This window comes from Actinomadura sp. NBRC 104412, from assembly GCF_030269515.1.
In the GTDB taxonomy this organism is placed as follows: domain Bacteria; phylum Actinomycetota; class Actinomycetes; order Streptosporangiales; family Streptosporangiaceae; genus Spirillospora.
In genome coordinates this window covers 57672-155969 of record NZ_BSTM01000015.1, presented here as the reverse complement: position 1 = coordinate 155969, position 98298 = coordinate 57672, and the positions used below count along the sequence as shown (strand labels likewise).

Sequence of the window (98298 nt, the reverse complement as noted above, 5' to 3'; positions counted from 1 at the left end):
GCAGGAGAAGCGTCGTGATTTCACGGTGGATTGGGTGCATCTGAAGTTGAACGATCAGGCGCAGCGGACGGTGTTGTGCAAGGACCCGTTCCGTTCGGTGGACGAACGCGTCGACAAGCTCATCGCCAGCATGTGACCCACACGGGCGCCCCGGGACCGCTCAGTCGCCGTCCCGGCCGCGGCGGCCGCGCCCGTGGCCGTCGTCCTTGACCGTTCCGGCGGACGGCCCACCGGGCCCGCAGGTCACCGTGACGTCGTACTCCGCGTCGTCGGACTCGAACGTCACGGCCGCCTCGGCCGCCGGTCCCCGGACCTCCTTCTCGGCCTCGAAGCCCTGCCGCGGGCTCCACGCGACGAGCCGCGCCAGCCCTCCGGCGCAGGCCGCGGTGACGGTGCCGCCTTCGGTGGACAGCACCCTGGTGATCTCGTCCCGCCGCGGCGGCCCGGTCCCCGCGGACGGAGGGGACACTCCGGTCTCCGGGGACGGCCGGGCGTCGCCGGCGGGGGCGGCCGGGCTGCTCAGCTCCCGGCGGACGCTGTCGCGGTCGAGCGTCCGCACCCCCGAGCCCGTGATGCCGTCCTCCAGCACCCCGATGGCCGCGAGGCCGACGCCGATCGCGGCCACCAGCGCCGCCAGCCAGCCGGCGATACCGAGCAGGACGCGTCGCCTCATGTCCCCCACCATCGTCGAGCCGTTCCTAAGGCCAGGTTAAGCGGGTGGTAAGGCCCGCTCGAAGCGGTCCACGGCGCACGCGCGGAGATACCGTGCAGAGGTGGCACAGGTGCTGCTGATCGAGGACGATCCCAAGATCCGTACACATCTCGCGCGTGCGCTGGGCGAGCAGGGGCACGCGATCGCCTCGGCGCGCACGGCGATGAGCGGGCTCAGCCAGGCCGTCGAGGACCGGCCCGACGTGGTGGTGCTCGACCTCGGCCTGCCCGATCTCGACGGCCGCGAGGTGCTGCGCATGCTCCGCGCGGTCAGCCGGGTGCCGGTGATCGTGGCGACGGCGCGCGACGACGAGCAGGAGATCGTACGGGCCCTGGACGCGGGCGCCGACGACTATGTGATCAAGCCGTTCGGCGCGGCGCAGCTCGACGCCCGCATCCGCGCGGTGCTGCGGCGCTCCCGGCGGGAGGAGGCGGGCGATCCGGCCTTCGTGGTCGGCGGGCTCCGGCTGGAACCGCGCTCGCGTGAGGCGGTGCTGGACGGCGTGCCGCTCGATCTCAGCCCGAAGGAGTTCGACCTCCTGCACTACCTGGCGCAGCGGCCCGGCGAGGTGATCACCAAGCGGGAGCTGCTCACCGAGGTGTGGCGGACGGTGTACGGGAGGGCGGACAAGACCGTCGACGTGCACCTGTCCTGGCTGCGCCGCAAGCTGGGCGAGACCGCGCAGGAGCCGCGCTACCTGCACACGGTGCGCGGCGTCGGCGTCAAACTCGTCGATCCGGGCCGATGAGCCGCAGGCTGACGCTGCTGGTGGCGGCCACGACCTCGCTGGTCCTGCTGGCCTTCCTGATGCCGCTGGCGCTGCTGGTGCGGACCGTGGCGGCCGACCGGGCGATGAGCTCGGCGACGATCGCGGCCGAGTCGGCGGCCGCGCTGGTGTCCACGCTGGACCGGCCCGCGCTGGCGCTCGCCCTCGAACGAGCGGGCACCGGCCAGTGGCCGGTCACCGTGTTCCTTCCGGACGGTGACGTCCTGGGGCGTCCCGCGGACCGATCGCCCGCGGTGGACCTCGCCGCCCGGGGCGGCAGCATCACGGCTCAGGCACGTGGCGGGCGTGAGGTCCTGGTGGCGGTGCAGGGCCTTCCGGAGGGCACCGCGGTGGTCCGCGCGTTCGTGCCGGACGCCGCGCTGACCCGGGGAGTGGCGCGGGCGTGGCTGATCCTGGCCGGGCTGGGGGTCGTCCTGCTGGGGATGAGCCTGGCGGTCGCGCGGCGGATGGCGAGATCGCTCATCCGGCCGACGCACGACCTTGCCGCCGTGTCGCACCGGCTGGCCGCCGGGGAGCTGGACGCGCGGGCCCGTCCCGAGGGGCCCGCCGAGTTCCGCGAGGTGTCGGCCGCCCTCAACCATCTCGCCGGGCGGATCACCGAGCTGCTCGCCCAGGAGCGGGAGGCGGCCGCCGACCTCTCGCACCGGCTGCGCACCCCGCTCACCGCACTGCGCCTGGAGATCGAGGATCTGAGCGACCCGGACGAGGCCGCCCGGGTCGGCGCCACGGTGGACGAGCTGGAGCGCGCGGTGACCCAGGTCATCGCGGACGCCCGTCGCCCGGCCCGCGCGACGGCCCCGGACGGTTGTGACGCGGGCGAGGTGGTGGCCGAACGCGTGCGGTTCTGGACGGTCCTGGCCGACGACCAGGACCGGCGCCTCACCGCCCTGGTCTCCCCGGCGCCCCTGCCGGTGGCGCTCAACCGCGACGACCTGTCGGCGGGCGTGGACGCGCTGCTCGGCAACGTCTTCGCCCACACGCCCGAGGGGACCGCCTTCACCGTGTGCCTGGAACCCCTGGCCGGGGGCGGCGCGCGGCTGACCGTCAGCGACGAGGGACCCGGCTTCGCCACGTCCCGTCCGCTGGAACGCGGGGCCAGCGGGTCCGGGTCCACCGGACTGGGCCTCGACATCGCCAGGCGCGCCGCCGAGAGCTCGGGCGGGCGGCTGACGATCGGCCGCTCCGAGCAGGGCGGCGCCCTGGTGGTGCTCGACCTGGGCGGACCTTAGCCCCGTCTTAGCAATGTGGTAGCGCGGCCCTATACGGACCAAAGGCACCCTCCTTCTGGCACGCAGGCAGAAGAAGGAGATCCGCAGATGCGAAGGACCACAGTGATCGCCGGGGCCGCGGGCGCGGCGATCGTTCTCGGCGGCGGCATCGCGCTGGCCTACGACGGCGGGGGCGCGACGTCCGGAGCACCCGACCGTACGTTGGCGGCCTTGGCCCCGTCCGTACCGCTGGCGTCGCCGGCTCCGCCGACCCCGTCCACACCTCCGCCGGCGTCGTCACGGACGAGGATCGACCCGGCGGGTGCGGTGCGCATCGCCCTGCGGACGGTTCCCGATGGCCGCGTCGAATCGATCGAACGCGAGAGGGAATACGGCCGCATCGTCTGGGACGTCGACGTGATCGCGCGCGGCGTCGAGCACGACCTCGACATCGACGCCCAGACGGGCAAGGTCCTCAGGCACAGGACCGAGCGCGATTCCCGGGGCCATGGCCACGGGCACCACGGCGACGGCGACCATGACGACCATGACGACGGGGACGACGACTGACGCCCGATGGCCGGCTCAGCCGTCGAGCGGGGCGAACATCGCGCCGCGCAAGGTGTCGAGGCCCCGCGAGCCCAGGCAGCGGTAGACGCGGGTGCCCCGTTCGAACGCGGACTTGGACGGCGGCAGCACTCCCGCCGTCCAGCCACCGGAGGGCGTGCGCCGTCCGGCGGCCGAGCGTGAGGCGAGCAGGACGGTCCTTGAGCACAACCCGCGGACCGTCGGATGCCGCTCCAGTTCGGCGTTGTTCCATGTCTCGCCGTCCTTGGGCATGACGGCTATCGCGAACGTCTCCCAGGTGTGGGTGGTCCGGCAGTCGCGGCGGGTGGCGCTGGTGTCGCCGCCGATCGAGACCATGCCTCCCCAGCACTCGGCGGTTCGCGGGCAGGCGGCCTGGGCGCCCTCGACCCTGGCGGCGGCGCAGTTCGCCGTGGTGACCGGCACCCCCAGGCCGGTCGCCGTGGCCGTGGCGCCCGGCTTGCCGGTGGACGCGCCCGCCTGGGGTCGCGGTGTGCCGTCGTCGCCGTCCGAGCCGCCCCGTGAGAGGGCGATGAGCGCCCCGGCTCCCACGATCCCGGCCGTCACCAGGGCGGCGGCGCCCAGCAGCACGCCACGCGAGAGCGCGGGACGGGCGTCGCCCTGCCGGGGGCGCGACGGCGAGGTCGTGATCGCGTGGGCCGGGCCGGAGCCGGGTCCCGCCATCCCAGCGCGGGCGAACGAGGGTTCGGTGGACGGGGCGGCGTACGGCGGATGCGGCGAGACCTGCGGGGGCGCCGGAGGCGCGGCCGGGAGTCCCGGGGAGGCGAGCGGGACGGACCTGGGGCCGGTGCCGGCCGAGGCCCGCGGATCGAGGGCCGCCAGGGCGTCCCTCAGCGCCGCGGCGGACGGTGTACGGGCGGCCGGGTCGAAGGCCATGGCCTGCCGCAGCACCGCCATGAGCGGGGCCGGGACGCCGGGCACATCGGGGACCGGCCGTGCCTGCGCCGCCATCAGCTCGGCGATGCCCGGTCTCCGGTCCGGCGGGAAGTGCGGGGGACGTCCCGACAGGAGCGCGTAAAGGGAGGCGGCGAGCGAGTACACGTCACCGGCCGGGGCCGGCTCGGCGCGCCGGAACGCCTCCGGCGGCGCGTAGGCAGGGGTGAGGGCCTCGCGGGTCGCCGACGACTCCAGGCCGGGTTGCGGCATCGCCGCCAGCCCGAAGTCGGCCAGGGCCACGCCGCCGTACCGGTCGACCAGGATGTTCGCGGGCTTGACGTCACGATGCAGGACGCCCGAGGCATGGGCGGCGGCGAGCGCGTCCGCGATGTGCACGCCGATCTCGGCGACCTCCGCCGCCGGGAACGGGCCGGTCTCGCGGAGCCGGTCGTTCAGCGAACCGTTCGGGCACAGGTCGAGGACCATGTACGGGCGGCCGTCGGTGAGCACGCCCGCGTCGTACAGGGCCACGACATGCGGATGCCCCGACAGCCGGCCCGCGGCGGTGACCTCGCGCATGAAGCGGCGCCTGTCGCGCTCGGACGCCAGCACCCTGCTGTCGATCTTGAGCGCCACCTCGCGCTGGACGGCGAGCTGGCGGGCGCGGTACACCGCGCCGAACCCGCCGGTGCCCAGCATCTCCAGGAGCTCGTAGCCCGGTATCTCCATTGCTGCCCTGTTCCTCCAGACTTCGGGCAGATCGGAACCTCGGCGGGAGCAATGAGCGTCCCGCGGGCGCGAACCGGGCTGTTGCCGCACTCGTCGAGGGCCGCGTCGAGGGCCGCGCCGACCGCCGCGTCACACGCCTGCCGACGAATGTAGGGACGAATGGCCCGCGACGATCGCGGAACGGCGGAATCCGGCAAGATCCGGCCGCGCGGGTGGTGCGGGTCCGGGGTTGTGCTCATGCGGGCCATCGGGGGATGCTCGATACCGACCGAACCCCGCGGCGACCGCACTGTAGTGACCTGTGGCCATTTCCTAGGGGTGGGTCGATGCGGCTGAACGTCCTTTCCCGTCTGGAATCCAGCGGTGCCGTCGCGCGGGGGCGCCTCCTACCGTTACGCGGATCCCGCGGCCACGACCGTCCCCGACGCGACGCCGCCCGCTCATGACGCGGGCAAGCCCACCGTGGCGGTCGTTGATGCCCACCTTGCTCATGTCGCTGCTCGGTCTGGCCGGTGTGGCCGTTCTGGCCATCGTGTTCGTGGGCGCACGGCTGGTAGGCAAGGGCTCGGCGAGCCGACCCGTCCGGGGAGAGAAGCCATGAGGGTGATGATCGTAGGGGCCGGGATCGGCGGGCTGTTCACCGCGCTGCGCCTGCACGCCGAGGGCATCGGCTGTGTGGTCTACGAGCGCGGCGAGCGGATCCGCGAGCTCGGTGTGGGGATCAACGCGTTGCCGTTCGCGGTCGCGGAGCTGGACGCGCTGGGGCTGCTGGACCGGCTGGACGAGACTGGGGTGCGCACCGGCGAGCTGGTCTACACCCACCGGCTGGGGCAGGAGATCATGCGCAGGCCCTGCGGCCTGGCGGCCGGGTTCTCACACCCGCAGATCAGCGTGCATCGCGGCCGGTTGCAGGGCCTGCTGCACCACGCGGTGGTCGAACGGCTGGGCGCGGACGCGGTGCGCACCGGGCACCGCCTGGTCGGCTTCGAGCAGGACGCCAGGGCCGTCACCGCCCATTTCGCGAACGGTTCGGAGGCACGCGCGGACGTCCTGATCGGTGCCGACGGCATCCACTCGACGGTCCGGTCGGCCCTGTTCCCCGGTGAGGGGCCGCCGCGCTGGGGCGGCATGATGTTGTGGCGCGGCGCCACCGAGTGGCCCGTGTACGGCACGGGCCGGACCATGGTGATCGCCGGGGGCAACACCGCCAAACTGGTCGTCTATCCGATCGCGGCGGGCACGACCCCGGACACCCGGCTGACCAACTGGGCCATCGGCGTCAGGACCGGCCGTCCCGGCGACCCGCCGCCCGGCGAGCAGGAGTGGACGCGTCCGGCCGACCCCGCCGACCTGGCCGCGCACGTCGGGCGCTTCACCCCGGACCTCTTCGACCATGTCGCCATGATCGAGTCCACCCGGGACCGCTTCGAGTTCCCGATGTGCGACCGCGACCCCCTGCCCTACTGGACGCGGGGCCGCGTCACCCTGCTGGGCGACGCCGCGCACCCCATGTACCCGATGGGCTCCAACGGCGCGGGCCAGGCCATCCTGGACGCGGTGAACCTGGGCGCCCACCTGGCCGATCGGTCCGACGACCCCGCCGAGGCCCTGCTGGCCTACCAGCACGACCGGCTGCCCGCCACCGCCCAGATCGTCCTGCGCAACCGGCTCGGCGGCCCGGAACAGGTCATCGAGGAGGTCGAGCGCCGGGCCCCGGACGGCTTCGACCGGATCGAGGACGTGATCGACCCAAGCGAGATGGAGGCCATCGTCACCAGCTACCTCCACGCCTCCACCGGCCGCAAGCCCTGAGGGACGGCCGCGGGCCGACGCTCGCTGACCACCTACGGAGAATCAGCCGGGCTTGCGGCCCACACCCGCGTAGCACCACTGCCGGTCCGCTTCGGGCGGGAGCGACGTACCGGGGTCCGGGCGCCACAGGGACAGGGTGGTCAGGCCCGGGTCCACCAGGTCGAAGCCGTCGAACAGCCGCATGACCTGCTCCCGGCCGCGCAGCGTGATCTGGAACGTGGCGTTGTCGTAGACGGCGCCGGCGGCCCGGACCCTGCTGTCGGCGTCGAAGTCGGCGGTCACGTGCGAGACCACCAGGTGGCTGCCGGGCGCCATGGAGTCGCGCAGGCGCGCCACGATCCCGGGCGGGTCGTCGCGGTCGTCGATGAAGTGCAGGACCGCCAGCATCAGCACGCCGACCGGCTGGTCGAGGTCGATGAGCGCGCGCAACCCGGGGTCGTCCAGGATCTCGTCGGGACGCCGCGCGTCGCCCTGGATGACCGTCACCCCGGGTGTGCCGGCCAGGAGCGCGCGTCCGTGGGTCAGCACGATCGGCTCCACGTCGACGTACACGACCCGCGCGTCCGGCGCCACCTCGTGGGCCGTCTCGTGCACGTTGCCCTGGGTGGGCAGCCCCGATCCGATGTCGATGAACTGGCGGATGCCGGACTCCGCCAGGAACCGCACCGCGCGCCGCAGGAACGCGCGGTTCTCGCGCGCCATGAACGGCGTGTCGGGGGCACGGCGGACGACATCGGCGACGGCCTCCCGGTCGGCGGCGAAGTTGTCCTTGCCACCCAGGAGAAAGTCGTACATGCGGGCGACGTTCGGCGTCGTCAGGTCGACGGTTTCCATCGTTTTCCGCGGGTCTGCCATGGCGACGGACTCTGTCTCCTGTATCGCGAACGTTGCCGGTCCATGTAACCATTGCGATCGCGTGCGAACCATCGGATCCACGAACCTGACGCGGGAGCCCTTCATGGCAGGCGACGCACTTCCCCCATCGCAGATCCCCGGTCCGCCCTCGGGCCAGGATGGCGCCGAGGCGATCATGGCGGCCGGAGGATTGCACAACTACCAGCTGAAACTGCACGCCGAATACGGGCCGGTGGCACGGCTGCCGTTGCCCGGTGGTCAAGAGGCGGTGTCGATCGCCGATCCGGTTCTGCTGGAGGCGACCGCGCAGATCAACAAACGGCCGGAGAAACTGTTCGAGTTCCTGGCGCCCTTGCAGGAGTCGGGCAACCTGCAGACGATCCCGGCCGAGGAGCACGGCCCGTGGCGCCGGGTGATGCTGTCGGTGCTCGCCGGGCGGCCTTCGCACGAGGCCCACTTCGCGGCCTTCACCGAGCTGACGACCGAGCTGGCCGACGAGTGGGAGCGGCGCGCCGCGGAAGGACCCGTCGCGCTGCAGAAGGACCTGAGCGAGCTGTCGCTGCGCATGATCTGTGAGTACGCGCTGGGCAGCGGGCTGGAGTCGGCCGGGGACGCCGGGCGGGTGGTGTCGGCGTTCGAGGACGTCCTGACCGCCTATCTGGCACAGCAGTACACGCCCGGGGCCGACGACGACCCCGCCGCGTCGTCCCTGGCCTACCTGCGCTCATGCGTCGACCGGGTACTGGCCGCGCACCGTGGGCGCGGTGGCGGGAACGCCGAGCGCAGCGACCTGATCGGCGCGCTGGCCGCGTCGGGCGAGTCCCCGGCGCGGATCAGGGACACCGTCCTGATGACCATGCTGGCCGCCCACCACACCACCGGTGTCGCGATCTCCTGGACGCTGTACCTGCTGGCCCGGCACCCGAAGGTGGCCCGCCGCGTCGCCGACGAGGTCGACCGGGTGCTCGGTGACCGCGCCGCGCCCGCCTACGCCGACCTGAAGGAGCTCGCCTATCTGGACGCGGCGCTCCGGGAGACGATGCGGCTGTACCCGCCCGGCCCGTACGGCGCGCGGGAGGCCACCGAGGATCTGCGCTTGGGCGATTACACGGTTCCCGCTGGAACGGTCATCTTCTACCCGTTCTGGGCCGTGCACATGAATCCCGAGTACTGGCCCGATCCGGAGGTCTTCGACCCCGATCGGTTCACCAATGGGTCATCGGCCGGCCGTCATCGGCTCGCGTACATTCCCTTCGGCCTTGGCCCGCGCAGTTGCGAAGGCGCCGCCCTGGCGATGATCGAGGCGCAGCTCGTTCTGGCCATCCTGCTGAAGCGCTTCGAATTCCATCTCTCGCCCGGCCAGAACGTCACGCCGGTTGAGCGTTTCGTGTTGTGGGCCGCCGAGGACATCACCATGAACCTCACACCGCGTGAACCCGCGCCGATCGGTTGATGCCCGAACTGCGCCAAGCCCGCGCGGGCGGAAGCGTCACTGGACGCTCAGGAGGAGCGGCGAGCGGTCTCGGTGTTCCTGCTGAGGGCGGCCTCGGCGTTGCGGCGCAGATCCGGAGGGATCAGTTCGAGTAGCTGGTCGGGGCGTAGCGGCAGGTCGAGCAGGCTGAGCCGGACCCGGCTGCGCTGCGCGTGCTCGCTCGCCGAGAGCCGCACGACCTGCGCGGCGTCCTGGCGGATCACGGCGGTCAGCCACTGGCCCTGGACGAGTTCGCCGGCCGAGGTGCCGTCGATGTCGACCGCGATGGGCGTGCCGTCGCTCGCCGCGGTGAAGCGGACCTCGTCCCGGACGCCGAGCACGACCGGACGGCTGATGCCGGACATGGGCGCGACCGGGGTGATGACGATCGCGTCGGAGGAGGGGGACAGGACGGGGCCGCCGGCCGCGTAGTTGTAGGCGGTGGAGCCGGTCGGCGTGGAGATGACGACGGCGTCGCCGCGGTAGTAGCCGTACCGCAGGTCGTCCACGGTCAGGTCGACCGAGACGGTGCCCTTGCCGTCGCCCTGCCGCAGCACCACGTCGTTGAACCCGAACCGGCTCGCCGGATCCACGCCCGCGGAGTTCACCTCCAGGCATGCGTGCTGCTCAAGGGTGAAGTCACCGCGGGTGAGCCGCTCCAGCGCGGCCGGCAGCCCCTCCGGTGTCACCTCGACGAGGAAGCCGAGGTCGCCGTAGTTGACCCCGAGCACCGGAACGGGCCGTTCGATCATCATCCGCATCGCGCCGAGCATCGTGCCGTCGCCGCCCAGCGCGATGACGATGTCCACCTCGGCCACGAACGTGGAGTCGGGCACGGGCTGGACCTGGGACGGCACCCGATGCCGGTCGTGCTCGCGCGCCAGCACCCGGACGGGATGGCCGCGCGCGCCCTCCAGGATCGTGTCGATCGACCGATCCACCGGCTTGGTCGGGTGCAGCACCAGACCGATCGCCTTCATGCGCGACCCGGACCGCATGCCCCCCATCCTATGACGCGGACATGCATGTGCAGTGGCGGTACACACTAGCTGATCAGCTCTGATTGATCTCCGTCAAGAGATTCTTGGGCTCCTGTGTACATCCCTGGTTCCGAACGTGAACTAATGCTTGACACCGCTTGTGAGCTGGATTACGTTCCCTCCTGCCGAAGTTACGCAGCCGAAACACTCCGGAGGCCACGATGACCCAGCGCGAGATCGAGTTCCTCAGCGGAGGCGAGACGGTGCGCGGCGACCTGCTGTTGCCCGAGGGCGAGGGACCGTTCCCCGTGGTGGTGATGGCCGGGGGCTGGTGCTACGTCAAGGAGCTCCGCCAGCCGCAGTACGCCGCGGAGTTCGTCCGTCGCGGATTCGCCGCCCTGATCTTCGACTACCGGCGGATGGGCGCCAGCGACGGCGAGCCGCGCCAGCACATCGATCCGTGGGACCAGATCGAGGACTACAAGAACGCGATCACGTTCGCGGCCGGCCTGCCGGAGATCGACGCGAACCGGATCGGCATCTGGGGCATCTCGTACAGCGGCGGCCACGTGCTGATCGTCGGCGCCACCGACCCGCGCGTTAAGGCCGTGGTCTCCAACGTCCCGGTCATCGACGGCTACGAGACCATGTGGCGGATGCACGGGACCGACAGGTTCCGCAAGCTGAAGGCGTTCGTCGCCGAGGACCGCGCCAAGCGGACCGAGACCGGCGAGTACGGCTACATGGCGATGTCCGGCGTGCCCGCCGGGCCCGACGACCGGTTCTCGGTGTGGCCCGACGACGACGTGCTCGCGGTCTTCAACGAGCTCAAGGCGACCCAGGCGCCGCGGCACGAGCACCGCAACACGATCGCCTCGCTCGAACGGCTGATGGAGTACAACGCCGCGCCGTACGCGCCGAGGCTGCTCGACAAGCCCGTCATGATGATCGTCGCAGACCAGGACGACATCACCATGTGGGACCAGGAGATCGCGGCGTACGACGCCATCCCGAGCTCCCGCAAGGAACTGGTGGTCCTTCCCGCCACCGACCACATGACGCTCTACAGCAACGTCACGGCCCTGGACTACGCCGCCCGCGCGGCCGGCTCCTGGTTCGACCGCCACCTCAAGGAACTGCCGACGGTCGCCAACCAGATCGTCAAGTACGCCTGACCGGCCGGCGGGCGAACACGAAGAGAGAGGAGGGAGGCATGCCCGGTCAGACGCCCGGTCCGACATTCGGTCCGGCCCGGCAGACCTGGGTGGACCTTCGGTGGCGCGGCGCTCCGGTCGCGCTGCCCTGGGCGGTCGCCCTGCTGATGCTCGCGGCCAGCGCGGCGCTGTTCCCGAGCAGCATCAGCTACGGCGGCCTGGCGACGATGACCCCCCTGCTCGGAGTGCTGATCGTCGCCTCGCTCGGCCAGTCGCTGGTGATCGGCACCGGCGGCATCGACCTCAGCGTGTCGTCGGTCGTCACCGTCGCCGGCATCGTCCTGGTCATGAAGAGCGCGGGCGACGGCACGTCCATCCCGGTCGCCATCGCGTACGCGGTCGGGGCGGGCCTGCTCTGCGGCGTCGCCAACGGCGTCCTCGTCGAGTACGTCGGCCTGAGCCCGCTGGTCGCCACCCTCGCGACCGGGCAGGTCATGGCCGGCCTCGCCAGCATCTGGTACAGCGACGGCGTGAACCGCCTCGCGGTGCCGGAGGAATGGAACGAGTTCACGGGCCACCTGCTCAGCGGCGGCATCAGCCTCATCCTCGTCGCGTCCGTCATCCTGGTCGCGCTGACCAGCCTCATCCTCAGCTACACGGCCGTCGGCCGGCGGCTGACCGCCGCCAGCACCGGCCCGCGCGCCGCCCGCTACCAGGGCATCGCCGTACGCCGCTACCGCGCCGCGACCTACGTGCTCGCGTCGCTGCTCTACAGCGTCGGCGGTGTCCTGCTCGTCGGGAGCATCGGCACGTCGACGCCCACGCTCGGCGACGCCTACCAGTTGTCCACCATCGTGGTCGTCGTCATCGGGGGCGCCGCCCTCAGCGGTGGCCGGCTGCACCCGGCGGCGACCCTCGCCGGTGCGGTCTTCCTCATCTTCATCAACCAGGACGTCGCGGCAACCGGTGCCGCACCCGGCACCCAAGGGGTCATCCAGGGTGCCGTGCTCATCCTCGCCATGCTGGCCACCGGGCTCGGCGCGGTCCGGCTGCTACGCCGCAGGCGCACCGGTGGCACCGCCGACGCGGAGGCCGCGCAGGCCGCCTGACCACCGGTCGGCCACCTGGACGGCTCTCCGTCAGTCTTCCCCTCCGATCGCCACCCCTGGCACGTCCACCACCCAGAGAAGACTCAGAGAAGAGGATGCCGTGGTCACCCCTCGATTTCCGCGTACCCACCCACTACGTCTTCCCGCCGTCCTGACCGCGACCGCGCTCGTCGCCACGGCGGCCCTGACCGGCTGCACGTCCACCAACAGCGGATCCTCCGGCTCGTCCGGCGGCGACGCCTCGCTGTACGCGCCGACGCCGCTGAACGTCACCCCCGAGAAGCAGGCCGAGAACCTGAAGAAGGCGTTCCTCACCGACGCCGTCAAGGCCGAACAGCTCGACCCGACGATCGTTCAGGGACTGAACGAGGCCGGGCGCGACTACACCGAGGCGCAGGTCAAGACGGCCGCGGGCTGCATGTCCCAGCCGACCTGCAAGATCGGTGACGGCAAGCTGACCCTGGCGATCCTCGACGGGGCCGGCTCGGACCTGTGGCGGCGCATCACCCGCGCGCAGATCACCCTCCAGGCCACGTCGTACCCCAACATCGGCACCGTCATCTACCTCCAGGCCGACGGCAACCTGCAGACGATGCAGGCCAACCTGAAGACGCTGATCGCCCGGAAGGTCACCGGGATCGTCACCTACGACGACTTCGGCCCGGCCATGACCGCGGCGTACCAGCAGGCCACCAACGCGGGCATCCCGGTCGTGGCCTACGGGGGCATCCCCGGCAAGGACGCCACCAAGGCGGTCGTCTCGCAGGTCGCCTCCGACTTCTGCGACGACGGCAAGCAGATGGCGCAGACGACGGCGAGGATGCTCAAGAACTCCGGCAACGTCGCGTTCTTCACCGGAACCCCCGGCAACCCGCAGGGCGCCGGATGGCAGGCGTGCGCGGAGAAGTGGTTCCAGCAGAACGCCCCCGGCATCAAGGTCGTCAACCGGTCCAACACGAGCTGGACCGAGAGCGGGGCCGTGTCGGCCACCACCGCGCTGATCTCGACCGGCAAGAAGATCGACGCGGTGCTCTACGACTACGCCAAGCAGACCGTCAACATCGTCCAGACCTACCAGAAGGCCAAGCTGAAGGTTCCGGCACAGGTCACCTGGACCTCCGACAACTCGCTGCTCCAGATGTGGGAGAAGGACCTGGGCACGCCGGCGGAGTGGCAGCTCGCCTACTCCAGCAGCATCAACTTCGAGGGGGCCATCGCCCTCTCGGCGCTGATGAACCACCTGGCGGGCAAGAAGGTCGCCCCGATGCTGACGTTCCCGCTGCCGTTCGTGACCGCGAAGAAGGGCGACTACCTGCCCGACCAGCCCGCGAACGCCCCCGGCCCGACGCTCATGCCGGACTCCCTGCTCAAGACCGTCCTCAACGCCGGCTGAGCCGTCACCCCCGGCACATCGACAGGAGGTGCAAAGGATGAGGCCGACCGGACGCAACACCGGGCCGGGCGCCGTCGCGATCGAGCCGGCGAACGGTCCGTCCGACGGAAGCGGCCTGGTGGCCGAGGGGGTCACCAAGACCTTCGGCTCCACCACCGCCCTCAACGGGATGTCGGCGACGTTCGCCCGCGGCGCCGTGCACGGCCTGATCGGCGAGAACGGTTCCGGCAAGTCGACGTTCGTGAAGATCGTCGCCGGGATCCATCGCGCCGACGCCGGTATGGTCCGGTTCGACGGCACGCCGCTGACCGAGGCGGCGGACGGCGTGCGGATCGCCTGTGTCTACCAGGACGGCTCGCTCATCGACGAGCTCACCGTCGCGCAGAACCTCGATCTCATCGTCGAGCCCGAGTACCGGCCGGCCGCCGACGGCGCCTCCTGGCAGCGGGCGGTGCTCGACGCGGCCGGGCTCGGCGGCATCGACGCCGCGAGCCGCATCGGCGACCTGCCGAACAACGAGAAACGCCTGGTGGAGATCGCGGCGGTGCTGGCCCGGCGGACCGATGTGATCCTGTTCGACGAGTCGACGTCCTCGCTGGACGAGACCGGTGTCGCCTGGGTCCTGGACAGCATGCGTGCGGCGGCGGCGCGCGGCGCCTGCGTCATCTTCGTGACCCACCGGCTGCACGAGGTCCTCGCCGTCACGTCGGACATCGCGATCCTGCGCGACGGCGTGCTCGTGGCCGAGCTGCCCACCGCGGGGGCGAGCACCGAGGAACTGGTCCGGCACATGGCCGGGCGGGAGGTGGCCGCGTTCACCCGGCGGGCCGCCACCGGCGGTCCCGACGCGCCGGTCGTCCTCGCCGGCAAGGGCCTGCGGGCGGCGTCCTGCGGCCCGATCGACCTCAGCGTGCGGCGCGGGGAGATCGTCGGCATCGGGGGCGCGGCGGGCAACGGCCAGGGGGAGCTGATCCGCGCGCTGGCGGGGGACGGCCTGGACGGGGGCACGGTCGTCGTCGACGGCGTGCCGCTGCGCCGGGCCGAGGCCGCGGTCGACGTCGGGGCGGTCTTCGTCAGTTCGGACCGCCGCGACGAGTCGCTCTCCGGCCTGCTGTCGATCCGGGAGAACTACACGCTGGCGCTCGGCGCGTCGTCCGGGGGCTGGTGGCGATGGCTGCCGCGGCGGCGCGAGGTCGCCCGTGCCACCGAGCTCGCCGACGCCTACGACCTGGCTCGCGGCTCGATCGAGCAGCCGGTGGGGACGCTCTCCGGCGGCAACCAGCAGAAGGTGGCCGTCGGCCGGGCCGTGGCCCGCGAGCCGAAGGTGCTGCTGATCGAGGAGCCCACCGAGGGCGTCGACGTCCGGTCGAGGTTCGAGATCTACCGTTCCCTCGTCGCGGTCGCCGAGCAGGGCACGGCGGTGGTCTTCACCTCCAGCGACGCCGGTGAGCTGCGGCTGCTGGCGGACCGGGTGGTCGTCCTGGCCCGTGGCCGCAGCGTGGCCGAGCTGTCCGGCGAGGAGGTGACGGAGGAGGCGATCGTCCACGCCTTCAGCACGGCGAAGGAGCAGCAGGAGGAGCGGCGGCACCGGGAGGAGCGGACGGCCGGCCGCGCCCGGCGGCCCGGCCGCCGGTCCACGCTGACCCCGGCGACGTTCGTCCTGCTCGGCATGCTGCTCGCCGGGCTGTGGGTGTACGGGGCGTACCGCGACAGCAACTTCGGGACGATCGGCAACCTCAGCACGATCCTCCAGCTCAGCCTGCCGCTGGTGCTCGCCGCGCTGGCGCAGCTCCCGGTGCTGCTGGTCGGCGAGATCGACGCCTCGATCGGCTCGACGATGGGCCTGATCGTCGTCCTGCTCTCGTTCTTCCCCGAGCTGTCGCCGCCGCTGCTGATCGGACTCGCGGTCGCCGCCGGGGCCCTGCTCGGGGCCGTGAACGCCGTCCTGGTGGTCAGGCTGCGCATCACAGCGGTGATCGCCACGATCGCCACGCTCGGCATCTTCCTGGGCGTCGGGCGGATCCTGCGTCCCGAGCCCGAGGGCCTCATCAACAACGAGCTGGCCACGCTGCTGGGGCAGGGGATCGCGTACATCCCGAGCCTCTTCCTGGTCGCGGTCGTGCTGGCGATCGCGTTCGACGTCTGGGTCAACGGCACGCGGGCCGGGCTGCGGTCGCGGGCGGTCGGGTACTCCGAGGCGCGGGCGTCGCAGCTCGGCGTGCGCACCCCGTTCTTCCGGGCCGCGGCGTTCGTCGTCGGCGGGGCGATCGCCGGCCTCGGCTCGGTGGCGCTCGCGGCGCAGACGGGGATCGGCGACCCGAACTCCGGGTCCGGCTACCTGCTGCTGTCCATCGCCGTGCCGGTGATCGGCGGCGCGCTGCTGACCGGCGGCCGCGGCTCGGCCATCGGCTGTGTGCTCGGCGCGGTCTTCGTCGCCGAGGTCCAGAACTTCATTCCCTTCGTCGACCTGCCGACGGGCGGCTATCTGATCGCCGTCGGCGTGCTCACCATCGTCGCGTTGACCGTCAGCGCGGTACGGCCCCCGTCGGTCTTCGGCGGCCTCGGCCTGCTGATCTCGAAGGAGCGTAGGAAGCATGCCTGATCTGACCGGACAAGTGGCATTCGTCACCGGTGCGGCTCGCGGCCAGGGCCGCTCGCACGCCCTCGCCCTCGCCGCGGCCGGCGCGGACATCATCGCGATCGACCTGTGCCGGGACGTGGACACCGCCCCGTACCCGCTGGCGACGCGCGCCGATCTCGACGCCACCGCGAAGGAGATCGAGGGCCTCGGCCGGCGGGTGATCGCGGCCGAGTGCGACGTCCGCGACGGCGGCGGCCTGGACGACGTGGTCCGCCGCGGCGTGGCCGAGTTCGGGCGCATCGACATCCTGATCGCCAACGCCGGGATCTGGGCGCTCGGCCGGCTCTGGGAGCTCACCGACGAGCAGTGGCAGGAGATGCTCGACATCAACCTGACCGGGGCATGGCGCTCGGTCAAGGCCGTCGTCCCGACCATGATCGAGCAGAAGCGCGGTTCGATCGTGCTGACCTCGTCGGTCAACGGCTTCGAGGCCGGCGCCGGCATGACCCACTACGTGGCGGCCAAGCACGGCGTGCTCGGGCTGATGCGCAACGCGGCCATCGAGCTGGGGCCGTACAACATCCGGTGCAACGCGGTCTGCCCGGGGATCGTGGACACCAAGATGAACGACTGGCAGGGCGCCTACGACATGATGGCGGGCGGGCCGGGCGGCACGCCGCAGGACCGGCGGGACAACGCGTACGGCTGGTCCGCGATCGCCGGGCGCGGACTGCTGGCGCCGAGCAGCATCAGCGGCTCGGTGGTGTTCCTCGCCTCCGACGACGCCCGCGACATCACCGGCGTCGCCCTGCCCGTCGACGGCGGCCACGCGGTGCTCCCCGGCAGCAACCCGAACCCGGTCCGCGAGGTCTGACCGCATGCTCACCGGCACCTGGGCGCCCACGACGCGCCATCCCGAAGCGGAGGAGATCACCGCCGCCACCCCCGCCGTTCTCGCGGCCGCCCTGGCCGACGCGCGCACGCAGGTGGTGGACGGCGCCACACGCCTGGACTCCGGCGCGCTGCTGTCGGCGGTCGCCGTCCAGCAGGCCCGGCTGCGGGCGGCGGGGGTCCGGCGCGGCGACGTCGTCGGCGTCCAGCTTCCGAACTGGTGGGAGGCGGTCGCGACGGCCCACGCGCTGTGGGGGATGGGCGCCGTGGTGTGCCCGGTGCCGGTGAACTTCCGGGCGGCCGAGCTGGAGCGGATCCTCGCGGCCTGCGACATCGCCGCCTTCGTGGCACCGGCCCGCTACCGGAACACCCGCCACCCGGAGATGATCCGTGCCGCGACCGCGCGGGCCGGGCGGGACGTCCCGGTCCTGACCGTACGGGACCCGGAGGCCGCCGAGGACGAGGTGTCCGCGTCCGAGCCGGAGCTCGACGCCGGTCTCGACGACGTGTGCGTGCTGATGTTCACCTCCGGCACGACCGGCGTCCCGAAGGGCGTGCTGCACAGCCACCGGACGCTGCTCAGCGACGCCTGGTCGATCGCGCGGCTGTTCCGGCTCGACGGCGACCGGGTCTACATGCCGTCCCCGGTCGGTCACATCACCGGACTGGTGTACGGGGTGATGATGCCCCTGCTGGTCGGCGGCTCGGTCGTGCTCCAGGCGGAGTGGGACGCGGCGGCCGGGGTGGACATCGTCGAGGCCAACGCCTGCACGTTCAGCGTCGGCGCGACGCCGTTCCTGCGCGGGCTCTGCGACGAGTACGCCCGGCGCGGCACGACCTCGGCGCTGACCGGGTTCGTCTGCGGCGGCGCCGACGTCCCGCCCAACCTGGTACGGCGGGCCACCGAGGTGCTCGACGCGGTCGTGGTCCGCGCCTACGGGCTGACCGAGATGCCGACCGTGACCTGCGGCGGACCCGACGACCCGGAACGCATCCGCGCGGACACCGACGGGCGGCTCACCGGGTCCTCCCAGGCCCGCCTCGCCGATCCGGTGAACGGCGTCGGGGAATTGGAGGTGCGCGGCCCCGAGCTGTGCCTGGGGTATCTCGACGCCCGGCACACCGCCGAGTCCTTCACGGCCGACGGCTGGTTCCGCACCGGTGACCTGGCGACGATCTCTCCCGACGGCGGGATCACGATCGCGGGCCGGGTGAAGGACATCGTCGTGCGCGGCGGCGAGAACATCAGCGTCAAGGAGGTCGAGGACTACCTGCTGGAGCATCCCGCGGTCGCGGACGTCGCCATCGTCGGCGTGCCGGACGACACCCTGGGCGAACGGGCCTGCGCGTTCGTCGTCACCCGCGAGGACGCGTCACCGCCGACGCTGCGCGAGCTCGGCGGGTTCCTGCTGGAGCACGACATCGCCAAGCACAAGCTGCCGGAGTACCTGCTGGTGACCGACCGGCTGCCGCGGACCGAGAGCGGGAAGATCCAGAAGTTCCGGCTGCGGGAGAGGGCGGTCCGCGAGCTCGCCGAGGGCCGGGGCGAACGCCGGTGAACCGTGACGACCTGCTCACCGCGTTCCGGCGGATGCTGCTCATCCGCAAGATGGAGGAGCGGATCGCGGTGCTCTACGGCCAGGGCGCCATCCCCGGATTCGTGCACCTGTCCGTCGGCCAGGAGGCGGTCGCCGTCGGCACGCTGTTCCGCGCCCGCCCCGACGACATCATCACGTCCACGCACCGCGGTCACGGGCACGTGCTCGCCAAGGGACTCGACCCGGCCGGCATGTTCGCCGAGCTGACCGGCAAGGCGACCGGCGCCTGCCGTGGCCGCGGCGGCTCCATGCACGTCGCCGACCCGGCGCTGGGCATCTTCGGCGCCAACGGCATCGTGGGGGCCGGCCTGCCGATCGCCACCGGGGCCGCCCACGCTCTGCGCGTACGGGACTCCGACGCCCTCGCGATCGCGTTCTTCGGCGACGGCGCCGTGGCCACCGGCGCGTTCCACGAGTCGGTCAACCTCGCCGCGCTCTGGCGCCTGCCGATCGTCTTCGTCTGCGAGAACAACGGCTTCTCGGAGTTCTCCCGGACGAGCGACCAGCACGCCGTCCCGCTGTCCTCCCGGGCCGCGGGCTACGGCCTGCCGTTCCGCGCCGTCGACGGGAACGACGTCGAGGCCGTGGAGGCGGCGATGGCCGAGGTGTTCGACGAGGTGCGCGCGGGCGGGGGTCCGCGGCTCGTCGAGGCGGTGACGCTGCGCGTGCGTGGGCACTACGAGGGGGACCAGCAGAGGTACCGCGCGGGGGACGACCCCGACGACGCGCCCGAAGACCCGCTGCGGCGGACCCGCGCGCGCCTCGCCGAGCTGGGCGTGCCCGCCGGTGAGCTGGACCTGGTCGAGGACGAGGTCGCCCGGCAGGTCGCCGAGGCGGAGAGGTTCGCGGCCGACTCGGACGAGCCCGATCCCGCGACCGTCCTCGACTACGTGGCCAGCCCGCGCCCCGATGTCGCGGAACGGCCGCCGGCCACCCTCGGGGCACGACCGGCCGACGCCGCCAAGCCGGTGTCCACCTCGCGGATCCTCCGCCAGGCGATGCGCGACGCGCTCGCGGACGACCCGAGGGTGTTCCTCGCGGGCATCGACGTCGGCGGGGGCAACGTCTTCGGGCTGACCCGCGGGCTCGCGCAGGAGTTCCCCGGCCGCGTCCTGGACACCCCGATCTCCGAGACGGCGATCATGGGGCTCGGCGTGGGCGCGGCGATGGCCGGGCTGCGGCCGGTCGTGGAGCTCATGTACCTGGACTTCCTCGGCACCTGCCTGGACCAGCTCATGAACCAGGCCGCCAAGCTGCGGTTCATGACCGGCGGGGCGGTCACGGTGCCGATGGTCGTGCGCACCCAGTTCGGGTCGGGACGCTCCTCGGGCAGCCAGCATTCGCAGAGCCTCGAAGCGTTGCTCGCGCACATCCCCGGACTGACCGTGGTGATGCCCAGCACGCCGGAGGACGCGTACGGCCTGCTCCGCACCGCCATCGACGACGACAACCCGGTGATCTTCATCGAGAACCGGCTGCTGTACGAGCGCAAGGCGGCGATGCCCGCGCCGGACCACCGCGTTCCCCTTGGCAGGGCCCGCATCACCCGCGCGGGCACCGACCTGACGATCGTCTCGTGGTCCCGGATGGCGCGGCTCGCGCTCGACGCCGCGGAGACGCTGGCGGCGGAGGGCATCGACGCCGAGGTCATCGACCTGCGCACGATCGCCCCGCTCGACCGGCGCACGGTGCTGGAGTCCCTCGGGCGCACCAACCGGCTGCTGATCGCGCACGAGGCGGTCACCGAGTTCGGCGTGGGCGCCGAGCTGGCGGCCCTGGCCGTGAACGAGGGCTTCTGGTCCCTGGACGCACCCGTCGCACGGGTCGGCGCCCCGACCGCGCCGACGCCGTACGCCCCGAGCCTCGAACGGGCGTGGATCCCCGACGAGACCGGCATCGCCGCCGCCGCGCGGTGGCTGATGTCGGACCCCTACCCACGAAGGAGATCAGGATGAAGCTGGACAAGCGCGTCGCGATCATCACCGGGGCCGGTTCCGGCATGGGCCGGGCCATGGCCCAGGAGTTCAGCGAGAACGGCGCGACCGTCGTCGCCGTCGACGTGCGCGCCGACCCCGTGCGGGAGACCGTCGAGCGGCTCGGCGACGGACGCAGCGTCGCCGAGACCGCCGACGTGTCCGTGCGGGCGGACGTCGAGCGCGTCGTCGCCCGGACGCTCGAACTGTTCGGCCGCGTCGACATCCTCTGCAACAACGCCGGTGTCCTCGACGACTACACCCCGGCGCTCGACACGTCCGACGAACTGTGGAACCGGACGATGGCGATCAACATCACCGGGCCGTTCCTGTTCTCCCGGGCCGTCCTCACGCCGATGCTCGCGCAAAAGAAGGGCGTCATCATCAACACAGCCTCGATCTCCTCGTTCGTGGCGGGCGGCGGCGGCGCGGCGTACACGTCGTCCAAGCACGCGCTGCTGGGCTTCACCAGGCAGCTCGCGTTCGACTACGGCAAGCAGGGCATCCGCGTGAACGCCATCTGCCCCGGTGCGATCCACACCGGGATGACCGGGCACCTGCTCACCCCCGAGGGCCGGAACCCGCACGTCGACGAGGCCGTCGCGAACACGCCCGCGGGCCGGTGGGGACGGCCGGAGGAGATCGCGCATATGGCGCTCTTCCTGGCGAGCGACGACGCCGACTTTATCCACGGAGCCGCCTTCACCGTGGACGGCGGATGGGTTTTGCCATGACGCCCGCCCTGCCTGAGACTTCCTTTTGAAGGTGAACTCGTAACAGTGAATGGGGACCCCATGAGCACATCGAGCGACCCCGCAGACGGTCCGCCGCCCAATTCCGCCTCCCCCCTCGACACGGTGGGGCAGAAGTTGCGGAAAGCGCGACTGGCCGCGGGGATGTCCGTACGCGAGATGGCCAGGCGGGTCGACGTGTCGCCGAGCTTCATATCCCAGGTCGAGCTCGGCCGTACGAAACCATCGGTCGGCACGCTGTACGCGATCGCCACCGAGATGGGTGTGCCACTGGACGACCTGATGCCCGTGGACTCCACCGCGTCGTCCGGCCCTCCGGCGCAGGGGCTCAAGCTGATCCAGAAGGAAGCGGGCCGCCCCTCCGTGCCCGACCAGCGCGACACCGAGCCCGGGTCGCCGCTCCAGCGCGGCGACCGCCGGCACGAGCTGCGGATGGACAAGGCGGTGTGGGGACGGCTGACCTCCGACCACGACCCGGAGAACGACTTCCTGCACGTCGTCTACGCGCCCGGAGGCGAGTCCTGTCCCGAGGACAGCCTGATCCACCATCCCGGCGTGGAGTACGGGTACGTCATTTCCGGTGGGCTGCACGTCCAGGTCGGCTTCACCCATTACGAACTCAATGCCGGGGATTCCATCCGCTTCGAATCCATGACACCCCACCGGCTGCACAATCCGTTCGACGTCGAGTCGGTGTCGATCTGGATAGTCGTGGGCCGTGGCGGCACTCCCGTCCTGTGAAGGAGCCGTTCGTTGGCCGTCAACCGTAAACGCGCAGAAGGAAGGGTCGCGCTGGTCACCGGCGCGGCACGCGGCCAGGGCCGCGCCCACGCGGTCCGGCTGGCCGAGGAGGGCGCCGACATCATCGCGCTCGACCTCTGCCGGCAGATCGACACCGTTCCGTACCCGCTGTCCACACCGGACGACCTGGCCGAGACCGCCGGGCTCGTCACCGCCACCGGCCGCGAGGTCGTCACGGCGGTGGCCGACGTGCGCGACCTGGACGGGACGCGCGCCGCGGTCGATGACGCCGTGGCCCGGCTCGGCCGGCTCGACATCGTCGTGGCCAACGCCGGCATCCACAGCGGCGGCGTCCCGAGCTGGGAACTGACCGACGAGGTGTGGCAGGACGTCATCGACGTCAACCTCACCGGGGTGTGGATCACGTGCAAGGCCGCCGCCCCGCATCTGATCGGCTCCGGCGGCGGCAGCATCGTGATCACGAGCTCCACGGCGGGGCTGCGCCCGTACGGCGGCATCGCCCACTACGTCTCGGCGAAGCACGCGCTGATGGGGTTGACCAAGACGCTCGCGCAGGAGCTGGGCGCGCAGGGCATCCGGGTCAACGCGGTGAACCCGACCCAGGTCGACACCGACATGATCCAGAATCCGCTGGTCCGCCGGCTGTTCGTCCCGGACGTCGAGGAACCCACGAGGGAGCAGTTCGCCGCCGCCTCGCAGGACGGAATGCTGCTGCCGACGCCCTGGCTCGACCCGTCCGACGTCAGCGACGCGGTCGCGTTCCTCGCCTCCGACGAGGCGCGGTTCGTGACCGGCATCGGACTGCCGGTCGACGCGGGGGTGCTGGCCCGATGAACACCTCGCTGGACGGACAGGTCGCCTTCATCACCGGCGCCGCCCGCGGCCAGGGCCGCAGTCACGCCGTCACGCTGGCCGCCGCGGGCGCGGACATCATCGCCGTCGACATCTGCGAGCAGATGGACACGGTCGGCTATGGGCTCGCCACCGCGGAGGACCTGGCCGAGACGGTACGGCAGGTCGAGGCGCTCGGCCGGCGGATCGTCGCGCGCCCCGCCGACGTCCGCGACACCGGGAGCCTGCGGGCGGCCGTCGACGACGGCGTGCGCGAGCTGGGCCGCCTCGACATCGTCGTGGCCAACGCCGGGATCCTGTCGAGCGGCTCCCTCGGCGAACTGAGCGAGCGGGCCTGGCGGGACATGATCGATGTCAACCTCACCGGGGTGTGGCGCACGACCAAGGTCGCCATCCCGCACATTCTCGCGGGCGGGCGCGGCGGGTCCATCGTCCTGACCAGCTCCGTTGCCGGGCTCAAGTCGTACCCGAACGTCGCGCACTACGTCGCGGCCAAGCACGGCGTCGTGGGGCTCATGCGCGCCCTCGCCGTCGAGCTGGCACCGCACGGCATCAGGGTCAACACGGTCAACCCCACCCAGGTCGACACCGACATGATCCAGAACGACGTGATGTACCGCCTCTTCGTCCCCGAAGAGGAGAACCCCACCAAGGAGCAGTTCGCCGCGGCCTCCCGCGCGACGGCGCTGCTTCCGGTGGACTGGATCGAATCCGTCGACGTCAGCAACGCCCTCCTGTTCCTCACCTCCGACATGGCGCGCTACATCACCGGCGTGGCCTTGCCGATCGACGCCGGCGCGGTCTGGAGATAGGCATCTCAGTCGTAGAGCGCCCCGAGTAACGCGCCTTGGCCGGACTGGAGGACATGGCCGTCTTCCAGCGGAATCCAGAAGCACTCGAAGTCGGTCGGATCCCCCTGACCGTCATGGAGTTCCCGGCCGGCCCACCGTGGCGGAGTGGGTTCGGCGAGCCGCACATGGAAGACGTGGCGGCGCTGGATCTCGAATCGGTAAGGGGTGATGTCGTACGTGACCTCGCCGAGCTTCCGCACGATCGAGAACCCGGTGAAGCCCGTCTCCTCCTGGGCTTCCCGAAGGGCCGCCTCCTCCGGGGTCTCGTCCGGCCGGACGGTCCCGGCCGGGACCTGGATTCCGACCCGTTCGCAGCTGTGGCCGGTGTGCCGGAAGACCAGCAATCGACCGTCACGGACGATGTAGCACAGCGCCTTCTCCGTGACGGTCTTCTGCGGGACGGTCTTGTGCGGGCTGGTCTTGTGCGCGGGCACGACAAGCGCTCCCCGTCATCGGGGCCGCGCGGTCCGCGGCCAGGCGACGTCGTCGATCGCGAGCCATGGCGCCGTGGCCACGGCCGCGGGGGTGAGCCCGGTGAACGTCTTGACCTCACGGTGGAGGTGGGACTGGTCGGCGTAGCCGCTGCGGGTGGCGACGCCCGCGGCGGCGTGACCGGCCGCCAGAAGGTGGGCGGCGTGGTCGAAGCGCACGAGCCGGGCGGCGCGTTTGGGGGTGATGCCGAGCTGCGACCGGAAACGGGCCCACAGGCGCTTGCGGCTCCAGCCCACCTCCTCGGCCAGGCACTCGACCCGCACCCGGCCCCGGCTGGTGAGCGTCCGCCGCCAGGCATGGGCGACCTCCGGATCCACCGGGGGGCGGGATCCGATCCGCCGGGCGAGGGTGTCCGCCGCGGTCGCGAACCGTTCGTCCCAGGACGTCGCGGAGCGCAACCTGTCCTCGACCCGCCCGGCCTCGCGGCCCCACACATCGGCGAGGGGCGCCAGCGTCCCGGTGAGCTCGGTGGACACGCCGAGCACGTCGGCCGCCACGTCCGGTTCCAGCCGGATCTGCAAGCACTCTCCGGTCCCGTGGCCGGTGGCACGCAGCTCGCCGGGCAGAAGCCCGACGACGACGCTGCCGCGTTCGCGCCGGCCGGCGCGGTCGTAGACGATGCCCTCCCCCTCGCTCAGATCGACGAGCAGGGTGACGGACGGGTGCGCGACCATGGCGATGCCGGAGCCTTGTGAGACGCGATGCCGGAACCCGGCCATGCTGATCCCCGGCAGCCGATGCGACGGGCAGGGGACGGCGACCTCTGCACCCGTCCAGTCGAACGGCGTCCCGGCCGGCAGCATGCGAGCAGTTTATGCGCGCGCCCCAAGCCGGGGCGTCAGCGTCCCACGGCGGCGAAGGCCGACAGCAGTTCGCCTGTGGCCTCGGTCGCCTCGAACATGGGCAGGTGCCCGACGCCGTCCAGCATCTCGACCCGCGCGCCCGGCACCGCCTCGTAGTGGCGTGCCGACGACGGGTCCCAGCGAGGATCGGCGGCACCGAAGATCACCAGGACGGGGACGTCGAGGGCGGCGAGCCGCTCGGGCACGCTCCGTTCGGCGATGTACGCGCCGTTCTTCCGCAGCACCTCCCTGAACGCGCGGTAGGTGGTGCCCCTGAGCTCGGCCACCATGTCGTCGGGGATGTCCACCGGCCGGGCGGCCGTCGCCGCGATCCCCTTACGGATCATCGCGTCCGAACGCCTCGACCACAGCAGCGGTCCGAACGGCGGCCCCAGCAGCACCCGCAGGATCACCGGCTGCGGAAGGAGCGCGTCCGGACGCGGCCCGGTACTGACCAGCGCGATCGACCCCACCAGATCGGGACGCCGTTCGGCGAGCGCGGTGGCGACATAGCCACCGCCGGAGTGCCCGACCACGGTGACGTGGTCCATGCCGAGATCGTCCAGTACCCGCGCCACCCGCCCCGCCTGGTCGGGTACGTCGTACGACGCGGCGGGCGGGGACTGGCCGCAGCCCGGCAGGTCGACCCGGACGACATGGTGGCGGCCGGCGAGCGCCGGGACCAGCGGGGCCCAGCAGCCGCTCGAGGCCCCCGACCCGTGAATGAGCAGCAGCGGCGACGCCCGGCGCGAACCGTCGTGGATCACGTGCATCCGATGGGAGCTCTTGACCTCAGACTCACTCATGCACCGAACGATGCATCGAGGTTCGCTCACCGGTCTTGGACAAATGTTCCCGCCGGCTGTGCGACCTGGGGTTTCATCCAACGGTCATCTTTCGATCATTCGCGGGGTCCCGGAGATGCCGGGCGGAGTGGTTGAGTGCGGCGCGTCAGAGAAGCCCGCCGTAAGGAGGCGACAGGATGTTGCTGCGCTATGCCGTGCCCGCCACGGTCCTCGTGCTGACGCTGGGCCTGTCCGCGGACGCCGGGATCGCGTCGCGGCGCCCCGACCAGGTGGTGTCCGCCGTACAGAGCCTGGACCGCGGCGCCGCATGGACCGTCACCCGGCAGTTCGACCTGACGTTCCCGACCTTCCATCCCCAGGGGCTCGCGCGGGTCGGAGACCGGCTGTACCTCTCCAGCGTCGAGGTCATCGAACCGCCGGTCCGTTACCCCGAGCCGGTCGACGGCTATGACCGCACCCCGGGCAGGGGACGCGGGCACCTTTTCGAGCTCGACCTGTCGGGCCGCCTGCTGCGGCAGATCACGCTGGGTGAGGGAACCATGTACCACCCGGGCGGGATCGACTTCGACGGCAGGTCGCTGTGGGTTCCGGTCGCGGAGTACCGGCCCGACTCACGGTCGATCGTGTATCGCGTGGATCCACGCACGCTGCGGGCCACCGAGGCGTTCCGGTACGGCGACCATGTCGGCGGTGTCGTCCGCGACCGGAAGACGGGCCGGGTGCACGGCGTCTCCTGGGGATCCCGCCGCATGTTCACCTGGACCGATCGAGGCCGGCTGCTGCGCCGTGGCCTGAACGAGAGTCACTACGTGGACTTCCAGGACTGCGCCGCCGCGTCGGACGGCACGGCGGTCTGCACCGGGCTGACCGAGTTCCCGCTCGCCTCCGGAGGACGGTTCGACCTGGGCGGCATCGCGGTGGTCGACCTGCGGACCGGCGCCATCGGTCACGAGGTCCCGGTGACCACGCTGTCGGCGAACCGGCACGTGGTCACCCGCAACCCCGTTCACCTGGAGACCGCCGGCGGCGTGCTGCGGATGTGGGCCGCGCCCGACGACGGTGAGGAGCCCGGCGGCACCCGGCTCATGGTCCTGGAGACCCCGATCGACTGACTCCCGGTCCCGAGCGGGGTGGGCCCGATCCGCCGAAATGATCTACTTACTCTCTGTAGTCGGATGCGTGCGGTGAGGGTATGTGACATGTGACACATGGGCCTTCGTGCCCCAACCCCTGGAGGGAACCATGAGGATTTCGACTCCCTTGCGCTCAGCGGCGCTGACCGCCGCCGGCTTCGTCGTGGCGGCGAGCCTGACCGCCTTCGGCCCCGCGGCCGCGGCGAACGCGACGGAAACGGCCACCGCTCAGGCGGCGCAGTCCCAGGTGTGCCCGCCGAGACGCCCCTGCCACCACCATCACGGTCACCACCACCATCACCACGGCCACCACCACCACGGTCATGGCCACTTCCACGGCCACGGCCACCATCACCACCACGGTCACGGCCATCACCATGGCCACTTCCACCACAGGTAGACGCAGGTAGCGCACCTGTGCCGGGGTCCGCCGTCTCACAGAGACGGCGGACCCCGCCCCCCCATGGCAGGGCCGCTAGAGGCTCGCGGCCTCCACCGGCGAGATTTTGGCCGCGCGGTTGGCGGCGGCGATCGCGGTGACGGCCGTGAGGGCCGTGGTGATCAGGGCCACCGCCACGAAGATGAGCGGCCCGATATCGGGGACGAGCGCGTCGGCGCGGGCGACGCTGAACGGCAGGACGGTGAACATCGCCGCGAAGACGCCGCACACCAGACCCAGCCCGATCAGCACCGCGGCCTCCAGCGCCACCGCGCCGACGACCTGGCCGCGGGTGGCGCCGACGAGGCGCTGCCGGCCGAACTCCCCGCGCCGGTAGGCGGTCGCCGCGAGCAGCGTGTTGACCAGCATCACCGCCGTGAACAGCAGAATCATCCCGATCACCACGAAGTTGAGCGTCGCGATGTTCTTCTGCTCGACCGTGGACACCAGCCCGGCCGCGGCCGTGGCGTCGTTCTCGATCTGCTGGAGGTACAGCGAGCCGGTCGCGATCCCGGTGAACAGGATGATCGGCATCAACACCGAGGCCATCTGCGGGGTACGCCGGCGCAGCGTGCTCACCGCCAGCTCACCGGCCACTCCGAACAGCAGCCCCAAGGGATGCGACAGCACGCCCGCCGCCCGCCGGATCAGCCACGGGGCCAGCAGCGCCAGCCCCAGCGAGGCCATGATGTCGGCCTGCCCCGCGGTTGCCATCGCGTTCATGCCTTCGTCCTTCATCACCGTGGCGGTGACCACGGCCAGGTTCAGCCCAAGGAGCAGGAACACGATCCCGAAGGCGACGCGCTTGCGGCTCATCCGCGTACGGCCCACCGACGCGTCGGCCAGCGACTGCATCACCGCGGCCCGGGCGGTGCGCGTGACGGCGATGATCGCCGAAGCGACCGCGGAGACGAGGGTGAGCGTCAGCCCGATGCCCAGGGCCACCGGGCCGAAGGCGTACGACACGCTCTCGGGCACCTGGTCGGTGGAGTGCAGCAGCGACAGCAGCGCCGCACCCCCCAGGAACCCCGGCACGATCGCCAGAAGCCAGGCGACGAGGGCGAGGCCGGTGGCCTCGCCGACCACCATCCGGCCGATCTGGGCCGGGGTCGCGCCGACGCTCTTCAACAGCGCCATCTCCTCGGCCCGCTGCCGGACCGACAGGGCCAGCGTGGAGCTGACGGCGAGGATCACCAGCGCGCTGCCCCACCCGCCCACGACGATCGTCATGGTGACCAGGGTCTCCTCGGCGGCGCCGGTGGCGTCGCTGGAGATCGCGGTGTCCTCCATGGCGCCGAACGCCATCACCATCGCCGCGCCCAGGAACATCGCCACGAAACTCGCCGCGAACCCGCCCGCCCGCTTGCGCAGGGACCTGACCGCCAGACCGAACATCCCTCACACCCCCTCGGTGGCGCGCTGCCGCTCGGCCTCGTCGGCCAGGTGGGTCATGCGTTCCGCCACCGACTCGGCGGTGGGCGAGGGCAGGTTGCCGACCAGCCGGCCGTCCGCCAGGAACAGCACCGCGTCCGCGTACGAGGCCGCGACCGGGTCGTGGGTGACCATCACGACGGTGCGCCCATAGACCCGCACCGATTCCTGGAGCAGCGCCAGGACCTCCCGCGCGCTGCGCGAGTCCAGCGCCCCGGTCGGCTCGTCCGCGAACACCACCGCCGGCTCGGTCACCAGCGCCCGCGCGATCGCCACCCGCTGCTGCTGGCCTCCCGACAGCTCGGACGGCAGATGGTCGAGACGGTCGCCCAGGCCCACCCGGGCCAGGATCTCCCGTGCCCTGGCCTTGTCGGCCCGCCTGCCCGACAGCTTCAGCGGCAGGGTCACGTTCTGCGTCACCGTCAGCGTCGGCAGCAGGTTGAACCGCTGGAACACGAACCCGATCCGCCGCCGCCTGAACTTGGTCAGCGCCGTCTCACCACCACCGGCGTGCCCCTTCTTCGTGGACGGCGACACCTCACTCACCGGCAACTCCATGCCGTCCACGAACACCCGGCCCGAACTCGGCCGGTCCAGACCCGCGGCGCAATGCAGCAGGGTGCTCTTGCCCGAGCCCGACGGGCCCATGACAGCCGTGAACGTCCCCGATGGCAGTGACAGCCAGACCCCGTCCAGCGCGGTGACCCGGTTGTCCTCCGAACCGTAGACCTTGCGCACTCCCTCAAGCCGGAGCGCCTCTTCGACGGGCCCCTTGGCCGCGGGTCCATGTCTGCGTCCCCTCATCGTCCTTACCTCCATCGATCTGCATTTCGGGGGGGCGATGTAGACGCTATGAACCGGCGGAGCCCGCGACGATGGTGAAAAGACGCCGATCAAGGTAGGCAAAAACCCACCTTCGCCGACCGCGAGCCCGCTCCTCCTTGGAGCCGGAACGATTGAACGTCCTGCCGGTCCTCACCGTTCTTCAGGACATGGACATGGCGCGGCCGGCCACCGCGGTCCTGGGCGCGGTGGTGCTACTGATCAGTGGGTGCTCGGGTAACGATGGCCTGGCGGGTGCCCAAGGCACGAGCGCGTCGCCGCAGTGGCGGTCCGGAGAGTTCCAGCGGGTCCCCGCCGGGTGGTGCCGATCCGTGTCGGCCGCCACCATGCAGCGGCTTCGCGTCGCCGCCACCGACATGGGTGAACGGCGGTGTCTCTGGAGGGCCGTGAACGAGCACGACATGTTCGCCCGGTTGCAGGCGGAGGCGCACCTGCACACACCCGCCAGGCGTTTCGGCGGCAGCGCCACCGATGAGGCGCGGCTCGGGTTCCAGAACCTCCCGACCTCGAAGGCGCCCGGGGGAGTCACGGTCCGCGGCCTGGGCGACGAGGCGAGGCTCGTCCACGTCAACCGGCTGCCCGGCGAGCACCATGAGGTCCGGCTGGCGGTACGGGTGCGCAACATCGTCGTCGACCTCTTCGCGGAGCAGAAGGCGGATATCGGCGAGTACGGCCCGGCCGTGTCCTCCTTCGCCGTGCTGGAAGCCGGGCTCGTGAGCGCGGCCGGTGAGATCGGCGCCCGGCTCGGGGCCCGGCCGCAGCCCGCCGCTCCACCCGCCTACCAGCGGGGCGAACATCGCAGTGTCGGGAACGTGTGCGCGCAAGCCGACGCGGCCGCGCGCCGCTTGGTCGCCGGTGCGCGGCGGCGTGACCTCGCTCCCGGCGACGCCGGGGTGAGCGGCGGCTGCAAGTGGGCGGACGGCGACGCCCCGCCCGGCCTGAGCCATCTGACCGTGTACGTGGAGGCGCCGCCCCCGAGCGCCGCCACCGGGCAATCCGGCACGGCGGTCGCGAAGGCGCTGTTCGCCGCCTGGCGTGGCGACGGCTCCCGGGCGCCGAAGCTCGGTGACCAGGCCAAACGGGATCACGTTGACAGCACCGCCAGCAGGCTCCTGGTACGCCGCGCCAACCTTCTGCTCTACATCGACTACGGCCGGAGGGACCGTCCGTCCAAGGCGGCCATGGACCGCGAGGTCGCCGCGCTGGCCCAGGCCGTCCTGGCCGCTCAGCGTTAACGCTGTCCGTCCGGTGCCTGGTCCCGCCGGGTGACGACCGTCTGCAACGCGTCGCGGAACCGTTCCGCGTCCTGAGGGCTGAGCGGTGCGAGGAACTCGCGTTCGGCCTTGTCGCTTGCCTCGATGGCCTGCCGGACGGTCTTCTTGCCCGTCTCGGTCAGCTCGACCACGTTGCGGCGTCGGTCGTTCGCGTGCGGATGGCGGGACACCAGCCCTTTGTCTTCGAGCGTGTCCAGGAGCGCGACCATCGTGGTGCGGTCGACGCCGAGCCGCTGCGCCACCTGCTGTTGGGAACCGGGCTCGTGTCCGGCGAGGACGAGCAGCACCCCCAGCTCGCGCCCATCGATGCCGTACGGCGCCAACGCCTTGTTGAGCAGCTCGGACATCAGCACGTGCGCGTGCTTGAGCAAGTAGCCCAGACGCGTGCTCACCAGGGGCCCCGGACCCTCGCTTGTGGACACCTCCCAATCCTACCGCTAAGCTGAATGTCAGTACTACTGATAATCAGCTCAACTACATGAAGGGAGCATGGCAATGATCCTGGTCACGGGAGGTCTGGGGTTCATCGGCACTCACACCGTGCGGGCGCTGCTCGACCTCGGCGCGAGCTGCGTGCTCGTCCAGCGCCGGAACGCGCCGGCGCCCTTCGACGGCGAACGGGTGATCGTGGAGCGGGCCGACATCACCGATCTGCCGGGGTTGCTCGACATCGGCAAGCGCCACGAGATCACCGGCATCGTCCACCTGGCGGGCTCCATGCCGTGGCCACCCGACCCGGAGCGGCCCGTCGAGGCGACGCGAAGGGCGGTGGGCGGCCTGCTCAACATCGTCCAGGCCGCCCAGGAGTGGGGCGTGCGGCGAGTGGGCGTCGCGAGCACGATCGGCGTCTACAGCGGCCTCACCCGCGAGGGGCCGCTCAGCGAGGACCTGCCGCTGCCCATGACCGCGCCCCACCTGATCCCGACCTTCAAGAAGATCGGCGAGCTGCTGAACGACCATCTGGCGGACACCACCGGCATCGAGATCGTCAACTGCCGGATCTCCGCGACCTGGGGCCCGCTCGACCCCCACGGCCCGCTGTTCTTCGCCGCCCCCGAACTCGTCCGCGCCGCCGTCCACGGGACCGAGCCGGATCTCAGGCCCATGCGCGCGCCCGCGTACGCGGAGGACTCCATCGACCTGTGCTACGTGAAGGACACCGGACGGGCCATCGCGCTCCTCCAGCTCGCCGACCGGCTCGGCCACCGCACCTACAACGTCGCGTCCGGGCGCGCGACCACCAACGTGGAGCTCATCGCCGCGATCAAGCAGGTCGTCCCGGACGCCCGGATCGACCTCCCCACCGGAGGGACCGGGCGCCCGAGCTGGCTCGACATCACCCGGCTCCAGAAGGACACCGGTTTCGCGCCCGCCTACGACACCGAACGCTCCGTCGCCGACTACATCGCCTGGCTGCGCGCGGGCAACGAGTACTGAACGCCCCTACCGGTCGAGCCGGCCCTGCCGCCAGGTCCGCAGGGGCCAGCGCCGGCCGGTGGTGTGGTCGACGACCTCCGCGCGCTGGGCGTTGTGGGTGAAGGTCTTGGCCGACCGTTCGGACCGGACCTGGGCACGGCGCAGGCGATCGGTGTCCTGCCGCTCTCGGCGCGCGTCCTGGAGGCGAAGCCGCTCCTCCAGCTCGGTGCGGGCCGAGGCGAGGTTGGCGGCCTGGGACCGGCCGGTGGTCCGGGTGACGACGATGCCGGTGGGCAGGTGGTGGAGCCGGACGGCGGTCTCCACCTTGTTCTTGCGCTGGCCGCCGCGCCCCCGTCCGCGCATGGTCTGGACGCGCAGGTCCTCGTCCCGGACGAACGGCCCGTGGGGACGGGGCCGCTGCGGCATCACCGCGACGGTCGCGGTGGAGGTGTGCCGGCGGCCACGCCTGTCGTTCCGGGGCTCGTGCTGGAGACGATGGGTCCCGGACAACCACGCGACCTCGGCCTCGGCGACCCCGTTCAAGGTGATGACGATGGTGCGGCCCGGTTCGGCCGCGGAACGGTCGACCGGCCAGCCTCGGCGGACGGCCCAAGCGGTGACGGTATCGGCCAGTTCGACGGCGAAGGCGAGCGCGTCGGCGCCGCCTTCGCCAGGACGGATCTCCACGACACACATGGCAAGGCTCCTGGGCAGAAGAAAGGAGAGAAGGGTCGATGACGAGCGCCGCGACGCGGCGCACGGCTCATCGACGCCCAGGAGCGAACATGCTTTTCACGCTCTCACACACCCGGAGTCTCGCCAAGCGGATTACTTAGCGGCGGCCGTCCGCACCGGTCGGGTGTCAGCGGACCAGGAGCGGGGCTTGGCGGCAGGTCTCCCTGATCGGCGCGCCCTGGCCCAGGCGCCGCCCGGCCGGGATGATCGAGATCTTGCCGTCCATTCCCACCGCCGCATGGAGGGAGTTGGAGAGCGCGTCGCAGGTTACGGTGAACCTCCGCTTCGGCCCGTCCTCCTGGACGCGGCCGATGCCGTGGAGTTCGACTGCTCCGCGTTCCCGGTCCACGAGTTCGAGGCCGCCCCCTCCGGGCAGGGCGACGATCGTCGGGTACTTGCGCACCTTCCAGGAGATCGCCTCCGGATCCAGGACGATCTCGTCCCGCGTCCTCACATAGCCCGCGCTTTCGAAGCCGAACGGGCAGGTGGCGTCAGGCCTGCCGCGTGCCTTCGCGCATTGGTCGATGAAGGCGTTGTAGGCGGCCGACACCGCGCGCTGCCCTGCCGGTGTGACGGTGAAGGTCGGTGAGCCGGCGATCTCCCGGTGAACGTCGCCGTCCCCGGGAAGCACCGGCTCCTGAGCCGGCTTCACGCTGACAAGGCTCTGGGGCCGCCCCTGGTAGAAGCGATAGAAGCCGGGGAGGAGGCGGTATTCGACGCTCGCCGCGTCGGGTCCCTTCCGGAAAGGGATCCGGACCTTGCCGACCTCGACGTAGAGCAGCGGGGTCATCGCGAACCGCCACGTCACCAGCGGCTCTTCGATCCGGAGGCCGCCGTTCTCCTTCAGCACCTTGACTGTGGACTCGTGCCTTTTCCGGTCCTCGCCGGCCAGGACGACGGTGACCTCGGCGTGATCGCTGTAGTCGGAGGCGAAGGTCTCGGTGATGCGGACTATCGTCCAGTCCTCGTCGAGGGCCTCGGGCACCAGGAACCGTCCCGCCTCCCCTTCCGGGCGGTCGACGCGGGCGATTCTCAACGCCTTTCCGACATCCCGCTCCTTGATCGCCTCCAGGTAGTCGCGGACGAGAGCGGCCGTGTCGGGTTCCGCGCGCGCCGTCTGGATCAGGGAGACCAGCACGACACCGGCAAGGAACATCCCGGCCGCCGCTGTCCGGCGCCGCCGGTATCGAAATTCCTTCACGTCGGCCGCCCCTCGTTCCTTGAGCATCTTTGAGCGAGAATGAGATGTCACCCGCCCGTTGCGCGCCCTTCATTGGCCGCATCCGGCCACGTACGGAACGGGCTCACCCGTTCTCACGCCACAATCGCCACGGGAGGGGAACCGCCATGGATGAGGACGAACAGTCCTACCGGCTCGCCCAAGCGATCAACCGGCCCTCCCTGTGGACGGCCGTGGCGGTGTTCGCCCTCCTCGTGGCCTTCGCCCGTCCCGGCGGCGCGGACGAGCCCGTACTCGCCGACGAGTCCGGCCCCAAGCCACGGGTCCTGGCCTCACCCAGCGCCTCGGCGGCCGACGGCGGGACGGTCCGCCTCGTCGAGCATGGCTTCACCCGCCTCCGGGACCCGTCCGGTGAGCACCGGGTGAGCTGGGGTCTGATCGTGGAGAACACCAGCAGGACCTCGGTCGTCTCGGTCCCCATCACCGTCGACATCCTCGACGCCAGGGGACGGCAACTGATCACGAAGACGAGCGCCCACGCCCGCGAGCGCAAAACCGCCTTCATTCCGCCCGGCGGCCGTTTCGGCCTGGGCGACGCCACCTACGTCGCACGGGACGGCGCCAGGCGGCTCCGGTTCACCCTCGGCAAGGCCGAATGGATCAAGCCGAACGACCTGCGCGCCGTCCGGCTCACGGCGAGCCTGGTCAAGGGCGACCTCCACCGCGTCGACCGGGACCAGTTCTACCTGCTCGGCGAGCCGCTGCGGGCCGAGGTGCACCGCACCCGCCGGCACGATCTGACGATCACCTTCCGCGTCGAGTCCGGCGCGTCGGAGGTTCTGGGGAACGGCCATGCATCGGCCATCCTCCGCGACTCGACGGGCAAGATCGTCGGCGGTACCCATCCGGCCGACACCGTCTCCTGGACGCGCTTCCCGCCCGGCTGGTCGATCCAGCGGATCAGAGCGACCGGCGTCCCGCCCACCGTCGACCCGAGGCGCATCGAGGTCTACCCGCAGCCCAGTTATTTCTAGAGGCCACGCGGACAGCGAGGTTAAGAGGGCTCTTGTCGCCGAGCGTCCCTCACCCGCAGCGATTCGCGACAGCGAAACCGTGCCCGGATCAAGGCGAGTCCCGCCGCCGTGACGAGAGCGAAGCCCACCAGGGGCAACGCCCATCGTCCGGGCTCTGGTGGCGCGTGCCCACGGCCAGCGCCGTCCCGGCCACGACGGTCACCGCACTGACCACGAGCGCGAGCCCTGCTGCCAGTCCCACAGCCACATGGTGCATCGGGAGCACCATGGCGACCCATGTCTTGTGGCCGAGGTCGTCCGCGAGGTGCGCGGAGCCGGCCATGCCCCGCAGGTAGCGCCACAGCGGGGCATGCCAATCGGGCAAGCCGACCATCGCCCGGCGCATCGCCGCTCTACACGGGCTGCGCGTGTACTCGACCGACGAGGTGATGTCCGACCACGCTGGACGCAATACGCCAGAGACGATGCTGTACACCTTTCACTGGTGCAGGGGTGAGGGCTTCGGCCTGATCGTCGAGGATCTGTTGCGCGCGCCAGGCGGGAACCGTGTGATCGCCGAAGGGGTCCGGCTGCTGCCCCGCCTGGTCAAAGCGCTGACGGTGGAGCCCGGCTACGCGGTCTGGCCGCTGTCGGCACCCGAGTTCCGCCGGGCGGTGGCCGCGGCCGGGAGATCCCGCGCAGGACAGGCGATCCCGAACTGGCCCGGCACAACCTGCTGGAGCGCGACCGGATGTTCACCGATCGTCTGCGTGAGGAGGTCGGGCGCACCGGAAATGGACGAGGACGAACTGGTCGGACGGGTGGCACGGGCGTTCGGGTTCTGAGCGGTGTGTGCCCGCCGGTCGGCTCAGCTCCGCAGGAAGTTCAGGATGTCGGCGTTGACCTGGTCCTGATGCGTGGCGGTGATGCCGTGCGGGGCGCCGGGGTAGTAGATGTCCCGCGCGCCCTCGATGAGCCGGGCCGACTTCCGCGCCGAGTCGTTGACGGGGACGATCTGGTCGTCCTCCCCGTGCAGCACCAGGGTCGGGATGTCGAACTTGGCGAGATCCTCGGTGAAGTCGGTCTCGGAGAAGGCTTTGATGCTCTGGTAGGCGTTGAGGAGACCTGATTGCATGCTCCAGAGCCAGAACTGGTCGAGGATGCCCTGTGACACGTTGGCGTCGGTCTTGTCGGCGCCATAGAACTGTATGGCCAGATCTCTGTAGAACTGTGAGCGATCCTTGAACAGGGATTCGCGCATTCCGTCGAAGACCTCGATCGGCAGCCCCTCGGGATTGGCCTCGGTCCTGACCATGATGGGCGGCACGGCGGCTATCAGGATCGCCTTGGCGACCCGCCCCGTCCCGTACCGCCCGATGTAGCGCGCGACCTCGCCTCCGCCGGTGGAGTGGCCCACCAGGCAGACGTCGTTGAGGTCGAGGTTCTCGATCACGGCGGCGAGGTCGTCGGCATAGCCGTCCATGTCGTTCCCGGAGGTGGCCTGGCTGGATCGGCCATGACCACGCCGGTCGTGCGCGACCACGCGGAAGCCGTGCTGCACCAGGAAGAGCATCTGCCCGTCCCACGCGTCCGAGCTCAGCGGCCAGCCGTGGGAGAACGTCACGACCGGACCCTCACCCCAGTCCTTGTAATAGATCTCCGTGCCGTCCTTGGCGGTGATAGTGCTCATGGCATCTGCTGTCCCCTGCACGCCGGGGACCTAACCTGGCGCGAACGACGGCGGCGATGCGGAGCCGAACCGGCTTCACCCGTGCGGTCGGTCACGTCCGCAGTACGGACGGCGACTTGCCTGTGAGGAAAGCAGGTGCTACTTTCCTGTCAGGAAAGTGCACCATCGGGGGAGGCCATGAACCCTCAGGACGCCCAGTCATCGCTCGACACCATCCGTCGGCTCCAGGACAGGACCCGCCAGGAGATCGTCCGCGGGCTGTTCCCGCTGCCGTACGTACTGATCTCGGCGCTGGGGCTCTTCGCCGGCTTCGCGGCCGCCGATCTCCCGGACCCGTGGGCCACCGCCGGCACCGTGTTCGGGTTCACCCTGTGGGCGGGCGTCGGGATCGTCTACGGTCACCGCGCCTCGGTCCGCAGGAAGGCCACCGCCCGGGAGGCGGGGATCTACATGGCGATGGTGGTCGCGCTGCTGGCGGTCTTCGGCGCCTCCCGGATCACCGCCCACTTCTGGCTCGGTCTGCCGTCCGAAGGGGTGGTCTCCCAGTCCGTCGTCGCCGCCGCGGTGACGGTCGCCGCCTATCTCGCGATCACGCCTCTGGTCCGCCGGGGCATCAAGGCCACCATCGACTAGGACGGCAGGGGCCATCCATGGATCCGCGGTTCGACGAATTCCTGCACGTCCCCGCGCGGTTGTCGATCGTCGCGCTGCTGGCGCCCGCCGAGTGGGTCGACTTCGGCTTTCTCAGGGACACGATCGAGACCAGCGACTCGGCGCTGTCCAAGCAGATCTCCGCCCTGGCGTCGGCGGGGTACGTCACGGTGCGCAAGGACACCGGCGGGCGGACGCGGCGCACCAGCGTGCGGCTGACCCCCGAGGGAAGGCACGCCTTCCAGCGGCACGCGGCGGCGCTGGAACGCATCGTCACGGCCGCCCGGATCCCGGCCCCGCAACCCGCGGCGGACGACGAACCCGTGGACGACCCAGGGCGCCATTCCTCCGCACAAGCGGGCTGACGCGAAGAGGTTGCCAGTCTCCTTCAGGGCTGCGACGCTTCGCCGGTGACTCCGATGCGATTGATCGAAACCGTGCCCGGGAAGTTCTCGTTGCCGCTGGCCGCGGGGACGACACAAGTGGACGAGCTCGTCGAGGAACTCGGTCATGAGCCCAACGGGTATTTCTGGGAAGGCGTCGCGCGGCTCCTGGTGAGCACGGAGGCGCCGGGCCTCGACGAGCGTTTCTCTTTCGACCCGGAAGGCGACACGTTCTGCGCGTACGGCACGGATCGGGCCGCTCTTGAGGAACTGGGCGCGCTGATGGCCGCCGCCGCCACCGACCCCGCCCGCATGCGGGCGCTCATCACCTCGGCGGAGGCCGACGGCTTCGCGTTCGACGACTGAGACCACGAGCGCCGTTCCTCGCGGGACCGATGGTGTGCCGCCGGTCGCAGCGGGCAGGTTAGGTGGGGTCGAAGACCTGAAGCCTGATGGGGGTACGGCCTGATGGATCCCACGCAGATGTCCACCGAGGCCGAGGCACTGCGGGAGTTGGCCGCCCTCCCGCTCGTGGAGGCGCTTTTCGGTCGCCGTTCCCGGCGGTTCGCGCTGGGCGACGAGATTCCGGACGGCCCGCTCGCCTACCGTTCCAGGCACGAGCCGCTTCCGCTCACCGAACTCGAACGGATGCTCGTGTTGAGCGCGATGGGCGGGACGACGGGCTGGCACTACTCGATAACGCGCCACGCCCGTTACGCACCGCACGTCGCGAACTATCCCGCCGCGGCCGGTGGACGGACGTTCCCCTCGGCGGCGGGATTCCACACGGCCGAGCTGTTCTTCACCGACGATTCGGGCCTGTATTTCTTCCCGACCCGTGACACCGGCGCGCTCGTCGACCCGTCCACGGAAGAGGTCACGCCGGAACTGATGGTCGAGCGCCATCGCGGTCGGCTGCGACGGCTCTCCACCAAGCGGCTCCACCTGCCCGCGGAGGAGCCCTACCTTGAGGGGCACAACACCTGGTGCGTCAACGTTCCCGGCTCGCTGCTCGTGATTCCGGTGGCGGACATAGCGCAGCATCTCCTAGCGATTCTGTGCTTCTTCGCTCAGAACGGCTACGCGATCTACGACGACGTCAACGACCGCAGGATTCCCGGACTTGAGCGGTTCCATCGCCGGGTCGACATCGACGACCCGTACCCGCTCACCTTCGCCGAGCAGTACGCGCTGACCGAGGCCACGGCCGAACTCGCCACCTCCTGCTACGGAGGCGTACTGATGCTCCAGGCGATGGGGCTCGGCGGCTGGATGTTCGACGGGATCGACCGTTTCTCGATGCTCGGCGCCTCGGGCGACCCGGAGGTTCCCGGTCTCGGCTTCCGCTATGACGAGGACGAACGTTGGTCGACGCCCAACCCCACCGGCCGGGAGGGCGTCTTCGAAGCCTACTGCCCGCCCCATTACAGCGATATGGCGGCGGCCGTCGAGGCTTTCGCCCAACGCAAGTTCGGGCCGGGTGGTCCCTTCCACCGCGAAACCCCCGGAGCCTGGACCGACAGTCCCGGATTCCGCGGAAGCGCCGAAATGCACGACGACGAGTTCAAGGCGTGCGTGGCGCTCCAGGCCCAATACGTGTTCGACACGTTCGGCAAGTTCCCCGGCACGGTGCCGACCCTGTTCATCATGAATTACGTCCAGGCCCACCATCTGGACACCGACTTCTACGACCGCTTCTTCAAACCCGGCGCCTACCTGCGCACCCACGCCACGCACTTGCAGAAGTGGCACGGCCGAAACGAGAAGGGCTAGGTCCTGTTTCGACGTGAGATGAGTGGTGGCGTGTCATGCGCCGAAGCAGCGAGGTCTCCGGTAGAGCGTTCATCGACGAAGACGACCCCCACGCCATCGAGTGCCACATCAACCGGCTCGAACGCCACCCGGGCACCCGCCACCAGGTACGCCAAGCTCGACGTCCGTCACCAGGCCACCGTCCACATCGCCGCCATCAACGAAGGACTCCGACCGACTTTGAAACAGGCCCAGGCCGCGATCTCAGGGCCGCCGACCATCCGCCGCCTGGCCGGGAACTGGAGGGGGCAGGGCTGATCGAGACCCGCGGATCAGCCGGCTTCTCGTGTCCGCCGTCCAGCGAGAAGGGACGCGAACGCGCAGCCCGCGCCGCCGCCGGGTACGCCGCCGTCATCACCGTCGGCCTCGACACCGGGGGGGCCATCCGCATCGTCCAAGCGGCGCTGACCAACGGCGTCGCGCAATCGCCCTCGTCATGACCGGGCATGATCCGGACACGATGCCGGGGCGGCCCCCGGGCGGTCAGGAGACGGTGGCCGTCTCCCGCCGCCCGCCGCGCAGAACGTCGAGGAACGCCGAAGCCGACCCCGGCCCGCGCACGATCACCACCATGTCGGCGGCGGCGCGCAAGGCCGCCATCGCCGCCGTGCCGCCCATCGTGCCGTCCGTCGCGCCGCCCGTCGTGTCGGCTGCCGTGCCGCCGGTGGCGTCCGGCCGGACGATCAGCGCGGCGATCAGGGCGCCCTCCGCCCGCGCGGCGTCGGCGGCGGCGTGGCAGGCGGCGGTGTCGACCTCGGCGAGGTCGGCGGCGAACAGGACGACGATGTCGGCTCCCGCGACGGCGTCGCCCACGCGGTCCACCGGCGCGGGTCGTGCCCAGCCGTCGTTCGACAGCGGCCGGACCCGCAGGCCGGCGGAGCCGTGGGCATCGTCTCCCGGGTGGAGGGACATGACGCCGTCGAGCCCGAGCTCCCGCATCTCCGCCTCGGCCGCGAGCGCCGATGGCCCGTGCGGGATGATCAGGACGCGGGCCTCGTAGACGCGCCTCGCCGGGTCCATCACCGATCCTCCGTTTCCTCTGTGACGCTCGATGTGGCGCTCACCGATCGGCCGGCCACGGGCGCACCACGACGTGGGGCGTGTCCGGCCCCTCGCCCGCGGCAAGGCGTTGCAGCATCGAGCCGACCTCCGCCAGCGGCACCTCCTCGGTGGGCACCCGCTCCAGTCCCAGCCCGCCACGTCGCAGCAACGCGAGGCTCTCCCGTACCCGTTGAGGGCTACGGCCGCGCACTCCCACGACCCCGGCGGTGAGGCGGATCAGGGCGGCGGTGTCCACGCCCGCCAGGGCGGGAGACTTCGGACTGGCGAGCACCAGGCGGCCGCCCTGCCCGAGCAGCCCGACCCCGTCGCCCAGCGTCTCCGGGCCGGCCGCCACGAGATCCAGGACGACGTCGGCGCCGGACCGGCCGGTGAGATCGGCGACGGCGCCGGCGAGGTCGTCTCCCGCCGGCTCGAGCGTGGTGGCGCCAAGGGACTCGGCGAGCCTCAACCGCGCCCGGTCACGGGGCAGGCCGCACACGACGACGTGCTCGGCGCCGGCGTCACGCGCGACCGCCGCCGCGGCGATCCCGTGGTAGCCGGGGCCGAGGATCACGATCGTCTCGCCCTCGCCCAGCCGTCCGGCGCCGAGCACCCAGTCGAGTGCGTTCGCCAGGGGCAGCGCCCACACCGCCAGGCTTGGCGCGAGCCCTTCGGGCACCGGGTGCAGTACGGCGTTCGGCGGCAGGTAGAGGTACTGGGCGTTGCCGCCCCACAGGCCCGGCTCCTCGGCGGCGTCGACGAGGCCGATCCTGCGTCCGCCTTTCCACAGGTCGGTGTCGGCGCAGAGCCGGTACCGGTCCGTGCGGCACATCTGGCACTCGCCGCACGGTAGGTACTCCTCCAGAACCACCCAGTCGGACGGACGCAGGCCCCAGCGGGCCGCCGCCACGTCGCCGAGCGACGCGATCTGACCGAGCACGTGGTGCCCCAGGATGCGGGGCCCATCGAGCGCGCCCGCGAACAGGCCGACATCGGTGCCGCAGACACCGCTGGCCTCCACCCGCAGCCAGCCCGCGTCCGGCGGGTGGTCGCGCAGGGGGAACGTGCGCATCTCCGAGCGGCCGTGGCCCAAGGCGACGCTCGCCAGGGCTTGGTCGGCGGACAACGCGGTATCGGCGGCACGCGCGGTGTCGGCCGGACCGGTCGCCACGTTCACCTCCCGCCGCGCCGGGCCAGCCGCTGCACCAGGCTTCGCGGCGGCGGGGTGCTCTGCGCCCGCTGGCTGCGATCGACCTCGTCGCGCAGGTGCTGCCAGATGTCGTAGACGATCTCCCCGTACTCCGGCCGGTGCCGCAGTTCGAGCACGTCGCGCGGCCGCTCGAACGGGACGTCCACAAAGGACTTGGCCCGTCCGGGACGCGCCGTCATCACCATGATCCGGTCGCCGAGCGTCACCGCCTCGTCGACGGAGTGGGTGATGAACACGACGGTCTTGCGGGTCTCGTCCCAGATCCGCAGCAGCTCCCCCTGCAACAGGGTCCTGTTCTGCTCGTCCAGCGCGGAGAACGGCTCGTCCATGAGCAGCACGTCGGGGTCGTTCGCGAACGCCCTGGCGATGGACACGCGCTGCCGCATGCCGCCGGACAGCTCGTGCGGGTAGGCGTCGCGGAAGGCGGTGAGCCCGGTCTTGTCCAGGTAGTGGCCGACGATGTCGCGGATCTCGCTCGCCGGCACGCCCCGCATGCGCAGCCCGTAGGCGGTGTTCGCCCACACGGTCATCCAGGGGAAGATCGAGTCGCCCTGGAACACCATGGAGTTCTCCGGCCGGTCCTCGGCCGTCCTGCGGACGTCGACCTCGCCGCCGGTGGGCCGCTCCAGATTGGCCAGGATCCGCAGCAGCGTGGTCTTCCCGCAGCCGCTCGGCCCGACGATCATGAAGAACTGGCCGCGGGGGATGTCGAGGGTCAGGCCGTCCAGTGCGGTGACGCCACGGCCGGAGGCGCCGAACCGCTTGGTCACCCCGCGAAGCGCGATCTTGACGTCGGCCGTGCCGGTGTCGGTGTCGATGGTCTGCGGGTCGGCGCTCATCGGTCCGCCCTCCACGGCATGACGAGACGGGAGATTCCGGAGATCAGCAGGGACAGCAGGTAGCCGATCACGGCGATGACGAGGAGACCGACGTACATGGTCTCCACGGAGTACAGCTCCCAGGCGTTCCAGATCATGTAGCCGAGGCCGGTCTTGGCCCCGACCATCTCGGCGATGGCGATCAGGATCAGCCCGAGGCCGGTGCCGAGCTCGATGCCGGTCATGATGCTGGGCATCGCGCCGGGCAGGGCCACGGTCCGGAACACCTGCCATCTGCGGGCGCCGAAGTTCTTGGCGACGTCGTAGTAGATCGGCTGGATCTGCATGACGCCCGCCATCGTGTTCAGCACCACGGGGTAGAAGACGCCGATCGCCACCATGACGATCTTCGACATCTCGCCCAGCCCGAAGATGAGCAGGATGAGGGGCAGCAGGGCGCTCTTGGGGATGGGGTAGGTGCCGGAGACGAGCGGGCCGATCGCCGCGCGGAGCGGGCGGCTCAGGCCCATGACGACGCCCAGCACCAGCCCGGGGACGAGACCGAGCCAGAACCCCAGGAGCAGGCGCTGCATGCTCGCGCCTATGTGCTCCCACAGCTCGCCGTTGCCCATCATCGTCCACATCTGACCGATGATGGCGCTGGGCTCGGGGAAGAACCGCGCGTCCAGCGCTCCGGTCCGTACCAGCGCCTCCCAGACCAGCAGCAGCGCGATGGGGCTGCCGGCGGTGAGCGCCGTGTCCCGGCCGCGCCGTCCGAACAGGCGGCGCCTCTCCGGTACGGCGGGGGACCGCCGCCGCGTGGCCGCGCCGGTCCCGGTGCCGACCTTGCCGTCGGCGGTGTCAGTGGCGGACATGCGCATTCTCCTCTCGGCTGCGGCCGGTTCAGGAGCCCGCCGACCCGGCGTTGCCGAGCTTGGCCACGGCGGCTTCGGCGAAGGAGGAGTCGACCATCTCGTCGACGTCGACATCGCCCTGCAGCAGCCCCTGCTGCTTGAAGAAGTCGTGGTCGCGCTTGAGGCCCGTGACGTTGACCTTCCCGTCCGGGTCGACGTAGTTGGGGACGGCGGCGGTGTAGACCGACGCCTTGAGACCGGTCGCGGCCGTCACGATCTTGACGATCTCGTCGCCCTTGGCGCCCTTGACCAGCTTGCCCCCGTCGAAGGCGGCCATATAGTCCCGCGCGCCCTTGAGGTAGGCGGTCATGAAGCAGGTGCCGAGGTTCTTCTGCTCGGCGAACTTCCCGCTGTAGAGCAGGACGGCGAGCTGCTGCTTGTCGTAGAAGTCGGGGGGCGAGGCGATCCGCACCGCGACGCCCGCCTGCTCGGCGACGGTGGCGGACGGCTCGGTGGTGAGGCTCGCGTCGATCGCCCCGTTCTGGAACGCGGTGACGTGCTGGGCGAAGCCGATGTACTCGTGCTTGACGTCGTTGTACTTCAGCCCTCCGGTCTGGAGGTAGGCGGCGAGGGTGGAGGAGGTGGCGGTCGCCTGCGCGGGTTCGGCGACCTTCAGTCTCCTCAGGTCGGCGGCCTTCTTGACCTTGCCGGAGTCGTACAGGTCCTTGCGGACCATCACCGGCATGTAGCCGTACCCCTTGGGCATCGAGCCCTTGTCGGCGACGATGCGCAACGGCAGCCCGCGGGAGACGGCGTTGTAGAAGCCGGCGGAGGGGGCGCCCGCGCCGACGTCGAGCTGGCCGGAGCCGAGCGGGGCGATCATCTTGGCGGCGGAGTCGAACGGCTGGAACGTGACCGTCAGGCCCTGCTCCTTGAAGTGGCCCCGCTTGTCCGCGACGTACAGCGGGGCGTCACTGGCGCTGTTCGTGATGCCGACGGTGACCTTCTGGCCGGAGCACGACTCTCCCGCCTCGGAGGACGAGCCGCCGCAACCGGCGAGCAGCGCGGACGCGACCAGCGCCGCCATCCCGGCACCGGACGCCCTGGTGATCGGCTTCATGTCGGTCGTTCCTTCCTTTCGGGGCCTGCCAGGCCCGCCGACGTCAGATGGAGACGAATTCCCGTCCGGGCACCGCGATGAGGGCGTCACGCGCGCCCTCCTGGAACGGGACGGAGTCGGGCAGCACGAGGGAGGCGGAACGCACCCGCTGGTGCTCCGGCGCGGCGCCCGGCAGCGGGCCCTCCTCGTCCAGGAGCTTGAGGGCGTCCAGCAGGCGGCGGCGGGCGAGGATGATGGCGGCGTCACTGGTGCCGAGCCGTTCCTTGGAGCGGTCGACGATGGCGCCCATGGACTCCTGGAGCGAGAAGTCCTGTGCGGAGATGCCCTCGACCCCGCTGAAGGAGCGGCGTTCCCTCTGCGCCGTCCGGTCGATGAGGTAGTCGTTGGTCTTGTTGGCCAGCGGCCGGTAGGTGCCGGGGATGTACTTGACGTGGATGCCCTCACCGGCTCGCATGGACGCCAGTTCCGGCTCGGTCAGCGCGCGGGTCGGGTGGTAATTGATGCTCCACGCCCAGCAGTTCTCGTCGTCGATGGGGACCCAGGCGTGGCCGCCCATCGGGTTGTGCGTGCCGAACGGGGGGATGATCGTGTACCAGGGCATGATCCACTGGGTGATCCGCCAGTAGTAGGACCGGTCGCCGGCGGTCCGCCGGGCCCCGATGACCAGCCCGCCGTCCGACTCGGCCACCTCGAACTTCGGCCGGGTGTCCGCCTTGAGGTACTTCAGCCCCTCGGTGCCGGCGTGCATGGGGTCGTCGTCGATGTTGTAGCGGTGCGCGAACGAGACGTGGCTGGAGTCGATCCCGCCCTCCATGGCCTGGAGGTAGTTCGACTCCTGCCAGCGCTTGGAGACGAACCGCCGGTCGGCGTCGAGGGTGACCCATTCGAGTTCGGGGAGCGCCGGGCGCCGCTCGGGCGGGCCCATGTAGGTCCAGATGATCCCGGCGAGTTCCACGCACGGGTACGCCTTCAGCCTGACCCGGTTCTTGAACGTGGAGGTCTCGGGCTCGGAGGGCATGTCGACGCAGTTGCCGTCCACGTCGAACTTCCAGCCGTGGTACGAGCAGCGCAGCCCGCACTCCTCGTTGCGCGCGAAGAACAGCGACGCCGTGCGGTGGGCGCAGAACTCGTCCAGCAGCCCGATCCGGCCTTCGGTGTCGCGGAAGGCGATCAGTTCCTCGCCCAGCAGCTTCACCCGGACGGGCGGGCAGTCGGGCTCGGGGATCTCCTCGGACAGCAGCGCCGGGATCCAGTAGCGGCGGAACAACTCGCCCATGGGGGTGCCGGGTCCGGTCCTGACCAGCAGTTCGTTCTTTTCCCTCGTCAGCATGCTCGTCCTTCCTGCTCGCGGGGCCCGGGTCCGTGCCTGTCCGGCCCCGAGCGCGGCGCCTGGGGGATCGTGGGGGTCGATGCGTGGGCGGCGTCCGGGGAGGGACCGTCCCGCCCGCGCCACAGCAGCGCGAGAGCGGCCGCCGCCGCGTAGACCGCCGCCACCGACGCCCAACCGGAGGTGTAGGTGCCGAGCCCGTCCACGGCGGCGCCGAGGGAGACGGGGCCGAGGGCGAAGCCGAGGTACTGGCCGAACGCGAGCATGCCCGACGCGGCCCCGACGACGCTCAGCTCGCTGACCTGGACCACCGCGAGCATCACCACCACGTTGGTCGCGATGCCGGAGGCGCCGAACAGCACGGCGGCGAGCCACATCGTCCAGGCGGTCCCGGCCAGGGCGGCGGCCATGAGGAGCAGCGCCGCGCCCGCCGACACCGCCGCGAGCAGCGCGAGCAGGGAATGCGGCCGTCGGGTCCGGTCGGCGACACGTCCCCAGAAGATGCGTGCGGCGAGCCCGACCCCGCCCACGACCGCGGCGGACAGCCCCGACGCGGTCACGCTCATCTCCAGCCGTTCATAGCCGAACAGGGGCAGATAGACGTTCGTCGCCTGAAGCGCGGCGCCGGTGAGGAACCCGTAGGCGCACAGCCACCACACGGCGGACGGCAGCCGGCGGCCCGCGCGGCGGCGCCCCGGCGGGCGTGGCGTCTGCACGGCCGCCGGCACCGAGGTGCGGACCAGGACCAGGCCGGCGACCGCCACCACCGAGGAGACGGCGGCCGCGCCTCGCCAGCCGAGGGCCAGGGCGATGCTCGGGAGCGCGAGCCCGGCCCCGAACTGGCTCATCTGCACGCCCGACTGCTTGACGCCCATCAGCACGCCACGCTTCCCGGCGGGGACGTTCGCCGAGATCAGCTGGTTGGTCACGGGGTTGGACAACGCCTGGAAGACACCGGAGGCCGTGACCGCGACCAGCAGCCACGCGTACGACGGCGCGGCGGCGACCGTCAGCAGCGCGGCCCCGGCGCCGGCGAACAGGATCGCCATGACGGCCCGTCCGCTGAAGACGTCGGCGGCCCGGCCGATCAGCGCGGAGGCCAGCGCCGCCGCGATGAACGTGACCGTCGCGATCGAGCCGAGCTCGGTGCGGCTGAGGTCCAGGCTCTCCGTCACCAGGGGGCCGGTCGCGCTGATCCCGTACGTCGCGAGCGGTCCGACGCCCATCGCGAGCGCGAGGGCGGTGCCGAAGCCCGCCGCCGGCCTGCCCGGCCCGGAGTCCGCGGGACCGCGGTCTCCGTGCCGACCGTGCCGCTCGCCGTGCCGCTCGCCGTGCCGCCCGCGGGTTCCGCGTAGAGCGAGCCTGGCGAGCCGCCCGCGGGCTTCGCCTGCCGAACCGTCGACACCGTTCATCAAAGGATTTTCGCTATCCGAACATTGTGCGTATAAGGCGGATCACACGCTACGCAGACGTTTCTTGTGACGTCAAGCACAGGAGCACGATGACTGTCCGTACGATGCGGGAGATCACGCGGCGTAAGATTTCGCGATACAGGAATGTGTGCGCTACGCGCAGAGGTGGCTTCACACCGCGGTCCGGTGCGGCGGGCCGCCAGGCCGTGCCACGCTGTCAGAGGCGCGACGGAACCGCGTCACGAGGGAGCAACGCTTGCACGTCAACGCCGAGGAAGGACACGGATGACCGCGGTGCCCCCGGGCGAGCGCTCGCAGGAGTTCGTACGCTCGCTCGAACGCGGGCTGTCGGTCATCAAGGCGTTCGACGCGGACCATCCGCGGATGACCCTCAGCGAGGTGTCCCGCGCGGCCGGCCTCAGCCCGGCGGCCACCCGGCGGTTCCTCCTCACCCTGGTCGACCTCGGTTACCTCGCCAACGACGACGGGGTGTTCTCGGTGCTGCCGAGCGTGCTGTCCCTCGGCTACCCGCAACTGTCCAACCTGTCGTTGCCCGACATCGTCCAGCCGTACCTGGAGGACGTCGCCACCGACCTGCGGGCCGCGGCGTCGCTCACCGTGCTCGACGGCGACGACGCCGTCTACCTCGCGCGGGCGAGCGCCGACCAGCCCATGACGCTGGCGGTCAACGTGGGAAGCCGTCTCCCCGCCTTCGCCACCGCCGCCGGGCGGGTGCTCCTCGCCGGGAAGCCGGACGACGAACTCGACGCCTACCTGGAGCGGGTCGTCCTGCGTCCGCTGACTCCGTTCACCATCGTGGATCCGGCGGCGTTGCGCGCCGAGCTGCTGAAGGTGCGCGCCCAGGGCTGGTCGCTGGTGGACCAGGAACTGGAGGAGGGAGTGGTGGCCGTCGCGGTGCCGCTGCGATGGCGAGGCGACCAGTTGGTAGGGGCGCTCAACAGTTCCACGCACACGACCCGCGTCCCGGTGGAGCAGACCCTGCGCACGCTGCTCGCACCACTCCAGGCCACCGCCGCCCGGATCGAGGCGGACCTGCGGGTCTACCCGTCGCTCTACCGCCCGCGCGCGCTCGGCTCATGACGGCACGCCCATCCACGCGCGACGGACGCCCGCACGTGACCAGTACGCCAGCAGGAGGAGACATGCCCGCACCCGTGGAACGCGGGGAGTACTACGTGCAGTCCCTTGACCGCGGGCTTGCGGTACTGCGCGCGTTCGAGCCCGGCTCCCCACGCCTCACGCTCACGGAGGTCGCGCGCCGCACAGGGCTCACCCGCGCCGCCGCGCGCCGTTTCCTGCACACGCTGCACGACCTCCACTACGTGCACTTCGACGGCCGGACCTTCGGGCTGCGGCCGCGCGTGCTCGAACTCGGCAACGCCTACCTGTCCAGCATCCGGCTGCCCGACATCGCGCTGCCGCACCTGGGAGCGCTGACCGAGAAGGTCCGCGAGACCGTCTCGCTCACCGTGCTGGACGGGCAGGACGTCCTCTACATCGCCCGGGTGAACGGCGTGCGCATCCTCAGCGAATCGATCGCCGTGGGCACCCGTGCGCCCGCCTACGCCACCTCGACCGGCCGGGTGCTGCTGGCCGGCAGGTCACCGGAGGAGGTGGCCGATCACCTCGCCCGCGCCGAGCTCCGCAGCCTCACCGACGCGACCATCACCGATCCCCGCGCGCTCGCGGAGGAGATCGACAGGACCCGGCGGCAGGGCTGGGCCATCGCCGACCAGGAACGGTTCGAGGACATGCGCTCGATCGCGGCTCCCGTCCGCGACCATCGCGCGTCCGTGGTGGCGGCCGTGAACATCTCCGCGCACATCACCCGGGCGTCGGTGGAGGTCATGCGACGGGAATGGCTTCCCGAGCTGCTCGCGACGGCGTCCCGGATCGAGGCCGACCTCGAACACCCGGCCTGACCGGGTCCTCACGGGCGGACGCGGACGATCGTCTTGCCCTTGACCCGCTCGGTCGAGGTGAAGGCGGCGACGGCGGCGTCCAGGGTCACGACGTCGCCGACGTTGGTGCGCAGGCGCCCGTCCCGCACCCGCCGGACGATCTCGCCGAGCTGAGCGCGGTCGGACTCGACGACGAAGTCGATCACCAGGCCGTCGGCGGGCCGCGCCTCGGACGGCCCGGCGACCGACACCAGCGTTCCGCTGGCGCGCACCAGGCCCGCCGACCGCTTCTGGACGGAGCCGCCGATGACGTCGAAGACCAGGTCGACCCCGCCGACGTCCTCCAGGGCGTCGGCGTCGAGGTCGACGAACTCCTGCGCGCCGAAGCCGAGCGCGGCCTGCCGGTCGGCGGCCCGTCCGGTGCCGATGACGTACGCCCCGGCCTCCTTCGCGAGCTGGGCCGCCATCGAACCCACCGCGCCGGCCGCGCCGTGCACGAGAACGGTCTGCCCCGCCTGGAGCCGCCCGTGCTGGAACAGTCCCTGCCACGCGGTCAGGCCCGAGATCGGCAGGCTCGCACCCACCGTGAAGTCGACGTCGCCCGGCAGCCCCGCGAGGTTGCGCGCCTCGACGGCCACGTACTCCGCCAGGGTGCCGTCGCGGGTCCAGTCCGTGAGGCCGAACACCCGCTGGCCCACCGACAGGCCCGTCGCGCCGTGGCCGAGGGCGCTGACCACCCCGGCCAGCTCGTGACCGGGGACCGCGGGCGTCCGGTCACGTCCGAGCCGATCCGTCCAGGTCGAGGGCCATGTCAGTTCGCCCCGCGTGAATCCCGACGCGTGCACCTCAACGAGGACGTCGTTCACCGCCGCCTCTGGCTCGGGCCGCTCCACGAGCGTCATCCCGGCCGTTCCCGCGGCCTGATCCGTCACCACGATCGCTCTCATCCGGCACCCCCCGGTGGTCCGTCCCCGCGTGCGGGTCCAGGAAACCAGGGCTCGCGGTGTCCTTCGGTGGATAGTAGGGGGTCTCCTCCAGCCGCTGGTACGCCATCTCGATCAGGGGTTGCATCCGGTACCGGGGTACAGGCTTACCGTCGAGCCATGGAACTTCAGCAGGTACCGGCGGGCGCGGACGGCCAGGGATGGGCGCCGCAGGCGTGCACGCTGCCTACGGCCGAGCGGCCGTTGCGGCTGGCCGAGTTCGACGCGTTGTTCGCCGAGGCGGTGACCGAAGTGCGCCCGGCCGCGCCCGGCGAACTGCAACTGGTGCTGCGTCCCGCGGGCACGCTACGCGAGGCGCTGGAGGCCGGGTGCGACGACCTGGTCGCCTGCGCCGCCGAGGAACGCTGCCCTCTGCCCTTCGCCGACCTGACCGTCGGATCCGGACACCCGGTCCCGCACAACCCTGCGCCGAATCCCTGATCACCCTGGCACCCTGAGTCCGTGGCCCGGTTGTCACGTGCGCGTTCCCGGTGGTGTCCTCATGCCCGGCGGTCAATGTCGGGCGTGTTCCCGGGCGGCCTCTGTGAGGACGTTCAGCATCGCCTCCACCGCGGGGTAGCGGAAGGGCGGAGCCGTCGACACCGAGTAGAGGCGGCGGCCGGGAAGCTCGGGAACGGTCGGTCGCAGCGTGACCCCGGGGTGGGTGACCGCTTGGGCGAGGGTGGGCACCAGCATGATGCCGGAGCCGCCCGCGACCAGCGCCTGCTTGCCGTTCCAGTCCTCGCAGAAGAACCCGATGCGCGGCGGCCCGGCCAGAGCCTCGGTGAGCCGTGGGATGGGGCCGAGGCAGTCGGGATGGCCGCCCTCGATCCAGGTCTCGTCGCGCAGGTCGCTCAGCCGTACCTGGCGGTGGGCGGCCAGCGGATGCGAGACGGGCAGCGCGACCTGGAACCGTTCGTCCAGGAGCGGCACCAGGTCGAGTCCGGCGAGCGCGGCCGGGCCGAGAGGCTCGGGCGCCGGGTCGATCCGGGCGGCGGGCAGGTCGGCGTACAGGCTCCACTCGGTGAGGAGCGCCAAGTCGACCCGGCCGGTCCGGACGGCGTCGAGCGTCGCGTCGGAGGCGACCTGGGTGAGGCTCAGCGAGATCCCGGGATGGGCGCGGCTGAAACGCCGGATCACCTCCGGCACGAACGCGGTGTTCGCGCTGGCGTGCGCGGCGATCCGCAAGGTCCCGGCGTCGAGGCTGGCGAAGGTCCCGAGCCGGACTTCGAGGTCGCGGAGGCGTGCCAGGATGTCCCGCGCCTGCTCGGCGGCGATCTCCCCGGCGGTGGTCGGCTCGACCCCGCGCGGCAGGCGGCGGAACAGGCTCACGCCGAGCCTGCGCTCCAGCCCTCCGATCTGCCGGGACACGGCCGGCTGTGTCATCGTCAACGCCTCGGCCGCCGCCGAGAACGATCCCCGCTCGACGACCTCGACCATGACCCGCAACGTCCAAGGATCCAGCATGCGCCGCACCTCATCGCTATGTCTTCAAGACATATCAACGATCACAAACCCGTAGTTGTTCGCATGCCGTCCACCTTCGATGCTGGACGGTATGAGCGTTGACAACGGGGGACGAGGCGGCTCGATCGTCGTCTTGGGCGGGTACGGGGCGGTCGGCAAGGCGACCGCGGAGATTCTCGGACGGCGGTTTCCGGGACGCGTCGTGGTGGCGGGACGGTCCTGGGACCGCGCGGAACGCCTGGTGCGGTCGAGTGACGCCGCCCTGCGGGCCGCGCGCGTGGATGTGGAGAGGCCCGATGAGGTGAACTGCGTGCTGCGCGGCGCGGCCCTTGTGGTCATGTGCGTGGAACGCGCCAACACGGCGGTCGCACGTGCCTGCCTGGAACGAGGCGTGCATTACGTCGATGTCAGCGCGTCCGCCCCCGTGCTGGAGTCGATCGCCGCCCTCCACGATCTCGCGGTGAGCAACGCCGCGACGGCCGTGCTGAGCGTCGGGGTGGCGCCGGGGCTGACGAACCTGTTGGCACGGCGCTGCGCCGAGCGGCTGTCGGACGCGCGGACGGTGGACCTCAGCCTGCTGCTGGGACTGGGCGGCGAGCACGGGGCCGACTCGGTGCGATGGGTCGTGGACCACCTCCTGGAGCCCGGCGGCCGCGGGCGCGGGTCGCGTCCCAGGCGGGCGCGGGTGCGGCTGGGACGGGCGGGGGTCAGGACCGTCCATCCGTTCTCGTTCTCCGACCAGTACACGGTCGGTGAGGCGCTCGGCGTGCGGGCCACCACGCGGATCTGCTTCGACTCACGCCTGGTGACCTCCGCGGTGTTCGGCTTGCGGACCGCCGGGTTCTTCGCCCTGCTGCGCCGGCTGCGCGCCGGGTCCCCGCTGGCCGCGCTGATGGGCCGCCTGCATTTCGGGTCGGACGGGTTCGTCGTCCACGCGTCCGCGTCGGACGGATCCGGGGCGGCGGTCACCGGAACCGTGACCGGCCGCGAGACCTGCCATGCCACCGGTGCGGTCGCGGCGCTTGTCGCCCAGGCGCTGTACGGCGACGGCGGGCCGGGAGGTGTGATCCATATCGACCGGTTCCCGAAGGCCGCATCCCTCCTCGACGAGCTGGCGGAGCACGGTATGTCCGTCCGGTGGTCCGGTGAGAGGGTCCGCTCCTGACGGCATCGACGGCCGGCAGGATCCCGCGTTCCGGGTCAGGTCATACGGCCGAGTCCAGTCGTTCGCCCAGTTCGGCGTCCAGGCGCAACTCGGCGGCGGGCAGGAATTCCTCCAGGTGCGCCAGCTTGCCGACCCCCACGATCGGGATGATCGGCGGGTCGCCGCCCATCAGCCACGCCAGGACGACCTGGTTCCGCGTGGCGCCCAGTTCGTCCGCGACCTCGCCGAGGACGGCGAGGCGGCGCGTGTTGCCGACGTGCTCGTAGTGCTCGGGCAGCGGCCTGTCGGGACGTCCGCTGTAGACGCCGGAGAGCAGGGCCGTGTACGCCCACAGCTTGAGCCCCGCGTCGCGCGCATAGCCGAGCAGGTCCTCGTTCACGTGGTAGTGGCCGCCCTCGGGCAGCTTCACTCCCGGCCGCGGCTGGAGGTAGGAGTACCGGTACTGTAGGTCGGTGTACGGGACGGGCCCGGCCGTGCGCGCCCGTTCGACCCGCCAGACCGGATGGTTGCTGACGCCGATCCGGCCGACCTTCCCGCTCGTGACCAGCTCGCCGAAGCCGCTCATGGTGTCCTCCAGCGGCACGGACCGGTCCTCGTAGTGCGCCCAGTACAGGTCGATGTGGTCGGTCTGGAGGCGGCGCAGGCTGTCCTCGGCCGCCGACGTGATCGCGGTGGAGGACAGGCCCTCCACGTTCTCCAGACCGGAGCCCGGCGCCAGCGGTTTCGCGCCGACCTTGGTGCCCAGCACGATCCGGTCGCGCATTCCGGGACGGGACGCCAGCCAGCGGCCGAGCACCTCCTCGCTCTCGCCGCCGACGCCGCCGTTCAGCCAGAAGGCGTAGTTGTTCGCGGTGTCCAGCATCGTCCCGCCGGCCTCGACGAACCGGTCGAGAATGGCGAACGACTCCTCCTCGCTCACCGAGGTGCCGAACCACATGGTGCCCAGTGCGATGTCCATGCCGTCGATCCAACAAGCTGGAGCGCGCTCAGGGTCAAGGCGTTTTGCGCGGCCTCCGGCGGGAGTTGACCCGGAGCGCGCTCCAGATGGAACGCTGGCGGCGTGATCTCTTACTCGTCAGCGGAAGCCGCCGAGAAGAGCGGTTTCAGCATCGACACGTTGCGTTACTACGAGAAGATCGGCCTGCTGCCGGACATCGCCCGCGATGCCGCGGGCCGCCGCGTGTACAGCGAGGACGACCTGAACTGGCTGGGCCTGCTGCGCTGCCTGCGCGAGTCCGGCATGCCCATAGCCGAGATGCTGCGTTACACCGAGTTGTCCCGTGCCGGTGACCACACCGTTCCCGAACGCCTTGAGCTGCTCCGGCGGCACGACGAACGGGTCGAGCAGAAGATCGCGCGGCTGCGCGAACAGCGCGGCCAGCTCCAGTTCAAGATCGGCTTCTATACCGAGCTGGTGGAGGCGGACCCTCCGGGGAACGCGGCGCCGGCGGGGGCCGGCGCCGCGGCCTTGTGACGCCGAGGTGATCAGCGGGCCTTGATCGGGAAGAGCAGGCAACTGCTGGTGGCGTGGGCCAGCAGCCGGTCCTCGGAGTCGAGGAGCTCGGCTTGGGCGAGGGCGGTGCGACGGCCGCTGTGGAGGAGGGTGCCGACGGCGCGGACCTTGCCGGTGTCGACGGTGATCGGGCGCAGGAACTTCACGTTGAGGTCGATCGAGGTGTAGCCCATGCCCTGGGGGAGCACGGTCTGCACCGCGCACCCGGCCGCCGAGTCGAGCAGCGTGGCGTAGACGCCGCCGTGGACGCCGCCGATGGGGTTGTAGTGCTCCTCGCCCGGCGCCAGGGCGAAGACCGCGCGTCCGTGCTCGGCCTCCTCCAGGGTCATACCGAGAGCGGCGGCGATCGGCGGGATGGGCAGGCGCCCGGACAGGATCCCGCGGACGAAGTCGAGACCGCTGAGCCGGGGGACGGTTTGGGCGGAGGTGGCGGGGTCTTCCCAACTGTACGCGCGCGACCTGTGCGTCGGCGCGCCTGCTCGGTCGGTCACGTCCGCGCTCGGGGACGTCTTCGGTGCCTTGGACATGCGGCAGCTCCTCAGGGGGTGTTGCGGATGTGACGTGGGGACGCTTCTGCGGCGGAGTCGTCCCGCCGGGTGTTCCGGCCGCCGCCGGGTTCAGGGGGTGTCCGGTCCGACGCGGATCAGGCCCGGTCCGGCGTCGATGACCGACTCCCTGAGCGGTACGTCGTGGCCGTCCTCGCAGCGGAGCACCGCGTGCACCGGGGCGCCGCAGTCCTTGTGGCGTACCACCACGGCCGGCCCGCGCTCGTCGGCGGCCCAGGTGTCGCCCCACTGCCGTAGCGCCGTGATGATCGGTAAGAAGTCCCGCCCCTTCTCGGTGAGCTGGTAGGCGTACCGGGTCCGCTGGCCCGGCTCCTTGTAGGGGGTGCGCTCCAGCAGGCCGGCGGCGGTCAGTTCCTTCAGGCGCGCCGCGGCGGCGGGTTCGCCGATGCCCACACGCTTGGCGAAGTCGTCGAACCGGCGCGTGCCGAAGAACGCCTCGCGCATGATCAGCATTGCCGTCCTGTTGCCCGCGATCGCCAGTGTCCTGTCGATCGAGCAGTTGGCCATGGACCAGGCGTCCCGGTCGTCCAGCAGGTCCTTCATCCCTCCACCTTCGTGGCTGGCTTGCCTTGCGCGAAGTCAGCCTATAGCGTCGGGCTGACTTCCGCAATCGTAAGTCAGATGGGATTTGCCGTCATGACCGCCATGACGGTCATGGCCACCGACCGAACCCAAAGGATGCCGCCATGCCCTACCTCTCCGACGACGTCGAGACCCGAGAAGCCCAAGGGCGACTCGCGACGTACGCCTACCGCGACTTCGGCAAGGGGGCGACGGAACCTCCGCTCGTCCTGCTCCACCGCTTCCGCGCGACCATCGATCACTGGGACCCGGCCTTTCTGGACGTGCTCGCCTCCGAGCGGCGCGTCATCGTCTTCGACAGCGCGGGCATCGGGCGGTCGACCGGCACGACCCCGAACACGATCCAGGGGATGGCCGACGCGGCCGTCGACTTCCTGGGCGCTCTCGGCCTCCACCAGGTGGATCTGCTCGGCTGGTCCATGGGCGGCTACGTCACGCAGGCCGTCGCGCTCGACCACCCGGACCTCGTTCGCCGGATCGTCGTCGCCGGCAGCGGCCCCGGCGGCGTTCCCGGAAGCCCGGAACGCGACCCCCGCGTACTGAAGGCGATGACCGCCGAGACGAACACCGAAGAGGACTTCCTCTTCCTCTTCTTCGGACTGGACAGCGAAGGCCGGCGCCTGGGGCAGGAGTCGCTGGCCCGGCTGAACACCCGCCTCGACGTCTCCCCTTCACAGGTCAAGCCCGAAAGCTGGAAGAGCCAGATGGAGGCCATCGGGCGCTGGGGCGCCGGCGAGAACTCCGCGTGGGAGCGGCTCGACCAGCTCACCGCGCGGGTGCTGGTGGCGAACGGCGCCCACGACGTGATGGTCCACGCCATGAACTCCTTCGCCATGGTCCAGCGGGTGCGCGACTCGATCCTGGTGCTCTACGGCGACTCCGGTCACGGCTTCCTGTTCCAGCACTACGACGAGTTCGGCCGCCAAGTCCTCGACTTCCTGCGCTGACCGCCGCACACAGCACCGCGCCACCCCCAACGACCTGCGCTTCGCGAGCCAGGAGAAGGCGTCGTTCCGCCAGATCGAGGTCGGCTTCGGCATGGTGCCCGGCGGTGGTACGGACCGGAGCGGCCCTGAGCCCCGCCGCCGTGGCCCACGGCGCGTTCGCGCTCGAATGCCCAGGTCAGGAACGGGTAGTGATCGCGGACGGGGAACGCGTCCATCCGGGGAGTGCGGGTGCGTCTGAGAGGGCGGGTGCTCGTTGGATGCGCCGGCTCAGGCGGGAGACGGCGTATCGGCCGCGCTTGCGCGGTGGGCGCCTTCTTCGGCTCGGCCGAGGGCGTCCAGGTGGATCCGCTCATCGTGCTGCCCATCGCGGTCGTGGTCGCGGTGCTGGCCGTCCTGCTCGGGCGCTATGCCCTGCGGGCGCAGAGAGGCCGTGCCCATTCCGGGGCCGAGGGACTCGTCGGCCGGCTGGTCGAGCTTCGCGATGTCCGGGACGGGCGCGGCCGCGCGTTCCTTGAGGGCACGTGGTGGAGCACCCGCGCGGTCGGCCCGCCGTTGCCCGAGGGCGCCATCGCCCGGGTCGTCGACCTGGACGGCCTCACCCTGGTGGTCGAACCGCCGACCGAAGGAGACGATTCGTGAACGCACTGCTCATAGGCTTGGCGGCGGCCGCCGCGATCCTGCTGCTCTTCCTGGCGAACGCCATCAAGATCGTCCCGGAGTACGAGCGCGGAGTGATCTTCCGGCTGGGGCGCATCCAGGGCGCCAAGGGTCCGGGACTGTTCTTCATCATTCCCGTCATCGACCGGATGGTCCGCGTCGACCTGCGCATCCTGACCGCCGACGTCCCGCCACAGGAGATCATCACCTCCGACAACGTCACCGTGCGGGTCGACGCCGTCACCTACTTCCAGGTGCTGGACCCGGTCAAGTCCGTGATCGCCATCGAGGACTACCAGGTGGCCACGTCCAAGATCGCGCAGACCACGTTGCGCAGCATCCTGGGCCAGCGCAGCCTGGACGACCTGCTGGGCAAGCGGGACGAGATCAACCAGCTCCTCGCGCAGGTCATCGACGACCTCACCAACCCGTGGGGGGTGAAGGTCTCCCTGGTGGAGGTCCGTGACGTCTCCCTGCCCGAGGCGATGCGCCGCGCCATGGCCCGGCAGGCCGAGGCCGAACGCGACCGGCGGGCTCGCGTCATCCACGCCCTCGGTGAACGGGAGGCGGCCCAGAACCTCGGCGCGGCGGCCGGCATCCTCGAAGAGCACCCGGCCGCCATGCAACTGCGCACCCTCGGCTCCCTGGTGGACGTCGCCGCGCAGCAGGGCTCCGTCGTCGCGTTCCCCGTGCCGATGGAACTGCTCCAACTGGCGCGCGCCACCCGAGGCTCACACCAATGACGTGTCGTTTTCGTCCACGACGGATCCCGTGCCGGCGATCTAGGGTGAACCCCGCGCGGTTTGTTCGATCATGAGGGGATAAAGATATGCGTGACCTGGTCTACACCGGTTTCATGTCGCTCGACGGTGTCGTGGACTCGCCCGGCGGGGGTCCGGGGGAGGAGCACCGCAGCGGCGGCTGGGTGTTCAAGGACCTTGAGTTCGTTCCGGAAGCCTGGTCGTTGAAGGGCGAGGAACTCGCCGACACGACGGCGCTGATGTTCGGCCGCCGCAGCTACGAGGCGTTCGCGCCGGTCTGGCCCGGCTCGGAGGACCACGCCGCCTACAAGGAGCTGCCGAAGTACGTGGTGTCGACCACGCTGGGCGAGGACGCCCTTGTCGACGGCTGGGGGCCGACGACGATCCTGCGTTCGACCGAGGACGTCGCCGCGCTCAAGGAGGGCGAGGGCGGCGCGATCTTCATTCACGGGAGCGCGGAGCTGGCCCGGCGGCTGTCGGACGCGGGCCTGATCGACCAGTACAACCTGCTGGTCTTCCCCGTGCTGCTCGGTGCCGGGAAGAGCCTGTTCGGGCGGGCCGACCGCGACAAGCAGATGCTGACCCTTCGGGAGTCGGAGAGCTACTCGAACGGAATCTTGAAGCTCGTCTACGACGTCAAGCGCTGATCCAGGGCGAGGGCGATCGCGCCGCCCTCGCCGTCACGCAGCCCGCCGACGGTGCGTCCGATGTAGGAGCGCAGCGCGTGGGCGAGGTGCGGCTGGTCGAAGTAGCCGAGCTCGGCGACGACATCGGCGGCCGTGGCGCCGGCGGCCAGCGCATGCGCCGCCCTGCGGGCCCGCTCGATCTGCCGGACGGCGCCCTGGGTCAGCCCGGTCGCGGCGCGGAACCGGCGTTCGACCGTGCGCTCCGAGACGGACGGGCGGTGTCCGCGCAGCACCGCGGCGACGAGCGGATCACCGACCACGACCCCGGCCCGGACGAGACGTTCGACGAGTGCCTCGGCGTCGTCCGGGCCGGGCGTCTCCCAGCGCGCGCCGTCCAGGCGGAACGTCCTCCGCGTGGTGTCGGGAAGTTCGATGCCCGAGTTCACCAGCGCCGGGGTGGGCACGGCCCGCAACGAGGTGCCCAAGGCGAACTCGATGCCGGTGAAGGTCGCGCCTTCCGGCACCGGCGCCGTGCCCGTCCTCGTCTCGGGGCCGGTGACGCTCGCGTAAGCCTTGCCGTCCTGCTCCCAGAACACCAGCCCCCAACGCGCACTCGCGACGGACGTCATCCGCGTGACCTGCTCACTCGTGCAGGTCCAGACGATGTCGACCCACGGCGAGTCGGACCGTCGCGTCTGGAAGCGCAGTTGCACGGGCGAAGGATACATTCGCTGGCCCCTGCTATCGCGGGAGTACCTGCAACGGGCTGACCCGCGGTGGGGCGCGGCTGGATTTTCCTGCTCGTAACACGGGGCTCACTCCCGTGTGATCGGTCGTTCTTACGGTCCGCAGAAACCCCCCGGCGCGACACGCCGGATCTCACGCGGAGGAGCCCGACCGATGATCTCTGCTGCCCGCCGACGTGCCGGTCTGGTGCGTGTCGCGGCCGTCTCGGCCGTCTTCATGGCGGCCGTCGCCTGTGGCGACGCGGGAAAGAAGGAGACCGCCGCGCCCGCGAACGGGTCCAAGCCGAAAATGGCCATCGTCTACAGCGCCCAGTTCAAGGACGGCTCGTGGGGCGAGGCGGCGTTGACCGGAGTGCAGAAGCTGAAGAGCGAGGGCGCCATCTCCGATTACGCCACGCAGGAGAACGTGCCCCCGGGCGCCGCGGCCGTGCGGGCGCTGCGCGACTACGCTGCCCGCGGCTACAACCCCGTCATCGCCCACTCGTTCAACTACGGCGACGACGTCAAGAAGGTCGCCAAGGAGTTCCCCAAGACCCTGTTCGCCTACGGCGGCGGGTTCGGTGACGTCAAAGGCAACGTCGCCGACTACGCCCAGCCGTACTACCAGGCCACCTACCTTGAGGGCATCCTCGCGGCGGGCGCCACCACCGGCGGGAAGGTCGCCGGGGCGGGAGGCTTCGACATCCCGGTCTGCCGCGCCATGTACAACGCCTTCCTGGCGGGCGCGAAGCTCGTACGGCCCTCGACCACCGGCTCGTTCGTCGCGGTCGGCGACTGGTACGACGTGCAGAAGGCGAAGGAGGCGGCGCTCTCCCAGGCGGACGCGGGCGCCACGATGTTCGTCGGATGCGGACAGGGCCCGACGTTCGGCCAGATCGAGGCCGCCAAGGAACGCAAGGCGGTCGCGTCGGGCTACGTGGGCGACATGTCCAAGCTCGCCGACTCGGTGCTGGTGTCGTTCAAGTGGAACCTGGACAAGACGTTCGGGCTGATGGCCGCCGACGTCGAGGCCGGCAAGGTCAATCCCACCCGGTACTTCCAGGTGGACATGAAGGACGGCGGCATGGACGTGGTGATCAGCCCCAACTGGAGGAGCAGGATCTCCCCGTCGGCGTTGTCGCTGTACGAGCAGAAGCTCGCCGCGATCAAGAACGGCACCCTGACCGTCCCGTACAGCGACAAGAAATGAACCGTCGGGCGGAGCCGAGACAGGACCCGGTCACCACCAGGCCGGACGGGACCGCCGCCGTGGCGATGGCGGGCATCGTCCGCCGGTTCGGGCCCACCGTCGCCCTCGCCGGTGTCGACTTCGAGGCGGCCCCGGGCGAGGTGCACGCTCTGCTGGGGGAGAACGGCGCGGGCAAGACCACGCTGATGCGCATCCTCGCGGGCCTCGACCACCCCGACGAGGGGACGGTGACGGTGGCCGGGCGGCCGGTGACGCGCCTGGATCCGCGGGCGTTGCGCGAGGCCGGTGTCGCCATGGTGCAGCAGCACTTCACGCTGGTCCCGACACTGTCGGCGGGCGACAACCTCGCGCTGGCGCGTCCCCTCGGACGGATACGGCCCGGAGCCCGCGCCGCCCGGGAACGCGTGGAACGGCTGGTGGAGGAGCACGGGCTCGCGGTGCGTGCCGACGTGCCCGCCGAAAGGCTGTCGGTCGGCGAGCGGCAGCGGCTGGAGATCCTGCGCGCCCTGGACGCGGGCGCTCGGCTGCTGATCCTGGACGAACCCACCGCGGTGCTGACCGACGCCGAGGCGGAGCGGCTCCTGGCCGTCTGCCGGCGGCTGGCCGACGGCGGACGCACGGTCGTGATCATCACTCACCGGCTGGGCGAGGTGTCCGCGGGCTGCGACCGGGTCACCGTGCTGCGGCGCGGCCGGACGGTGCTGGCGGGCGCGCCGGTGAGCGAGCACGACCGCACCGCCCTCGCGACCTTCATGGTCGGCACCCGGCCCTCGCCTCCGGTAACGCGCCCGCCCGCGACGCCAAGGCCGTCACCGGCCGAGGGGGCGCCGCGGCTGCGGGTGCGGGGGGCGTCGCTCGGGCGCTTGGACGGGTTCGACCTGGAGGCCGACGCCGGGGAGATCGTCGGGATCGCCGGGGTGGACGGCAACGGCCAGGCCGAGCTGGAGGAGTTGCTGGCCGGGCTCGCGGTCCCGGAGCGCGGCCGGGTGACGGTCGGCGGCGAGCCGGTCCCCGTCGGCGACCCGCGGGCCCGCATCGCGGCGGGGATCGCCTACATCCCGTCCGACCGGTACCGGCGCGCGCTGGCCGGCCCGCTCTCGCTGGCCGACAACCTGGAGATGGGCCGCGGCCCGCGATGGCGCCCGCCGCGGCGCCGGCGGCTGCGGGACGCCGCGGAGGCGCTGCGCCGGTGGGACGTCAGGTCCGCCGGACCCGCCGTCCCCGCCGCGCGGCTGTCCGGTGGCAACGCGCAGAAGCTCGTGCTCGCGCGGGAGCTCGCCACCACGCCCCGGATGATCGTGGCGGCCCATCCGACCCGCGGGCTCGACCCCGAGTCCGCCCGGACGGTCGCGAACCGGATCACCGAGGCCGCCGCCCGCGGAACGACGGTGGTGTGGTTCGGCGCCGAGCTCGACGAGCTGTTCGCGGTCGCCGATCGCGTCGTGGTGCTGGCCGGGGGCCGGGCCTCCGGTCCCTTCCCGCCGCCGTACGACCGCACCGCGATCGGCCTGGCCATGGCGGGGGCCTCATGACGGCGACCGTGGACCGCGTGGACGACGCGGCGGTACGGCCACCGGGCGACGACCGCTGGCACCGGCTCGTGGCGGCGGTCGGCGTGCCCGTCGCGGCGCTGGCGGTGGCGCTGGTGGTCGGCGGGATCCTCATGGGCGTCGAGGGCGTGGCGCCCATGTCGGTGTACGGCGAGGTCCTGCGCGGTGTCTTCGTCCTGGACGGCGGCCTGCGCGACACCGCGGTCGTGGCCACCCCGCTCCTGCTGCTCGGGCTCGGTCTCGCGGTGGCGTACCGGGCCAGGGTGTTCACCATCGGCGCCGAGGGCCAGTACATCGTCGGCGCGGTGGCCGCGACCGGATGGGCGACGGCCGAGGAGGTGCGCGGCTGGCCGGGCCTGGTCCTGGTCCTCACCTCGCTGATGGTGGCCGTGGCCGCGGGCGCCTGCTGGGCCGCCGTGACCGCCGGGCTGAACGCCCGGTTCGGCGCCAGCGTCGTGATCACCAGCCTGCTGCTGAACTACGTCGCCGCCGCGCTGCTGGCCTGGGCGGTGCGGGTCGGGATCAGGGACCCCGGGGCCTTCACCCCGCAGAGCCGCCCGATCGGCGCCGCGGGCCTGCCCGAACTGCCGGGTCCGGCGATCCACCTCGGATTCGTCTTCGCGCTGGCGGCCGTCCCGCTCGCCGGCGTGCTGCTGGCCCGTTCCCGGTTCGGCTACCGGGTGGACGTGCTGGGCGCGGGCAAGGAGGTCCTCGGCGCCGGCGAGGCACGCCCGGCGCGGGTCACGCTCGCGGTGCTGGCCGTGTGCGGGGCGCTCGCCGGCCTGGCCGGGTACGTCGAGGTCGCCGGCGTCACCGAGCGGGTCACCCCGGACTTCGCCACCGGCTACGGGTACACCGCGATCATCGTCGCGCTGCTCGGACGGCTGCGTCCCGCCGGGGTGCTGATCGCCGCGTTCGCGCTGGCCGCGTTGTCGACCGGCTTCGACGCCGCGGAACGCGGCTATGAGATCCCGTCCTCGACCGCGGGCGTCGTCCAGGCGCTCGTGGTGGTGTTCTTCGTCGCCGGGGACGCGCTGGCACACCGGATGGGGCGCTGACATGGAGACCTTGCTGACGCTGGCCACGCTGACCGCGGCGGTGCGGCTCGCCGTGCCGGTGGCGATGGCCGCCCTCGGCGAGCTCGTCACCGAGCGGGCGGGGGTGCTGAACCTCGGGCTTGAGGGGATGATGCTCTCCGGCGGGCTCGCCGGTTACCTGGTGACCCTGGCGTCCGGGTCGCCGTGGATCGGGATCCTCGGCGGACTGGCGGTGGGCGCGTTCTGCGGCGCCGTGTTCGCGGTGCTCGTGGTGGTCGTCCAGGCCAACCAGATCGTGACCGGCCTGGCGTTCACCCTGCTCGCCCTGTCGGCCACCACCTACCTCTACGAACGCTCCTACGCCATCGGCCAGTCGCCTCCGCGCATCCCGCGCCTGTCGATGCCGCCGCTGGTGGCGCTGGTGCTGGTGGCGCTGGTCGTCGTCTGGTTCGTGCTGAACCGGACGACGGCCGGGCTCGTCCTCGGCGCGGCGGGGGAGGCGCCCGAGGCGGTGGACGCCCTCGGCTACCGGGTGGACCGGGTCAGGTTCGCCGCCACCGTCGCGGGCGGCGCCCTGGGCGGGCTGGCCGGTGCGATGCTGGTGTGCGGGCCGCTGGGGCTGTTCGTCCAGAACGTCACGGCCGGACGCGGCTGGGTGGCCCTGGCCCTGGTGGTGTTCGCCCGGTGGCGGCCGGTTCCCTGCGTGCTGGGGGCGCTGCTTTTCGGATTCTGCGACGCCGCCCAGCTCCGCTTGCAGGGGACGGCGACTGCGGTGCCCTACGAGGTGTTCCTCGCCCTCCCCTACCTTGTCACCCTGGTGGCGCTCATGGTGCGGGCGCGTGACAGCCGTACGCCCCGGGCCTTGGCCGTCCCCTTCGTACGAGGCGGAACGTGAGCAGAGGCCGAGGGAAGGTTCTGGATCATGGATAACGGCTACCGCAACCCGCTGCTCGCCGAGCACGGCTGAGGGCTCAGCCGGGCATCTCCGCCATCAGGTTCCGCCAGGCGAGGCTCAGCCGGTCCGCCTTCGTGTGCATCTCGGTGCGCCGGTCCAGATGGATGTGGCGATGCGGGTAGCGCTCCAGGATGCCGAGGTCCTCGGCCGTGATGCGGTCCTCGTCCTTGACGAAGGCGTCCAGGCGCCGCGGATCGGGCGGCAGGTCGTCGCGCCGGGCGATCAGCTTGTAGACGCGGGTGCTCTCCGCGGTCTCCGGCTGGCAGCAGAACATGATCCCGAACGTCCAGCCGATGTCCGGGAAGTCCAGCCGCAGGTAGACGTTGTAGGACGCGAACCCCTGCTTGAAGAGGTCCTGCCGTTGCAGGCTGTCGCGTTCCCCGGCCTCCGCGCGCGGGTCGTCCATCGTGCGGTACCACGTCGAGAAGGTGGTGTGCACGCTCCAGCCGTCGCGTTCCACTCCCGCGTCGACGACCCGCGCGCTCTCGTCGACGCCGAAGGTCGCCGCGTGGACGTACGGGAAGTGCGAGGCGTCCATGAAGTTGTCCACGAGCTGGGCGGCGCTCACCGGGGTGCGGACGGTGGCGCACATGGCCCGCTGGAAGTCCGCGGCCTCCCACTCGGGGAACTCCGGCATCGGCGCGAGCGGCTCCTCGGGCGCCAGCCACACCAGCCCGTACCGTTCGGTGATCCCCGCGGGGGACGCGAGCGTCGCCCGGCGGCTGATGCGGTCGGTCTTGCCGAGCGCGGGGATTTCCACGCACGCCCCGTCACCGGCGAACCGCCAGCCGTGATACCCGCATTGCAGCGTGCCGTCCCTCACCCACCCGGCCGACAGCGGCGCCAGCCGGTGCGGGCAGCGATCGGGGAACGCCCGGATCGAGCCGTCGAGCCGTACCAGCACCCACGGCTCGCCGAGCAGCCACACCTGAACGGGCTCGTCGCCCACGTCCTCGGCCACCGCGACCACATGCCAGGCCCGCCGGACCCGGCGGCTGGAGTTGTCGAGCAGGACGGACTCACGGCGGCCACCGACGACCTTGCTCTCCATGATCTCGACCGTAGATACGGCGTGTTCCAAGCAGGTTCCAGGCACGTTAAGGAGCCGGCCGCGCGTCGTCTGGAAGCCCACAGGCTGAGCGGCCCGTCGCTATCGTGCCGATATGGATTCGATCGCGTTCCCCCGGTCCGGCATCCTGATCAACGGCGTTCGGCTGCTGGATCTGGTGCGCCAGGCCGAGCTGCCGTTCGCGACAAGGGAATGGCGGGAACGACGGGACGACTTCGGCCCCGAGGAAGGTCCCGAGGATCTGGCCGGTGCCTATACCGGCCTGCTCGCAGACTATTACTGGCCGAGCCGCCATTTCCTGGGGGAGCCGAAGGACGAGCCCCGGGGTATCAGGGAAGACGGCGAGACCATGCTGCTCACCTGTTCGGGGTGCGGCATGGCCGACTGCTGGTCACTTCTGGCGCGGATCGAGGTGGCGGACGGCACCGTGCGGTGGTCGGGTTTCCGCAACTCGCACCGTGACTGGGACCTGTCCGCCGTGGGCTCCTTCCTTTTCTCCCGAACCCAATACGAGGAAGCCCTTCGCCGCGGCGACACCGTCCGGTCACAGTCGTGAGGTGTCGAACATGGCCCGCACCGTTGTGCCTGCGGGGGTGCGGCTGAGGGTGAAGACGCCGCCGAGTTCCTCGGCTCGTTCGCGCATCGAGTCAAGACCGAGTCCACCCGCTCCCTGAGACGGCGGACCGGTTCGGGCGGACGGCCCGGTACCGTAATCGGCCACGGTCAGCGTCACGGTGCCCAGCGCGGCGTGGACGGTGACCTCCGCGTGCGATGCCGTGCTGTGCCGGATCGTGTTGGTGAGCGCCTCCGCGGCGATCCGGTAGACCGCCGCCTCGATGGCCGCCGGTAGAGCGGGCAGCGGATCGGGTTGGAGGTGCAGAGTGATCGTCGGGCCGTCCGTACCGAGCCGTTGCGCGAGGTCGCCCATGGCATCGGCGAGCCCTCGTTCGGCCAGGACGGCCGGGGTCATGTCGTGGGTGATCCGGCGGATCTCGTCGACCGCGTCCGTCAGGTGCGCGGCGGATCGTCCGAGCAGCGGGGCCAGCCGGGGCTCGGCCGCCGCGAGATTGTCCAGGCCGAGCCGGGTCGCGGCCAGCAGCGGTCCCAGTCCGTCGTGCAGGTCGCGGTGCAGCCGGCGCCGTTCGGCCTCGCGTGCCAGGACGAGCCGTTCCCTGGCCGCCTGGAGCTCCTGGCGCAACCGGAGCCCGGCGACGGCGGGCGCGCCCTGGTCGGCCAGCATCGTGAGAACGTGCCGGTCCCGGTCGTCCAGGTCGGTGTCCCCGGCCCTCGGCGCGACCCGCAGACGTCCGATCACCTTGCCCTCGTACCGCATCGGTACGGAAAGGGCCGGGGTGCCCGCACCGGCGCGGGCCAGCGTCCGGTCACCCGAACGGGTCGTCACCACGATCTCGGCGGCGGGCAGCCCGAGGTCGTCGACGATGCTCCGGCTCAGCGCGTCCGGCACCTGGTCGGGTCCGGGGACGCGGCTCAGCCTCTCGGCCAGCCCCCTGACCGCCTCGTGCGGCAGCGCCCCCCGCCCGTAGAAGAACCGGTCCACCGCGCGCGCCGTACGGTCGACGACCGGCCGGACGACCAGCCCGGCCAGCAGCGCCGCCACCGTCATCACCAGCGTGACCGCACGGTCGTCGGCGGAGACGAGCAGCGCGAGGGCGGCGGCGCCGGCGGACACCAGCATGATCAGCGCCGTGCACAGCAGCACCGTGCTCGTGACCCGCCGCGCGGGACGCCGGAGCCGCCACATCCGATCCCGGGTCACGAACCAGACGAGCGTCGCGCCCCACGCGAGGGAGGTCGAAGAGTGGACGACGAGATCCGCCTGAGCCGGCAACGGCACGAACCAGCCGATCTCCCTACCAGCCATCGCCAGGGGATAGACCGACGCCAGCACCGCGAGACGGAATCGCAGCGCTCCGGATGCCCTACGGCAACGGACCAGCAGCAGTCCCGTGCAGAAGAGCATGGTCGCCCGCGGGATGAGGCTCGTCGCCATGGCCAGGGCACGCAGGTCTTGCGTGAAACCGACCACCAACAAGGTGTAGTGGCTGGCATAGCAGAAAAACGTGCAGGTGACCAGCGACCTTGGTAGCAGTCCCAGGAGCCGGCCGGTCGGGAGCCAGAGCGGTGCGGCCGTCAGGATCGTGAGATGGGCGCCTCGCAGCACGTCCACCACCGCGACGGGTCCCAAGGTCCGCAAACTGATCGCGCCGGACTCGTCGAACGGGACCGATTCGCCCAACGGCCCGGCCATCCACGGGCCGCAGCCGCCGAGCAACAGCGCCCATCCCAGACTTCCCGCGCCTTTCTGAGCGATGATCAGGAATCCGCACACCGCGCACGCGAAGCCGGCGATCAGGTCGAAGTCGAACGGGGCGGTCAAGGACAGGAAGGCGTCGTGCCCGTCCGGGGGTGACATCGGGAACCGGAGCCCGCTCAACCATCCGCACAGGATGCCCAGGCAGACCAGGAGGCAGGCGGTGGCCCAGGCCAGCATGGTCTCGTCCCGGTGAAGTCGCGCCAGTGCGCCCATGAGCTCCCCGCAGCCACCTACAGCGACACTTCCACCACCATAAGTGATGGCCCGGCTCGTCTGAGGCGTTCGCCTCAGGACGCGGTTGGTGCGACCGGCTCATGTGCCTGGGCTGTGGGGCGCCCGATGGTGAAGCCACAGGGCCTCACCGGGAGGCCCGTCCACCACAAGGAGATCCAATGCAGCGCATCACGGGCATGCTCGTGGCGGGTGTGGCGTCCGTCTTCTTCGCGGCCATGGCGCCGCAGACGTCCGCCGCGCCCGTTGTCCAGGGCGGCAAGGATGGGGTGTGCGACAACGGGGAGTTCTGCCTCTACACCCAGACAGGCCAGCACGGCAGCGTCGTCGACCGCCGGGCCTACGAGACGGACCTGTCCACCACGCACGTCCGCAACGGGGCCGCCTCGTGGAGAAACCTCACCGGAGTCGACTGGATGCTGTTCGACGGCGTCCGCTGCACCGGCAACACGTACCGGCTGCACGTCGCGGACGGCAACGCGCACGACATCCACCCGTCCTGGCGGAAGAGGATCAAGTCGATCGCCCGCGTGGACCGGACGGGCGCCTGCCGGAACGGCTGATCGCCCGCCCCGAGGGTGGGGTGTCACGCGCCGGACACCCCACCCTCACTCCAGGTATCCATCCGACTGCGCGATGGCAGACTGAACCGGTGACCGAACCAGATCCCATGGTGCGCGTGCTCGTCGTCGACGACCATCCGCTCTTCCGTGACGGCCTGGCCGCCGCAGTGGACCTGGATCCGCGCTGTGAACTGGTCGGGGAGGCGTCCACCGCCGACGAGGCGATCGCCGCAGTCCAGGCGGGGGAGCCCGATGTCGTCCTGACGGACCTCGGCCTCCCCGGCCGCTCGGGGGTCGAGGCGACCCGCCGGATCGTCGCGGACCGTCCCGGAACGCGGGTCCTGGTGGTCACGATGTCGGAGGACGACGGCAGCCTGCTGGCGGCGATGCGGGCGGGCGCCCGCGGCTACGTCCTGAAAGGCGCCCACCGTGGCGAGCTCATGCACGCCCTGCACACCGTGGCGCAGGGCGGCGCGGTCTTCAGCCCGCGGATGGCCGAGCGCCTTGCCGACCTTCTCCAGGACCTGGTCACCGTCCCCGCCACGCGGGCGTTCCCGTCGCTGACCCCGCGCGAACGAGAAGTACTGGACCTGCTGGCGCGGGGGCTGAGCTACCGGCAGATCGCCCAACGGCTGGTGCTGTCGGACAAGACGATCCGCAACCATGTCGGCTCGGTGTTCACCAAGCTCCAGGTGAACGACCGCGCCGCCGCCATCGTCCGAGCCCGCGACGCCGGCCTCGGCACGACGTACGAGAACACCGGCTCACCACCCCTCGGCGCCGGCTGAGCTGATGGGCGAGCGGGCGGTACGGCTCGCATCCTGAGATCATCGCGGTGTTACCGCGCGTTGATGGTGATGTGCGGCGCCCTCCCCGGTGGCACGAGGCCGCTCTTCGATCGCTGCCTGTCGTGGGTGGGTGCACGGCATCCTGACACCCGACCGCTGGGGTGTGAGCACGTGGGGCCGCTCCGACGTACGAATCCGCGTGGTCGGATCGCCCAGAGGCAAGAAAGGAATCGTCATCCATTGCTTGGATGACGGATTGACCTCGGCTTCCACACACGTCATCGCGGCGGACCGTAACGAACGCATCGAGGTGCGCCCGTGGACCCTGCTCCAGATCAACGGGGACGGCGGCACCGGCCGCTGGCACCTGCGCCCCGGCCGATGACGCCGAGGCGCGACAGGCCGCCCACGATGGCCACAACCTGCCATTTCCGGCACCAGATCGGAGCGGCCGGCGTCCTGTCATGACAGGGAGGCTCGATGGGTGCGTGGAGCAAATGGATGACGGCCCTTGAAGACCGTCACAGGAAGCGCTTCGCCGCCGCTTCGGAGCAGCCGGCGCCTCGGACGGTGAACTTCCCGTGGGGCATGACGGTGCTCTGCGCCGTGGTGGCCGCGTTCTTCGCCGCCCTCGCGCTCATCACCGCCAACGTCGAGCGTGGCCTTGCGCGCGGGGGCGTCGAGACGGGCGGCGTCGTGGTCCGCGGATACACCTCGAACAAGACCAAGTACTGGGACGTGGCCTTCACCACGCCAGATGGCAGACGCCATGTGGCATCCATCAAGTCGGACCATTGGCACGACGAACCGGACGGGGTCGGCTCCAGGGTCCGCATCGAGTACCCCGAGTCCGATCCGGGCGGCATCGTGGAGCAGGCAGGCCGGACGACCGCGGACAGGGTGGCGGTCCCGGTCATCTGCTCGATCGCCTCCGTGATCTTTCTGCTCTGCGCCTATGGCACCCGTCCCACAAAGCCCCGCGCGAGCCGCCACTGATCCCGCCGCGGGCGGCGGTAGGGCTGCCAGGACCGATCCGCGCTTGGATGATGTCCTATGATCGCGGCCCTGAGTGATCAGGGGGCGGCGCGACTTCGTGGGGAGCGAGAGTGCGGGCGTACGGATTCACTGCGGTCGGCGGGCCGGAGAACGAGACCTTCCTCGATGTCCCGGTGCCCACTCCCGGTGCGGGCGAGTTGCTCGTCCGGGTGCGTGCCGCGGGGGTGAACCCCGGCGACTGGCGGCTCCGCGAGGGCGCCTACGGAACGGCCGGCCCCGCTGTGCTGGGGCGCGAGGTGGCCGGGACCGTCACCGCCGTCGGACCGGAGGTGACAGGGTTCGCGGTCGGTGACGAGGTGTTCGGCGGCTGCCCGGGAATGGTCGGTGGCTGGGCGGAGCAGGCGCTGGTCACCGCGTCATTCGCGGCGCATCGGCCCGAGGCCGTGACTCCGGAGGCGGCCGCGGTCCTGCCGGTGGCGGCGGGCACCGCGTACGACGTGCTGGAGAACCTCGCGCTGCCCGCGGGGGCGACGTTGCTGGTCAATGGTGCGGGTGGCGGCGTGGGGATCCCCATCACGCAGCTCGCGCGGGCCCGGGGGCTCAAGGTCGTAGGGGTGGCGAGCCCGGCCAAGCACGACCTCGTCGCCGGGTTCGGCGCGATCCCGGTGGCCTACGGGGAGGGGGTCCTGGACCGCGTGCGCGCCGCCGCGCCGGACGGGGTGGACGCCGTTTTCGACCTCGTCGGCGGCGATGCCCTGAGCACCGTCGCGACTCTGGTCGCGGACCGGTCGGCGCTGCTGTCGGTGGCCGACCGGCCGCTGGCCCATGAACTGGGCGGCCGGACGGTCGAGCGGGACCGCAGCACCGCCGTCCTGGAGAAACTCGCCGACCTGGTCGCAGCGGGAAGGCTGGATCCCTACGTCACGCAGGTCCGGCCGGTCGACGAGGCCGGTGAGGCGCTCGCCGAGGTCCAGGAGGGCCACGTCGTAGGCAAGATCGTCCTCGTCCCCAACCCGTCGGGCGCGCAGGCGTGAGATTCGCCCGGCTGTCGTGACGACGTGGCCGCCGGAGTGAGCGGCTGCTCGCGCTTTTGTCCGTCCTCTGCATGTTCCGCGAACGAGGCGCCAAGGTTAGGGGGAGTGGCGCTGTATCGACGGCCACTTCTCGTGGAGAGGCATCGGGATGCTGGTGGAACATCGCGGCCGGAGGCCGGTCGTTCCGGATTCGGCGTATGTGGCGCCCTCGGCGGTGTTGTGCGGCGCGGTCGTGCTGGGCGAGGGTGCCCGGGTGCTGCATGGGGCTGTGCTCACCGCCGAGGATGGCGAGGTCCGCACCGGCACGAACGTGGTGGTGATGGAGAACGCGCTGGTGCGTGGACGGGCGGGTCATCCGGCGGTGCTCGGGGACGCGGTACTGGTAGGTCCGCATGCGCACGTCAACGGGGCGACCATCGAGGATGAGGTCTTCGTGGCCACTGGGGTGTCGGTGTTCCCCGGCGCGGTCGCGGGTGCCCGTTCGGAGTTGCGTATCAACAGTGTGCTTCACGTCAACTCGCGGCTCGCCCCGGAGACGGTCGTACCGATCGGATGGATCGCGGTCGGAGACCCGGCCGAGCTGTTCTCTCCCGATCGGCACGACGATTTGTGGGAAGTGCAGCGTGGCCTGGATTTCCCGGGCACCGTGTACGGGGTTCCACGCGGCACCGCGATGCGCGACATCATGACCCGCCAGGTCGATTTCTACGGTGAGCACAGGAACGACCGCATCATCGACTGAGCGGGGAGCGCCGGGTCAGGTGCGGACGGCCTGGGCCAGGAAGCGGTGTGGCGGGTCGTCGTAGCCGTCCAGCCGCCAGCCGGTGCGCGACAGCAGCGCGGACAGCGGTCCCCGCTCAAGCGGGTCATCGGGACGCGGGGTGCGGCCGTGGCGGGCGAGCTGGACGGCGCGTCCGGACGGGTGGAAGATGATCAGCCGCCCGCCGGGCCGGGTGACACGGGCCAGTTCGCCGATCCCGCCGGCCAGGTGCGGGAGGTGGTTGATGAGACCGGCGGCGAAGACGGCATGGACCGAGCCGTCGACCAAGGGCAGGTGGCAGGCGTCGGCCAAGAGCAAAACGGCATCTTCGGCGCGTCCGCTGCGCTGGGCGACGTGCAACATCTGCGGGGTCAGGTCCACGCCGATCACCTGACCGGAAGGCCCGACGGCAGCACGCAGTGCGGGTAGCGCACGGCCGGTGCCGCAGCCGACATCCAAGGCGATACCTCCGGGCGGGATGCCCGATTCGTCGATCGCGGCCGCATAGGCGGGCATGTCGTCGCCGTACTTGCCGTCCCAGGTGGCGGCGCGGCGGGCGAAGAACGCCCGGCTTTCGGTGACATACCAGCGGCTGCGCCCGGCCAGCGGCAGCGCGACATGCCGGATCACCGGCCAGTCCGGGTCGTGCAGGTCGACCACGACATGCGCCCGTAGTTCCTCGTCGTCGCGCGACGTGCCGCCGGTGTGACGACCCGACAGCCAGATCACCACCTGCGACCCTTCGGAGGACGACCGCGAGCGTCCGGCGGCGACCGTGACCGTCCCTTCCGCGGTGCCCGGATGGGCGTCCACGCCGTCAACGCGCAGGCACGGGCGCCCGGCGGCGGACAGGACGGCGGCGAGCCCATCGGCGACCATGGCGGTATCCCCGCCGTCTCCATCGATCCGGCACGCGGCACCGGACGGGATCATCCCCGCCAGCGCCTCCAGGACCTCCTGCCAGCGCTCCGACGCGATGCCGGCCGGTGTCCCGCCATGCTTGCTCTCGGCCACGGGCACCATGATGCATTCACTAGATAAAAGACGCCAGAAAAGCCGAATCTGCGAGGCCAAATCGATCATTCACCTTGCATTTGCAGTATGAACCATTGCCGGGTCCGGCCCTGCCGCCGAGACGTGGAACGCCGACCGCGCCGGTCGATCGGGTCGCCGGAACGACACCGCCGCACTCCCCTGATACATATGCGAGGTGGACAGTGCCACAACGACGGGCAAGGGGCGTTCACCCCGGATGTGACGGCTCCGGTGGGCTTGCGCAGATGCAAGCCGATTCCCTCCAGTCGAGCGCAGATGCCTCACTGGATGGCCTTGGAGCATGGATTTTGCGAGAGTATGGTGAGAAACGTGGCGGAGTACCGGATCAACGAGGTCGCGGCCGTGCTGGGAGTCAGTCCCGACACCGTGCGCCGCTGGGTCGACGCCGACCGGCTGCCCGCGCGCCGTGACCAGGCCGGACGGCGCGTGGTCGAGGGCGCGGACCTGGCCGCCTTCGCCCGCGCCAGGATCGCCGACGGCGAGGCCGAACACACCGCCGCGACCTCCTCGGCGCGCAACCGCCTGCGCGGCATCGTCACCGAGGTCGTACGCGACCGCGTCATGGCCCAGGTGGAGATCACCACCGGCCCCTACCGGCTGGTGTCGCTGATGAGCAGGGAGGCGGCGGACCAGCTCGACCTCGAGGTCGGTGTGCTCGCCGAAGCGGTCATCAAGTCCACCAACGTCGTGGTCGAACGCACCACTCCCCATCGACCTGGCGCAACCTGAGCCCGACCCCCAAGGAGCCCGTCGTGTCGTTCAAACGCCTGATCACCGCCCTCCTGGGCCTCGCCCTGGCCACCACGGCCGTCGTCGGCTGTGGGGACACCGACGACGGCGCCACAAGTGGGGGCACCAAGACGGTGACGGTGTTCGCCGCCGCGTCGCTGACCGAGACCTTCACCACGCTGGGGAAGACCTTCGAGCAGTCCCACCCGGGGGTGAAGGTCCGCTTCAACTTCGGCGGCAGTTCTGCCCTCGCCCAGCAGATCACCCAGGGCGCTCCGGTCGATGTGTTCGCCTCGGCCAGCCCCGCGACCATGAAGACCGTCACCGACGCCAACCTGGCCGATGGGCGACCACAGACCTTCGTCCGCAACCGGCTCCAGATCGCCACCCCCGCCGGCAATCCCGGAAAGGTCACCGCGCTCAAGGACCTGGCCGATCCCGACCTCAAGGTCGTGCTGTGCGCCGAACAGGTCCCCTGCGGCGCCGCCGCGAAGAAGGCCCTCGCCGCCGCCGATCTGACCGTCAAGCCCGCGTCCCTGGAACAGGACGTCAAGAGCGCTCTCAACAAGGTCACCCTGGGCGAGGCCGACGCCGCCCTGGTCTACCGCACCGACGTCAAGGCCGCCGGCGCCAAGGTCGTCGGCATCGACTTCCCCGAGTCCGCCCAGGCCATCAACGACTACCCCATCGTCACCCTGAGCAAGGCGCCGCAACCCGACCTGGCCAAGCAGTTCCTCCAGCTCGTCCTGTCACCCCAGGGCAAGGGCGTACTCACCGCAGCAGGCTTCGACGCCCCCTGAACGGTTAGTGGCGTTCACTGTGTTCACTGTGGCGGAAGCGCGCCTTCGGCCGCAGTCCGCGCAAGCAGTTCCCTGCGGAGCCGGTCGCGGGTGCGTTCCAGCGCCTCGCTCAGGCGTACCGTGCCGGTCTCCGGACTCCGGAGCCGGGTGAACGCATCGGGCAGAGCGGCGAGGTCGGCCGCGCATCGCTCACGGGCCGTGTCCAGCGGCTCGGCGGGTGACGTACGGCGTCCGGCCCGCATCGCCGGGACGAGCAGCGGTTGCGTGCCCGGTGGTGCGGGCTCGTCCCGCAACGCGACGATGTCGCCGTCCGGACCGCGGTACACCTGCTTGGCGCACGGTGCCGTCGCCTTCCCCGTGGACAGCTTCATGACCGGCCTGTCCTCGAAGGCGACCAGCTTGTAGGCGCTGTCGAGGTGGGGCGCGTCGGCGGACACCCCCATCTTGGTGCCGACGCCGTAGATGTCGATCGGTGCCCCGGCTGCGGTGAGCTCGGCGATGCGGTACTCGTCGAGCCCTCCGCTGGCCACGATCCGGGCTTCGGTCATGCCCGCCTCGTCCAGCAGGCGGCGGGACTGGACGGACAGCTCGTACAGGTCCCCGGAGTCGAGCCGGACGCCGGCGAGCGGGCCGAGCCCGGCCCGGCGGGCGGTGCGGATCGCCGTGCGGACGCCGTCGAGGGTGTCATAGGTGTCGACCAGCAGCGTGGTGCGGTCGGGGAAGTCGGTGCCGAACGCGGTGAAGGCCGCCTCCTCGTCCTGGAACGCCTCGATGTAGGAGTGGGCCATGGTGCCCACGGCCGGGATGCCGTACCGGCGGGCGGCCTCGGCGTTGCTGGTGCCGGAGAACCCGGCGATGTGGGAGGCCCTGGCGACGGCCATCCCGGCGTCGATGCCCTGGGTCCGTCGGAAGGCGAAGTCGATGACCTGGGCCCCGCCCGCCGCCCGCACGCATCGCGCGGCCTTGGTGGCGATCGTGGTGTTGAAGGTGATGTGGTTGAGCAGGGCGGTCTCGACGAGCTGGGCCTCGGTGATGGGCGCGGTCACCTCCAGCAGGGGCTCCCCCGCGAACACCACGCGGCCCTCAGGGACGGCCCACACGTCCCCGGTGAAACGCAGTTCCTCCAGCGCCCGGAGTGTCGAGGCGTCGAAACGTTGTTGCTCTTCGAGGTAGGACAGGTCGTCCTGGGAGAAACGGTAGTCCTCCAGGAAGCTCAGGCAGTCCTCCAGGCCGCAGGCGAGGAGGAAGCCGCGATCGGGTGGCAGGCGGCGGACGAACAGGCTGAAGGTGGCCGGGCCGGTCATGCCGCGGCGAAGGTAGCTCGCCGCCATCGTCAGCTCGTACAGATCGGTCAGCAGTCCGCTGGTCATGGTGCTCGTACCTCGCCGTCGTCTCCTGGATTCAGGTACATGCCCAACTACTGAGCGTCTCCACGGGCGAGGCGAGCCTGATTGGGTTCGCTACCGAGGGTAAGGGTCGATAGTCCGGCGGTGCGGGTCCCGGGCAGGGGGGAGAACGGGCATGAGCACCACGAATGCCGAGCCGACCGGCGTCGTCGTCGGCTATGACGGCTCCGACGCCGGTGCGCGGGCCCTCCGCTGGGCCGCGGAAGAGGCCGCGGCCCGTGGGATCCCCGTCACCGTGACGCATGTGTGGGAGTTCAACTTCGGCGCGTCGCTGGGCATGCCCATCGTGGATCTGCGGACCGTGGCGCAGGAGATCCTGGAGGAGGGCGTGGAGCGTCTCCGCGACGCGGCGCCCGGCCTTGAGGTGCGCTCCGACCTGGAACGGGGGTCGGCGGCCGCCAAGCTGATCGAGCTGAGCGGCCGGGCCGAGATGATCGTCCTCGGTTCCCGTGGCCTGGGCGGGTTCGCCGGTCTGGTGCTGGGCTCGGTGAGCGCCCAGGTGGCCGCGCATGCCGGCTGCCCGGTGGTGGTGCTCCGCGGCGAGCCCGACGCCGGGGCGGGGGAGGAACGGGGCCGTGTGGTGGTCGGTGTGGACGGCTCGGCCGCTGCACGAGCCGCCCTGGAGATGGCCTTCACCGAGGCCGAGGTCCATCGGGTCCCGTTGACCGCGATCGTCGCCTGGAGCCCCTCACCCCAGGTCGCGCTGCCGCCACTGGTCGATCAGAACGAGCTAGGCGAGCTGGCCGAGACGCGGCTGGCCCGGCTGCTGGCACCGTTGCGGGAGCGCCATCCCGAAGTGGGGGACGTGCGTACGAGGGTCGTGACCGGTGTTCCACATGAGGTGCTGCTGGAGGCGTCTCCGGGTGCCCGCCTGCTCGTCGTCGGCTCACGCGGGCTGGGCGGGATCCGTGGCCTCATGCTCGGATCGGTCAGCCACGCCCTGCTCCACAACGCGGACTGCCCCGTGGCGGTCGTCCACGGGCCCGAAGAACCGGCCGGTTCCTAGGGGCCGCCGTTCCGGTGGCGCTTGTCGCGGACGTAGATGACGGACGGTTTCCCCTCGCCGGGGCTGCGGCGGTCCAGCGCGAACAGGCTCGTCGCGGCCATCAGGTCGCTGAGCTTGGTGTAGCCGTAGGTGCGGGAGTCGAAGTCCGGTTGTTGTTTGGTGATGATGTGGCCGACCGAGGCCAGCGGGGCCCAGCCGTCATCGTCCGAGGCGGCCTCCACGGCGTTGCGGAGCTGGCGCACCAGCGCGGTGTCGGCCTTGAGTTTGGCGGCCTGGCGGGCGGGCGCCGGCGCCCCACCGTCGGGCGCGGTGAGGTTCTCGATGTAGATGAACTTGTCGCACGCCGCCACGAACGGCTTGGGCGTCTTGTGCTCGCCGAACCCGTAGACGGTCAGGCCGGACTCGCGGATCCGCGCGGCCAGGCGGGTGAAGTCGCTGTCGCTGGAGACGATGCAGAACCCGTCGAAACGCTCCGAGTACAGCAGGTCCATCGCGTCGATGACCATCGCCGCGTCGGTGGCGTTCTTGCCGAAGGTGTAGGCGAACTGCTGGATCGGCTGGATGGACTGGGCCAGCAGATGGTCCTTCCAGCCTTTGAGCCCGGTGCCGGTCCAGTCTCCGTAGGCGCGTTTGACGTGGGCGGTTCCGTACTTGGCGACCTCGGCCAGCAGCCCCTCGATGATCGTGGGACGGGTGTTGTCGGCGTCGATGAGCACGGCGAGCCTGGTGGAGTTGTCGCTGACCATGCTGGGTCCCTCGTTCCGGGGCTGGGGGCAGGGGTGAAGGGCACCGGGCCTGGTACGGCCCGGTGCCCGGATGGCGCGACCCACGCGGGGCGGCCGCTATTTCTCGATGGGAACCCGCTTGGGCTCCTTCTGGGTGTCCTGTGGCATCGGAACCCGCACCGTCAGGACGCCTTTGTCGTAGGACGCCTTGATGTCCTCGGCCTTGACCTTGGCGGGCAGTACCAGGGACCGGTCGAAGGAACCGTAACGGAACTCCGAGCGGCGGGGTTCCTTCGTCTCCTCGCGCCTTTCGGCGTGAATGTGCAGCACGTCCTCGGACACGGTGATCTCGACGTCCTTGTCGGGGTCCATGCCGGGAAGCTCGGCGCGGATGACGTAGGTGCCGTTCTCGGAGTAGTCCTCGACCCGGATGGCCTGGCTGAAGCCGGGACGTGCCGAGTCCAGCCAGTCGAACAGATCAGGGAACAGATGCCTCGGCTCCCAGCGTTCCAGGACACTCATCGTGACCCCCCTCTATGCGATTCCACGTGGGAGGTCCCTTCCCGTGGCATCCACGGAGTAACGCCGGGCCGATCCCGGGGCGGGGGCTATCCCTGTGACGGCGCGGTCAGCAGGTCGTAGCCGATCACGGGTCCGTTCTGGCAGGCGAAGAGGGGGTGGCCCTTGTCCCTGACCCGGCAGTTGCCGCATCGCCCGTTGGTGCACCGGATGAGCCGATGGGTGGCGAGCTGGATCCGTCCCGCCGGTACGCCGTGCCGGACCAGCGCCTCGGCGGTCGCGTTCATCATGGGGAGAGGACCGGCGAGCAGCGCCACGCCGGCCTCCGGGGAGAAGTCCAGTCGGCGGGCGGCCTCGGTCATCGCGACATCGCCGCCGGAGACGACCGTGACGTCCGCTCCGTGCAGGGCCCACCGGTTCAGGTCGGCGCGGGACGAGGCCACCGGAGGGGTGCGCCCGCCCACCCAGATCCGCAGGCCGGCGTGCCGGGGGTGGGAGGCGACCAGTTGGTCCACCGCCGATCTCAGCAGTCCCAGCCGGGACTCCCAGGCGACGCACAGCACCGTCCGGCCGGCCGCGATCTCCAGGTCCCAGCCGCTGCCGAACGGGCCGCGCACCATGACGCGCTCGCCCACCTGGGCCGGTGGGGGCCCGCACGGCACCCGTACCGTGGTGAGCTCCAGCGGACCCTCGGGCGCGTGGGCGCCCACCACCGGCAGGCGCATGCCGGTGGCCGTACGGAGGACCCAGTACTGCCCCGGAAGGGCCGCGACGGCGGGCTCGGCATGACCGGTGTGACCGTGGTCAGGGCGCAGCGTGAGCGTCATCTCGCCCGGTGCCGCGGATCGGCGGGACACGACCTCGTACGCGCGCCCCGCCATCGCCCATGACCGGTACCGCTCGTCACCGGGCATCGCTCGCCTCCTCATCGCGGGACCACCCCACACGGCCACGCACACGACCGGAGCCACCTTGCCCGTCGCACAGATCTCCGGCCAGGGCCGAAGGTCCCTTTTCCGGGTGCGAGGCCCCTGGCTTGATCGGTACCCCGCCACACCCCGGTCCAGCCTGTGACATGTGCGGACTTGTAGGACACGACCATCGTCCTCTAAGATCGCGCCGCGATTAGGTCTGCCTAACCTAAGTCGTTTGGTCGAATCGGGGAACGGCAGGTGGCGAGTGGCGGGGACGCGCAAGCGGCTGGCCGTGCTGACGGGTTCGGCCGTGCTGCTGGTGGCCGCGGCGCTGGCGAGCCTGGCGGCGGGCAGCCGGGGCATCGCGCCCGGCGACGTGCTGCACGCCCTCCTGCATTCCGGCAACGACGACGAGACCTTGATCGTGCGTTCGCTGCGGGTGCCCCGGACGATCGTCGGCGTGGCCGCCGGTGCCGCTCTGGCCGTGGCGGGGGTGCTGATGCAGGCGCTGACGCGCAATCCGCTGGCCGATCCACGGATCATGGGTGTCTCGTCGGGCGCCTCGCTGGGCGTGGTCGTGGCGATCAGCGTTCTCGGGCTGACCACGCTGCGGTCCTACATCTGGTTCGGCGTCGCGGGCGCCGCGCTGGCGGGCGCCTTCGTCTACGCGGTCGCGGCACGCACCCGGGACGGGGCCTCCCCGGTCACGCTGGCGCTGGCCGGGGCGGGCCTGGACGCCTCCCTGACCGGTGTGGTGATCGCCGTTCTCACCCTCAACACCCAGACCTTCGACCAGTACCGGTTCTGGGCGGTCGGGTCCCTGGCGGGGCGGACGGGCGAGGTCGCGCTGTGGGTCCTGCCGTTCGTGGCCGCCGGTGCCGTGATGGCCTTCGGCGTCGCGAGCGGCCTTGACGCGCTCGCCCTGGGCGATGACGTCGCCCGGGGGCTCGGCCGCGATGTGGACAGGGTGCGCATGGTCGCCGCCGTCGCGGCGGTCGTGCTGGCCGGCGCCGCGGTCGCCGCCGCCGGGCCGGTCGGATTCGTCGGGCTCGCCGTGCCGCATCTGGCACGCGGGCTGGTCGGCGCCGCCCACCGCTGGGTGATGGCGGTCTCGCTGCTGCTCGGTCCCGCCCTCCTGCTCACCGCGGACGTGATCGGCCGGGTGGTCGTGCCGCCCGCCGAGGTCAAGGCCGGGGTCGTCACCGCCCTCATCGGCGCGCCGCTGTTGATCCTGCTGGTCCGTCGCGGACGGACGGTGACCGCGTGAGAACGGCCTATCCGGCGGCGGGCAGCACCGTCCTGGCCGCCGGCCCGATGACCTTCGTGCTGCGCCACCGCGCGGCCGTCGTGTTCCTCGTCCTGACCGTGCTCACCGCGGCCGCGGCGGTGCTCTCGCTCGGTGTCGGCAGCACGTACATCGCGCCGGGCGAGGTCATCCGCGCGCTCGCGGGCGACGGCCCCTTCACCGTCGTCGTCCAGAACCTGCGGCTGCCCCGCCTCGTGGTGGCGCTCGCCGTCGGGACCCTGTTCGGACTGTCCGGGGCGCTCCTCCAGTCCATCGCGCGCAACCCTCTGGCCAGCCCGGACGTCGTCGGCATCAGCCAGGGCGCCGGTCTCGCGGCCACCATCGCGGTCAGCGCGGGTGTGGGCGCCGCCTGGCTGGGGCCGCTCGCGCTGCTGGGCGGGCTCGGGGCGGCCGTCGTGGTGTTCCTGGTGTCGCTGCGGTACGGGTTGGCCGCGGAGCGTTTCGTCCTGTGCGGCATCGCCGTCGCCATGGCGGCGAAGGCGCTCACCGAGGTCTTCATCGTCGGGGCCGACCCGATCGACGGGCAACGGGCGCAGATCTTCCTGGCGGGCAGCCTGGCGGGGACGGGATACGACGAGGCCCGCGTCCTGCTGGTCCCGCTGGTCGTGCTGCTGCCGGCCCTGCTGTGGGCGGGCCGGGCGACGGGCACCACGGGACTGGACGACGACGTGGCCCGCGGCCTGGGCGTCCGTGTGGAGCGGCGGCGTCTCGCGCTGGGCGCGATCGCGGTGCTGCTCGCCGCGCTGGCCATCTCGCAGGCGGGCGCCGTCGACTTCGTGGCCCTGGCCGCGGGCCAGCTCGCCCGGCGCACCGTCCGTGCCGAGCGTCCGCCACTGGCCTGTGCCGCGGTCACCGGAGCGCTGCTGACGGTGCTCGCGGACCTCGTCGCACGTACCGCGTTCGCGCCCGTCCAGCTTCCCGTCGGCGTGCTGACCGCCGTCCTCGGCGGCCCCTATCTGCTCTGGCTGCTCCTGCGGAGGACCCGATGACGACCGATGACGTCCGGACCGAGACCAGGACGGAGGCACGCGACCCCGTACGGCTGGCCGCCCGCGACCTCAGCGTCGGATACGGCGACCGGCTCGTCATCGAGGGCCTGGACCTGGAGCTCCCGGCCGGTGCGTTCACCGTGGTCATCGGCCCGAACGCGTGCGGGAAGTCCACGCTGCTGCGGACCCTCGCGCGGTTGCTGTCCCCGCGCCACGGCGCCGCGCTCATCGACGGCGCCGACGTGCACGGCCTCCCCACCCGCGAGCTGGCCCGCCGGATGAGCGTGCTCCCGCAGAGTCCGGTCATCCCGGAGGGGATCAGCGTGGCCGACCTGGTGGCGCGCGGACGGCAGCCGTACCAGCGCTGGTTCCGGCAGTGGAGTACGCAGGACTCGGCGGCGGTCGAGCTCGCGCTGGCCCTCACCGGCCTGACCGACCTGCGGGACAGGGCCGTGGACGCCCTGTCGGGCGGGCAGCGGCAGCGGGTGTGGATCGCCATGACGCTCGCGCAGGACACCGACGCGCTCCTTCTCGACGAACCGACCACCTACCTGGACCTCGCCCACCAGATCGAGGTGCTCGATCTGCTGCGGCGGCTGAACCGGGACGGCGGCCGAACGGTGATCGCCGTACTGCACGACCTCAACCAGGCGTGCCGCTACGCCGACCATCTCGTCGTCATGAAGGCCGGGCGGGTGGTGGACCAGGGCACCCCTGCCGAGGTGATGAACGCCGAGTGCCTGGCCGACGTGTTCGGCCTGGCCGGCGTCGTGGTGCCCTGCCCCGCCACAGGGGCGCCGATGGTGGTGCCGGACGCTCCGGCATAACAGGACAGACGGAGGATGACTGTGATATTCCCTTCACTCACGCGACGGCTTGGCATGACGTTGGCCATCGCGGTGACGAGCGGGCTCGCCTTGACCGCGTGCGGAGGCGGCGGCGCCGACACGGCCGACGGACCGACCCGTCCTGTCAAGCACGCCATGGGCGAGACCCGGGTGCCCGAGCACCCGAAGCGCATCGTGGTCCTTGACCAGGACAAGCTGGACAGCCTCTACACCCTCGGGCTCACCCCGGTCGGCGCCGCGCTGCCGGACCAGGCGTCCGGCATGCCCAAGTACCTGGGCCCCGAGTTCGCCAAGGTGAAGTCCGTTGGCACGCTCCAACAGCCCGACCTGGAGGCGATCGCCGCGCTCAAGCCCGACCTGATCCTGGGGTCGAAGTTCCGCCAGGAGAAGTTCTACGCCGAACTCGCGAAGATCGCCCCCACGGTGTTCACCGAGAGGGTCGGGATCACCTGGAAGGAGAACTTCCAGCTCGACGCCGAGGCGGTCGGCAAGAAGGACGAGGGCCGGCAGAAGCTCCAGCAGTACGAGGCACAGGCCAAGCAACTGGGCCGGCAGCTCGGCGACCCGGCCGCGTTGAAGATCAGCCTCATCCGCTTCCGCCCCGATGAGATCCGCCAGTACGGGCCCGAGTCGTTCGCCGGGATCGTGCTGAACGACATCGGCCTGGGACGCCCGAAGGCCCAACTGCTGGAGGGCAGGGACGACCGCAGGTTCGCCCCGATCAGCCCGGAACGGATCGACCAGGTCGACGGCGACTTCATCTTCGTCAGCGCGTTCGGGCAGAAGGCCGCCGAGCGGCTGTCGACGGTGACCGCCGGCCCGCTGTGGAAGAAGCTGGGCGCCGTGAAGGACGGGCACGTCAAGGTCGTGGACGACGAGATCTGGATGACCGGCATCGGTGTCACGGCCGCCGGAAAGATCCTCGACGACGTCCGGACGTACGTGACGCCCCTCGCCAAAGTCTGACAACGCCCTTTTCCAGGCCGAGGCGCCTCGTCTCCAAACCGCGGGTGGTTTCCGCACGTCGGGCCGACTGGCCGCCGGGGCGTGGTCTACGACGCCTACGGGCCGGACGGGACCCGGGTGGCGGTCAAGGTGCTGCACGGGGCGCGGCAGTCACCCGGGGAACCGGCGCGGATGGCCGTCGAGGTCCGTGCGGCGCAGCGGGTCGCCTCGTTCCGTACCGCCAGGATGCCGGAGGCGCGGCTGGAGCCGCCGCGTCCGGCCCTGGGCCGGCCGGTGCGGGCCGTCAGCCGGCGGACGGGGAGTGAGCACGTGCCAGGCGGCGGCCCAGGAGGCGGCCGAAGGTGAGGGCGGGGGTGACGAGCATGCCGCCGCAGAAGCTGTTCCCGCAGGTGGCGGCGGCGCCGATCACCTCGCCCAGGGCGTACACGCCCGCCATGGGGGTGCCGTCGGTGCGGCGGACGCGGAGGTGCTCGTCGACGTCCAGCCCGGCGAAGGTGACCAGGGTGATGGCGTGGTTCTCCATGGCGAAAAAGGCGGCTCGGCGATGGGCGCGGGTAGGTGGGTGCGGCCAAACTCCGGGTCCCGTCCCTCGGCGACGGCCGTGTTGTAACGCGCCACGGTGGCGGTGAGGCCGTCCGGGTCGATGCCGGCCAGCGCGGCCAGTTCGGGAAGCGTGTCGGCCTTGTGAACGTCGGCGCGGACGCCCGCCTTGGACAGGACGTCCTCGGGGCTCCAGCCGACGACCATGGGGACGGAGTTGCGCCGGGCCCTGTCGTCGAAGACGGTCCAGAAGGTCCCCTCCGTGGACGTGGCGAGCCTGCGTTCCTTGGTGTCGATGCTCGGCTCGTCCTCGGCGACGAAGCGGAGTCCGTGCCGGTCGACGTAGATCTCCCAGGGGAGGCGTTCGGTGGCGACGAGCAGGGGGCGCTCCTCGAAGAACGCCTTGCCGGGCGTCGTGGGGTGGGGGAGGCCGCCGAAGGTCGGCAGATACTGGCCCTGCCCGGCGATCGCCGCGCCCGCCTCCCGCGCGATGACCAGGCCGTCGCCGGTGGACGTGGGATGCGCGGCGCTGACCAGCGTTCCGCCTTCCAGCTCCCGGAACAGGTCGGCGTCCGACGCGAAGCCGCCGGTGGCGAGCACGATCGCCGGGGCCGACACCTCGACCTCGTCCACGCCCGAGCGGAGGACGCCGACGCGGGGGGACTCACTGGAAGCCTCGGTGAGGGAGAAGGCGGTGCTGCGCTGCCACAGCTCGACCCGTCCCGCCGCGATCTGCTCGTCCAGCAGGCGCTTGAGGACGGCGAGGATCGACAGCCCGGCGTCCTTGCCGTAGTAGGTGCGGGGGACGCCGTAGGGCTCGTGGCCGTAGACGAGCCGGGGCGTCTCGGGTGCGAACTCGAAGCCCTGGTCGGCCAGCCATTCGATGGTCTCGGGCGCGTGGCGGGCGGCGAGCTCGACCAGGTCGGCGCGGGCGGTGCCGCCGCTGATCCGCTCGATGTCGGCCAGGTGCGCCTCGACGGAGTCCTCGATGCCGCGCTCGCGCTGGCGCCTGGTGCCCGCCGCCGACATGTGGCCGCCGGTGGGTGTGCAGGGTGCCGCCGATCCTGGAGTCCTTCTCGACCAGCAGCACGCGGGCGCCGAGCGCCGCGGCCTCGATCGCGCAGGGGATGCCCCCGGTGCCGGCTCCGATGATGACGAGGTCGTACCGCTGGGTTCGGCGCATGTCACCCTCTATGTTCCGCAATGAGGAACTGTGTTTCAGTATGGTCGGTTCATGGTGCTCGTCCGTGCGGGGCGGGCGCAAGGACCCGGCGCGTACTCGGAGGTTGCCCATGCCGCTCGGAGCGGTCATCGAGGCCGTGGTCGCCACCTGCGATCCGGCCGCGTCCATCGACTTCCACACCCGGGCGTTCGGCCTGGACGTCCTCGAACGGGACGCGGGCGGCGCGCTGCTGGGCGTCGCGGGATCGCCGACCGGCCGGCTCCGGCTCGCCGCCGCGCCCGGCGCCCCCGCGACCCCGGCCCCCGGATCTGGGACATCGGGCCGCGGCTGCTCGGCATCTACTCCCGCGACCTGGAGCGGACCGCCGCCGCGATCGACGCCGCGGGCGGCACGTCCCGCGACCGCGTGACCTACCCCTACGGTGCCGCGACGCTCAGCGAGTTCGTCGCGCTGGGCGCGGACGGCGTCTGGTGGACGATTCCGCGGGCTGGCGCCGCGCACCGTCCGAGCCCCGCTCTCGAACGCGACGCGCGGCGCCTGCACGGCGAGTTGCACACCGCCGTGCTCGTCCCGGACGACCATGACGCGGCCGTCGCCTTCTTCACCGGGGCGGGCGGCCTGGAGGTCCTGTTCGAGGGCGAGATGTCGGGCGACCCGTTCGACCGGATGACCGGCATGCCGGAGGGCGCGGCGCTGCGGCTGACGTTCCTGGTCGCGCGCGGCCACCCGCCCGCCCGGCTGGAGATCATGTCGTTCCGCGGCGTGGAGGCGGCGGACCGCACCGCGTCCCCGCTCGGCCTGCGCCGCCTGGTGTTCGCGTCCGACGATCCCGGGGGCGACCCTGGACGACCTGGTCAAGGCGGGGGCGACGCGCCTGGACGACACCACGCTGCGCGGCCCGGCCGGGATCGAGCTCCAGGTCAGGCACGCCTGGCTCACGCGAACCACCAGGGAGCCCGGTCCTGCGGATCGCGGATCAGGAAGGAGCGCTGCCGGTAGAAGCGCCGGATGGACGCGGGACCCATCCGCGATCCGCCGAGCCCGGAGGACTTGAAGGCGTTCTTCTCGCCGTCCATCACGAAGCCGGTGAGGGACGCGTCGTTGACGCTGATGCCGCCCGCCTCCAGCCGCAGCCCGATCTCCATGGCGGCCTCGGTGGTGGACGCGAACACGGCGGCCGACAGGCCGTACTCGCTGTCGTTGGCCAGCGCCACGGCCTCGTCGGCGTCCGCGAACGGCATGACCGGCAGGATGGGCCGAACGTCTCCTCCCGCATGACCCGCATGCCGTGGTCGACGCCGGTCAGGACGGTCGGCTCGACGTACGCGCCGCCGCCCAGGACGCGCACCTCGCCGCCGCAGTGGACGGTGGCGCCCCGGGCGACGGCGTCGGCGAGATGGTCCTCGATGATCCCGATCTGCGCGGCGGAGATGACCGGCCCCAGCTAGGGCCAGCCATCCGGGCTGCGCCGCGCGCGCCCGTTCCGCCGCGGCGCCGACCTCCGCGGCGTCGGCGCAGACGAGGGTGTGGTCGATCGCGCCGGTGCGTGGGTCGCGCACGCCGATCGGTCGTCCCATGGACGCCTCCCAAGAGCATGTTCCGATTAATGTGACGATGTTCCGCCACGGGGAGAATGATGGTACGAATAAGTCTGACGTTTTAGCGCCATGACAGAGGACCCGTGGTCGGCACGCACGGCTGGACGCTGCACAGTTGGGCGATCCTGCTGCACATCATCCTGTTCGCCTACTGGCTGGGCGGTGACCTGGGCGTCTTCTACGCCAGCCGGTTCATCCTCAAGCCGGAGCTGTCCGCCGAGGCGCGGGGCGTCGCCGTGAAGGTCATGCACGTGGTGGACATGTCACCGCGGATCTGCCTGGTGCTGTTCCTGCCGAGCGGCGTCACGCTGATGGCCGCCGACGAGCTGGGCCGCGACCTTTTCTACGGATTGCCGCCGGCCGCCGTATGGGTGCTGTCGCTCGCCTGGCTGTGGCTGGTCATCGCCGACTACCGGAGGCGGCCCGGCCGGTTCGGCGACGCCGTCCACCGCACCGACTTCGCCGTACGAGGCGCGCTCGTCGCCGGCCTGCTCGGCGCCGCCGCCTACACCTTCGTGGCGGAGGAGCCGTTCGGCGTCACGTCCAACCCCAAGTGGCTCGCCGGCAAGGTCGCCGCGTACGCGCTGTGCATCGCCGGGGGCCTGATGATCCGGGTGAGGCTGCGGCCGTTCGGCGCCGCCTGGGGCACGCTGCTCGCCAAGGGAAGCAGCCCGGAGGTCGAACGCGACATCCGGGGAGCCGTCCAGGGCAGCATCCCCTATGTCCTGCTCATCTGGGCGCTGGTGGTCGCCGCCGCGGTGCTCGGCGTGGTCAAGCCCGGCACCACCGCGTACTGAACCCGGATGGCACGCTCACTCCGGACGATGACCGAAGCGCTCCGACAGCAGGCGCGTCGTGCGCAGCAGCGCGGCCGCGTGGGCGTCGGTGTCCTCAAGGAACCGCTCGATCGGGCCGCTGACGCTCACGACGGCGATGGGCCGCCCGCTCTGGTCCAGGATCGGGGCGGCCACGGACGCCGCGCCCGCCTGCCGTTCCGCGGTGGAGCGGGCATGGCCGCGGGCACGGATCTCCTCGATCTCGCGCCGCAACCGGGGGACGTTGGTGATGGTGGCCGGGGTGAGCTGCTCCAGCGACGGCTGCGACAGGTAGTGCTCGATCTCCTCGTCCGGCAGGAACGCCAGGAACGCCTTGGAGGACGCGCCCGCGTGCAGCGGATAGGGGACGCCCAGCGTCACCGACATGATGAGCTCGCGGCGCGGCGTCACCTGGTCGATGTAGGAGCGGGTCCAGCCGGAACGCACCGACAGCGTCGCGGTCTCGGCCGTGCGCTCCGACAGCGCGACCAGCTCGGGACGCGCGACCGTCCGCACGTCCATCCGCTCCAGGTACGCCATGCCGAGCTTCATCGCGCCGATGCCGAGCGAGTACCGCCGCGACGACTCGTCCAACTCGATCAGGCCGTGCCGGCGCAGCGACGTGAGGATGCGGTGCACGGCGGCCTTGGACAGCTTGAGCGCGTTGGCGACCTCGGTGACCCCGAGGGTCCGCGACCGCTGCTCGGCGAAGAACATCAGGACGTCGGCCGCGCGCTCCACCGTGGCCGTCGTCTGCCCGCCGCCGCGCCCGCCGTTCCGTTCCTGCTTGGGCACGGGGACCTCGCCGACGTCGGCAGTGCTGGTCATGGGGGTGGATCCTTCCCGATCCCGAGCTGTCACCGGGCGAACCGGAACATGGAGCAGGCGCGCGACCACGGCCCGTTTCACCAGTGTAAAGCCGTTCCGCTCCGCGGGACCCGCTCTGATGGAGAATGCCATGGAGACTCCGCTCGCAGCCGTCGAGGGAATGCTGCAAGCCGTCATCGACCGGGACCTCGACGCCGTGCTCGACGCGTTCTCCGCCGAGCCCGACGCCTACGTCTTCCCTGAGGGGCCGCGCTGGACGACCCGTGGCGGCGACCGCATCGAGCGGGGCTGGCGCGCGTACTTCCAGGCGCCGATTCGGATCGACGGCTTCCGCTGGATCGAGGGCCCGTACCTGTTCGAGCCCGACACGCTCGTCCAGGTCGCCGGGGTCATCGACTACGACGTCCACGGCGACGGCAAGGACGGGCGGCTGCGCATGCGGATGAGCTGGCCGTTCATCAGGAACGGGGAGCGGCTGAACAGTTCGCCCCGCTCACCGGGGCCGACGGGGTTTCCGGCGTCGTCCACGATCCGGATCTCCGTCATGTACCAGGGCCGGCCCACCGACCCGGTGCGGTCGGCGTCGTGCGGACGGCAGTTGGTGACGACGCCCGCCTCCGTGGAGCCGTACAGCTCGTGTACCCCGGCGTGCGGGAACGCGTCCATCACCCATTCCTTCAGGACGGCGGGCGCCCGGTAGGTCAGGCTCCGCCCGCCCTCGATCAGCGCGACGGTGCCCGGCGTGGCGGCGGCGAACTCGCGCACGCCACCGGCCATCGTGAGCGGCGCACCGCCCGGGGACAGTGCCACGAGTCACCTCCATGTTCCGATCATCGGAATAAGATTCCGTATGGCTTATAGAGAGCTTGCCGAGTGCGAGGCCAGTGCGTCAATGCCTGGCCGCTGGAAAGTCTGACGTTTACGATGATCAGTGTGACCGCCGACAGAGGACCCGACCGGCCGACCGCCCCGCTCCCCGCCTACGCCGGGATCGCGGCCGAGCTGCGCGACCGCATCCTCGCCGGGGAGTACAAGCCCGGCGACCGGCTGCCGGTCGAGCCCGAGCTGTCGGCCGAGCACGGGGTCAGCCGCAGCACCGTGCGCGAGGCGCTGCGGCTGCTGGCGAGCCAGAACCTCATCACCACCACGCGCGGCGTGGCGGGCGGCAGCTTCGTGGCCTACCCGCAGCCCGACCAGATCACCGAGTACCTCGCGACCAGCCTCAACCTGCTCGCCTCGGACACCCGGATCACGGTCGGCAAGCTGCTGGAGATCCGGGAGATGCTGGAGGTGCCCGCCGCCGGGCTGGCCGCCGTCCGCGCGGACGACGAGGGCCGGGCCGAGCTGCGGGGCTCGCTGTTCGACCCGGGCTCCGTCGACCCCGTCGAGATCTTCGCCCCGAACCGGCACTTTCACGCCGTCCTGCTGAAGCTGGCGGACAACCCGTTCCTGGAGGTCCTCACGCAGCCGGTGTTCCGGGTGCTCAACGAGCGGTTCCTGCGCCAGGACGCCCCGGACCGGTTCTGGTACGGCGTCGACCGCGACCACCGCGACATCCTCGACCGGATCGAGGCGCGCGACGAGCAGGGCGCCCGCGAGGCGTGCCACGCCCACCTGGAGAACCTGCGCGAGACCTACACCAGCATCGACCGCACCCGCGCGCTCGCCCGGCGGGCCTCGGAATGATCAGGTGATCCTGGTCTCGTTGATCAGGGTGCGCTGGTAGCAGACGCCGTCCCGGATCCACTGCCACACCCGGTTGCGCCTGCGGCCGTCCGCGCTGAGGTGGATCAGCTCGAACAGCCGCAGGTCCTCGCCCTCGGCCTTGTACATCCAGTTCAGGTAGATGACCTGGTCGTCGAGCTGCCAGAACTCGCCGCGCAGCCGGTCGGTGTCGAACACGCAGCGGCCGCCGCCCCGGTAGACGCCGGGGGAGACATGCGTCTCGGTGCGGCCGTCGGGCCAGGTGTACTCGTTGACCTGGTGGTAGTCGTGGTCCTTGCCCTCGGGGAGGGTGCAGGTCAGCAGCGACTCGTGCCGGTCGGTGACCGTTCCCTCGGCGTCGACGTAGGTGTAGGTGCCCTTCCACCGGCCCTCGTGCCGGGCGAGCAGCGGCATGTCCTCGCGGAGCGATCCCATCGAAGTTCCCGCTCCCCTCTGTCAGGAGTCGTCGGTCAGGCGGGCGATCGATTCGCGCTGCCTGCGGTCGAACCACGCGCGTTCGGGGGCGGCGCCGTCCAGGCCGCTCAGCGCCTCGTCCTCGGGTCCGTCCGGGGCGAGCGCGGCCATGTCCCGCCAGCGCTCGATCGGCTCGCCCATGGGGAAGCCGCTGAGCACGTACTCGGGCAGGACGACCAGGCGCAGGTCGGGGCCGACCCAGCGTTTGGCGGCGGCGACCTCGGCGCCGATCCGGGCGATGGACGCGGCCATCGCCTCGCGCGCCGCGGCGGGCGACAGCCCGTTGACGGCCTCGGTCCTGGTCTGTAGCGCGAGGGCCCGGTAGGCGGGTCCCGCGGGAGGCGCGTTCTGGTCCACGGATCGACCCCCCCTTTCGTTGGGGATTGGAACGCCGTTACGCTAAGCGGAATATCTCGCCCATACAAGGGCCTGACTGCCGAAAAGTCAGACCTTCAGGTTCTTGGGGGGCTGCTCACCGCATGAGGATCACCTACGGGCCATGGGGCGAGAAGAACCCGGACAACGGCCCGGCCGGCATGGCCCCGGCCCGGTCGCCGCTCATCGCTCTGGAGGAACTGTGACCACCCGCCGACCCGGCAACGCAGGAACGATCGACGGTGCCCACGAGCGGGACGCCGAGACCACCGGATGAGCGGCGCGACCGGCGGGGCACGGCCGTTCCAAGGACGGCCACGGTCGCGCCGAACCTGTCGGCATCCGAGGGCAACGCAAGCGACCGAGAATCGAGACGAACGTGAGTGAAACGACGCGGGCGCTCCCACGGGCCGGACACGGCGGCCCGGCGGACCCGCTCCTGGAGGCACTGCGCGGCGGCGTGGACGTGCACGACCTGGGCCGTCCGCTGTTCATCGGCATGCCGCAGTCGCCCAACCATCCGGCGTACTGGCATACGCTGCCGCGCAGGCACGGCGACCGGGTCCGCGCGGACGGGGCGTCGGCCGCGAACGACATGCTCGTCATGGGCACGCATGTCGGCACGCACATCGACGCGCTGGCGCACGTGTCCCAGGACGGGCGGCTTTATGGCGGCGCCGACGCGGCACAGGCGGGCGTGGGCGGCCGGTACCTGGAACACGGCGTGCACACCATCGAGCCGATGGTCCGCCGTGGCGTGCTGCTGGACGTGCCGGCCGCGCTCGGCCTGGACTCCTGCGCACCCGGCTACGAGATCACCCCGGCCGACCTCGACCGGACGGTGGAGCGGCAGGGCACCTCGCCGGGCGCGGGCGATGTCGTGCTGATCCGCAGCGGGTGGGGGCGTCTCTTCGACGCGCCCGACCCCGCCACCTACGTCGGCGCCGACAGCGGCGTCCCCGGCGTGGGGGAGGACGGCGCGCGCTGGCTGGCGAGCCGCGACGTGCACGCCGCCGGGGCCGACACCATCGCGTTCGAACGCCTCCCGCCGGGCCAGGGCCACAGCCTGCTGCCCGCCCATCGGGTGCTGCTGGTGGAGTCCGGCATCTACATCATCGAGACGCTCGACCTGGAGGGTCTGGCCGCCGCCGGGGTGCACGAGTTCACGTTCGTGCTGTCGCCGCTGCCGCTGGTCGGCGCCACCGGGTCGCCTGTCCGCCCGCTCGCCCTCGTGGGCCACACCGGGGAGGGCGCCGATGGGTGAGCAGGAGCCCCTTGCCGTCGTTCTGGCGCGGTTCGCCGCCGAGACGACCTTCGGCGACCTGCCGCCGGAGGTCGTGGACAGCGTCCGCCGGCGGGTGCTGGACATCCTCGGCCTGTGCGTCGCCTCGCAGGGCCTTCCCACCAGCAAGGCCATCGTCGCGTACGTCCGCGACCAGGGCGGTGCCGCGCAGGCCCAGGTCGTCGGCGGCGGCCCGGGCAAGGTCCCGGCCGCGCAGGCCGCGCTCGCCAACGGGGTCCTGGCGCACTCGCTGGACTACGACGACACGCACCTGCCGTCCGTCCTGCACCCCAGCGCGTGCGTCGTCCCGGCCGCGCTGGCCGCCGCCGAGCTGACCGGCGCGGACGGACGGGAGCTGATCAGGGCCGTCGCGCTCGGCCTTGAGATCTGCGTCCGGATCGGCATGGCGGGCTACGATGCCGAGGCGGGCAACTCGATCTTCTTCGAGCACGGGCAGCACGCCACGTCCATCTGCGGTGCCCTCGGCGGGGCCGTCGCGGCGGGCGTCCTGATGGGGCTCTCGCAGGACCGGCTGCTGGACTGCCTGGGAGTCGCCGCGTCCATGGCGTCGGGGCTGATCGAGGCCAACCGGACCGGCGGCACCGTCAAGCGGCTGCACTGCGGCTGGGCCGCGCACTCCGCCGTCACGGCCGCCGACCTGGTGCGGCGCGGCTTCACCGGTCCGCCGACCGTGCTGGAGGGACGGTTCGGCTTCTTCGAGGCGTTCCTGCGCGGCCGGTTCGACGCCAAGGAGATCACCGGCGGGCTCGGCACCGAGTGGCACGTTCCGGGGATCTTCTTCAAGCCGTATCCGGCCAACCACTTCACCCACGCCGCCGTGGACGCCGCGATCGCGCTTCGAGAGAAGGGCCTGCCGCCGGAGAAGGTCGAGTCGGTGACGCTGGGCGTCCCGGCCCCGGTCATCCGGACGATCGGGCAGCCGATCGAGGTCAAACGCGCCCCCGAGACCGGCTACCAGGCCCAGTTCAGCGGCCCGTACGCGGTGGCGGTCGGGCTGCTGGGCGGGGGCGGGCTGGGCGCCGCGCTGACCGACTACACCGACGAGCTGGCCCGCGACCCGCGCCGCCGCGCTCTGATGGCCCGGGTCGAGGTGGTGGCCGACAGGCGATGCACCGAGATCTTCCCGATGCGGTTCCCGGCGGTGCTGACCGTCCGGGACACCGAGGGACGGGTGTGGCGGCACGAGGCCCTCACCAACCGGGGCGGCCCCGACCGTCCCCTGTCCGACGCGGAGCTGATCCGCAAGTTCCGCGACAACACCGCCGGGTGGCTGCCGGAGGACGCCGCCGCCACGGTGGTCCGGCGGGTGCGCGGGCTGGAAGGGCTCCCGCGGGCCGCCGAACCCCTGCTCGGCCCGTTGACCGAGCTCGCAGCCGCGACATTGGAGGAGACCCCGTGAGCACCCACGACCTTGTGATCAAGAACGTCCGGGTCGTCACCCACGACGCCGACGACCCGGCCCCCGCCGACATCGGCATCGCCGCCGGGCGCATCGTGACGGTCGCGCCCGGCATCCCGGTCGACGGCGTCCCCGAGGTGGTCGACGGCAAGGGCCGCCTCGCGTTCCCCGGTGTGGTGGACGCCCATCAGCACTGGGGCATCTACAACCCGCTCGCCGACGACACGGTGTCCGAGAGCCGCGCCTGCGCGCAGGGCGGGGTGACCTCGGCCATCACTTACATGCGGACCGGCCAGTACTACCTCAACAAGGGCGGCGACTACGCCGACTTCTTCCCCGAGGTGCTGGAGGCCGCACAGGGACGGGCGCACGTCGACTACGCCTTCCACCTGGCGCCCATGTCGAGCCGCCACATCGAGGAGATCCCCGACCTCATCGAGCGGCACGGCGTCACCTCGTTCAAGATCTTCATGTTCTACGGCGGTCACGGGCTGCACGGCCGCTCGTCCGACCAGAGCTCGTTCCTGATGATCCCGGAGGGCGAGCGGTACGACTACGCGCACTTCGAGTTCGTGATGCGCGGCGCCCAGGCCGCCCGCGAGCGGTTCCCCGAGCTGGCGGACGAGATCTCGGTGTCGCTGCACTGCGAGACCGCCGAGATCATGACGGCCTACACCAGGCTGGTGGAGGAGGCCGGCGACCTCACCGGGCTGGCCGCCTACAGCGCGTCCCGCCCGCCGCACTCGGAGGGGCTGGCCGTCTCCATCGCGGCCTACCTGGCGCACGAGACGGGCCTGCCGACCATCAACCTGCTGCACCTGTCGTCCCGCAAGGCCGTGGACGCCGCCGTGCGGATGTCGCGGGCGTTCCCGCACATCGACTTCCGCCGCGAGGTGACCGTCGGGCACCTGCTGGCCGACATCGACACCGCGTCCGGCATCGGCGGCAAGGTCAACCCGCCGCTGCGTCCCCGGGAGGACGTCGAGGCGCTGTGGGAGTACGTCCTGGACGGAACGGTCGACTGGGTCGTCAGCGACCATGCCTGCTGCCGGGACGAGTTGAAGTTCGGCGACCCCAGGGACGATGTGTTCCTCGCAAAGTCGGGCTTCGGCGGCGCCGAGTACCTGCTGCCCGGGATGGTGGGCGAAGGGCGCAAGCGGGGGCTGTCGTACGGGCGTATCGCCGCTCTGACGTCCTGGAACCCCGCGAGGCGGTACGGCCTGCGCGGCAAGGGGGCCATCGCGCCCGGCTACGACGCCGACGTGGCCCTGGTCGACGCGGACCACACCTGGACGGTGCGGGCGGCCGACTCCGAGTCCACCCAGGAGTACACGCCGTTCGAGGGCTTCGAGCTGACGGCCCGTGTCACCGACACGTTCGTCCGGGGCCATCGCGTCCTGTCGGATGGCAAGGTCACCGGATCCCAGATCGGCCGCTACCTGTCCCGGCCGTACGCCCATGACTGAGCTCACGAGGTCGGCGCTGTACGTGCCCGGCGACCAGCCGGGCATGCTGGCCAAGGCCCTGGACAGGGGCGCCGACTCCCTCATCGTCGACCTGGAGGACGCCGTCCCGCTCCATGCCAAGGAACGGGCGAGGGAGCAGGTGGCCGAGTGGCTGAAAGGGTTGCCCGACACCGTCCGGCCGCAAATCTGGGTGCGCATCAATCCCGGCGAACGCGGCCTGGAAGACACCCGCGCGGTCGCCCTTCCCAAGGTCACCGGCCTGTGCCTGGCCAAGGCGGAAACTCCGGCGGAAATAGCGGCCCTTGACCGGGTGTTGTCCGACGCCCCCTGGATAGCGTTGACCCCGCTGATAGAGAGCGCGAAAGCGGTGCTGGACGCACCCGCGCTGGCGGCGGCCCCGAGGGTCGTCCGCCTCCAGCTCGGCGAGGCCGACCTGCGGGCCGACCTGGGCGTCGACCCGAGCCCGGATGACCGTGAGCTCCTGTGGGCCAGGTCCCAGGTGGTGCTGGCCTCGGCCGCCGCCGGAATTGCGCCGCCGATGGCGCCGGTCAGCACAGAGTTCCGGGACACCGAATTCCTGCGCCGCTCCACCGAGGCGCTGCGCCGTCTCGGGTTTTACGGAAGGGCCTGCATTCACCCGGCCCAAGTGGATGTGGTGCACGAGGTATTCACCCCCTCTCCCGAAGAGGTGGAGAAGGCCCGCACCCTTGTCGAACGCTTTGAGAATTCCTCCTCCGGCGTTCTGTTGGACGACCAGGGCCGGATGGTGGACGAGGCCGTGATCCGCGCGGCCCGCCGCGTCCTGTCGGCCCGATCCTGACGGTCACCATCTGATACCGGCCCGCCACCGGGCGGCGATCGCCCCCGGTGGCGGGTGGCCAGGTCCACCGCCCACCCCGACACTATGGGTCCCGAAGTATCTGGGCGGCACACTCTTGACAGCGCTCGTGGCGCGGATCACTATGGGTCCCTAAGTATCGCCCATGGCGGCCACTGGAGCGTGGAATTCGTGACCGATGACGAGCAGATTCCCGAGATAGATCCGACCGCTCATCTATTGGTCGTCGTGGCGGCACGTCTGAATCGGCTGACCAACAAAGTGCTCAGCCAGCTCGATATTCCGCTGACCTACCGCCAGCATCGGCTGCTCTACCGGGTGAGCAAGGGGACGACCTCCCTGGCCGAGCTCGCCTCGTACGGGAACCTGACGCTGCCGACGGTGTCGGAGAGCCTCGACGGCCTCGTCCGCCGCGGGCTGCTCATCCGCAGGCCCGCGCCCCAGGACCGGCGGCAACGCCATCTCGAGCTGAGCGATCTCGGGCGCTCGGCGTGCACGGCCGGGCAACTGGCGCTCGGCAAGATCATGGAGGACCTGATCAACGACCTTCCCCCAGAGCACCGGGAGGTCCTGCACGAAACGCTCGCGTCCGTCTACGACGCGGCCACGACCCACTTCAAGGCGGACCGCTCCGGCTAGCCGGCCCCCTCAAGCATTCGCGCTCACGTCGCACACGGCGTCTCCCGCCACGCCATCGTCCCTCATCCCCGTACTCGTCAGACCACCCCGACGGGACGCCTTGCCCGCTCACGCGGGTCACGCGATGACCGGACGGCGCCCCGGCCCGACGTAAAGGAAACGCTCATGAGGTACTTCACTCGGCTACGGGCCGGCCTCGCGGCGCTGTGCGCGCTCGGCCTCACCACCACCGCCCTCGCCGCCTGCGGTGAGGGGGGAGCGGGCGGCGACGCGGCCAAAGCCTGCACGGAGGGCCTGCCGGCCGGCACCCAGACGGTGCGGCTCGGAGTGCAGCCCGGCGCCCAGGACCTGATCACCTTCGTGATGCAGAACCAGGGCTTCGACGACAAGTACAAGCTCAAGCTCGACATCAAGAAGTTCCAGAACCCCTCCGGCCTGCACGCCGCGATCGGCGAGAAGGTGGTGGACATCGGGTTCGGCGGGCTCACCGCGATGGCGGTGGCGCGGGCCCGGGGCCGCGGCACGGTGATCTTCAACGTCCTCACCGGCCCGTCCAACATCGTCTTCGTCCGCAAGGACTCGCCCATCGCGTCCTTCGCCGATCTGAAGGGCAAGAAGCTGGGCGCCTTCGGCGGGCGGAGCAGCGCCACGTTCGGCATCCAGTCCGTGGTGGCGCGGGAGACCTACGGCATCGAGAACCTCGGCAAGGACGTGGACATCCTGGACGCGCCCGACTCGGCGCTGATGGGGCTGCTGGACCAGGGCCGGGTGGACGCCGCGCTGGTGGGCACCACCGCCACCGTCAAGGCGCTGCTGTCCGGCAAGTACCGGGCGCTCTCGGACATGGCCGACGACTACACCAAGAAGTTCGGCCGCCCGCCCGGTCATGTCACGCTCGCGTCCAACGACGACTACGCGAACGAGCACTGCGGCGTCCTGAAGGCGTTCTCCGGCGCGCTGGCCGAGTCGCTGGCGTTCCTGCAGAAGGACGACGCGATCTGGGCCACCTACGCCAAGCAGATCGAGATCGACGACCCGAGGGCGCCCGCGATGCTCAAGCAGCGCGTCGGCAGCCGCTACATCACCAAGTGGGACGACGCCCAGGTCAAGGCGGAGACCACGCTGATCCAGCGGCTGATCCCGGTGCTGGGTGAGGACGCGTTCGTGTCCGAGGTGCCCAAGGGCCTGTTCCGCACCGACCTTCAGGTGGCGCGGTCATGAACGTGAGGCGTGCGCGCACCGCTCCGGGTCAGTCCGCCCGCGACAGGGTGAACGGCCTGCTGACGAAGGAAGGCACCGCGACCGCCGACCGCGCGGAGACGGGGGTGAACGATCCGCTCGCGAGCGACGCGCCCGCCAAGGCCGCGCTGGGGGAGATCGCTCCGCCGCCCCGGAGATCCATGCAGAGCCTGCGCCGCCGGGCGCTGTCGCTGGTCTGCCTGGTCGCCCTCTGGTGGGTGCTGTCGCTGTTCTTCAGCGAGAGCGTCCTGCCCGGCCCGGTGGACGTCAGCGACGCGTTGTGGCGCAACGTGCAGGACGGCGCCACCTACTTCCAC

Annotated in this window: 104 protein-coding genes and 3 pseudogenes (1 of these 107 cut by a window edge); 64 read left to right on the top strand and 43 right to left on the bottom strand. The window is 71.3% G+C overall.

The genetic code is table 11. The features are described 5' to 3' along the window. Positions 1-160: 160 nt before the first annotated feature. On the bottom strand, positions 161-673 hold the full coding sequence (locus QSK21_RS20365; RefSeq protein WP_285697975.1) for a hypothetical protein: 513 nt from the start codon (positions 671-673) through the stop codon (positions 161-163). A gap of 100 nt (positions 674-773) precedes the next feature. Between QSK21_RS20365 and QSK21_RS20360 the strand changes: the two genes are divergently transcribed. The 3 genes from QSK21_RS20360 to QSK21_RS20350 all read left to right on the top strand — a co-directional run bounded on the left by QSK21_RS20360 (position 774) and on the right by QSK21_RS20350 (position 3277). After that, a complete protein-coding gene (locus tag QSK21_RS20360; RefSeq protein ID WP_285697974.1) occupies positions 774-1460 on the top strand; it encodes a response regulator transcription factor in 687 nt (228 codons plus the stop codon). After that, positions 1457-2728: a sensor histidine kinase gene (locus QSK21_RS20355; protein WP_285697973.1), complete on the top strand. Its 1272-nt coding sequence runs from the start codon at positions 1457-1459 to the stop codon at positions 2726-2728. The genes QSK21_RS20360 and QSK21_RS20355 overlap by 4 nt, the downstream gene beginning before the upstream one ends. An 87-nt stretch (positions 2729-2815) precedes the next feature. After that, positions 2816-3277 carry a PepSY domain-containing protein gene (locus QSK21_RS20350; RefSeq protein ID WP_285697972.1) on the top strand — a complete coding sequence of 154 codons (462 nt, stop codon included), beginning with the start codon at positions 2816-2818 and terminating at the stop codon, positions 3275-3277. Between the two features lie 15 nt (positions 3278-3292). Here the strand turns inward: QSK21_RS20350 and QSK21_RS20345 are convergent, their stop codons facing one another. Continuing rightward, the gene (locus tag QSK21_RS20345; RefSeq protein ID WP_285697971.1) at positions 3293-4918 is read right to left on the bottom strand and encodes a serine/threonine-protein kinase; all 1626 of its coding nucleotides are present in this window, start codon (positions 4916-4918) and stop codon (positions 3293-3295) included. A 475-nt stretch (positions 4919-5393) separates the two neighbouring features. Between QSK21_RS20345 and QSK21_RS20340 the strand changes: the two genes are divergently transcribed. Together QSK21_RS20340 and QSK21_RS20335 are read left to right on the top strand one after the other, a co-directional pair. After that, on the top strand, positions 5394-5519 hold the full coding sequence (locus QSK21_RS20340) for a hypothetical protein (RefSeq protein ID WP_285697970.1): 126 nt from the start codon (positions 5394-5396) through the stop codon (positions 5517-5519). After that, positions 5516-6730 (top strand): flavin-dependent oxidoreductase, encoded by a 1215-nt coding sequence (locus QSK21_RS20335; RefSeq protein WP_285697969.1) that lies wholly within the window; start codon positions 5516-5518, stop codon positions 6728-6730. The genes QSK21_RS20340 and QSK21_RS20335 overlap by 4 nt, the downstream gene beginning before the upstream one ends. Positions 6731-6772: 42 nt before the next feature. Here the strand turns inward: QSK21_RS20335 and QSK21_RS20330 are convergent, their stop codons facing one another. Further along, positions 6773-7525: an SAM-dependent methyltransferase gene (locus QSK21_RS20330; RefSeq protein ID WP_285697968.1), complete on the bottom strand. Its 753-nt coding sequence runs from the start codon at positions 7523-7525 to the stop codon at positions 6773-6775. Here QSK21_RS20330 and QSK21_RS20325 point away from each other — a divergent pair. Further along, positions 7524-9038, top strand: coding sequence for a cytochrome P450 (locus tag QSK21_RS20325; RefSeq protein ID WP_285697967.1), 1515 nt, complete (start codon positions 7524-7526; stop codon positions 9036-9038). The genes QSK21_RS20330 and QSK21_RS20325 overlap by 2 nt on opposite strands. A 47-nt stretch (positions 9039-9085) precedes the next feature. Here the strand turns inward: QSK21_RS20325 and QSK21_RS20320 are convergent, their stop codons facing one another. After that, positions 9086-10054 carry an NAD(+)/NADH kinase gene (locus QSK21_RS20320; RefSeq protein WP_285697966.1) on the bottom strand — a complete coding sequence of 323 codons (969 nt, stop codon included), beginning with the start codon at positions 10052-10054 and terminating at the stop codon, positions 9086-9088. Positions 10055-10257: 203 nt separating this feature from the next. Here QSK21_RS20320 and QSK21_RS20315 point away from each other — a divergent pair, with 203 nt between their 5' ends. The 11 genes from QSK21_RS20315 to QSK21_RS20265 all read left to right on the top strand — a co-directional run bounded on the left by QSK21_RS20315 (position 10258) and on the right by QSK21_RS20265 (position 23913). Beyond that, the gene (locus QSK21_RS20315) at positions 10258-11211 is read left to right on the top strand and encodes an alpha/beta hydrolase (protein WP_285697965.1); all 954 of its coding nucleotides are present in this window, start codon (positions 10258-10260) and stop codon (positions 11209-11211) included. A gap of 38 nt (positions 11212-11249) precedes the next feature. After that, positions 11250-12299: an ABC transporter permease gene (locus tag QSK21_RS20310; protein ID WP_285697962.1), complete on the top strand. Its 1050-nt coding sequence runs from the start codon at positions 11250-11252 to the stop codon at positions 12297-12299. Between the two features lie 100 nt (positions 12300-12399). Continuing rightward, a complete protein-coding gene (locus QSK21_RS20305) occupies positions 12400-13692 on the top strand; it encodes a substrate-binding domain-containing protein (protein WP_285697961.1) in 1293 nt (430 codons plus the stop codon). Between the two features lie 37 nt (positions 13693-13729). Beyond that, a complete protein-coding gene (locus QSK21_RS20300) occupies positions 13730-16294 on the top strand; it encodes an ATP-binding cassette domain-containing protein (protein ID WP_285697960.1) in 2565 nt (854 codons plus the stop codon). Beyond that, the gene (locus tag QSK21_RS20295) at positions 16287-17147 is read left to right on the top strand and encodes a mycofactocin-coupled SDR family oxidoreductase (protein WP_285697959.1); all 861 of its coding nucleotides are present in this window, start codon (positions 16287-16289) and stop codon (positions 17145-17147) included. Before QSK21_RS20300 ends, QSK21_RS20295 begins: the two co-directional genes overlap by 8 nt. A gap of 4 nt (positions 17148-17151) precedes the next feature. Then, entirely contained in the window at positions 17152-18723 is a 1572-nt protein-coding gene (locus QSK21_RS20290) for an AMP-binding protein (RefSeq protein WP_285697958.1), read from the top strand. Continuing rightward, the gene (locus QSK21_RS20285) at positions 18720-20717 is read left to right on the top strand and encodes an alpha-ketoacid dehydrogenase subunit alpha/beta (protein ID WP_285697957.1); all 1998 of its coding nucleotides are present in this window, start codon (positions 18720-18722) and stop codon (positions 20715-20717) included. Before QSK21_RS20290 ends, QSK21_RS20285 begins: the two co-directional genes overlap by 4 nt. Continuing rightward, positions 20714-21469, top strand: a complete 756-nt coding sequence (locus QSK21_RS20280) for an SDR family NAD(P)-dependent oxidoreductase (RefSeq protein WP_285697956.1) — start codon at positions 20714-20716, stop codon at positions 21467-21469. The genes QSK21_RS20285 and QSK21_RS20280 overlap by 4 nt, the downstream gene beginning before the upstream one ends. 60 nt (positions 21470-21529) lie before the next feature. Further along, positions 21530-22228, top strand: a complete 699-nt coding sequence (locus tag QSK21_RS20275; RefSeq protein ID WP_285697954.1) for a helix-turn-helix domain-containing protein — start codon at positions 21530-21532, stop codon at positions 22226-22228. Positions 22229-22240: 12 nt separating this feature from the next. Beyond that, positions 22241-23083, top strand: a complete 843-nt coding sequence (locus QSK21_RS20270; RefSeq protein WP_285697952.1) for a mycofactocin-coupled SDR family oxidoreductase — start codon at positions 22241-22243, stop codon at positions 23081-23083. Further along, positions 23080-23913, top strand: coding sequence for a mycofactocin-coupled SDR family oxidoreductase (locus QSK21_RS20265; RefSeq protein WP_285697949.1), 834 nt, complete (start codon positions 23080-23082; stop codon positions 23911-23913). The genes QSK21_RS20270 and QSK21_RS20265 overlap by 4 nt, the downstream gene beginning before the upstream one ends. Positions 23914-23918: 5 nt before the next feature. Here QSK21_RS20265 and QSK21_RS20260 read toward each other — a convergent pair whose 3' ends face one another. Genes QSK21_RS20260 through QSK21_RS20250 form a run of 3 tightly spaced genes read right to left on the bottom strand, consistent with a single transcriptional unit; the run spans position 23919 to position 26092 of the window. Next, entirely contained in the window at positions 23919-24386 is a 468-nt protein-coding gene (locus QSK21_RS20260) for an NUDIX hydrolase (RefSeq protein WP_285697948.1), read from the bottom strand. A gap of 15 nt (positions 24387-24401) precedes the next feature. Further along, positions 24402-25247: a helix-turn-helix domain-containing protein gene (locus QSK21_RS20255; RefSeq protein WP_285697947.1), complete on the bottom strand. Its 846-nt coding sequence runs from the start codon at positions 25245-25247 to the stop codon at positions 24402-24404. A gap of 35 nt (positions 25248-25282) precedes the next feature. Further along, the gene (locus tag QSK21_RS20250; RefSeq protein WP_285697945.1) at positions 25283-26092 is read right to left on the bottom strand and encodes an alpha/beta fold hydrolase; all 810 of its coding nucleotides are present in this window, start codon (positions 26090-26092) and stop codon (positions 25283-25285) included. A gap of 176 nt (positions 26093-26268) precedes the next feature. On the opposite strand from QSK21_RS20250, the gene QSK21_RS20245 reads away from it, so the two are divergent. Further along, positions 26269-27204, top strand: coding sequence for a DUF6454 family protein (locus QSK21_RS20245; RefSeq protein WP_285697942.1), 936 nt, complete (start codon positions 26269-26271; stop codon positions 27202-27204). Between the two features lie 154 nt (positions 27205-27358). Here QSK21_RS20245 and QSK21_RS20240 read toward each other — a convergent pair whose 3' ends face one another. The 3 genes from QSK21_RS20240 to QSK21_RS20230 are packed head-to-tail and all read right to left on the bottom strand — an operon-like array spanning position 27359 to position 29899. After that, complete coding sequence (locus QSK21_RS20240; RefSeq protein ID WP_285697940.1) at positions 27359-27640, bottom strand: hypothetical protein; 282 nt, start codon at positions 27638-27640, stop codon at positions 27359-27361. Positions 27641-27700: 60 nt separating this feature from the next. Then, positions 27701-29059 carry an FtsX-like permease family protein gene (locus tag QSK21_RS20235; RefSeq protein ID WP_285697937.1) on the bottom strand — a complete coding sequence of 453 codons (1359 nt, stop codon included), beginning with the start codon at positions 29057-29059 and terminating at the stop codon, positions 27701-27703. A 3-nt stretch (positions 29060-29062) separates the two neighbouring features. Then, positions 29063-29899: an ABC transporter ATP-binding protein gene (locus tag QSK21_RS20230; RefSeq protein WP_285697936.1), complete on the bottom strand. Its 837-nt coding sequence runs from the start codon at positions 29897-29899 to the stop codon at positions 29063-29065. 350 nt (positions 29900-30249) lie between these two features. Here QSK21_RS20230 and QSK21_RS20225 point away from each other — a divergent pair, with 350 nt between their 5' ends. Further along, on the top strand, positions 30250-31173 hold the full coding sequence (locus QSK21_RS20225) for a hypothetical protein (protein WP_285697933.1): 924 nt from the start codon (positions 30250-30252) through the stop codon (positions 31171-31173). Here the strand turns inward: QSK21_RS20225 and QSK21_RS20220 are convergent. Then, positions 31170-31604 (bottom strand): MarR family winged helix-turn-helix transcriptional regulator, encoded by a 435-nt coding sequence (locus QSK21_RS20220; RefSeq protein ID WP_285697931.1) that lies wholly within the window; start codon positions 31602-31604, stop codon positions 31170-31172. The genes QSK21_RS20225 and QSK21_RS20220 overlap by 4 nt on opposite strands. 103 nt (positions 31605-31707) lie before the next feature. On the opposite strand from QSK21_RS20220, the gene QSK21_RS20215 reads away from it, so the two are divergent. Continuing rightward, positions 31708-32649, top strand: a complete 942-nt coding sequence (locus tag QSK21_RS20215; protein ID WP_285697929.1) for an NAD-dependent epimerase/dehydratase family protein — start codon at positions 31708-31710, stop codon at positions 32647-32649. A 6-nt stretch (positions 32650-32655) separates the two neighbouring features. Here the strand turns inward: QSK21_RS20215 and QSK21_RS20210 are convergent, their stop codons facing one another. Together QSK21_RS20210 and QSK21_RS20205 are read right to left on the bottom strand one after the other, a co-directional pair. Further along, positions 32656-33342 carry a peptide chain release factor-like protein gene (locus QSK21_RS20210; protein WP_352231301.1) on the bottom strand — a complete coding sequence of 229 codons (687 nt, stop codon included), beginning with the start codon at positions 33340-33342 and terminating at the stop codon, positions 32656-32658. A 148-nt stretch (positions 33343-33490) separates the two neighbouring features. Further along, positions 33491-34564, bottom strand: coding sequence for a hypothetical protein (locus QSK21_RS20205; RefSeq protein ID WP_285697925.1), 1074 nt, complete (start codon positions 34562-34564; stop codon positions 33491-33493). A gap of 146 nt (positions 34565-34710) precedes the next feature. Between QSK21_RS20205 and QSK21_RS20200 the strand changes: the two genes are divergently transcribed. After that, entirely contained in the window at positions 34711-35577 is an 867-nt protein-coding gene (locus tag QSK21_RS20200) for a hypothetical protein (protein ID WP_285697923.1), read from the top strand. A gap of 88 nt (positions 35578-35665) precedes the next feature. Here the strand turns inward: QSK21_RS20200 and QSK21_RS20195 are convergent, their stop codons facing one another. Then, positions 35666-35941: a hypothetical protein gene (locus QSK21_RS20195; protein WP_285697922.1), complete on the bottom strand. Its 276-nt coding sequence runs from the start codon at positions 35939-35941 to the stop codon at positions 35666-35668. Between the two features lie 43 nt (positions 35942-35984). Between QSK21_RS20195 and QSK21_RS20190 the strand changes: the two genes are divergently transcribed. Further along, on the top strand, positions 35985-36401 hold the full coding sequence (locus tag QSK21_RS20190) for a hypothetical protein (RefSeq protein WP_285697920.1): 417 nt from the start codon (positions 35985-35987) through the stop codon (positions 36399-36401). 23 nt (positions 36402-36424) lie between these two features. On the opposite strand, the gene QSK21_RS20185 is transcribed toward QSK21_RS20190, so the two are convergent. Beyond that, on the bottom strand, positions 36425-37246 hold the full coding sequence (locus QSK21_RS20185) for an alpha/beta fold hydrolase (RefSeq protein ID WP_285697918.1): 822 nt from the start codon (positions 37244-37246) through the stop codon (positions 36425-36427). Positions 37247-37423: 177 nt separating this feature from the next. Between QSK21_RS20185 and QSK21_RS20180 the strand changes: the two genes are divergently transcribed. From QSK21_RS20180 to QSK21_RS20165, 4 genes are all read left to right on the top strand, one after another. Next, positions 37424-37879: a hypothetical protein gene (locus QSK21_RS20180; protein ID WP_285697915.1), complete on the top strand. Its 456-nt coding sequence runs from the start codon at positions 37424-37426 to the stop codon at positions 37877-37879. 17 nt (positions 37880-37896) lie between these two features. Next, complete coding sequence (locus QSK21_RS20175; protein ID WP_285697913.1) at positions 37897-38262, top strand: winged helix-turn-helix domain-containing protein; 366 nt, start codon at positions 37897-37899, stop codon at positions 38260-38262. 54 nt (positions 38263-38316) lie between these two features. Next, the gene (locus QSK21_RS20170; RefSeq protein ID WP_285697912.1) at positions 38317-38646 is read left to right on the top strand and encodes an Imm51 family immunity protein; all 330 of its coding nucleotides are present in this window, start codon (positions 38317-38319) and stop codon (positions 38644-38646) included. 102 nt (positions 38647-38748) lie between these two features. Further along, positions 38749-40053, top strand: coding sequence for a hypothetical protein (locus tag QSK21_RS20165; protein ID WP_285697909.1), 1305 nt, complete (start codon positions 38749-38751; stop codon positions 40051-40053). A gap of 522 nt (positions 40054-40575) precedes the next feature. On the opposite strand, the gene QSK21_RS20160 is transcribed toward QSK21_RS20165, so the two are convergent. From QSK21_RS20160 to QSK21_RS20130, 7 genes are read right to left on the bottom strand one after another with little or no spacing between them, the layout of a single operon-like run. Then, entirely contained in the window at positions 40576-41112 is a 537-nt protein-coding gene (locus tag QSK21_RS20160) for a hypothetical protein (RefSeq protein WP_285697907.1), read from the bottom strand. Positions 41113-41152: 40 nt separating this feature from the next. Continuing rightward, entirely contained in the window at positions 41153-42304 is a 1152-nt protein-coding gene (locus QSK21_RS20155; RefSeq protein ID WP_285697906.1) for a zinc-dependent alcohol dehydrogenase, read from the bottom strand. Positions 42305-42306: 2 nt separating this feature from the next. Beyond that, positions 42307-43182 (bottom strand): ABC transporter ATP-binding protein, encoded by an 876-nt coding sequence (locus tag QSK21_RS20150; protein ID WP_285697905.1) that lies wholly within the window; start codon positions 43180-43182, stop codon positions 42307-42309. Then, positions 43179-44036 carry an ABC transporter permease gene (locus QSK21_RS20145; RefSeq protein ID WP_285697902.1) on the bottom strand — a complete coding sequence of 286 codons (858 nt, stop codon included), beginning with the start codon at positions 44034-44036 and terminating at the stop codon, positions 43179-43181. The genes QSK21_RS20150 and QSK21_RS20145 overlap by 4 nt, the downstream gene beginning before the upstream one ends. Before the next feature lie 28 nt (positions 44037-44064). After that, the gene (locus tag QSK21_RS20140) at positions 44065-45135 is read right to left on the bottom strand and encodes an ABC transporter substrate-binding protein (RefSeq protein WP_285697900.1); all 1071 of its coding nucleotides are present in this window, start codon (positions 45133-45135) and stop codon (positions 44065-44067) included. Between the two features lie 43 nt (positions 45136-45178). After that, positions 45179-46465 (bottom strand): Rieske 2Fe-2S domain-containing protein, encoded by a 1287-nt coding sequence (locus QSK21_RS20135; protein WP_285697897.1) that lies wholly within the window; start codon positions 46463-46465, stop codon positions 45179-45181. Then, positions 46459-47874, bottom strand: a complete 1416-nt coding sequence (locus tag QSK21_RS20130; protein WP_285697894.1) for an MFS transporter — start codon at positions 47872-47874, stop codon at positions 46459-46461. Before QSK21_RS20130 ends, QSK21_RS20135 begins: the two co-directional genes overlap by 7 nt. Positions 47875-48159: 285 nt before the next feature. Between QSK21_RS20130 and QSK21_RS20125 the strand changes: the two genes are divergently transcribed. Both QSK21_RS20125 and QSK21_RS20120 read left to right on the top strand, forming a co-directional pair. After that, the gene (locus QSK21_RS20125) at positions 48160-48975 is read left to right on the top strand and encodes an IclR family transcriptional regulator domain-containing protein (protein WP_285697892.1); all 816 of its coding nucleotides are present in this window, start codon (positions 48160-48162) and stop codon (positions 48973-48975) included. A 62-nt stretch (positions 48976-49037) separates the two neighbouring features. Then, positions 49038-49817, top strand: a complete 780-nt coding sequence (locus QSK21_RS20120) for an IclR family transcriptional regulator domain-containing protein (protein WP_285697890.1) — start codon at positions 49038-49040, stop codon at positions 49815-49817. Positions 49818-49825: 8 nt separating this feature from the next. On the opposite strand, the gene QSK21_RS20115 is transcribed toward QSK21_RS20120, so the two are convergent. Continuing rightward, positions 49826-50743 carry an NADP-dependent oxidoreductase gene (locus QSK21_RS20115; RefSeq protein ID WP_285697888.1) on the bottom strand — a complete coding sequence of 306 codons (918 nt, stop codon included), beginning with the start codon at positions 50741-50743 and terminating at the stop codon, positions 49826-49828. A gap of 156 nt (positions 50744-50899) precedes the next feature. Between QSK21_RS20115 and QSK21_RS20110 the strand changes: the two genes are divergently transcribed. Beyond that, on the top strand, positions 50900-51220 hold the full coding sequence (locus tag QSK21_RS20110; protein WP_285697887.1) for a hypothetical protein: 321 nt from the start codon (positions 50900-50902) through the stop codon (positions 51218-51220). A 72-nt stretch (positions 51221-51292) separates the two neighbouring features. Here the strand turns inward: QSK21_RS20110 and QSK21_RS20105 are convergent, their stop codons facing one another. Next, a complete protein-coding gene (locus tag QSK21_RS20105; protein ID WP_285697885.1) occupies positions 51293-52246 on the bottom strand; it encodes a LysR family transcriptional regulator in 954 nt (317 codons plus the stop codon). A 91-nt stretch (positions 52247-52337) separates the two neighbouring features. On the opposite strand from QSK21_RS20105, the gene QSK21_RS20100 reads away from it, so the two are divergent. Continuing rightward, a complete protein-coding gene (locus QSK21_RS20100; RefSeq protein ID WP_285697884.1) occupies positions 52338-53411 on the top strand; it encodes a saccharopine dehydrogenase family protein in 1074 nt (357 codons plus the stop codon). A 40-nt stretch (positions 53412-53451) separates the two neighbouring features. Here the strand turns inward: QSK21_RS20100 and QSK21_RS20095 are convergent, their stop codons facing one another. Then, on the bottom strand, positions 53452-54369 hold the full coding sequence (locus QSK21_RS20095; RefSeq protein WP_285697882.1) for an aldo/keto reductase: 918 nt from the start codon (positions 54367-54369) through the stop codon (positions 53452-53454). A gap of 102 nt (positions 54370-54471) precedes the next feature. Here QSK21_RS20095 and QSK21_RS20090 point away from each other — a divergent pair, with 102 nt between their 5' ends. Further along, complete coding sequence (locus QSK21_RS20090; protein WP_285697881.1) at positions 54472-54885, top strand: MerR family transcriptional regulator; 414 nt, start codon at positions 54472-54474, stop codon at positions 54883-54885. Between the two features lie 11 nt (positions 54886-54896). On the opposite strand, the gene QSK21_RS20085 is transcribed toward QSK21_RS20090, so the two are convergent. Together QSK21_RS20085 and QSK21_RS20080 are read right to left on the bottom strand one after the other, a co-directional pair. Further along, entirely contained in the window at positions 54897-55451 is a 555-nt protein-coding gene (locus QSK21_RS20085) for a PaaI family thioesterase (protein ID WP_285697880.1), read from the bottom strand. A 90-nt stretch (positions 55452-55541) separates the two neighbouring features. After that, positions 55542-56033: a winged helix-turn-helix transcriptional regulator gene (locus QSK21_RS20080; protein WP_285697879.1), complete on the bottom strand. Its 492-nt coding sequence runs from the start codon at positions 56031-56033 to the stop codon at positions 55542-55544. A gap of 143 nt (positions 56034-56176) precedes the next feature. On the opposite strand from QSK21_RS20080, the gene QSK21_RS20075 reads away from it, so the two are divergent. The 4 genes from QSK21_RS20075 to QSK21_RS20060 all read left to right on the top strand — a co-directional run bounded on the left by QSK21_RS20075 (position 56177) and on the right by QSK21_RS20060 (position 59084). Continuing rightward, positions 56177-57019, top strand: a complete 843-nt coding sequence (locus QSK21_RS20075; RefSeq protein ID WP_285697877.1) for an alpha/beta fold hydrolase — start codon at positions 56177-56179, stop codon at positions 57017-57019. Between the two features lie 303 nt (positions 57020-57322). Next, positions 57323-57658, top strand: a complete 336-nt coding sequence (locus tag QSK21_RS20070) for an NfeD family protein (RefSeq protein WP_285697875.1) — start codon at positions 57323-57325, stop codon at positions 57656-57658. Next, the gene (locus QSK21_RS20065) at positions 57655-58419 is read left to right on the top strand and encodes a slipin family protein (protein ID WP_285697873.1); all 765 of its coding nucleotides are present in this window, start codon (positions 57655-57657) and stop codon (positions 58417-58419) included. The genes QSK21_RS20070 and QSK21_RS20065 overlap by 4 nt, the downstream gene beginning before the upstream one ends. Before the next feature lie 86 nt (positions 58420-58505). Next, positions 58506-59084, top strand: a complete 579-nt coding sequence (locus tag QSK21_RS20060; protein WP_285697870.1) for a dihydrofolate reductase family protein — start codon at positions 58506-58508, stop codon at positions 59082-59084. On the opposite strand, the gene QSK21_RS20055 is transcribed toward QSK21_RS20060, so the two are convergent. Beyond that, positions 59066-59776 (bottom strand): helix-turn-helix domain-containing protein, encoded by a 711-nt coding sequence (locus QSK21_RS20055; protein ID WP_285697868.1) that lies wholly within the window; start codon positions 59774-59776, stop codon positions 59066-59068. The two genes, QSK21_RS20060 and QSK21_RS20055, sit on opposite strands and share 19 nt — an antisense overlap. A 187-nt stretch (positions 59777-59963) precedes the next feature. Between QSK21_RS20055 and QSK21_RS20050 the strand changes: the two genes are divergently transcribed. The 4 genes from QSK21_RS20050 to QSK21_RS20035 are packed head-to-tail and all read left to right on the top strand — an operon-like array spanning position 59964 to position 64480. Then, on the top strand, positions 59964-60998 hold the full coding sequence (locus tag QSK21_RS20050; protein WP_285697866.1) for a BMP family protein: 1035 nt from the start codon (positions 59964-59966) through the stop codon (positions 60996-60998). Next, positions 60995-62530 carry an ABC transporter ATP-binding protein gene (locus QSK21_RS20045; protein ID WP_285697864.1) on the top strand — a complete coding sequence of 512 codons (1536 nt, stop codon included), beginning with the start codon at positions 60995-60997 and terminating at the stop codon, positions 62528-62530. Before QSK21_RS20050 ends, QSK21_RS20045 begins: the two co-directional genes overlap by 4 nt. Beyond that, the gene (locus QSK21_RS20040) at positions 62527-63606 is read left to right on the top strand and encodes an ABC transporter permease (RefSeq protein WP_285697861.1); all 1080 of its coding nucleotides are present in this window, start codon (positions 62527-62529) and stop codon (positions 63604-63606) included. Before QSK21_RS20045 ends, QSK21_RS20040 begins: the two co-directional genes overlap by 4 nt. Before the next feature lies 1 nt (position 63607). After that, positions 63608-64480 carry an ABC transporter permease gene (locus QSK21_RS20035; RefSeq protein ID WP_285697860.1) on the top strand — a complete coding sequence of 291 codons (873 nt, stop codon included), beginning with the start codon at positions 63608-63610 and terminating at the stop codon, positions 64478-64480. Between the two features lie 76 nt (positions 64481-64556). On the opposite strand, the gene QSK21_RS20030 is transcribed toward QSK21_RS20035, so the two are convergent. Then, positions 64557-65591: a Rieske 2Fe-2S domain-containing protein gene (locus QSK21_RS20030; protein ID WP_285697859.1), complete on the bottom strand. Its 1035-nt coding sequence runs from the start codon at positions 65589-65591 to the stop codon at positions 64557-64559. 112 nt (positions 65592-65703) lie between these two features. On the opposite strand from QSK21_RS20030, the gene QSK21_RS20025 reads away from it, so the two are divergent. Further along, the gene (locus tag QSK21_RS20025) at positions 65704-66165 is read left to right on the top strand and encodes a hypothetical protein (protein ID WP_285697857.1); all 462 of its coding nucleotides are present in this window, start codon (positions 65704-65706) and stop codon (positions 66163-66165) included. Here QSK21_RS20025 and QSK21_RS20020 read toward each other — a convergent pair. Further along, on the bottom strand, positions 66154-68157 hold the full coding sequence (locus tag QSK21_RS20020) for a sensor histidine kinase (RefSeq protein WP_285697854.1): 2004 nt from the start codon (positions 68155-68157) through the stop codon (positions 66154-66156). The two genes, QSK21_RS20025 and QSK21_RS20020, sit on opposite strands and share 12 nt — an antisense overlap. A gap of 179 nt (positions 68158-68336) precedes the next feature. Here QSK21_RS20020 and QSK21_RS20015 point away from each other — a divergent pair, with 179 nt between their 5' ends. The 6 genes from QSK21_RS20015 (at position 68337) to QSK21_RS19990 (ending at position 72298) form a co-directional block, all read left to right on the top strand. Beyond that, the gene (locus tag QSK21_RS20015; protein ID WP_285697852.1) at positions 68337-68738 is read left to right on the top strand and encodes a peptidase inhibitor family I36 protein; all 402 of its coding nucleotides are present in this window, start codon (positions 68337-68339) and stop codon (positions 68736-68738) included. An 89-nt stretch (positions 68739-68827) separates the two neighbouring features. Further along, complete coding sequence (locus QSK21_RS20010) at positions 68828-69526, top strand: response regulator (protein WP_285697851.1); 699 nt, start codon at positions 68828-68830, stop codon at positions 69524-69526. 130 nt (positions 69527-69656) lie between these two features. Next, positions 69657-69911, top strand: coding sequence for a hypothetical protein (locus QSK21_RS20005; RefSeq protein ID WP_285697848.1), 255 nt, complete (start codon positions 69657-69659; stop codon positions 69909-69911). A gap of 116 nt (positions 69912-70027) precedes the next feature. Further along, positions 70028-70522, top strand: a complete 495-nt coding sequence (locus tag QSK21_RS20000; protein ID WP_285697846.1) for a hypothetical protein — start codon at positions 70028-70030, stop codon at positions 70520-70522. 110 nt (positions 70523-70632) lie between these two features. Beyond that, on the top strand, positions 70633-71556 hold the full coding sequence (locus QSK21_RS19995) for an NADP-dependent oxidoreductase (protein WP_285697845.1): 924 nt from the start codon (positions 70633-70635) through the stop codon (positions 71554-71556). A 148-nt stretch (positions 71557-71704) separates the two neighbouring features. Next, positions 71705-72298: a gamma carbonic anhydrase family protein gene (locus QSK21_RS19990; RefSeq protein ID WP_285697843.1), complete on the top strand. Its 594-nt coding sequence runs from the start codon at positions 71705-71707 to the stop codon at positions 72296-72298. 15 nt (positions 72299-72313) lie between these two features. Here the strand turns inward: QSK21_RS19990 and QSK21_RS19985 are convergent, their stop codons facing one another. After that, the gene (locus tag QSK21_RS19985) at positions 72314-73330 is read right to left on the bottom strand and encodes a class I SAM-dependent methyltransferase (RefSeq protein ID WP_285697840.1); all 1017 of its coding nucleotides are present in this window, start codon (positions 73328-73330) and stop codon (positions 72314-72316) included. A 351-nt stretch (positions 73331-73681) separates the two neighbouring features. Between QSK21_RS19985 and QSK21_RS19980 the strand changes: the two genes are divergently transcribed. Next, positions 73682-74101 carry a TOBE domain-containing protein gene (locus QSK21_RS19980; protein ID WP_285697839.1) on the top strand — a complete coding sequence of 140 codons (420 nt, stop codon included), beginning with the start codon at positions 73682-73684 and terminating at the stop codon, positions 74099-74101. Between the two features lie 23 nt (positions 74102-74124). Then, entirely contained in the window at positions 74125-74901 is a 777-nt protein-coding gene (gene modA, locus QSK21_RS19975) for a molybdate ABC transporter substrate-binding protein (RefSeq protein WP_285697838.1), read from the top strand. 23 nt (positions 74902-74924) lie between these two features. On the opposite strand, the gene QSK21_RS19970 is transcribed toward modA, so the two are convergent. Continuing rightward, positions 74925-76271, bottom strand: coding sequence for a nicotinate phosphoribosyltransferase (locus QSK21_RS19970; protein ID WP_285697836.1), 1347 nt, complete (start codon positions 76269-76271; stop codon positions 74925-74927). 151 nt (positions 76272-76422) lie between these two features. Between QSK21_RS19970 and QSK21_RS19965 the strand changes: the two genes are divergently transcribed. After that, a complete protein-coding gene (locus tag QSK21_RS19965) occupies positions 76423-77313 on the top strand; it encodes a universal stress protein (protein WP_285697833.1) in 891 nt (296 codons plus the stop codon). On the opposite strand, the gene QSK21_RS19960 is transcribed toward QSK21_RS19965, so the two are convergent. From QSK21_RS19960 to QSK21_RS19950, 3 genes are all read right to left on the bottom strand, one after another. Continuing rightward, complete coding sequence (locus QSK21_RS19960; protein WP_285697831.1) at positions 77310-78059, bottom strand: NYN domain-containing protein; 750 nt, start codon at positions 78057-78059, stop codon at positions 77310-77312. The two genes, QSK21_RS19965 and QSK21_RS19960, sit on opposite strands and share 4 nt — an antisense overlap. Positions 78060-78155: 96 nt before the next feature. Next, positions 78156-78560 (bottom strand): Hsp20/alpha crystallin family protein, encoded by a 405-nt coding sequence (locus QSK21_RS19955; RefSeq protein WP_285697829.1) that lies wholly within the window; start codon positions 78558-78560, stop codon positions 78156-78158. 86 nt (positions 78561-78646) lie between these two features. Further along, the gene (locus QSK21_RS19950) at positions 78647-79471 is read right to left on the bottom strand and encodes an iron-sulfur cluster-binding protein (RefSeq protein ID WP_285697828.1); all 825 of its coding nucleotides are present in this window, start codon (positions 79469-79471) and stop codon (positions 78647-78649) included. Positions 79472-79706: 235 nt separating this feature from the next. Here QSK21_RS19950 and QSK21_RS19945 point away from each other — a divergent pair, with 235 nt between their 5' ends. Genes QSK21_RS19945 through QSK21_RS19930 form a run of 4 tightly spaced genes read left to right on the top strand, consistent with a single transcriptional unit; the run spans position 79707 to position 83580 of the window. Then, positions 79707-80738, top strand: a complete 1032-nt coding sequence (locus QSK21_RS19945) for a FecCD family ABC transporter permease (RefSeq protein ID WP_285697826.1) — start codon at positions 79707-79709, stop codon at positions 80736-80738. Further along, positions 80735-81766 (top strand): FecCD family ABC transporter permease, encoded by a 1032-nt coding sequence (locus QSK21_RS19940; protein ID WP_285697823.1) that lies wholly within the window; start codon positions 80735-80737, stop codon positions 81764-81766. Before QSK21_RS19945 ends, QSK21_RS19940 begins: the two co-directional genes overlap by 4 nt. Continuing rightward, positions 81763-82593 carry an ABC transporter ATP-binding protein gene (locus QSK21_RS19935; RefSeq protein WP_285697820.1) on the top strand — a complete coding sequence of 277 codons (831 nt, stop codon included), beginning with the start codon at positions 81763-81765 and terminating at the stop codon, positions 82591-82593. Before QSK21_RS19940 ends, QSK21_RS19935 begins: the two co-directional genes overlap by 4 nt. Positions 82594-82647: 54 nt before the next feature. Beyond that, on the top strand, positions 82648-83580 hold the full coding sequence (locus QSK21_RS19930; protein WP_285697819.1) for an ABC transporter substrate-binding protein: 933 nt from the start codon (positions 82648-82650) through the stop codon (positions 83578-83580). A gap of 283 nt (positions 83581-83863) precedes the next feature. On the opposite strand, the gene QSK21_RS19925 is transcribed toward QSK21_RS19930, so the two are convergent. The 3 genes and pseudogenes from QSK21_RS19925 to QSK21_RS36155 form a co-directional block, all read right to left on the bottom strand. Then, positions 83864-84007: a hypothetical protein gene (locus tag QSK21_RS19925; protein ID WP_285697979.1), complete on the bottom strand. Its 144-nt coding sequence runs from the start codon at positions 84005-84007 to the stop codon at positions 83864-83866. Further along, positions 84008-85149 (bottom strand): annotated as a pseudogene (locus QSK21_RS19920) (FAD-binding protein); the annotation flags it as partial. 13 nt (positions 85150-85162) lie between these two features. Beyond that, a pseudogene (locus tag QSK21_RS36155) lies at positions 85163-85303 on the bottom strand (FAD-dependent oxidoreductase); the annotation flags it as partial. A 109-nt stretch (positions 85304-85412) separates the two neighbouring features. Between QSK21_RS36155 and QSK21_RS19915 the strand changes: the two are divergent. Both QSK21_RS19915 and QSK21_RS19910 read left to right on the top strand, forming a co-directional pair. Beyond that, on the top strand, positions 85413-85712 hold the full coding sequence (locus QSK21_RS19915; protein ID WP_285697816.1) for a VOC family protein: 300 nt from the start codon (positions 85413-85415) through the stop codon (positions 85710-85712). Continuing rightward, a complete protein-coding gene (locus tag QSK21_RS19910; protein ID WP_285697815.1) occupies positions 85709-86302 on the top strand; it encodes a VOC family protein in 594 nt (197 codons plus the stop codon). The genes QSK21_RS19915 and QSK21_RS19910 overlap by 4 nt, the downstream gene beginning before the upstream one ends. Here QSK21_RS19910 and QSK21_RS19905 read toward each other — a convergent pair. Continuing rightward, positions 86239-86711: pseudogene (locus tag QSK21_RS19905) on the bottom strand (aldehyde dehydrogenase family protein). The gene QSK21_RS19910 and the pseudogene QSK21_RS19905 overlap by 64 nt on opposite strands. A 273-nt stretch (positions 86712-86984) precedes the next feature. On the opposite strand from QSK21_RS19905, the gene QSK21_RS19900 reads away from it, so the two are divergent. Beyond that, positions 86985-87698, top strand: a complete 714-nt coding sequence (locus tag QSK21_RS19900; RefSeq protein ID WP_285697813.1) for a hypothetical protein — start codon at positions 86985-86987, stop codon at positions 87696-87698. Positions 87699-87713: 15 nt separating this feature from the next. On the opposite strand, the gene QSK21_RS19895 is transcribed toward QSK21_RS19900, so the two are convergent. Further along, positions 87714-88544 carry an IclR family transcriptional regulator gene (locus tag QSK21_RS19895; RefSeq protein ID WP_285697812.1) on the bottom strand — a complete coding sequence of 277 codons (831 nt, stop codon included), beginning with the start codon at positions 88542-88544 and terminating at the stop codon, positions 87714-87716. 396 nt (positions 88545-88940) lie between these two features. Then, positions 88941-89210: an AMP-binding protein gene (locus QSK21_RS19890; protein ID WP_285697977.1), complete on the bottom strand. Its 270-nt coding sequence runs from the start codon at positions 89208-89210 to the stop codon at positions 88941-88943. Between the two features lie 267 nt (positions 89211-89477). Between QSK21_RS19890 and QSK21_RS19885 the strand changes: the two genes are divergently transcribed. Beyond that, complete coding sequence (locus QSK21_RS19885) at positions 89478-90230, top strand: FadR/GntR family transcriptional regulator (RefSeq protein WP_285697809.1); 753 nt, start codon at positions 89478-89480, stop codon at positions 90228-90230. On the opposite strand, the gene QSK21_RS19880 is transcribed toward QSK21_RS19885, so the two are convergent. After that, positions 90231-90683 (bottom strand): DUF3598 family protein, encoded by a 453-nt coding sequence (locus tag QSK21_RS19880; protein ID WP_285697808.1) that lies wholly within the window; start codon positions 90681-90683, stop codon positions 90231-90233. A 21-nt stretch (positions 90684-90704) separates the two neighbouring features. Continuing rightward, complete coding sequence (locus QSK21_RS19875; protein ID WP_285697806.1) at positions 90705-91079, bottom strand: carbon-nitrogen hydrolase family protein; 375 nt, start codon at positions 91077-91079, stop codon at positions 90705-90707. Between the two features lie 397 nt (positions 91080-91476). Between QSK21_RS19875 and QSK21_RS19870 the strand changes: the two genes are divergently transcribed. The 7 genes from QSK21_RS19870 to QSK21_RS19840 all read left to right on the top strand — a co-directional run. After that, positions 91477-92361, top strand: coding sequence for a cyclase family protein (locus QSK21_RS19870; RefSeq protein ID WP_285697803.1), 885 nt, complete (start codon positions 91477-91479; stop codon positions 92359-92361). After that, entirely contained in the window at positions 92354-93799 is a 1446-nt protein-coding gene (locus tag QSK21_RS19865) for an MmgE/PrpD family protein (protein ID WP_285697801.1), read from the top strand. Before QSK21_RS19870 ends, QSK21_RS19865 begins: the two co-directional genes overlap by 8 nt. Then, the gene (locus QSK21_RS19860; protein ID WP_285697800.1) at positions 93796-95265 is read left to right on the top strand and encodes a dihydroorotase; all 1470 of its coding nucleotides are present in this window, start codon (positions 93796-93798) and stop codon (positions 95263-95265) included. Before QSK21_RS19865 ends, QSK21_RS19860 begins: the two co-directional genes overlap by 4 nt. Further along, complete coding sequence (locus QSK21_RS19855; RefSeq protein WP_285697799.1) at positions 95258-96085, top strand: HpcH/HpaI aldolase/citrate lyase family protein; 828 nt, start codon at positions 95258-95260, stop codon at positions 96083-96085. Before QSK21_RS19860 ends, QSK21_RS19855 begins: the two co-directional genes overlap by 8 nt. A 246-nt stretch (positions 96086-96331) precedes the next feature. Next, on the top strand, positions 96332-96742 hold the full coding sequence (locus QSK21_RS19850; RefSeq protein WP_285697797.1) for a MarR family winged helix-turn-helix transcriptional regulator: 411 nt from the start codon (positions 96332-96334) through the stop codon (positions 96740-96742). A gap of 165 nt (positions 96743-96907) precedes the next feature. Then, positions 96908-97963 (top strand): ABC transporter substrate-binding protein, encoded by a 1056-nt coding sequence (locus QSK21_RS19845; RefSeq protein ID WP_285697795.1) that lies wholly within the window; start codon positions 96908-96910, stop codon positions 97961-97963. Continuing rightward, positions 97960-98298 carry the beginning of an ABC transporter permease gene (locus QSK21_RS19840; protein ID WP_285697793.1) on the top strand. Its footprint extends 597 nt past the window's final position, so the window shows 339 of its 936 coding nt (coding positions 1-339); it begins with the start codon at positions 97960-97962; its stop codon lies off the right edge, out of view. Before QSK21_RS19845 ends, QSK21_RS19840 begins: the two co-directional genes overlap by 4 nt.

Excerpts from the sequence above, each read along its gene's own strand:
- QSK21_RS20160 (WP_285697907.1), bottom strand. The coding sequence starts at position 41,112 with ATGGACCCGGCGAGGCGCGTCTACGAGGCCCGCGTCCTGATCATCCCG.
- QSK21_RS19845 (WP_285697795.1), top strand. The coding sequence starts at position 96,908 with ATGAGGTACTTCACTCGGCTACGGGCCGGCCTCGCGGCGCTGTGCGCG.
- QSK21_RS20180 (WP_285697915.1), top strand. The coding sequence starts at position 37,424 with ATGAACCCTCAGGACGCCCAGTCATCGCTCGACACCATCCGTCGGCTC.
- QSK21_RS20245 (WP_285697942.1), top strand. The coding sequence starts at position 26,269 with ATGTTGCTGCGCTATGCCGTGCCCGCCACGGTCCTCGTGCTGACGCTG.
- QSK21_RS20255 (WP_285697947.1), bottom strand. The coding sequence starts at position 25,247 with ATGCTGCCGGCCGGGACGCCGTTCGACTGGACGGGTGCAGAGGTCGCC.
- QSK21_RS20135 (WP_285697897.1), bottom strand. The coding sequence starts at position 46,465 with ATGCTGACGAGGGAAAAGAACGAACTGCTGGTCAGGACCGGACCCGGC.
- QSK21_RS20000 (WP_285697846.1), top strand. The coding sequence starts at position 70,028 with ATGACGGCCCTTGAAGACCGTCACAGGAAGCGCTTCGCCGCCGCTTCG.
- QSK21_RS20075 (WP_285697877.1), top strand. The coding sequence starts at position 56,177 with ATGCCCTACCTCTCCGACGACGTCGAGACCCGAGAAGCCCAAGGGCGA.
- QSK21_RS19990 (WP_285697843.1), top strand. The coding sequence starts at position 71,705 with ATGCTGGTGGAACATCGCGGCCGGAGGCCGGTCGTTCCGGATTCGGCG.
- QSK21_RS20095 (WP_285697882.1), bottom strand. The coding sequence starts at position 54,369 with ATGGACATCGCACTGGGCACCATGTGGTTCGGCACCTCGGTGAGCGAG.
- QSK21_RS20355 (WP_285697973.1), top strand. The coding sequence starts at position 1,457 with ATGAGCCGCAGGCTGACGCTGCTGGTGGCGGCCACGACCTCGCTGGTC.
- QSK21_RS20110 (WP_285697887.1), top strand. The coding sequence starts at position 50,900 with ATGGAACTTCAGCAGGTACCGGCGGGCGCGGACGGCCAGGGATGGGCG.
- QSK21_RS20290 (WP_285697958.1), top strand. The coding sequence starts at position 17,152 with ATGCTCACCGGCACCTGGGCGCCCACGACGCGCCATCCCGAAGCGGAG.
- QSK21_RS19915 (WP_285697816.1), top strand. The coding sequence starts at position 85,413 with ATGCCGCTCGGAGCGGTCATCGAGGCCGTGGTCGCCACCTGCGATCCG.
- QSK21_RS19960 (WP_285697831.1), bottom strand. The coding sequence starts at position 78,059 with ATGGTCAGCGACAACTCCACCAGGCTCGCCGTGCTCATCGACGCCGAC.
- QSK21_RS20275 (WP_285697954.1), top strand. The coding sequence starts at position 21,530 with ATGAGCACATCGAGCGACCCCGCAGACGGTCCGCCGCCCAATTCCGCC.
- QSK21_RS20315 (WP_285697965.1), top strand. The coding sequence starts at position 10,258 with ATGACCCAGCGCGAGATCGAGTTCCTCAGCGGAGGCGAGACGGTGCGC.
- QSK21_RS19930 (WP_285697819.1), top strand. The coding sequence starts at position 82,648 with ATGACGTTGGCCATCGCGGTGACGAGCGGGCTCGCCTTGACCGCGTGC.
- QSK21_RS20170 (WP_285697912.1), top strand. The coding sequence starts at position 38,317 with ATGCGATTGATCGAAACCGTGCCCGGGAAGTTCTCGTTGCCGCTGGCC.
- QSK21_RS20085 (WP_285697880.1), bottom strand. The coding sequence starts at position 55,451 with ATGTCCAAGGCACCGAAGACGTCCCCGAGCGCGGACGTGACCGACCGA.
- QSK21_RS19950 (WP_285697828.1), bottom strand. The coding sequence starts at position 79,471 with ATGCCCGGTGACGAGCGGTACCGGTCATGGGCGATGGCGGGGCGCGCG.
- QSK21_RS20175 (WP_285697913.1), top strand. The coding sequence starts at position 37,897 with ATGGATCCGCGGTTCGACGAATTCCTGCACGTCCCCGCGCGGTTGTCG.
- QSK21_RS20325 (WP_285697967.1), top strand. The coding sequence starts at position 7,524 with ATGCGGGCGACGTTCGGCGTCGTCAGGTCGACGGTTTCCATCGTTTTC.
- QSK21_RS20310 (WP_285697962.1), top strand. The coding sequence starts at position 11,250 with ATGCCCGGTCAGACGCCCGGTCCGACATTCGGTCCGGCCCGGCAGACC.
- QSK21_RS20115 (WP_285697888.1), bottom strand. The coding sequence starts at position 50,743 with ATGAGAGCGATCGTGGTGACGGATCAGGCCGCGGGAACGGCCGGGATG.
- QSK21_RS20215 (WP_285697929.1), top strand. The coding sequence starts at position 31,708 with ATGATCCTGGTCACGGGAGGTCTGGGGTTCATCGGCACTCACACCGTG.
- QSK21_RS20295 (WP_285697959.1), top strand. The coding sequence starts at position 16,287 with ATGCCTGATCTGACCGGACAAGTGGCATTCGTCACCGGTGCGGCTCGC.
- QSK21_RS20365 (WP_285697975.1), bottom strand. The coding sequence starts at position 673 with ATGAGGCGACGCGTCCTGCTCGGTATCGCCGGCTGGCTGGCGGCGCTG.
- QSK21_RS19865 (WP_285697801.1), top strand. The coding sequence starts at position 92,354 with ATGGGTGAGCAGGAGCCCCTTGCCGTCGTTCTGGCGCGGTTCGCCGCC.
- QSK21_RS19965 (WP_285697833.1), top strand. The coding sequence starts at position 76,423 with ATGAGCACCACGAATGCCGAGCCGACCGGCGTCGTCGTCGGCTATGAC.
- QSK21_RS19855 (WP_285697799.1), top strand. The coding sequence starts at position 95,258 with ATGACTGAGCTCACGAGGTCGGCGCTGTACGTGCCCGGCGACCAGCCG.
- QSK21_RS19880 (WP_285697808.1), bottom strand. The coding sequence starts at position 90,683 with ATGGGATCGCTCCGCGAGGACATGCCGCTGCTCGCCCGGCACGAGGGC.
- QSK21_RS20345 (WP_285697971.1), bottom strand. The coding sequence starts at position 4,918 with ATGGAGATACCGGGCTACGAGCTCCTGGAGATGCTGGGCACCGGCGGG.
- QSK21_RS20025 (WP_285697857.1), top strand. The coding sequence starts at position 65,704 with ATGGATTCGATCGCGTTCCCCCGGTCCGGCATCCTGATCAACGGCGTT.
- QSK21_RS20030 (WP_285697859.1), bottom strand. The coding sequence starts at position 65,591 with ATGGAGAGCAAGGTCGTCGGTGGCCGCCGTGAGTCCGTCCTGCTCGAC.
- QSK21_RS20300 (WP_285697960.1), top strand. The coding sequence starts at position 13,730 with ATGAGGCCGACCGGACGCAACACCGGGCCGGGCGCCGTCGCGATCGAG.
- QSK21_RS19890 (WP_285697977.1), bottom strand. The coding sequence starts at position 89,210 with ATGGACGCGTTCCCGCACGCCGGGGTACACGAGCTGTACGGCTCCACG.
- QSK21_RS20035 (WP_285697860.1), top strand. The coding sequence starts at position 63,608 with ATGGAGACCTTGCTGACGCTGGCCACGCTGACCGCGGCGGTGCGGCTC.
- QSK21_RS20120 (WP_285697890.1), top strand. The coding sequence starts at position 49,038 with ATGCCCGCACCCGTGGAACGCGGGGAGTACTACGTGCAGTCCCTTGAC.
- QSK21_RS20350 (WP_285697972.1), top strand. The coding sequence starts at position 2,816 with ATGCGAAGGACCACAGTGATCGCCGGGGCCGCGGGCGCGGCGATCGTT.
- QSK21_RS20320 (WP_285697966.1), bottom strand. The coding sequence starts at position 10,054 with ATGCGGTCCGGGTCGCGCATGAAGGCGATCGGTCTGGTGCTGCACCCG.
- QSK21_RS20230 (WP_285697936.1), bottom strand. The coding sequence starts at position 29,899 with ATGAGGGGACGCAGACATGGACCCGCGGCCAAGGGGCCCGTCGAAGAG.
- QSK21_RS20040 (WP_285697861.1), top strand. The coding sequence starts at position 62,527 with ATGACGGCGACCGTGGACCGCGTGGACGACGCGGCGGTACGGCCACCG.
- QSK21_RS19955 (WP_285697829.1), bottom strand. The coding sequence starts at position 78,560 with ATGAGTGTCCTGGAACGCTGGGAGCCGAGGCATCTGTTCCCTGATCTG.
- QSK21_RS20280 (WP_285697956.1), top strand. The coding sequence starts at position 20,714 with ATGAAGCTGGACAAGCGCGTCGCGATCATCACCGGGGCCGGTTCCGGC.
- QSK21_RS19970 (WP_285697836.1), bottom strand. The coding sequence starts at position 76,271 with ATGACCAGCGGACTGCTGACCGATCTGTACGAGCTGACGATGGCGGCG.
- QSK21_RS20145 (WP_285697902.1), bottom strand. The coding sequence starts at position 44,036 with ATGTCCGCCACTGACACCGCCGACGGCAAGGTCGGCACCGGGACCGGC.
- QSK21_RS20060 (WP_285697870.1), top strand. The coding sequence starts at position 58,506 with ATGCGTGACCTGGTCTACACCGGTTTCATGTCGCTCGACGGTGTCGTG.
- QSK21_RS20250 (WP_285697945.1), bottom strand. The coding sequence starts at position 26,092 with ATGAGTGAGTCTGAGGTCAAGAGCTCCCATCGGATGCACGTGATCCAC.
- QSK21_RS20050 (WP_285697866.1), top strand. The coding sequence starts at position 59,964 with ATGATCTCTGCTGCCCGCCGACGTGCCGGTCTGGTGCGTGTCGCGGCC.
- QSK21_RS20165 (WP_285697909.1), top strand. The coding sequence starts at position 38,749 with ATGGATCCCACGCAGATGTCCACCGAGGCCGAGGCACTGCGGGAGTTG.
- QSK21_RS20045 (WP_285697864.1), top strand. The coding sequence starts at position 60,995 with ATGAACCGTCGGGCGGAGCCGAGACAGGACCCGGTCACCACCAGGCCG.
- QSK21_RS20020 (WP_285697854.1), bottom strand. The coding sequence starts at position 68,157 with ATGGGCGCACTGGCGCGACTTCACCGGGACGAGACCATGCTGGCCTGG.
- QSK21_RS20200 (WP_285697923.1), top strand. The coding sequence starts at position 34,711 with ATGGATGAGGACGAACAGTCCTACCGGCTCGCCCAAGCGATCAACCGG.
- QSK21_RS20335 (WP_285697969.1), top strand. The coding sequence starts at position 5,516 with ATGAGGGTGATGATCGTAGGGGCCGGGATCGGCGGGCTGTTCACCGCG.
- QSK21_RS20140 (WP_285697900.1), bottom strand. The coding sequence starts at position 45,135 with ATGAAGCCGATCACCAGGGCGTCCGGTGCCGGGATGGCGGCGCTGGTC.
- QSK21_RS20330 (WP_285697968.1), bottom strand. The coding sequence starts at position 7,525 with ATGTACGACTTTCTCCTGGGTGGCAAGGACAACTTCGCCGCCGACCGG.
- QSK21_RS19935 (WP_285697820.1), top strand. The coding sequence starts at position 81,763 with ATGACGACCGATGACGTCCGGACCGAGACCAGGACGGAGGCACGCGAC.
- QSK21_RS20265 (WP_285697949.1), top strand. The coding sequence starts at position 23,080 with ATGAACACCTCGCTGGACGGACAGGTCGCCTTCATCACCGGCGCCGCC.
- QSK21_RS19895 (WP_285697812.1), bottom strand. The coding sequence starts at position 88,544 with ATGACCAGCACTGCCGACGTCGGCGAGGTCCCCGTGCCCAAGCAGGAA.
- QSK21_RS20150 (WP_285697905.1), bottom strand. The coding sequence starts at position 43,182 with ATGAGCGCCGACCCGCAGACCATCGACACCGACACCGGCACGGCCGAC.
- QSK21_RS20235 (WP_285697937.1), bottom strand. The coding sequence starts at position 29,059 with ATGTTCGGTCTGGCGGTCAGGTCCCTGCGCAAGCGGGCGGGCGGGTTC.
- QSK21_RS20100 (WP_285697884.1), top strand. The coding sequence starts at position 52,338 with ATGAGCGTTGACAACGGGGGACGAGGCGGCTCGATCGTCGTCTTGGGC.
- QSK21_RS20125 (WP_285697892.1), top strand. The coding sequence starts at position 48,160 with ATGACCGCGGTGCCCCCGGGCGAGCGCTCGCAGGAGTTCGTACGCTCG.
- QSK21_RS20185 (WP_285697918.1), bottom strand. The coding sequence starts at position 37,246 with ATGAGCACTATCACCGCCAAGGACGGCACGGAGATCTATTACAAGGAC.
- QSK21_RS20130 (WP_285697894.1), bottom strand. The coding sequence starts at position 47,874 with ATGAACGGTGTCGACGGTTCGGCAGGCGAAGCCCGCGGGCGGCTCGCC.
- QSK21_RS20105 (WP_285697885.1), bottom strand. The coding sequence starts at position 52,246 with ATGCTGGATCCTTGGACGTTGCGGGTCATGGTCGAGGTCGTCGAGCGG.
- QSK21_RS20015 (WP_285697852.1), top strand. The coding sequence starts at position 68,337 with ATGCAGCGCATCACGGGCATGCTCGTGGCGGGTGTGGCGTCCGTCTTC.
- QSK21_RS20080 (WP_285697879.1), bottom strand. The coding sequence starts at position 56,033 with ATGAAGGACCTGCTGGACGACCGGGACGCCTGGTCCATGGCCAACTGC.
- QSK21_RS20340 (WP_285697970.1), top strand. The coding sequence starts at position 5,394 with ATGCCCACCTTGCTCATGTCGCTGCTCGGTCTGGCCGGTGTGGCCGTT.